This window comes from Mesorhizobium sp. WSM4844 (assembly GCF_055811775.1).
This window is the reverse complement of sequence record NZ_JBVVQB010000027.1, coordinates 1-95,880: the sequence shown is the minus strand read 5'-3', so window position 1 is coordinate 95,880 and position 95,880 is coordinate 1. Positions and strand designations below refer to the sequence as shown.

85 protein-coding genes are annotated in these 95,880 nt (G+C 62.6%); 43 read left to right on the top strand and 42 right to left on the bottom strand.

Annotation, left to right across the window (positions count from 1 at the left end; genetic code table 11):
• Nucleotides 1-336 precede the first annotated feature (336 nt).
• Complete coding sequence (locus AC0L2A_RS21095; RefSeq protein WP_473610467.1) at nucleotides 337-1,704, bottom strand: aspartate aminotransferase family protein; 1,368 nt, start codon at nucleotides 1,702-1,704, stop codon at nucleotides 337-339.
• A gap of 272 nt (nucleotides 1,705-1,976) precedes the next feature.
• On the opposite strand from AC0L2A_RS21095, the gene AC0L2A_RS21090 reads away from it, so the two are divergent.
• The 3 genes from AC0L2A_RS21090 (at nucleotide 1,977) to AC0L2A_RS21080 (ending at nucleotide 3,908) form a co-directional block, all read left to right on the top strand.
• Entirely contained in the window at nucleotides 1,977-3,098 is a 1,122-nt protein-coding gene (locus AC0L2A_RS21090) for an NAD(P)/FAD-dependent oxidoreductase (RefSeq protein ID WP_473610466.1), read from the top strand.
• A 116-nt stretch (nucleotides 3,099-3,214) separates the two neighbouring features.
• Nucleotides 3,215-3,433: a hypothetical protein gene (locus tag AC0L2A_RS21085; protein ID WP_473510416.1), complete on the top strand. Its 219-nt coding sequence runs from the start codon at nucleotides 3,215-3,217 to the stop codon at nucleotides 3,431-3,433.
• 115 nt (nucleotides 3,434-3,548) lie between these two features.
• On the top strand, nucleotides 3,549-3,908 hold the full coding sequence (locus AC0L2A_RS21080) for a YybH family protein (RefSeq protein ID WP_473610464.1): 360 nt from the start codon (nucleotides 3,549-3,551) through the stop codon (nucleotides 3,906-3,908).
• Between the two features lie 182 nt (nucleotides 3,909-4,090).
• Here AC0L2A_RS21080 and AC0L2A_RS21075 read toward each other — a convergent pair whose 3' ends face one another.
• Complete coding sequence (locus AC0L2A_RS21075) at nucleotides 4,091-4,528, bottom strand: CBS domain-containing protein (RefSeq protein ID WP_473610463.1); 438 nt, start codon at nucleotides 4,526-4,528, stop codon at nucleotides 4,091-4,093.
• A 221-nt stretch (nucleotides 4,529-4,749) separates the two neighbouring features.
• Between AC0L2A_RS21075 and AC0L2A_RS21070 the strand changes: the two genes are divergently transcribed.
• Together AC0L2A_RS21070 and AC0L2A_RS21065 are read left to right on the top strand one after the other, a co-directional pair.
• A complete protein-coding gene (locus AC0L2A_RS21070; protein ID WP_027151427.1) occupies nucleotides 4,750-5,187 on the top strand; it encodes a hypothetical protein in 438 nt (145 codons plus the stop codon).
• 101 nt (nucleotides 5,188-5,288) lie between these two features.
• Entirely contained in the window at nucleotides 5,289-6,479 is a 1,191-nt protein-coding gene (locus AC0L2A_RS21065; protein WP_473610462.1) for an NADH-quinone oxidoreductase subunit D, read from the top strand.
• 15 nt (nucleotides 6,480-6,494) lie between these two features.
• On the opposite strand, the gene AC0L2A_RS21060 is transcribed toward AC0L2A_RS21065, so the two are convergent.
• Together AC0L2A_RS21060 and AC0L2A_RS21055 are read right to left on the bottom strand one after the other, a co-directional pair.
• Nucleotides 6,495-7,247, bottom strand: a complete 753-nt coding sequence (locus AC0L2A_RS21060) for a metallophosphoesterase family protein (RefSeq protein ID WP_473515591.1) — start codon at nucleotides 7,245-7,247, stop codon at nucleotides 6,495-6,497.
• Nucleotides 7,240-8,052, bottom strand: a complete 813-nt coding sequence (locus tag AC0L2A_RS21055; RefSeq protein ID WP_473510410.1) for a nucleotidyltransferase family protein — start codon at nucleotides 8,050-8,052, stop codon at nucleotides 7,240-7,242. Before AC0L2A_RS21055 ends, AC0L2A_RS21060 begins: the two co-directional genes overlap by 8 nt.
• A gap of 162 nt (nucleotides 8,053-8,214) precedes the next feature.
• On the opposite strand from AC0L2A_RS21055, the gene AC0L2A_RS21050 reads away from it, so the two are divergent.
• Nucleotides 8,215-8,499, top strand: coding sequence for an acylphosphatase (locus AC0L2A_RS21050; RefSeq protein ID WP_473610460.1), 285 nt, complete (start codon nucleotides 8,215-8,217; stop codon nucleotides 8,497-8,499).
• Between the two features lie 227 nt (nucleotides 8,500-8,726).
• On the opposite strand, the gene AC0L2A_RS21045 is transcribed toward AC0L2A_RS21050, so the two are convergent.
• Nucleotides 8,727-9,161 carry a hypothetical protein gene (locus AC0L2A_RS21045; RefSeq protein ID WP_091600354.1) on the bottom strand — a complete coding sequence of 145 codons (435 nt, stop codon included), beginning with the start codon at nucleotides 9,159-9,161 and terminating at the stop codon, nucleotides 8,727-8,729.
• A gap of 298 nt (nucleotides 9,162-9,459) precedes the next feature.
• On the opposite strand from AC0L2A_RS21045, the gene AC0L2A_RS21040 reads away from it, so the two are divergent.
• Nucleotides 9,460-9,639 carry a hypothetical protein gene (locus tag AC0L2A_RS21040; protein ID WP_077374092.1) on the top strand — a complete coding sequence of 60 codons (180 nt, stop codon included), beginning with the start codon at nucleotides 9,460-9,462 and terminating at the stop codon, nucleotides 9,637-9,639.
• 176 nt (nucleotides 9,640-9,815) lie between these two features.
• Here the strand turns inward: AC0L2A_RS21040 and AC0L2A_RS21035 are convergent, their stop codons facing one another.
• Nucleotides 9,816-10,748 (bottom strand): GntR family transcriptional regulator, encoded by a 933-nt coding sequence (locus AC0L2A_RS21035; protein WP_236377224.1) that lies wholly within the window; start codon nucleotides 10,746-10,748, stop codon nucleotides 9,816-9,818.
• Nucleotides 10,749-10,888: 140 nt separating this feature from the next.
• Here AC0L2A_RS21035 and AC0L2A_RS21030 point away from each other — a divergent pair, with 140 nt between their 5' ends.
• From AC0L2A_RS21030 to AC0L2A_RS21000, 7 genes are all read left to right on the top strand, one after another.
• A complete protein-coding gene (locus AC0L2A_RS21030) occupies nucleotides 10,889-12,085 on the top strand; it encodes a C45 family autoproteolytic acyltransferase/hydolase (protein WP_473610459.1) in 1,197 nt (398 codons plus the stop codon).
• Nucleotides 12,067-13,008, top strand: coding sequence for an ABC transporter permease (locus tag AC0L2A_RS21025; RefSeq protein ID WP_091600351.1), 942 nt, complete (start codon nucleotides 12,067-12,069; stop codon nucleotides 13,006-13,008). The genes AC0L2A_RS21030 and AC0L2A_RS21025 overlap by 19 nt, the downstream gene beginning before the upstream one ends.
• Complete coding sequence (locus tag AC0L2A_RS21020; RefSeq protein ID WP_473610457.1) at nucleotides 13,005-13,832, top strand: ABC transporter permease; 828 nt, start codon at nucleotides 13,005-13,007, stop codon at nucleotides 13,830-13,832. Before AC0L2A_RS21025 ends, AC0L2A_RS21020 begins: the two co-directional genes overlap by 4 nt.
• 41 nt (nucleotides 13,833-13,873) lie before the next feature.
• A complete protein-coding gene (locus AC0L2A_RS21015; RefSeq protein ID WP_473610470.1) occupies nucleotides 13,874-15,505 on the top strand; it encodes an ABC transporter ATP-binding protein in 1,632 nt (543 codons plus the stop codon).
• A 7-nt stretch (nucleotides 15,506-15,512) separates the two neighbouring features.
• Nucleotides 15,513-16,085 carry an MOSC N-terminal beta barrel domain-containing protein gene (locus tag AC0L2A_RS21010; RefSeq protein ID WP_473610456.1) on the top strand — a complete coding sequence of 191 codons (573 nt, stop codon included), beginning with the start codon at nucleotides 15,513-15,515 and terminating at the stop codon, nucleotides 16,083-16,085.
• Nucleotides 16,082-16,264 (top strand): MOSC domain-containing protein, encoded by a 183-nt coding sequence (locus AC0L2A_RS21005; RefSeq protein WP_473610455.1) that lies wholly within the window; start codon nucleotides 16,082-16,084, stop codon nucleotides 16,262-16,264. The genes AC0L2A_RS21010 and AC0L2A_RS21005 overlap by 4 nt, the downstream gene beginning before the upstream one ends.
• Nucleotides 16,265-16,716: 452 nt before the next feature.
• Nucleotides 16,717-18,603, top strand: coding sequence for an adenylate/guanylate cyclase domain-containing protein (locus tag AC0L2A_RS21000; protein WP_473610453.1), 1,887 nt, complete (start codon nucleotides 16,717-16,719; stop codon nucleotides 18,601-18,603).
• A 225-nt stretch (nucleotides 18,604-18,828) separates the two neighbouring features.
• Here the strand turns inward: AC0L2A_RS21000 and AC0L2A_RS20995 are convergent, their stop codons facing one another.
• Nucleotides 18,829-19,017: a hypothetical protein gene (locus AC0L2A_RS20995; protein ID WP_473490721.1), complete on the bottom strand. Its 189-nt coding sequence runs from the start codon at nucleotides 19,015-19,017 to the stop codon at nucleotides 18,829-18,831.
• A gap of 76 nt (nucleotides 19,018-19,093) precedes the next feature.
• Nucleotides 19,094-21,031, bottom strand: a complete 1,938-nt coding sequence (locus tag AC0L2A_RS20990; protein WP_473610452.1) for an adenylate/guanylate cyclase domain-containing protein — start codon at nucleotides 21,029-21,031, stop codon at nucleotides 19,094-19,096.
• Between the two features lie 249 nt (nucleotides 21,032-21,280).
• Between AC0L2A_RS20990 and AC0L2A_RS20985 the strand changes: the two genes are divergently transcribed.
• Nucleotides 21,281-21,658: a hypothetical protein gene (locus AC0L2A_RS20985; protein WP_473610450.1), complete on the top strand. Its 378-nt coding sequence runs from the start codon at nucleotides 21,281-21,283 to the stop codon at nucleotides 21,656-21,658.
• Here the strand turns inward: AC0L2A_RS20985 and AC0L2A_RS20980 are convergent.
• Both AC0L2A_RS20980 and AC0L2A_RS20975 read right to left on the bottom strand, forming a co-directional pair.
• Nucleotides 21,601-23,187 (bottom strand): ABC transporter substrate-binding protein, encoded by a 1,587-nt coding sequence (locus AC0L2A_RS20980; RefSeq protein WP_473610449.1) that lies wholly within the window; start codon nucleotides 23,185-23,187, stop codon nucleotides 21,601-21,603. The genes AC0L2A_RS20985 and AC0L2A_RS20980 overlap by 58 nt on opposite strands.
• Before the next feature lie 28 nt (nucleotides 23,188-23,215).
• Entirely contained in the window at nucleotides 23,216-24,061 is an 846-nt protein-coding gene (locus AC0L2A_RS20975) for an alpha/beta hydrolase (protein WP_473610448.1), read from the bottom strand.
• On the opposite strand from AC0L2A_RS20975, the gene AC0L2A_RS20970 reads away from it, so the two are divergent.
• From AC0L2A_RS20970 to AC0L2A_RS20945, 6 genes are all read left to right on the top strand, one after another.
• Nucleotides 24,041-24,250 (top strand): hypothetical protein, encoded by a 210-nt coding sequence (locus AC0L2A_RS20970; protein WP_473610446.1) that lies wholly within the window; start codon nucleotides 24,041-24,043, stop codon nucleotides 24,248-24,250. The genes AC0L2A_RS20975 and AC0L2A_RS20970 overlap by 21 nt on opposite strands.
• A 48-nt stretch (nucleotides 24,251-24,298) precedes the next feature.
• A complete protein-coding gene (locus tag AC0L2A_RS20965) occupies nucleotides 24,299-24,799 on the top strand; it encodes a hypothetical protein (RefSeq protein WP_473610444.1) in 501 nt (166 codons plus the stop codon).
• Nucleotides 24,800-25,012: 213 nt separating this feature from the next.
• A complete protein-coding gene (locus AC0L2A_RS20960) occupies nucleotides 25,013-25,927 on the top strand; it encodes an aldo/keto reductase (protein ID WP_473610443.1) in 915 nt (304 codons plus the stop codon).
• Nucleotides 25,928-26,014: 87 nt separating this feature from the next.
• Nucleotides 26,015-26,692, top strand: a complete 678-nt coding sequence (locus tag AC0L2A_RS20955; protein WP_473610441.1) for a DUF6064 family protein — start codon at nucleotides 26,015-26,017, stop codon at nucleotides 26,690-26,692.
• Between the two features lie 215 nt (nucleotides 26,693-26,907).
• Entirely contained in the window at nucleotides 26,908-27,990 is a 1,083-nt protein-coding gene (locus tag AC0L2A_RS20950; RefSeq protein ID WP_473610440.1) for a methyltransferase, read from the top strand.
• 318 nt (nucleotides 27,991-28,308) lie between these two features.
• Nucleotides 28,309-28,920, top strand: a complete 612-nt coding sequence (locus tag AC0L2A_RS20945; RefSeq protein WP_473610439.1) for a LysE family translocator — start codon at nucleotides 28,309-28,311, stop codon at nucleotides 28,918-28,920.
• Nucleotides 28,921-29,030: 110 nt separating this feature from the next.
• On the opposite strand, the gene AC0L2A_RS20940 is transcribed toward AC0L2A_RS20945, so the two are convergent.
• The 3 genes from AC0L2A_RS20940 to AC0L2A_RS20930 are packed head-to-tail and all read right to left on the bottom strand — an operon-like array spanning nucleotide 29,031 to nucleotide 31,259.
• On the bottom strand, nucleotides 29,031-29,672 hold the full coding sequence (locus tag AC0L2A_RS20940; protein WP_091596576.1) for a LysE family translocator: 642 nt from the start codon (nucleotides 29,670-29,672) through the stop codon (nucleotides 29,031-29,033).
• 22 nt (nucleotides 29,673-29,694) lie between these two features.
• Nucleotides 29,695-30,615 (bottom strand): dihydrodipicolinate synthase family protein, encoded by a 921-nt coding sequence (locus AC0L2A_RS20935; RefSeq protein ID WP_473610437.1) that lies wholly within the window; start codon nucleotides 30,613-30,615, stop codon nucleotides 29,695-29,697.
• An 11-nt stretch (nucleotides 30,616-30,626) separates the two neighbouring features.
• On the bottom strand, nucleotides 30,627-31,259 hold the full coding sequence (locus AC0L2A_RS20930; RefSeq protein ID WP_473610436.1) for a LysE family translocator: 633 nt from the start codon (nucleotides 31,257-31,259) through the stop codon (nucleotides 30,627-30,629).
• 170 nt (nucleotides 31,260-31,429) lie between these two features.
• On the opposite strand from AC0L2A_RS20930, the gene pdxR reads away from it, so the two are divergent.
• Nucleotides 31,430-32,938: a MocR-like pyridoxine biosynthesis transcription factor PdxR gene (gene pdxR, locus AC0L2A_RS20925; RefSeq protein ID WP_473610434.1), complete on the top strand. Its 1,509-nt coding sequence runs from the start codon at nucleotides 31,430-31,432 to the stop codon at nucleotides 32,936-32,938.
• Nucleotides 32,939-33,117: 179 nt separating this feature from the next.
• Here the strand turns inward: pdxR and AC0L2A_RS20920 are convergent, their stop codons facing one another.
• From AC0L2A_RS20920 to AC0L2A_RS20910, 3 genes are all read right to left on the bottom strand, one after another.
• A complete protein-coding gene (locus AC0L2A_RS20920) occupies nucleotides 33,118-33,453 on the bottom strand; it encodes a hypothetical protein (protein ID WP_236473713.1) in 336 nt (111 codons plus the stop codon).
• A gap of 107 nt (nucleotides 33,454-33,560) precedes the next feature.
• On the bottom strand, nucleotides 33,561-34,733 hold the full coding sequence (locus tag AC0L2A_RS20915) for an acetate/propionate family kinase (RefSeq protein ID WP_473610433.1): 1,173 nt from the start codon (nucleotides 34,731-34,733) through the stop codon (nucleotides 33,561-33,563).
• A complete protein-coding gene (locus tag AC0L2A_RS20910; protein WP_473610432.1) occupies nucleotides 34,733-37,144 on the bottom strand; it encodes a phosphoketolase family protein in 2,412 nt (803 codons plus the stop codon). The genes AC0L2A_RS20915 and AC0L2A_RS20910 overlap by 1 nt, the downstream gene beginning before the upstream one ends.
• 261 nt (nucleotides 37,145-37,405) lie before the next feature.
• Here AC0L2A_RS20910 and AC0L2A_RS20905 point away from each other — a divergent pair, with 261 nt between their 5' ends.
• Nucleotides 37,406-39,400, top strand: a complete 1,995-nt coding sequence (locus AC0L2A_RS20905) for a protein-L-isoaspartate(D-aspartate) O-methyltransferase (RefSeq protein WP_473610431.1) — start codon at nucleotides 37,406-37,408, stop codon at nucleotides 39,398-39,400.
• Between the two features lie 202 nt (nucleotides 39,401-39,602).
• Nucleotides 39,603-39,809: a hypothetical protein gene (locus AC0L2A_RS20900; RefSeq protein ID WP_027151394.1), complete on the top strand. Its 207-nt coding sequence runs from the start codon at nucleotides 39,603-39,605 to the stop codon at nucleotides 39,807-39,809.
• Between the two features lie 21 nt (nucleotides 39,810-39,830).
• Here the strand turns inward: AC0L2A_RS20900 and AC0L2A_RS20895 are convergent, their stop codons facing one another.
• From AC0L2A_RS20895 to AC0L2A_RS20875, 5 genes are all read right to left on the bottom strand, one after another.
• Nucleotides 39,831-40,421 (bottom strand): DUF1772 domain-containing protein, encoded by a 591-nt coding sequence (locus AC0L2A_RS20895; protein WP_473610430.1) that lies wholly within the window; start codon nucleotides 40,419-40,421, stop codon nucleotides 39,831-39,833.
• Between the two features lie 562 nt (nucleotides 40,422-40,983).
• Nucleotides 40,984-42,606, bottom strand: a complete 1,623-nt coding sequence (locus tag AC0L2A_RS20890) for a SpoVR family protein (RefSeq protein WP_473610428.1) — start codon at nucleotides 42,604-42,606, stop codon at nucleotides 40,984-40,986.
• A 9-nt stretch (nucleotides 42,607-42,615) separates the two neighbouring features.
• On the bottom strand, nucleotides 42,616-43,926 hold the full coding sequence (locus AC0L2A_RS20885; protein ID WP_473610427.1) for a YeaH/YhbH family protein: 1,311 nt from the start codon (nucleotides 43,924-43,926) through the stop codon (nucleotides 42,616-42,618).
• A 19-nt stretch (nucleotides 43,927-43,945) separates the two neighbouring features.
• A complete protein-coding gene (locus AC0L2A_RS20880; RefSeq protein WP_027151391.1) occupies nucleotides 43,946-45,895 on the bottom strand; it encodes a PrkA family serine protein kinase in 1,950 nt (649 codons plus the stop codon).
• Nucleotides 45,896-46,560: 665 nt separating this feature from the next.
• The gene (locus tag AC0L2A_RS20875) at nucleotides 46,561-46,998 is read right to left on the bottom strand and encodes a DUF2267 domain-containing protein (protein WP_473610426.1); all 438 of its coding nucleotides are present in this window, start codon (nucleotides 46,996-46,998) and stop codon (nucleotides 46,561-46,563) included.
• Nucleotides 46,999-47,149: 151 nt separating this feature from the next.
• Between AC0L2A_RS20875 and AC0L2A_RS20870 the strand changes: the two genes are divergently transcribed.
• The 7 genes from AC0L2A_RS20870 to AC0L2A_RS20840 all read left to right on the top strand — a co-directional run bounded on the left by AC0L2A_RS20870 (nucleotide 47,150) and on the right by AC0L2A_RS20840 (nucleotide 54,858).
• Nucleotides 47,150-47,620 (top strand): nucleoside deaminase, encoded by a 471-nt coding sequence (locus AC0L2A_RS20870; protein WP_023797791.1) that lies wholly within the window; start codon nucleotides 47,150-47,152, stop codon nucleotides 47,618-47,620.
• A gap of 258 nt (nucleotides 47,621-47,878) precedes the next feature.
• Nucleotides 47,879-48,868: a cytochrome c oxidase subunit II gene (gene coxB, locus AC0L2A_RS20865; protein WP_473610424.1), complete on the top strand. Its 990-nt coding sequence runs from the start codon at nucleotides 47,879-47,881 to the stop codon at nucleotides 48,866-48,868.
• Nucleotides 48,865-51,381 carry a cytochrome c oxidase subunit I gene (gene ctaD / locus AC0L2A_RS20860; protein ID WP_473610423.1) on the top strand — a complete coding sequence of 839 codons (2,517 nt, stop codon included), beginning with the start codon at nucleotides 48,865-48,867 and terminating at the stop codon, nucleotides 51,379-51,381. The genes coxB and ctaD overlap by 4 nt, the downstream gene beginning before the upstream one ends.
• Before the next feature lie 7 nt (nucleotides 51,382-51,388).
• The gene (locus AC0L2A_RS20855) at nucleotides 51,389-51,769 is read left to right on the top strand and encodes a hypothetical protein (RefSeq protein WP_473610422.1); all 381 of its coding nucleotides are present in this window, start codon (nucleotides 51,389-51,391) and stop codon (nucleotides 51,767-51,769) included.
• Nucleotides 51,766-52,389, top strand: coding sequence for a cytochrome c oxidase assembly protein (locus AC0L2A_RS20850; RefSeq protein ID WP_023797787.1), 624 nt, complete (start codon nucleotides 51,766-51,768; stop codon nucleotides 52,387-52,389). The genes AC0L2A_RS20855 and AC0L2A_RS20850 overlap by 4 nt, the downstream gene beginning before the upstream one ends.
• A complete protein-coding gene (locus tag AC0L2A_RS20845) occupies nucleotides 52,389-53,474 on the top strand; it encodes a c-type cytochrome (protein ID WP_473610420.1) in 1,086 nt (361 codons plus the stop codon). Before AC0L2A_RS20850 ends, AC0L2A_RS20845 begins: the two co-directional genes overlap by 1 nt.
• A gap of 64 nt (nucleotides 53,475-53,538) precedes the next feature.
• Nucleotides 53,539-54,858: a PQQ-dependent sugar dehydrogenase gene (locus AC0L2A_RS20840; RefSeq protein WP_473610468.1), complete on the top strand. Its 1,320-nt coding sequence runs from the start codon at nucleotides 53,539-53,541 to the stop codon at nucleotides 54,856-54,858.
• 92 nt (nucleotides 54,859-54,950) lie between these two features.
• On the opposite strand, the gene AC0L2A_RS20835 is transcribed toward AC0L2A_RS20840, so the two are convergent.
• The 3 genes from AC0L2A_RS20835 to AC0L2A_RS20825 all read right to left on the bottom strand — a co-directional run bounded on the left by AC0L2A_RS20835 (nucleotide 54,951) and on the right by AC0L2A_RS20825 (nucleotide 59,217).
• Entirely contained in the window at nucleotides 54,951-56,081 is a 1,131-nt protein-coding gene (locus tag AC0L2A_RS20835) for a GNAT family N-acetyltransferase (RefSeq protein WP_473610419.1), read from the bottom strand.
• Nucleotides 56,078-57,067, bottom strand: coding sequence for a sterol desaturase family protein (locus tag AC0L2A_RS20830; protein WP_473610418.1), 990 nt, complete (start codon nucleotides 57,065-57,067; stop codon nucleotides 56,078-56,080). The genes AC0L2A_RS20835 and AC0L2A_RS20830 overlap by 4 nt, the downstream gene beginning before the upstream one ends.
• Nucleotides 57,068-57,309: 242 nt before the next feature.
• Nucleotides 57,310-59,217, bottom strand: a complete 1,908-nt coding sequence (locus AC0L2A_RS20825) for a heparinase II/III family protein (protein ID WP_473610416.1) — start codon at nucleotides 59,215-59,217, stop codon at nucleotides 57,310-57,312.
• A gap of 117 nt (nucleotides 59,218-59,334) precedes the next feature.
• On the opposite strand from AC0L2A_RS20825, the gene AC0L2A_RS20820 reads away from it, so the two are divergent.
• The gene (locus AC0L2A_RS20820; RefSeq protein ID WP_473610415.1) at nucleotides 59,335-60,579 is read left to right on the top strand and encodes a glycoside hydrolase family 5 protein; all 1,245 of its coding nucleotides are present in this window, start codon (nucleotides 59,335-59,337) and stop codon (nucleotides 60,577-60,579) included.
• On the opposite strand, the gene AC0L2A_RS20815 is transcribed toward AC0L2A_RS20820, so the two are convergent.
• Entirely contained in the window at nucleotides 60,573-61,991 is a 1,419-nt protein-coding gene (locus tag AC0L2A_RS20815; RefSeq protein WP_473610414.1) for a phenylacetate--CoA ligase family protein, read from the bottom strand. The genes AC0L2A_RS20820 and AC0L2A_RS20815 overlap by 7 nt on opposite strands.
• On the bottom strand, nucleotides 61,978-63,105 hold the full coding sequence (locus tag AC0L2A_RS20810) for a glycosyltransferase family 4 protein (RefSeq protein WP_473610412.1): 1,128 nt from the start codon (nucleotides 63,103-63,105) through the stop codon (nucleotides 61,978-61,980). The genes AC0L2A_RS20815 and AC0L2A_RS20810 overlap by 14 nt, the downstream gene beginning before the upstream one ends.
• A 165-nt stretch (nucleotides 63,106-63,270) precedes the next feature.
• Here AC0L2A_RS20810 and AC0L2A_RS20805 point away from each other — a divergent pair, with 165 nt between their 5' ends.
• A complete protein-coding gene (locus AC0L2A_RS20805) occupies nucleotides 63,271-64,710 on the top strand; it encodes a lipopolysaccharide biosynthesis protein (protein ID WP_473610411.1) in 1,440 nt (479 codons plus the stop codon).
• 103 nt (nucleotides 64,711-64,813) lie between these two features.
• Here AC0L2A_RS20805 and AC0L2A_RS20800 read toward each other — a convergent pair whose 3' ends face one another.
• Genes AC0L2A_RS20800 through wecB form a run of 3 tightly spaced genes read right to left on the bottom strand, consistent with a single transcriptional unit; the run spans nucleotide 64,814 to nucleotide 68,092 of the window.
• Complete coding sequence (locus AC0L2A_RS20800; protein ID WP_473610409.1) at nucleotides 64,814-65,617, bottom strand: WecB/TagA/CpsF family glycosyltransferase; 804 nt, start codon at nucleotides 65,615-65,617, stop codon at nucleotides 64,814-64,816.
• Complete coding sequence (gene wecC / locus AC0L2A_RS20795; RefSeq protein ID WP_473610408.1) at nucleotides 65,614-66,945, bottom strand: UDP-N-acetyl-D-mannosamine dehydrogenase; 1,332 nt, start codon at nucleotides 66,943-66,945, stop codon at nucleotides 65,614-65,616. The genes AC0L2A_RS20800 and wecC overlap by 4 nt, the downstream gene beginning before the upstream one ends.
• A complete protein-coding gene (gene wecB, locus AC0L2A_RS20790) occupies nucleotides 66,938-68,092 on the bottom strand; it encodes a non-hydrolyzing UDP-N-acetylglucosamine 2-epimerase (RefSeq protein WP_091596635.1) in 1,155 nt (384 codons plus the stop codon). The genes wecC and wecB overlap by 8 nt, the downstream gene beginning before the upstream one ends.
• Nucleotides 68,093-68,290: 198 nt before the next feature.
• Here wecB and AC0L2A_RS20785 point away from each other — a divergent pair, with 198 nt between their 5' ends.
• Nucleotides 68,291-69,733 (top strand): glucosamine inositolphosphorylceramide transferase family protein, encoded by a 1,443-nt coding sequence (locus tag AC0L2A_RS20785; protein WP_473610407.1) that lies wholly within the window; start codon nucleotides 68,291-68,293, stop codon nucleotides 69,731-69,733.
• Nucleotides 69,734-69,750: 17 nt separating this feature from the next.
• Here the strand turns inward: AC0L2A_RS20785 and AC0L2A_RS20780 are convergent, their stop codons facing one another.
• The gene (locus AC0L2A_RS20780; RefSeq protein ID WP_473610406.1) at nucleotides 69,751-71,058 is read right to left on the bottom strand and encodes a VpsF family polysaccharide biosynthesis protein; all 1,308 of its coding nucleotides are present in this window, start codon (nucleotides 71,056-71,058) and stop codon (nucleotides 69,751-69,753) included.
• Nucleotides 71,055-71,351: a hypothetical protein gene (locus AC0L2A_RS20775; protein ID WP_473610404.1), complete on the bottom strand. Its 297-nt coding sequence runs from the start codon at nucleotides 71,349-71,351 to the stop codon at nucleotides 71,055-71,057. Before AC0L2A_RS20775 ends, AC0L2A_RS20780 begins: the two co-directional genes overlap by 4 nt.
• On the opposite strand from AC0L2A_RS20775, the gene AC0L2A_RS20770 reads away from it, so the two are divergent.
• The 6 genes from AC0L2A_RS20770 (at nucleotide 71,350) to AC0L2A_RS20745 (ending at nucleotide 78,711) form a co-directional block, all read left to right on the top strand.
• A complete protein-coding gene (locus AC0L2A_RS20770) occupies nucleotides 71,350-72,795 on the top strand; it encodes a GumC family protein (protein ID WP_473610403.1) in 1,446 nt (481 codons plus the stop codon). The two genes, AC0L2A_RS20775 and AC0L2A_RS20770, sit on opposite strands and share 2 nt — an antisense overlap.
• A gap of 8 nt (nucleotides 72,796-72,803) precedes the next feature.
• Nucleotides 72,804-73,910, top strand: coding sequence for a glycosyltransferase (locus tag AC0L2A_RS20765; protein WP_473610401.1), 1,107 nt, complete (start codon nucleotides 72,804-72,806; stop codon nucleotides 73,908-73,910).
• A gap of 250 nt (nucleotides 73,911-74,160) precedes the next feature.
• Nucleotides 74,161-75,393, top strand: a complete 1,233-nt coding sequence (uxuA, locus tag AC0L2A_RS20760) for a mannonate dehydratase (protein ID WP_473610400.1) — start codon at nucleotides 74,161-74,163, stop codon at nucleotides 75,391-75,393.
• Between the two features lie 259 nt (nucleotides 75,394-75,652).
• Nucleotides 75,653-76,630, top strand: a complete 978-nt coding sequence (locus tag AC0L2A_RS20755) for a tripartite tricarboxylate transporter substrate-binding protein (protein WP_473610399.1) — start codon at nucleotides 75,653-75,655, stop codon at nucleotides 76,628-76,630.
• Nucleotides 76,631-76,730: 100 nt separating this feature from the next.
• Nucleotides 76,731-77,192: a tripartite tricarboxylate transporter TctB family protein gene (locus tag AC0L2A_RS20750; protein ID WP_023797766.1), complete on the top strand. Its 462-nt coding sequence runs from the start codon at nucleotides 76,731-76,733 to the stop codon at nucleotides 77,190-77,192.
• Nucleotides 77,193-77,202: 10 nt separating this feature from the next.
• Nucleotides 77,203-78,711, top strand: coding sequence for a tripartite tricarboxylate transporter permease (locus AC0L2A_RS20745; RefSeq protein ID WP_027151366.1), 1,509 nt, complete (start codon nucleotides 77,203-77,205; stop codon nucleotides 78,709-78,711).
• A 114-nt stretch (nucleotides 78,712-78,825) separates the two neighbouring features.
• On the opposite strand, the gene AC0L2A_RS20740 is transcribed toward AC0L2A_RS20745, so the two are convergent.
• From AC0L2A_RS20740 to AC0L2A_RS20715, 6 genes are all read right to left on the bottom strand, one after another.
• Nucleotides 78,826-79,902 carry an ABC transporter ATP-binding protein gene (locus AC0L2A_RS20740; RefSeq protein WP_473610397.1) on the bottom strand — a complete coding sequence of 359 codons (1,077 nt, stop codon included), beginning with the start codon at nucleotides 79,900-79,902 and terminating at the stop codon, nucleotides 78,826-78,828.
• A gap of 5 nt (nucleotides 79,903-79,907) precedes the next feature.
• Nucleotides 79,908-80,954, bottom strand: coding sequence for a carbohydrate ABC transporter permease (locus AC0L2A_RS20735; protein ID WP_473610396.1), 1,047 nt, complete (start codon nucleotides 80,952-80,954; stop codon nucleotides 79,908-79,910).
• On the bottom strand, nucleotides 80,951-82,087 hold the full coding sequence (locus tag AC0L2A_RS20730) for a carbohydrate ABC transporter permease (protein WP_473610394.1): 1,137 nt from the start codon (nucleotides 82,085-82,087) through the stop codon (nucleotides 80,951-80,953). Before AC0L2A_RS20730 ends, AC0L2A_RS20735 begins: the two co-directional genes overlap by 4 nt.
• 73 nt (nucleotides 82,088-82,160) lie before the next feature.
• On the bottom strand, nucleotides 82,161-83,633 hold the full coding sequence (locus tag AC0L2A_RS20725; RefSeq protein WP_091596667.1) for an ABC transporter substrate-binding protein: 1,473 nt from the start codon (nucleotides 83,631-83,633) through the stop codon (nucleotides 82,161-82,163).
• Nucleotides 83,634-83,940: 307 nt separating this feature from the next.
• Nucleotides 83,941-84,447: an SIS domain-containing protein gene (locus AC0L2A_RS20720; protein ID WP_473610393.1), complete on the bottom strand. Its 507-nt coding sequence runs from the start codon at nucleotides 84,445-84,447 to the stop codon at nucleotides 83,941-83,943.
• Nucleotides 84,432-85,205: an orotidine 5'-phosphate decarboxylase / HUMPS family protein gene (locus AC0L2A_RS20715; protein WP_473610392.1), complete on the bottom strand. Its 774-nt coding sequence runs from the start codon at nucleotides 85,203-85,205 to the stop codon at nucleotides 84,432-84,434. The genes AC0L2A_RS20720 and AC0L2A_RS20715 overlap by 16 nt, the downstream gene beginning before the upstream one ends.
• A 104-nt stretch (nucleotides 85,206-85,309) precedes the next feature.
• Here AC0L2A_RS20715 and AC0L2A_RS20710 point away from each other — a divergent pair, with 104 nt between their 5' ends.
• The 3 genes from AC0L2A_RS20710 to AC0L2A_RS20700 all read left to right on the top strand — a co-directional run bounded on the left by AC0L2A_RS20710 (nucleotide 85,310) and on the right by AC0L2A_RS20700 (nucleotide 88,599).
• On the top strand, nucleotides 85,310-85,951 hold the full coding sequence (locus AC0L2A_RS20710) for a glucose-6-phosphate isomerase (RefSeq protein WP_473610390.1): 642 nt from the start codon (nucleotides 85,310-85,312) through the stop codon (nucleotides 85,949-85,951).
• 73 nt (nucleotides 85,952-86,024) lie between these two features.
• Nucleotides 86,025-86,993 carry a shikimate dehydrogenase gene (locus tag AC0L2A_RS20705; RefSeq protein ID WP_473610389.1) on the top strand — a complete coding sequence of 323 codons (969 nt, stop codon included), beginning with the start codon at nucleotides 86,025-86,027 and terminating at the stop codon, nucleotides 86,991-86,993.
• Nucleotides 86,994-87,075: 82 nt separating this feature from the next.
• Nucleotides 87,076-88,599: a xylulokinase gene (locus AC0L2A_RS20700; protein ID WP_473610387.1), complete on the top strand. Its 1,524-nt coding sequence runs from the start codon at nucleotides 87,076-87,078 to the stop codon at nucleotides 88,597-88,599.
• Nucleotides 88,600-88,738: 139 nt separating this feature from the next.
• Here the strand turns inward: AC0L2A_RS20700 and AC0L2A_RS20695 are convergent, their stop codons facing one another.
• The 5 genes from AC0L2A_RS20695 to AC0L2A_RS20675 all read right to left on the bottom strand — a co-directional run bounded on the left by AC0L2A_RS20695 (nucleotide 88,739) and on the right by AC0L2A_RS20675 (nucleotide 95,578).
• Complete coding sequence (locus tag AC0L2A_RS20695) at nucleotides 88,739-91,201, bottom strand: arsenate reductase (azurin) large subunit (RefSeq protein WP_473610386.1); 2,463 nt, start codon at nucleotides 91,199-91,201, stop codon at nucleotides 88,739-88,741.
• 14 nt (nucleotides 91,202-91,215) lie between these two features.
• Nucleotides 91,216-91,743, bottom strand: coding sequence for an arsenate reductase (azurin) small subunit (locus AC0L2A_RS20690; RefSeq protein WP_473610385.1), 528 nt, complete (start codon nucleotides 91,741-91,743; stop codon nucleotides 91,216-91,218).
• A gap of 151 nt (nucleotides 91,744-91,894) precedes the next feature.
• Nucleotides 91,895-93,238: a sigma-54-dependent transcriptional regulator gene (locus tag AC0L2A_RS20685; protein WP_473610383.1), complete on the bottom strand. Its 1,344-nt coding sequence runs from the start codon at nucleotides 93,236-93,238 to the stop codon at nucleotides 91,895-91,897.
• Nucleotides 93,228-94,685 carry a sensor histidine kinase gene (locus AC0L2A_RS20680; protein ID WP_473610382.1) on the bottom strand — a complete coding sequence of 486 codons (1,458 nt, stop codon included), beginning with the start codon at nucleotides 94,683-94,685 and terminating at the stop codon, nucleotides 93,228-93,230. The genes AC0L2A_RS20685 and AC0L2A_RS20680 overlap by 11 nt, the downstream gene beginning before the upstream one ends.
• Entirely contained in the window at nucleotides 94,682-95,578 is an 897-nt protein-coding gene (locus AC0L2A_RS20675) for a substrate-binding domain-containing protein (RefSeq protein ID WP_473610381.1), read from the bottom strand. Before AC0L2A_RS20675 ends, AC0L2A_RS20680 begins: the two co-directional genes overlap by 4 nt.
• Nucleotides 95,579-95,880 lie beyond the last annotated feature (302 nt).

Genomic DNA, 95,880 nt, shown 5'->3' with positions numbered 1-95,880 from the left:
CAATCGATCGCAGCCACGCCCTCAAGCTGGGTTGGCAAGGCTGAAGTCGAAGTTGCGATCCTTCCCACCCCCCTCTGTCCTGCCGGACATCTCCCCCGCATGGGGGGAGATCGGATGTCGCTGCGGACTTCGCCAATCACGAGCGCCCCCCGGCCAAAGCCAAATAAGCCTCAGGTCGGGCAGAGATCGGCTTTGCTGATCTTGATGAGCAAAACCATTCTGTGATTTGGCTGCAAACAAGGATTCCTGATCCTCTCCTGCAGCGTTATAAGTTTTTCGCAATTTTCTTATAACGCCGCTTGCGTCGCTCGAGATCATGCCGTTACGCGCGCGCCACTACAGGACCTGCTTGACCGCGGCTTCGAGCGATCTTTCAAACGCGTCGATCACCTGATCGACCTGGGGCTCGGTGATGATCAGCGGCGGGCAGAAGGCCAGTGCATCGCCCATGTTGCGCGAGATGACGCCGTTCTGCTGCATGAAACCGTTGACGAGCCCGCCCAGTGCGCCGGCCGTCTCCCACGGCGTCTTGTTCGCCTTGTCGCCGACCAGTTCGACCGCCGCGATCAGGCCGACGCCGCGCACCTCGCCGACAAGCGGGTGCGAAGCGAGCTTGCGCAGCCGCTTCTGCATATGCGCGCCGACCGTGCGCGCATTGCCGACGAGATCGCGCTCCTCGATCAGCTTCAGGTTCTCCAGCGCGACCGCCGCCGCAACGGGATGGCCGCCGCCGGTGAAGCCGTGGCCGAAGGTGCCGATGCGATTGCTTTCGTCGGCAATCGGCTCGAAAACCTTCTCGTTGATCAGCAAGGCCGAGATCGGCAGGTAGGACGAAGAGATCTGCTTCGACAGCACCATGATGTCGGGCCTGATGCCGAAGGTCTGCGAGCCGAACATTTCGCCGGTTCGGCCAAAGCCGCAGATCACCTCGTCGGCGACGAGCAGGATGTCGTATTTCGACAGCACCGCCTGGATCTTCTCCCAGTAGCCGGCCGGCGGCACGATGACGCCGCCAGCGCCCATGATCGGCTCGCCGAAGAAGGCAGCGATGGTTTCCGGTCCTTCGGCCAGGATCAGCTTTTCCAGATCGTCAGCAAGCCGGCTCGAAAACTCTGCTTCGCTCTCATTTGGCAGCGCCTCGCGCCAGTGATGCGGCGTCGAGGTGTGCAGCACATTGGCGATCGGCAGGTCGAAGGAAGTGTGGTTGTTGGGCAGCCCGGTCAGGCTCGCCGAGGCAATGGTGACGCCGTGATAGCCGCGAATGCGGCTGATGATCTTCTTGCGCGCAGGCTGGCCGAGCGCATTCGACCGGTACCAGATCATCTTCATGGCCGTATCGTTGGCCTCGGAGCCGGAATTGGTGAAGTACGCCTTGCTCATCGGCACAGGCGCCATCTGCACCAGCTTCTCGGCGAGATCGATCAGCGGCGAATGCGATTTGGAACCGAAGTCGTGATAGTAAGGCAGCCTGGACATCTGGCGCACCGCAGCGTCGACCAGCCGCTTCTCGGAGAAGCCGACCGCGACACTCCAAAGCCCGGCCATCGCCTCGATATAGCGGTTGCCGGCGAGATCCTCGACATAGATGCCGTCGCCCTTCTCGATGACCAGCGGCCCTGCCTCTTCATGCTTGCGGGCATTGGTGTAGCCGTGCATGTGGTAGCTGATGTCGCGGGCTTCGGGGGAATTCGGTCGAGCGTCCATGATGGCTCCTGTCCTGCATGCCGGGACGTGCGTCCTGCCGCCGTTCGGCGCGCGCATCGGCCTCTGGATTAATGCTGTCTGCTGCATCCGTTTCTTGTAAGGGTGTCAAGCCCATTTGGAAGGGCAGGCGGATGGACGGAAGACATGCAGAATTTCAGCTTCGGGGCTGCAGAACGCGGGAACCTGCGCCAAGCCGGCTGTGCGCAAGGCCAAGACTTGGTTCCCGAACGGCTCACCAGCAGGCACAACAACAAGGCTGAGGTGGCCTGATCGTGGACCACGTCGACTGCATCGTCGCCGGCGCCGGCGTCATCGGCCTCGCGATCGCGCGAGAGATGGCGCGGCGTGGCATGGACACCCTGATCCTCGAGGCCGAGAACGCCATCGGCACCGGGACCAGTTCGCGCAATTCCGAGGTCATCCATGCCGGCATCTACTATCCGGCCGGATCGCTGAAGGCCCGGCTCTGCGTGGCAGGCCGCGAAAGGCTCTACCGTTATTGCCAGGAGCGGGCGGTGCCGCATGCGCGCTGCGGCAAGCTCATCGTTGCAACAAATGCCGAACAGGAGCCGATGCTCGCTTCGATCCTGACCAATGCCGCTGCTTGCGGCGCGGGCGATTTGACGCCCTTGACCGCAGCAGAGGCGCGCAGGCTGGAGCCCAAGCTGCGCGGCACGGCCGCGCTTTTGTCTCCCGCCACCGGCATCATCGACAGCCACGCGCTGATGCTTGCGCTGCTGGGCGACGCCGAGGAGCACGGGGCGGCGCTCAGCCTCAACACCCGCATCGCCTCGGGCCGCATTGAAGGTGGACGCATCGTGCTCGACACGATCGACAGCACCAGCGGCGAGCGCTTTGAAATCGCCACCGCGCGCTTCGTCAACGCCGCCGGGCTTGGCGCCACGGCACTTGCCGGCTCGATTGACGGGTTCGACCAGCAATTCGTGCCAGAACTTCGCTACGCCAAGGGCAATTACTTTTCGGTCGCCGGCCAGGCGCCGTTCTCGCGGCTGGTCTATCCCGTGCCCGAACCCGGCGGGCTTGGCGTCCATCTGACGCTCGACCTCGACGGCGTCGCCCGCTTCGGGCCTGACGTCGAATGGACCGATCAACTCGACTATCGCGTCGATCCAATACGTGGCGAGCGCTTCTACGACGAGATCCGCAAATACTGGCCGGACCTGGCCGATGGCAGCCTGCAGCCGGCCTATAGCGGCATCCGGCCGAAACTCTCCGGTCCCGGCGAAGCCAATGCCGACTTCGTCATCCAGGACGCGGCGGTGCACGGCGTGGAGGGCCTGGTCAATCTGTTCGGCATCGAGAGCCCTGGCCTGACCTCAAGCCTGGCGATCGCCGACCATGTCGCGCAGCGCCTCGCGCCGAACGCAAACTAGCCGAGGCGACATCGAGCGAGCGCGCCCGCTGCCAAAAGCATAATCCAAAACGCCCGTAAGCTATCCGTAAGCCGGGGTCGCAGAACCTCGGTCCGTCGATCACCGGGGCCATCGATATGAAGATCCGTTTCGAAGCCATACCGAACCCAAGCTGCCGGTTCGAGATCTGGGACAATGAGACCGGCGAGCCTGTCGTCCATCACGATCGGCTGCTCACCTTCGCCTCGGCGAAATCGGCGGCAAGAATCGCCGACTTCCTCAACGACAGCCACCGGCGCCGCGCCGGCGCCGCCGAATGGCGCGTTGCGGATCGCGATCTCGGCTGGGGAGGATGATCGCCAGGCTGCTCCACCTTGCGATCAGCAATGGCGGAGCTTCCGCGGCTCGTCTTCCAACGAAACTTGGCGCAGGATCGAACGCTTTGCTACCGAGCGTCGGAGGAGTTTCGCCATGACCGATGAAGCAAGCCGCGAGCCGGCGCGTGATCCCCAGGATCTGGAGCGCCTGCTGATCTCCCGGCAGTGGGTGGGAGACATCGACGGCATGGCCGCGCTTTTTGAGCCGCATGCCGTCGTCGACAGCGGTGACGGGCGACTGACGCGTGGCCGCGAAGCGATCCGGGCACTCTTCGCCGACATCACCGCAATGGGCCGAAAATTTGCCGCCGGAAATCAGGCCCCGGCTGTTGTCAGCGGAGATCTGGCACTGACGTCAACCCGTCTTCCCGATGGCACCGTAACCACCGAGGTTGCCCGCCGCCAGGGCGACGGGACATGGCTGTGGGTCATCGATCGATTCTCCGTTGCGTAGCGTCGGCCCGGATGACCCCAGAAATCGATTTTCGCTGGGAATCATGCGCAAACCAAGTGCTCGCGCCTCCGGGCGTGCGGCCCTGTAGCGCAAAGGAGTGACTCCAGTACGGTTGTGGATTCGAAGTTCCTGAACGCCGATGCCGTCGATCGAGCAGGAACTTCAAATCTGTTTATGATGCATCAATGCTCCGTCTGCGAATGGTCGCCGCCCGGCTGCGAGATGCCGCCCAGCGCTTCGCCGGCCCATGCGGGTTCGCCATTCGTGGCGAGGTCGCCGAGCGAGACAATGCCAACCAGCCGCCGGTCGCGGCTGATCACCGGCATTCGCCGCACTTTGAGTTCGCGCATATTCTGAAGAACATCGCCGACTTCCTGGTCGTCATAGCAGCACTGTACCTCCGCGCTCATCACATCCCTGATCCTGGTGTCGGGACCTCTGCCCTCCGCGATGCCACGGACGGCAATGTCGCGGTCCGTGATCATGCCGACCAGCCGCTCATTCTCACCCACGGGCAGAACACCGGCGTCAAGATCGGCCATGACTCGTGCGGCATCCCGCAAGGACTGGTCCGGACTGGCGACCTGAACTTTCCGTGTCATGCACTCGCTGATTCTCATGGCTTTCTCCTCGAGCTGCAGCGCCCCGCCGATCCTGTGATGAAGGTGTGATCAGGGGAGAATGAACGCCTGTCGGAATCGTTCCATCGTTCGACCGCTCGCGCCAGGATAGGCTCCACCATGGCCATATCCGTGACGGACGGGAACCATAATCCGGGACAATGGTTGTGTGGTCACCAGGTGATCCTCCTCGAGCCAAACGAAAAACGGAAGGAACGATCATGCGCATGTTGACGACAATTGCCGCCCTTTCGGGATTGGCCTTGGCGCAGCCGATTCACGCGCAATCCACCGACCCGCAGCTTCCCCAGATCGCACCTCCGGCTCCGGAAGCCCTGCCCGATCCAAGCTTGCCCAACCAAACGCCTGACCAGGCCCTGCCTGATCAAGCCCTGCCGGATCAAGGTTTCACCGACCAGAATTTTACTGGCATTGCCATTGTCGCCCTCGAGGATTTGCCGCCGGAACTCAAGACGCAAGCCGAGGCCGTGATCACCCAGACCAGCGTTGAAGATCTGCTTACCCTGCAGAGCTCGATCGATGCCTCGCCACAGGCGGCATCGGTGCTGGCGGCGAACGGGCTGGACTCCTCGCAGGTTGTTGCCGCCAACATCGACGGCGACGGCATGCTGACTCTGATCATCCAGACAACCACGTGATTGGCGGGCACGTGATTGGCGGGCACCTGATCGGTGGTCCGGGCGTGGCGGGCCGGAGCACTCGGCTTCGGCCCTGAAACCCGGTACAGCGGAGCAGCGTCATGGTCGAAGCCGCAGTTCGCAACTTCACCCTCAACTTCGGACCGCAGCATCCCTCTGCTCACGGCGTGCTGCGGCTGGTGCTGGAACTGGACGGCGAGGTCGTCGATCGCGCCGATCCCCATATCGGCCTGCTCCACCGCGGCACCGAAAAACTGATCGAGTACAAGAACTATCTGCAGGCCCTGCCCTATTTCGACCGGCTCGACTATGTCGCGCCGATGAACCAGGAGCATGCGTTCTGCCTCGCCGCCGAGAAGTTGTTGGAAATCTCGGTCCCGAAGCGCGGACAGCTCATCCGTGTCCTGTTTTGCGAAATCGGCCGGCTCTTGTCGCATCTCCTCAACGTCACGACACAGGCCATGGATATCGGCGCGCTGACGCCGCCGCTCTGGGGTTTTGCCGAGCGCGAGAAGCTGATGGTGTTTTACGAGCGCGCCTCCGGCGCCCGCATGCATGCGAATTATTTCAGGGTCGGCGGGGTGCACCAGGACCTGCCTGAGAAGCTGCTGGACGATATCTGGGCTTTCTGCGATCCGTTCCTCAAGGTTTGCGGCAACCTCGACGAATTGCTCACCGAAAACCGTATCTTCAAGCAGCGCAACGTCGATGTCGGCGTAATCGGCCTCGACGACGCCTGGGCCTGGGGCTTCTCCGGCCCCATGGTGCGCGGATCGGGCGCGGCGTGGGACTTGCGCAAGGCACAGCCCTATGAATGCTACCCGGAGATGGATTTCGACATTCCCATCGGCAAGAACGGCGACTGTTACGACCGCTACCTCGTCCGCATGGAGGAAATGCGCCAGTCGGTGCGGATCATGAAGCAATGCCTGGAGAAACTGCGATCGCCCGAGGGCCAAGGGCCGGTGGCAATTCCGAACCACAAGATCACGCCGCCGCCGCGGGCGACGATGAAACGCTCGATGGAAGCGACGATCCACCATTTCAAGCTCTACACGGAGGGCGTTCGCGTGCCCGCCGGAGAAGTCTACGCCGCGGTGGAGGCGCCGAAGGGCGAGTTCGGCGTCTACCTGGTGTCAAATGGCAGCAATACTCCCTATCGGTGCAAGATCCGCGCGCCGTCCTTTGCCCATCTGCAGGCGATGGATTTTCTGTCGCGAGGGCACATGATCGCCGATGTCGCCGCGATCATCGGATCGCTCGATATCGTGTTCGGCGAGATCGATCGCTGACGAGGCGCGGGTGTTTCAGATTTCGAGCAGGGCGTAGGGACGGCCGGTCGGCTTCGCCACGTGCATGGCGACGTTATAGACCGGGGCGCCGCCGGGCGTGCGTCCTTCATAGACGCCGCGATGCGCGTGGCCATGCACCACGGCGCTGACCTTGAACCGATCGATCGTCTCCGCCAGCCGCGACGAGCCCAGGAACGGAAAAATCTCCAATGGCTCGCCGGCGACCGTCTCGACCACCGGAGCGTAGTGCAGGACGACGAGCGTGCGCTCGGTGCGAACCTGCCGCATCGCGTTTTCGAGCCGCATCGACTCGCTGACGCTTTCGGCGACCATCGCCTTGATCGCCGGCTCGCCGAAGGAGCCGAGCATGCGCGATCCAAAACCGCCAATGAACCCCTTCACGCCGACAAAGCCGACGTCCTTGATTTCCGTGGTCTGGCCGTCAAGAAGATGGACGCCCGCCTGCCGCAGGATGTGGGCGACGTCCTCGACCGCGCCGGATTCATAGTCATGGTTGCCGAGCACGGCGACGACCGGGATTGCGCAGGCGCGCAAATCCTCCGCAAGGATTTCGGCCTCACGCGGCTTGCCGAGATTGGTGAGGTCGCCAGTGAGCACGAGGACGTCCGCTTCGCGCGAGACCTCGCCGAAGAGATCACGGCAGGAGGCCTGCGCGTCTTCCCGCACATGCAGGTCGCCGACAGCCGCAATCCTCACGGTGCCGCCGTTCTCGACCTTTGCCGTAGCAGCCTTGTTCCTCTCAGCCATCGCGAAATTCTCCTGTTCCGCCGACGCCGGCAAAGCCCCATTCCTTGACGTCGATCTCGTAGTCGGTCGGCGAAAGCAGGCGCCCGCGGCAGATCTTCATTCGGGGCGTAGGCAGTTCCCTCTGCTTGGCGAGCCGGTCAAGCAATTCGTCGAGCAGCCAGGCGGGAACGTGATCGCGCTCGCTCGGATAGATCCATCGAAAATTCAGAAGCTGCATCAACAGCACCTCCCAGTGAACTTCGAGGTAGGAAAGCAGCCGGCGCCAGTCGATCTGATCCTGCGCCTTGAGGATGGTGTGAGCGATGTCGGCGCCGTCGTGGCGGCCCCTGTCCTGGATGAAGCATTTGGACCAGATAAGCTCGGTCGGACCGACGATCCGCACCTGACTGCCCAGCAGCTCGATCTGCCGTGCATGCTCCAGCCACTCGTCGCCGACGGGCATGGTGCCGTTCGCCGATGCGAAGATGACATCAAAGAAATGCGTGCTCTTGAAGACCTTGCCAAGCCACCGGTCGTCCACGATCTCGACCGCAAAACCGGCCTGCTTGAAATGGGCGAGGATGCGGGCAAAGTCGCCGGCCTTGCAGAAAATGTCGAGGTCTTTGGTCTGGCGCGTGACGCCCGTATAGGCGCTCACCGCGTAGGTGCCGGCGACAAGAAAGGGGATGTCCGTCGCGGCGAGTTCGCGGATCGCCTCTGTATAAAAGACCTCGGCCTCGGCGTGTTGAAGCGTCGGCGCCGCTTTCGGATCGATCGTCGGAACGGATGCCGGGATGGCGCCTCCCGTTGGAGAATCGTTGGTCATGAAATCGTGGCTCCGAGGCGCAGCAACCTGCAGCTGTCCGTCTTTAAACAAAGCCGCCGCCGCATGGTTCCGTTGCCGACTAATGCGTAAAATGTGACGGCGGAGCCTTTTTCCCCGCTGGTGAGTTGAAGGTATGAACAAACCAACTGCACGGAGGTGACCATGGAGGACGGGCGCAAGGCGGTTCGCGTCAGACTGAGGGGAAGGGTGCAAGGCGTCTCGTTTCGCGTGTGGACACGGACCGAGGCCGAGAGGCTCGGTCTGTCCGGATGGGTTCGCAATGAGGAGGATGGATCCGTAACCGCACTGATCGTCGGAGCCGACGGCGCGGTTTCGACCATGTTGGACCGGTTGTGGAAAGGGCCGACCGGAGCGTCGGTCTCCAGCGTGACATCCCACGACGTCGATGCCGGCCAGCAGCCGAACGGATTCAGGATCATCGGCTAGGAGTGTGTACAGGGCGCCCGCCGACTGAAATCCGCCCATCACTGTGGTATCGGGCCTATGGTTCAAGCTTCGCCGATGGCGGATCGCCGCCGAAACGGCCTATCCGCTCATCAACGACCACTGATGCGAGGCGTGGAAATCACTTCGCCGCCCCCATCACCCGAACATGCCGGCCCCCAACATAAATGCCGGCAGCGTGAATGCCCGTAGCGTCAATGCCCGAAGCGTCAGTGCATGAATATTCCTCGCAGCCAGGCGAAGAAACCAAACCTCTCAGACATTGCCGCGCGGACACGAGAGGCAGCCCACCGCGCTCGTATCGAGGCGCCGACATGGCAATGGCAGACGATTTCGTGCAGCTGCCAGTCGGTCAGTTCGAAGAAGCGCTTGGCTTCACCGTAAGTGTCATCTCTCAAGCCTTGCGCGCGAAAGATCGGGTCCTCGAAGGCAACCGTGAGAGGCGAGTCGTTGTAACGCATTTTCTCGCGTATCTCAGGGGACTTGTATTCTGTGCCGGTCAACGCTTCGAGACGTCGATCGGGATTTTTTTCCAGCAGTTTCGCCCAACGTTCGAGACGCTGGCTTCGAGTCGCTACGAGGTCTGTTGCTTCAGCGTGAACGTCGGCAACGGTATGCAGTTGGTCAAGTGTTTGGTGCTTCACGGCCGCCTCCTATTCAGCAGGTGAGTTCGTCCCACCCTGAAATGGAAATTATGGCGCTCCACGACGCCGGCAAGGCCCTCATGCGCGGACCAATCGATCACTTTTCTGGACAGCCCCGTCCGGCCACCAATGCCGATGCCTGCGGGAACATCGGAGGCTCGCGTCGGAACCATAGGCATGCGTGGTCGTTCTGCGTGCGTCAGCCCGAGCGAAAACCGATCGAAACGGGTGGCTTCAAAAATCCCAGCCGACGTCGGTGACCCGCCAAGGCAGAGTGCGAGCGGAAGGAAATCACACCATGGCCATTCTTCCCACTCCCGAACCAACGCCCACTCCCGCGCCCACACCGCCGCCGTTTCCTGAACCGAAGCCGGTGCGTGAGCCGGACCCGGACAGACTTCCCGACGAAGCTCCTGTCCCCAATCCGGATGAAAATGATGCGCCGCTGAAAATCGGCCCCAAAAATCCCGGCATTTGACGGAGCGGAGACGCTCGTTTCAGATCGGCCAGTCCCGCATGGATGCCGGATGGCGTCAGCGCATTGGCTCACTGAGCGGCCAGCATGCGGGCTGCGGTCGCCGTCGTCTCGGTGCTGTCAGTGGCGATCAGGTGCGGAAAATGACGACGGAAATGCTCATCGTCGCGGACATCGCATCAGATCGAGCGCTGCGGCGAAGCGAACTCGGATGCCTGCCTTAGATGCTGGCGCAGCAGCGCCTCGGCCCATTCGATCTCGCCCGCCTCGACGGCATCGAGGATGGCCAGATGTTCCCGGCAGGACTGCTCGATGCGTTCCGCCGGCAGTTCCTCGAAACCCGCCGACTCCTGCAACCGGCGCAGATTGTTCTGCTGGCGCACCGCATCCGCCAGGAACCGGTTGCCGGAACAGGCCGCAAGCCCTTCGTGAAAGGATGCGTTGATCCGGAACCATTCGTCGCCGCCGATCAGCGTCTTGCCCGTCGACACGATCGCCAGGATGCGCTGGTGAGCGCGGCGGACCGGCGCCAGCTGCTGAGGATCCGCATTGAACATGGGCGACCGCAGCGCCGCGCATTCGACGGCCGTCCGGAATTCATAGCTTTCCCGGTAGGCGTCCTCGCCGACCAGTGTGTCGGCAAAACGCCAGCCATGCCCCGGCAGGCGCTGCACCAGCCCTTCGGCGGCAAAGCGGAGCAAAAGCTTGCGCACGACGCCGCGCGACACCTGATAGCGCGGCATCAGTTCCGCCTCGGACACCTCCTGCGGCAGCTGGCCGAGCGCGCGCTCGCGCATCATCCTGCGGTAAAGCTCCTCGAGCGGTGAACTGGGCAGGATATCCTCAGGGTCGAGGTCGGCGACCTCGCGCGCCAATTGCAGTCCCCTCGTCTCGAAGGGACTCAAGATGCCCTGGGCGACCAGCAGCTCCAACGCTGCGCTGATCGGAGAACGCGAGACGCCGAAGGTGCGGGCAAGGTCGGGCACCGAGACGCGGGTTCCAACCGTCCAGCCCGAATCCCTGATCCGCTCCAGGATCCGCCGTGCCAGATCTATCTGCAGCGGACTGGCCGCCTCGCCGCGCGCCGGCCGGTCGATGATCGTTTCATTCATAGGCACTTCCTCAGGCGTTCGCATCTTCGCATTATAGATATGCGCCACGCAGTTCGAACTGGCAATCTATCGAATTTTCCTGCTTTTCATTCAATCAAAATGCATTAGTATCCGAACTCAACGAGTTGAGGCTTCCCTTGATGACAACAGTCGCACCTTTTCCGCTTGTCGAGATCGAAGGAGCGCCGAAAGCGCGCGGCATGGCCTATGGCGAACAGGCGCGCGGTCGCATCGGCGCTTCGGCGGCGCTCTACGCCGGGCAACTCGACCGGTTCGGCTTCGGGCGGGACGATGTCGCGCGGTTTTCCGAAATCTTCCTGCCTCGCTTGCGGCAATGGGCGCCCGATCTCGTCGAGGAAATGCAAGGGATCGCGTCAGGCGCCAATCTCGACCTGTCCTCGATCGTCCTGGTCAATGCGCGTACCGAAATCCTGCAGCTCGCCCGGCGCGAGAAGGGCATTTCCGACGACGAGCCCGACGGCTGCACGGGCGCTGTGATTTTGCCGGAGGCAACCCGCAACGGCAGGCTCATCCATGGCCAGAACTGGGACTGGAAGGCCGAATGCGCCGAGACCTCGGTGGTGCTGCGCATCCGGCGAACGGACGGGCCGGACCTCCTCACCTTCACCGAAGCCGGCGGACTGGCGCGCAGCGGCTTCAACGCGGCCGGCATCGGCATCACCGCGAACTATCTCGAATCGGACCGCGACTACCGCGACATCGGAATTCCGCTGCCCTTCATCCGGCGCCGGGCGCTTGAAGCGCAGCATTTCGCCGACGCCATCAAGGTGGTGGCGACGACACCGAAATCCGGCTCCAACAACATGATGCTCAGCACCGCCGAGGGCTTCACGGTCGATTTCGAATGCGCGCCGGACGAGGCCTTCGCCATCTATCCGGACGACGACATGATCGTCCACGCCAATCACTGGCAGAGCCCGGTGGCGTTGTCGAAGCTGCGCGAAACCGGGCTTCGCGACGTGCCGGACAGTCTCTACCGGGACCACCGCGTGCGCCGTCGCCTGTCGGCGCGGCATGGGGACGTCACGATCGACGATTTGAAGGAAGCCCTGTTCGACGATTTCGCTTCGCCGTTCAGCGTCTGTCGTCCGCGGATCAGAAAGAAAGGCGGCAACCTCTCGGCGACGGTGGCGATGATCGTCTTCGAACCAGCCGCCGGCGTCATGGAGATCGCACCGTTGCCGGCCGAGAACCGCGAATTCACCCGCTACGAACTTACCCTCGACGACGAGGTCCGCGAGCGCGCCGAGAAGGCGATGCCGGCACGGGGGAGACCTTCGATATCACAGGAGAAACGATGGTCCGCTTTGTCCTGACCCGCATCGCCAGCGCCATACCGACCCTGATCCTGGTGTCGGTTGCGGTCTTCGTGATGATGCGCTTCATCCCGGGTGATCCTGCGACGCTGATGCTGGGAGACCTCGCACAGCCCGGACAGGTCGAAGCCATGCGGCATCAGATGGGGCTCGACCAGCCTGTGGTGGTGCAATATCTGATCTGGGCCGGCAACGTCCTTACAGGCGATTTCGGGCGCTCGATCGGCAGCGGGCAAGAGGTGCTGCCGCTGATCCTCGACCGCTTCGCCGTCTCCTCGATCATCGTCCTCCTGGCCGTGCTTGTCGCCTCCGCCATCGCCGTGCCGGCCGGCATGCTGGCCGCCTGGAGACAGGACAGTCTTGGCGACATCACCGTCGTCGCCACCTCGACCATCCTGCTCTCGATCCCCAGTTTCTGGCTGGGTCTGATGCTGATGCTGATCTTCGGCCTCTATCTCGGCTGGCTGCCGATTGTCGGCTACGTGCCCTTCAGCCGCGACTTCGCGCAAGCCGCTCTCTATGTGATCCTGCCCGTGGTCACCCTGGTGCTCGTCGAGTCCGGCCCGATCGCGCGCATGGCCAGGGCCAGCACGATCGAGGTGGCGCGGCTGGAATACATCACCCATGCGCGGGCAAAGGGACTTTCCGAAAGCGCTGTGATGTGGCGCCATGCTTTCAAGAACGCCTTCGCGCCCACCTTGACCCTGATCGGCCTGGTGCTCGGCAGCCTGCTTTCCAGCATCGTCGTCATCGAGACCGTCTTCACCATTCCCGGCCTCGGCCGGCTGCTGGTCGACGCCATCTATGCCCGCGACTATCCGGTGATTCAGGGAACGATGCTGTTCATCGCCTTCATCTATGTCGTGGTCAACCTTCTCGTCGACCTCGTCTATCCGCTGCTCGATCCGAGGGTCGCCGCATGATCGCCCGTGCGCTCGGCCGGCCCGGCCTGAAATTCAATGCGACCTTCGGGATCGCCGTCACCGGGGCATTGATCCTTCTGGCTGTGTTCGGCCCGTGGATCGCGCCCTACGATCCGCTCAAGCTTGATCTGCCGTCGCGGCTCAGCGGGCCGTCGCCCCAGCACCTGCTCGGCGCCGACGAGTTCGGGCGCGACGTGCTCAGCCGCCTCGCCAGCGGCGCGCGGACCAGCGCCTGGATCGCTTTTGCGACAGTCGCCTTCGCCTTGATCCTCGGCATCGTGTTCGGCGTTCTCGCCGGTTTCCTGCGCGGCTGGGTCGATCGCGTCGTCATGATGGTCAACGACGCCTTCCTCGCCTTCCCCGGCCTGCTTCTGGCGCTCGGCCTGATGGCGGTGATCGGCGCCAGCCGCGAGGGTACCATCGTTGCGCTCGGGCTTGCCTACATGCCGATCGTGGTGCGCGTGGTGCGGGCCTCGGTGATGTCCATTCGCGAGCGGGAATATGTCGAGGCCTCGCGGGTGATGGGCAACAGCGAGATCATCACCATGGCGCGGCACGTGCTTCCCAACTGCGTCGCCCCGATCATCGTGCTCGCCACCACCATGTTCGGCTGGATCATCCTGTCGGAGAGCGCGCTGAGCTTTCTTGGACTGGGCGTCCCACCTCCAGCGCCGAGCTGGGGCAACATGCTGTCGACGGCTCGGCCCTATATCGGCCAGGCGCCGCATCTGATCATCCTGCCGGGTCTCTGCATCTCGATCACGCTGCTCGGCATCAACATGCTGGGCGACGCGGTGCGAGACTGGCTCGACCCGAAAATGTAGGTCCTGGAAACATGCTCGTGCCGACCGCGGACAACAACACGATGCTTTCAGTGCGCAATCTGTCGATCTCGGTCGGGCCATCGGGAAAGCGGATCGTCGACGGGCTGAATTTCGACCTCGCCCCCAGTGACATGCTGGCGCTGGTCGGCGAATCCGGTTCGGGCAAGACGATGGCGGCCCGCTCGATCGTGAGCTTGCTCCCTGCCCCGCTGGTCACGACGCCGGACAGCAGCATCCACTTCGAAGGACAAGAGCTCACCGGCCTCGCTCCAAAGGCGCTGCGCCAGATACGCGGTGCGCGGATCGGCATGGTTTTCCAGGAGCCGATGGTCTCGCTCAATCCCGCCGTCACCATCGGCGAGCAGATGGCGGAGGGTCTGCGCCTGCATAGCGCCATGTCGCGCGCTGAGATAAAGGACCGCTCGCTGGCAATGCTGGAGAGGATCCAGATCAAGGATCCCGGCAAATGCCTTGCGGCCTATCCGCACGAATTCTCCGGCGGCATGCGCCAACGCATCATGCTCGCATCGGTCATGCTGCTCAAGCCGCGCCTGCTGATCGCCGACGAGCCGACCACCGCGCTCGACACGCTGGTGCAGCGCGACGTGCTTGACCTGATGGTCGAGCTGACGCGGGAGAACGGAACCGCCGTCCTGCTGATCAGCCACGACCTCGGCATGGTGTCGCACTATGTGAACAACGTGACGGTGATGTGCGAAGGCAAGGCGGTCGAACAGGGAAGCCGCACCCAGGTGCTTCACGCACCGCAGCATGATTACACGAAGCGGTTGGTGGATGCGCTTCCCAAGCGCAGCGCCGGCGGATCGAGAAAAACCGTCGACGGCCCGCCCCTGGTCGAGATCAGCAATGTCGTCATCGACTATCCGGGCCGTCCCAGGCTGTTTGGGCGCGCGCCGCCGAAGCGCGCCGTCGACGGCGTCGACCTGACCATCCGGCGCGGCGAAACCCTGGCGCTGGTCGGCGCGTCGGGCTCCGGCAAGACGACCCTCGGGCGCGCCATTGTCGGTCTCGTCAGGCCGGCCAGTGGTACGATCTCGTTTCTTGGCACGGCGATTGCAAACGATCGATCCGCTGACGCGCGTGCGCAGCGTCGTGACATGCAGATCGTCTTCCAGGACCCCTATTCGTCGCTCGATCCTCGCCAGTCGATTGCCGAGATCATCACCGAGCCGCTGAAGCTCGACACCGAATTGGACCGCAAGCGGCGGACCGCGCGCATGGATGAGGTCATCGAGGAAGTGGGGCTGACGCGCGACCTTCTCGAGCGTTTCCCGCATCAGCTTTCGGGCGGCCAGCGCCAGCGCGTCGCGATCGCCCGGGCGATCGTCAGACGACCGGCCTTCGTCGTCGCCGACGAGCCGGTCTCGGCGCTCGACATGACGGTGCAGAAACAGATCCTGCTTCTGATCCGGTCGTTGCAGGAACGCTACGGGTTCGCCTGCCTGTTCGTCTCGCATGATCTGGGTGCGGTGGAGCAGGTTGCCGATCGGGTCGCCGTCATGCAGGACGGAAGGATTGTCGAGATCGGCGACCGCGACGACGTCTTCGATCGACCGCGCCACGCCTACACACGCGCCCTTCTCGATGCGGCGATGCTGATCGATCGCCATTTCGCCGATGGCGCGGGCGCACGCAAGGCAGTGGCTCGATGAGGACGGCATGGCTCGTCGCCGCATCATGACAGCGTTTGGCCGTATCACGGAGATCTGGCGATACCCCATCAGTTCGATGGGCGGCGAACGGCTGGACGGGACCGAGCTTGCGGAGGGCGGGATTCCGGGCGATCGGATCTGGGGCATCATCGACCGGCGCGACGGCGCTGTTGCCGCGCCGGAGAAGCGAAAACACTGGCGACCGCTGCCCAACCTTGTTGCAAGGCTGAAGGGTGACCGGCCGGAAATCGGCTTGGACGGCTCCTGGATCGATGCCGGCTCCAGCCTCGCAGGCGAGCTGGTTTCGGCCTTCCTCGATTTCCCGGCGGCGCTGCACCCACATGTCCGCTTCGGCTCGGAAGCCCGGGATCATATCGCGCCACGCTATCAGCGCGCCGACATCCACATCGTCACATCTGCCTCGATGAACAGGCTTGCCGGCCTGCTTGAGGATCCTTCGCAAGTGGATTCCAGGCGGTTCCGGCCCAACATCGTGTTGAAACCGACGCTTCGCGGGAGGGTTTCGTCGAGCAGCAGATCATCGGGAAAGTGCTGTCGATCGGCAAGGCACGGATCGTGATCTCGGAACCGTGCGCGCGCTGCACCTTCACGGCGCTGGCGCAAGGCGATCTCGCCTTCGAGCCGGCAGTGCTGCAAACCATAGCGCGCCATGGCGAAGACGGCTTCGGCGCGCTCTGCCAAATCATCGAACCGGGCAAGATCAGGCTGGGCGACCAGGTCACCTTGAACGAAGCCTGAACCTTTATCAAGCTTTCGACGCCGGACGGCGGCACGTCGTGACGATAGTGGTGAACATTCAACGCTTGGTGCCGGGGGCGAATACAGCTCACGACCACTTTTCTCCCCTCCGCGGGAGAGTCCGAAGGGGAAGTGGTGACCCGAAGCAGACGGTCGTGATGCCATAAAAGATGTCGGCCTCGCGCCGATCTCGGACGCTGCGATCGGTTTGGCCGCTTCCTGAAGTCGACGTCCCAGCGACCACAGTGACAGCCGCGGTTGTGCCCAATTGTGGACCTTGGCAAAATCACCGCCTTGAAGATCAGCCTAACCATCATCGGAGCATTGCCATGATGAGCTCGGACCAGAGACCAGCGTCAGCCTAGCGAACTGCCCCCTCCCTGCGCAATTTCGAGCGCCTTTACGCTAAGTCGGAAGCCGTCTACTATTCAGCTGAAGGCAGGGTCTTAGACATGGACCGCAAGCTTGCTGCCATTCTGGCTGCTGATGTGGTCGGCTATTCCGCTCAAATGGAGCGTGATGAAGCGGGGACTTTTGCACGGCTGAAAGCTGGTCGCGCAGAGCTTTTCGAACCAGAGATTGCGCGGCACCACGGTCGCATTTTCAAGCTCATGGGCGACGGCTTGCTGGCCGAGTTTGCCAGCGTGGTCGATGCGGTGGAATGTGCAGTCTCGCTGCAGCGTGGCCTAACCGAGCGCAATGCGTCGCTTCCCGAGGCCGAGCAGATCTTGGTCAGGATCGGAATAAATCTTGGCGAGGTGATAATCGACGGTGACGACCGTTACGGCGACGGGGTCAATATTGCCGCCCGCCTCCAACAATTGGCGGAGTCCGGCGGCATCTGTGTCTCCGGGAAGGTGGCCAAGGAGGTCGAGAAGAAGCTTGCCTTCGGTTTCGAACCTTTGGGCGAGAAGAAGGTCAAGAATGTCACCGAACCTGTGCAGGTTTTCCGCATAACACTGGAAAAACAGGGCATCCGCCATCGCTCAATACGGTCTTCTCCGCGCTGGGCGCTAGCGGGGATGGCGGTGGCCGTGGCCCTTCTGCTTGCCGCCGCAGCGGCTTGGCAATTCTGGCCGGCGGCACCAGTGAGTGCTAGGCCATCGGTGGCTGTGCTGCCATTTGATAATTATGGGGGCGACGACGCTACTGGAAGGCTGGCCGACGGCCTAACAGAGGACATCATCACCGATCTTGCGCGCTTCCCGGAATTGGAGGTGGTGGCGCGCAATTCGACGGAAGCCTACAAGGGCAAGCCAGTGGATGCCCGCGAGGTCGCCAAAGCGCTCCATGTCGGCTATGTGCTCGAAGGTTCGATCCAGCGCCAGGGCAGTCGCGTGCGGATCACCGCGCAGTTGATCGACGCGCAATCCGGCAACCATCTGTGGTCGGAGCGCTGGGACCGGCCCACCGAAGATGTGTTCGCCGTCCAGACCGAGATATCCGAACAGGTCACCAACCGGCTCGGCGGCGGCGCGGGGCTGATCCAGGAAGCGGGGCGGGCCGCGGCCAAACGCAAGTCGCCAGAAAACCTGAACGCCTATGAGCTATATCTGCTTGGCACCGAGAAGCTTGAGCGGATCACCAAAGCGGACATTGAAGAGGCCATCAAGCTCCTCAATCGCGCCGTCGAGTTGGATCCCGGGCTCGCCCGCGCCTGGGTCGAACTTTACCACTCTCACTCTCTGTTGGCGAACTTCGGCGTCAATCCCGAGAAGGGAGCAGCGGCGGCTGCCGATGCAGCCGAACGCGCCGTGCGGCTCGATCCGAGGGACGCGGAAGCTCACGCCGTGCTCGGCATGAGCTTGGGCGAGCGGGGCGACCTCTCGCGTGCCAAAGCTGAGCTGGACACGGCCGTGCGCCTTGCCCCCGGTTCGGCAGAAATCTTGACCTTCTACGCCAGCTGGGCGGCGTCCTTCGGCGAACCAGAACGTGGCGCGGAATTGGTTGATCGGGTGATCCGGCTCGATCCGAACTATCCGATGTGGACCTCAGGCCCGTTCTCCTATGCTTACTATATGGTCGGCCGATATGACGATGCGTTGAAGATGCTGGAAGGCCTGACACCTGACAACTACAACCAATGGAGGTGGATGGTGCGCAGCGGTTCGCTCGCAGGCGCAGGCCGGATAGAAGAGGCGCAAGCCTCGGTTAAGGAGGCGCTCAAGCGGCACCCGGATATGACCGTCGAGGGTATCGTCAACACGCCGGGGATCAGTGCCGTAGAGCGAGAGCGCTTGCTGGAAACCTTGCTGCCGGCTGGTTTTCCGCCTTGCGCCTCCGACGACCAACTGGCTAAGATGACCGATCCAAAACGTCTTTCTGAGTGCCTGAAGTAGCCCATCAGCGAGCTTCCCTGACGACCGAAATAGCTCGTGTCGCAGTGGCGTAAATTTCAGATGTATCTGCTCAACACCGCTACCGGCCCATTGCCGTCATGTCCGAAGTGTGTCTGATTGGCCGCTTCTGGCGCTGGTTGCTCGTTCTGATTGCGAAGGTACCTTCAATCGAAAGATCGGAGAGCAACACGCCTCCGATCTTTTGGCGACAGGAGAACCGCCGGCCTATTCGCTTTTCCAGACACCCCATACATGGGGGTTTGCCGCGGGCCATACCGAATAGCCCTTTACTTTCGGCGACACGGCATCGAGGGACGGCTCGTAATAGAGGCCAAGGATCGGCACATCCTTTGCCATGAGTGCATGAAGCTGCTTGAACAGTGCCTTGCGTTGCCCGGCGTCGGTCGTGGCCATCGACTTCGTGTAGAGATCGAGGGCCTCCTTGCTGTCCCACTGCGCCGTCGGGTCGGTCGCCTTGTCGCCATGTTACTCAGCCCGCTTGGGCGCGGTGAACGTCCATAGGGGGCGATGCTGACGTCGCGACTTTGCCAAGCTGGAAGACCTCCGTCGCCTCGCCGCGGCCGCGCAGCCGGTGCTTGCCCGCCGGGATCCTTTCGAACCTTTCGTCGAGCCGTGACGCGGTCTCGCCGGAAATGGCGATTGCGGCGGTGGCGCCCGGTTCGAGCTGCTTGCCGAGGTCCTGCAGCCGCTGGCTGACGTTCACGGTGTCGCCGACGATCGTATAGTTGACGCGGTCGGATGCGCCGATATTGCCGACGATGACGGAGCCCGTGTGGATGCCGATGCGGACATGAAGCGGAGGCCGGCCTTCGCCAGCCGCTTCCAGATTGTCCTTGTCCAGCTCCTCGCGGATGGCCGCGGCTGCGCGGACGGCCGCGGCGGCATGGCCCTTCAGACGATCCGGCGCGCCGAAGAACGCCAGCATGCCGTCGCCCAGGAACTTGTCGACAGTACCGCCATGTGCATCGACCGCGCCGCACAGGATCGCGAAGTGGTGGTTCAGCAGCCTGGCCGCGGCGGCGGCGTCCATCTGCTCCGACAGCGTGGTGAAGCCGGCGATGTCGGTGAACATGACGGTGACGACCGCTTCGCGCGGTTCGGCGATGCCGATCTCTCCGGTGCGCACCAGCTTGGCCACCAGCGAGCGCGGAATATAGGTCGAGAATGCACGCAGACCGATCAGCATGGCATTGAAGGCCGAAGCCTGGTTGTCCAACTCCAGCACCCTGCTGCGCGGCAGGGGGGTCACGCCGTCGAGATCGAAATCGGCGACGCGCGTGGCCTGGCCGGCAATCGCCTGGATCGGGCGCGACAGGCGCTTGCCGAGAAGAATCGCGACGATGACCGCCACCGCCATCGCGCCAAGTCCAAGCATGGCCGATCCCATGACGCGCTCGATTTCGTCACCGATCTGACTGGTCTTGAAATATGCGCCGAGCGTCCAGGGCCGGTCGCCATAGCCGGTGATCTCACGGGTAATAGCGACGTAAGTGTTCTCTCCGTCCCATGACGTCGAACCGTCCTTGTCGTCAACCTGGATTTCGGCAACCTCGATTTCGCGGGTACGCTGCGTGCTGAACTCCGCTTCCGGTTTGCGCGCCTCATATCCGGCGAGAACCGGATCGCCGAAATTGGCGAGCGGCGTCAGCGGCAGGATGCCGTTCTTCAGCGCATCCGGGGAAGCCAGCCGCTGGTCCGCCAGGATGGATCCGTCGCCATCCAGAATGAAGGCATGCGTGCCGAAGCGCGACGACAGTTCCTGCGTGATTTTGGACAAGTTCTGCAGTTCCACCGCGGCGATCACCCAGGCCTTCGTGGCGCCATCGCGTGACAGCGGCGCCGAGACGTTGGCGAACAAGCCATATTCGTTGGCCACGAAGGCGCCCCACCGGCGTCCGTCGACCTGTTGGCGCTCTTCAAGAACGGCGCGCACTTGCGGCGATTTCTCGGTCTCGGCGGGGAGTTTCCGGATCGTTCCGGCAGGATATTTGGCGTCGTTGTCCCCGGTCACCGCCGCCCCCCTGCAAATCAGGTCGGGTGTGCAGATCAACATTGCGTTCACCCCCGGCGCTGCCGCCAGCGCACTGGCAAGTGCCGCCGACATCGCCTCGTCGTCGATCTGGAACTCGCCCTGCTTGTAGAGCTGCGCGACGCCGTCCACGGCGCTCTCGGCGCGCCCCATCTCGGCGCGCAGCAAATCCTCCATCGCATCGATCAGGAGCGTCGACTGGGCGCCGAGCAGGTCGAAAGTGTTGCGAAGGTTGGCGCCGACCGACAATGCGAGCACGCCGCCGACCGACAGGAGCACCAGGCTGCCGAAACTCATCGCCATGATGACTGCAATGGGGATGCGACGCCGCTTCTTTTCGGGGCGGACCAGACGCACTGGTTGTGCGGACGTGCTCATGCCGCCAACGTCATAATGCGCCACCGCATTGCAAGCCCGGTGACGGCTTTAAGGAGAGGACGCGCCGAAGCATTCGCACCAATGTGGCGCCGATGTTTCCAGCGCCGATGATTCCGATCCTCATAGGGGTGTTCCTTTCGTAAATATGGAAGAGCGCCCGTCTCAGTCGCGGACGCGGGCGCCTTGAAGATGCGCCCCTTTCTCGCGCAGTGTCGAGAGTGTCAACTCCCGGAAAGGCGCATGCACGACATGATCGTCGCCGCCATGCAGGAGAACCGGGCGATCATCAAGGCGCATATCGAGCGAATGGTGACGATCTTTGAGCCGATCATTCGCGAGGGGACCGAGGCGGGCGAACTCAAGGTCGAGGACCGGCAGAGGCGGCCTGTGCGGTCAACACCGCGTTCACGCCGTTCTTCCACCCGATTCCGATCGAGCACTGCGTTCAACACGGCGAAGACACCGACGCGGCAGGTACCAACCGTCAGGTTTTCACCACCAGGTACCTTCAAGCGAAAGATCGGAGGGCGACACGCCTCCGATCTTTCGGTGACAAGAGAACCGCCGGCCTATTCGCTTTTCCAGACACCCCATACATGGGGGTTTGCCGCGGGCCATACCGAATAGCCCTTTACTTTCGGCGACACGGCATCGAGGGACGGCTCGTAATAGAGGCCAAGGATCGGCACATCCTTTGCCATGAGTGCATGAAGCTGCTTGAACAGTGCCTTGCGTTGCCCGGCGTCGGTCGTGGCCATCGACTTCGTGTAGAGATCGAGGGCCTCCTTGCTGTCCCACTGCGCCGTCGGGTCGGTCGCCTTGTCGCCAAGGATGACGCCATACATCAGCGACGGATCGAGACGAGCCGAATAGCCAAAGGACTGGATCTGGAATTTGCCGACAAGGTAGTTGTCGAGCTGTGCCGCCCAATCCAGCACTTCGAGCTGGGCGTTGAAGCCCGCGGCCGTCAACATCGCCTGCAGCAGCACGGCGTTCTCGTACATGCCCTGGTAGCGGGTGTTGGTCTGGATCTTGATCGGCTCGCCCTTGTAACCGGCTTCGTCCAGCAGGGCCTTGGCCTTGACCGGGTCGTATTCCGGCCATTTGAGGAAATCGTCGTCGAAGAACGAGCTCGCCTGGGCGACGGCCGACGGACCTCCCGTGGCGGCAGCGCTGGTGCTGGCGGCGGCGATCTGGTTGATGTCGGCGGCATGCGCCAGCGCCTCGCGTATTTTGACGTTCGACAGCAACGGGTCCTTGGTCTGCAGCAGGATCACCGTCCACGACAGGCCTTGCGTCGACAGCACCGTCATGCCGCGCGACTTGGCTTCCTCGGCACGCGATGATTCAAGATCGGGCAGGACATCGAGTTCGCCGGCAAACAGCGCGGTTTCCGCCGCCGCCGTGTCGGGGATGACCATGAAGCGCACCTCGTCGACATAAGCCTCACGGCTGCCGGCAAAGCCGCTCGGCGCCTCCTTCACCGGCTTGTAGTCTGCAAAGCGCTCAAGCACCAAATACTGGCCCTTGACCCATTCCTTCAGCGTGAACGGGCCGCTGCCGATGGCGGAATCGGCGAGCCACTTGCCGTCGGCGCCGACATTCTTCGGGCTGGCGACCCAGCCATTGCATTGGACACTGGCGAGTTGCGCCAGAAAGAGCGCATTCGGCGCCTTGAGCGTGAAGACCACGGTGCGTGGATCAGGCGTCGCCACTTGCTCGACCTTGAGGCCCTGGCTGCCGTCGAAGAAGGGAATGCAGAACCACTGATTGGCCGGGTCCATGCGGCGGTCCCAGTTCCATTTGACGTCGGACGAGGTCACGGCGTCGCCATTGTGGAAAACCGCGCCGTCACGCAACGTGAAGGCATAGGTCTTGCCGTCGTCCGATACCGTCCAGGATTCGGCCAATGCCGGGCCCACCGTGAGATCGGCGCGATAAGCCACCAGCGTCTCAAAGATATGGTGCAGCACGGTGTCGGTGTTTGCGTCGCGATTAAGACCGTCGGTGGCGCGGATGTCTGCGTTGATGCGGACCTTGAGCGTGCCGCCGGTTTTCGGCTGCTCCTGCGCCATCGCCGGCAGTGCACAAATCATCACCGCGATTGTCGCCAGCACCTGAAACAATCGTCTTCCCATCATCAATCCTGTTCCCATTTTTTATCTCCAGTTTGACCGCAGTTTTTCAGGCGGGCGCCGCATTCAATGTCCGCGCAAAGAACTCCTTGACCTTGGCGATGAGCGCGCCGTCGTTGTGAGCGATGCCAGGCACGACATCCAACTGCACCTCGACGCCATGTCTCTCCAGGCTGCCCTTCAACGATCTGATCCGGTCGTTGCGGGTCGCGCCGGCGAGATCGACGCCGGGCATCCACCAGTCATCCTCCGGCTTGATGGTGATCTCCCAGGTTTGGAGATCGTCACCACCGATCACCATCTGCACGGCGACCTCGCGCATGGCGTCGAGGTCGATGGCCTTGCCGAACACTTTCTCGAAGTCGCGCACCCCGACCCAGAAATCGTGATCGAAGTCGAGCAGGGTCACGACGCCCGGCGCACCGATCGATGCCGCCAGCAGACGTTCGGGATGGAGGAACAGGAAACGATGGGTGAAATGGCCGCCGCCGGAGAAGCCGTACATCAGCACGCGGTCGCCGCGGATGCGATAGCGCTCGCGCATCTCCTCGACCATGTCGAGCAGCACGGCATCGTAATGCAGGTCGCCCTGGCGCAGCATCTTGTAAGAGGAAAGGTCGCCCGGAAAACAGATATTCGCCGGGAACAGCGGGGCGAGCACGATCACGCCGTTCTGTTCGGCGAAGTCGGCGAAGGCGTCCCGGTAGGCGAGCATGCCTCGCTCGGTGCCATGCACGATCACCGCCAGCGGATAGGTCTTGTCGCTGTCCTCGTCATAGTCGTCGGGGACATAGGCGCAATAGGGGAAGCGCTGGTCGAAGCGGGAGGCGTACACCGTCGTGTGCCCGAAATCGTAATAGGACAGGCGCTTGCCATGTCCGCTGACGTTGCGCATCGAATTTTCCCTGATCTCAATCTCATTCTTTCATCATTTTGTGTGACTGAAAAGCATTTGTTCATCCACATCGTCAGGAAAGTACGTATTTTACATCGCGTAACGCCTGACATCATCGGCAAGCGTGAGAAGCTATCCGGGCCGTCGCGCGTCAAGTCCAGCCGAGCGGCACGACCAACGACATCGTGAAGTTGTGCAGGTTGACTCGGTTGTCTGCTCGCCTAACTTCGCGGTCACATGATATTTTCCCGCATCCGCAAGCTTGTCCCTCTTGTTCTCCTGGCCGGCAGTTCGATCGTGTCCTCCTGCGTCGCGCCTGACGACACGTCGAACCTCCCAAAGGAAGACGCCACAACGTCGGCAGCCCGCAAAGAGATGGTCGGTCTCAGCGAGGCGGACGTTCGAATGTGCGCCGGCTTTCCGACTGCCACCGCTGATGCGGGGGGAAGCCAGATCTGGACCTATCAGCGTACCGTTCAACGCGGCAATCTCAACGTGGTGATCCCAACCTTGGCCGTGGGCGCGATCCCGACGGTTGGAGGATCGCTCAATGTCGATCCTGGCGGCTATTGCAACACGCAAATCCGAATGGTCGACGGCCGTGTTGCCGAGGTTGCCTACGCCGGCGACAACAACACGCCGAACCACCGCGATGCGCTCTGCGTCAGCACGGTAGACGGCTGCGTGGCCTATGCCCGCCAGCGCCATCAAGTCAGGACAGGAGCCAGCCCCAGGTAACCGGCCAGGTAATCTGGCTCCAGCTAATCGGGCAGGCTGGCGCAACCCAGGCCCTGCAGAATTCGTTCCTGTTTCAGGCAGACGTTCCATATCCGAACCGTCGCCAGGGACCGACCGCCGGCTCCCTGCCGATCGGCCTTGCGAAAAGCCGGTCGGCCGGAACCAATCTTGGGATCGGGAGTACAAGAGGTCGAAGCGACAGGATGGCAGACGATGATCATCACCCGCAGGACATTCGTGAAGACTGCCGCCGCTTCCGGAGCGGCTCTGGTGATGCCGGCAGCCGCACCCGGCGCGCCGCCCGCGCCGGCGATGCGCGCCGTGCCCTCCTCGGGAGAAATGCTTCCCGCTGTCGGCCTTGGCACCTGGATCACCTTCAATGTCGGCGACGATCCGGTGCTGCGCGACGAGTGCGCCGAGGTGATGGCGGCCTTCTTTGCGGCAGGCGGCCGCATGATCGATTCCTCGCCGATGTACGGCTCCTCGCAGCCCGTGATCGGCTATGGCCTCGAAAAGCTCGGCCGGCCCGAAGCGCTGTTTTCCGCCGAAAAGGTCTGGACCTCCTCCGCCGACGGACCCGCGCAGATCGAGCAGTCGCGCCGCTTCTGGGGTGTGCCGCGCTTCGACCTCGTGCAGGTCCATAACCTCGTCGCCTGGGAGACGCATCTCGAAACCCTGTTCGCCATGAAGGCGGACGGGCGGATCCGCTATGTCGGCATCACGACGTCCGAAGGACGGCGGCACGATTCGTTCGAACAGATCATGCGCGCGCATCCGCTCGACTTCGTGCAGTTCACCTATAACGTCGTCGACCGTGAAGCGGAGGAACGGCTGCTGCCGCTGGCGGCCGAGCGCGGCATGGCTGTCATCGTCAACCGGCCGTTTCGGCAAGGCGCGCTGACGCGCCAGCTCCAGGGCGAGACGCTGCCGGACTGGGCGGCCGGGATCGGTGCCAAGACCTGGGCGCAGTTCATACTGAAATTCATCGTTTCGCATCCCGCCGTCACCGTCGCCATCCCCGCAACCACCCGCGTCGACCACGTGCGCGAGAACCTGTTGGCGGCGACCGGTCCCCTCCCCGACGCGGCCATGCGCGGGCGGATGGCGGCCTATGTCCGGGACCTCTAGGCAGGCATTCGTCGGCTGGCCCACGAATGCATGCCTGGATTCTGTTGTTTGTCGCAGGTTCTTGTCGCAAAACCGTGGGAGGCTTTTGTGGAACCTGCTTGGATGTCGGAATGGTGGACCTACCGGCTAGAGGATTTCCTGCTCTTCTCGCCGCGCGTCTATTGGCGCATGTTCGAATTGGCCAATGCCGCGTTCTGGCCGCTGCATCTCCTGACGCTCGCCGCCGGCCTCGCCATTGTCCTGCTCGTGCTTAGGCGGCCGCGTCGCCATGGTCTGTGGATTGCGCTCGTCCTCGCCGCGCTCTTTGCCTTCGTCGGCTGGTCCTTGCTGTGGAGCCGCTATGCCGCGATCAACTGGGCGATCGCCTATGTCGCGCCGGCCTTCGGCCTGCAGGCGCTGCTGCTGGTGATCGGCGGTGCGCGCGGCGGCCTCGCCTTTGACCGGCGGGACATCGCAGGGCGGCTCGGGCTGCTGATCGCGGTCGCTGGCCTCGTCGTTTATCCCCTGCTGCCGCCGCTCTTAGGGCGGCCATGGGCGAGCGCCGAGGTCTTCGGCATCGCGCCGGACCCGACGGCGATCGCAGCGCTCGGCGTCCTGCTTGCCGCGAGCGGCGGGCTTGTGTCGCTGCTGTTGGCGATCCCGCTGCTGTGGCTGCTGCTCAGCGGCCTGACGCTGCATGCCATGGGCGATCCACAAGCCTGGCTGCCGCTTCTGGCAGCGGCCACCATTTTCGCTGCCTTGACCCTGCGCCGTATCGCCCGGTGATGCCGGCACGATCGAGAAAGCCAGCCGGCTCCGGCCAAATAATACAAGTTTCAGATGTAACCGAATTTTCTCCTTCTGAAATCGTCGCGTAACGCCGTACCGCCAGGTTCGCACTTCAGCAGACCGCAGCCACAGCTCGCCGAGCGGACGGCCACAAGCCAGCCGGTTGCGCCAGCCGGTTGCAGTCGTGACTTGCTCTGAAAGAGGAGGTGATCATGGCCAGTCAACTTTCGCGGACAGCGCCTCCGGCCAAAGATGCAACCGTCCAACCGATTGCCGCCACGCCGGAACTTCCTTCCGCCGTCCCGCTGATGGCGCTTTCGACCGGTTTCTGGGCCTTCAAGACTCTGGCCGCTGCGCATGAGCTGGACCTCTTCAGCCGCCTTGCGAGCGGCGCCGGCACCACGGTTGCCGAGCTGGCCGAAGCGCTCAGCCTGCATCAACGCCCGGCCGAGATGCTGTTGACCGGCTGCGCTGCACTCGGGCTCCTGGAGAAAACCGGCGGCCGCTATCGCAACACGCCGTTAAGCGAAACCTATCTCGTGCGCGGAAAACCGTATTACTTCGGCGGCTTCGTGCAGATGCTCGACAAGCGACTCTATCCCGGCTGGGGCAGGCTTGCCGAGGCGCTGCGCACGAACCGGCCGACCACGTGGGACCCGGCTGTGCGATCCTCGGCGTTCGACGGCGAAGATCCGATGATGCTGGCGCTGTTCTGGGAGGCGATGCATTCGGTCTCCACGATGACCGCTCGCAAGCTCGGCGAAGCGATGGATTTCGGACATTTCCGCCGCCTCCTCGACATCGGCGGCGGATCGGGGGCGTACGACATCGAGCTTTGCAAACAGTATGGGGCGCTGCGTGCGACCGTGTTCGACTTGCCGCATGTGGCCGCGATCGCCGCGCGAAAGATTGCCGAGGCCGGTTTGACCGACCGGATCGAGACCGCAGGCGGCAACTTCTTCGAGCAGCTCCCCGGGGATCACGATTTGCATCTCCTATCGATGATCCTGCACGATTGGGACGAGGCGAAGAACCGCGCCCTGCTGCGCCGGTCGTTCGGGGCTTTGCCGAGCGGCGGCGCAGTCGTCATCAGCGAGCTTCTCGTCAATGACGAAAAGACCGGACCGGCGCCGGCGGCGCTGATGAGCCTCAACATGCTGATCGAGACGGAAGGACGAAACTACACGCAGGCCGAATATTCGGCGTGGCTCGAGGAAGCCGGATTCCGGCATATCGAGACGGTCTGGTTCGAGGCACCCGGCGCGAACGGCGCCGTGATCGGCCGCAAGCCGTAAGGCGCAAAGCGCAGTGTAACAGGCGCCGCGCAGTTCAACCCTGCCGACAATGATGATGGAGGCCGAAATGGCTCACACGCAAACTCGCGTCGATCTTCACCCTCTGCTTGGACTTGTGCTGAAAACCACAGCAACCGCAATCGCGGCTCTCAAGACCTGGCAGCGGACCGTCTCAAGACGTCGGGCAATCGCTGGTTTGACCCCCGATCGGTTGCGGGACATCGGTCATGCCGAGGCGCCCGCGCCGGTGCTTGAGGTCAAGGCAGGTCTGGTCACGAACTTGATGTCGATGAGGTAAGCGAAATTCGAACCGATAAGATGGACTGGAACAGTCTTGCCCAATTCTCGGCCGCGACACTTTTGATTCTCATCACGCCCGGCCCGATTATGGTGATCATTGCCCATAATACGCTGCGGCACGGGGCGATGGCCGGTTTCTCGACCGCGATTGGTGTAGAGTTCGGAGAGGCGTGTCTGCTCGGGGCAATTTTCGTCGGCCTGTCACTTTCCGGTGAACTCTTGCCAGTGCTGTTGCGATGGCTTTCGCTGGCCGGAGCTCTTTATCTCATCTGGCTCGCTGCGGGCGCGTTGCGCCTCCGCCACCGGCCTTCGCGCTCTCCGAATCTGTCTCGCGCTCGTGCGCCCGTCCTCGACGGGCTGACGATCGCCTTCGCAAATCCCGCAGCTCTTCTATTCTATGCCGCCTTCTTTCCACAATTCATAGATCCGGGTCATTCGATCTCTATGCAAATAGCCTTGCTTAGCGCGATGTATGTTTGCTTGCGCTCGGTCACCGCCTCGGCTTGCGTCTTCACAGTCGCGCGCCTCCGGCTGCCGGTCGGCTGTGCACAGGTCGGCAGGTTTGCAAATCTGGGCAGCGCCGCAGTCTATCTCTCAATCGCAGTCATCACCGTCCTCAGACTCATGTGAAATCGCACCGAACGGCGACCAATGTCGCCACGTTCGGCGGCAGCGCGGCCGGCCGTCATAGCAGGTACAAGGCGAGCGGTCGTCATGCATTTTTGCGCCTTCTCACAAGCTCAGGCAACCGGGCGCTTTGCCAGCAGCAGCCCACATCCAAGCATGATCATGGCGCCGCCCGAGCCTTCACGAAGACGGCGAACGAGATTCCCACGCGACGCCGCGCCATCGCGAAGCCTTCCGGCTGCAAACGCCACGACAATATCGGCGAGCGTGTTGAGGGCAACCGAGATGGCGCCGAGGATCAGGAACTGCAGAACGACGTGATCCGACGATGTATCGACAAACTGGGGAATGAAGGCGAGGAAGAATGCGGCCGTCTTCGGGTTCATCACTTCGACAAGGACGCCATCCCTGAAGGCCCGCATCGTGCCGACGGGCGGCTCCGAATGACCCAGCGACTTGTAGTCGAGCCTGGCATGGCGAATGGTTCGGTATCCCATCCAGACCAGATAGAGCGCGCCGACCACCTTGAGTGCCGTGAACAATTCGGCGCTTGCCAGCACGATCGCCGAGACGCCAAGGCTGCCGGCCACGACATGAAACAGCCCGCCGAGACCATTGCCAAGGCTCGAGGCGATTCCTTCCGAGCGACCGCCGGAAAGGGTTCGGGCGGCGACATAAAAAATCCCCGGACCCGGAGTAATCGCCAGCAGGAATGCCGTGAACAGGTAGACGGTGAAGGCGTTGGATTCCAGCATGGAAATGTCCTGATTAGACTGTCTATCGAGCTTGCATATAACCAGCGGAGAAAACCGCATCGAGATGGTCGAGAGCGGCGGCGACGCGCTGCCGTGCCTGGTCCTTCAGCGGGAGGACAGGGCGTGGCGGATCGACGTCGCAGAGGTTCAGAAGACTGGCGACGACATACATCACCCTGAAACTGCCGAATTCCTTGAACAGCGCCCAAAGCGGTCCGAAGGCGGCGTCAAGTCGCTCGACGGCCGCAGCGTCCCCGGCTTGCGCCGCTCGCGTCAGGGCGAGAGCCGGTGACGGCAGAAGTCCTGCGACGACGGAATACCAGGCGTCGCTCCCGGCGAGCAGCGCAGGCGCGCCGCCCCAGTCGCCGCTGTAGCCGATCCTGAATGCCGACCCGGTCTCAGACCGGAGGGAGGCAAGTTCGGACGCGAAGTCACCACCGGACGGCAAAGGCATCTTCACGGCTTCGATGTTGACCACCTTCGACAAGCGGGAAATGAGGTCCAGGCTGAAGGTGAACCTGGTCGTGCCGGGATTGTTGTAGATGCAAAGCGGGAGTTGCCCCGCGTCGGCGACTGCGGTGAAGTGTTCGAAGACCTCGTCGTCGACAAGCGGCGTATAGGAAACCGGAGCGAGAAGCAGGCCGTCGGCGCCCACAGCCTTCGCGTCACGGGCAAGGTCCACCGCATCGCTGGTCCGGATCGCTCCGACGCCGACAATAACCGGGATTTTGCCGCCGACCGTGTCCATTGCCGTTTCGACCGCCCGTCGACGCTCTTGTCGCGTGAGGAAAGCATAGGCGCCGGTACTGCCGAGCAGTCCGATGGAGTCCGCTCTCGCCTCCTCGATGTTCTTCAGAAGGCGCGCGAGGGCGGCGGTGTCGAGCCTGCCGGAAGCGTCCGCCGGGGTGATCGGGAATGCTGAAAGGCCTTGGAAGAGTGACATGAAGGAACCTTTCAGATGCGGGTCAGGAGAAGCTTTAGCCCGGCAAATCCGAAGAATACCGCCAGCGTGCCTTCGATCCAGCGCCGCGCCCGCCGATACAGGGCGATCATGGGAGCGGTCGAAAAGACGATCGCGTAGCCGCAGAAGATGGTGACGCTCAGCACCGCGCAGCCCGCGAGGATCACCAGAACCGTATGCGATGACGACCCGGGCCCGAGTCCCAGCGTCATCAGCGCGATCCATGCCAGGATCGATTTCGGATTGGTGAGATGCATCAGCAGTCCGCGCTTGTAGAGAGTGGCCGCCGTCGCCTTTCTTTCGTTGGTCGGGCGAAGCTGATCCTTGCCTGAAGAAAGCGCAGCCTTGCCCGCTTTGAAGGCGAGATAGAGAAGATACAGGCCGCCGAGCAGCTGCAGGACCACGAGTGCCTGCGCGTATCGGCTGAGCATCGCCGAGACGCCTGTCGCTGCCATCAGGCCCCAAAAGATCGAGCCACTGACGACGCCAGACGCGATTGCCAGCGCGGCCCCGCGGCCGTCGTTCATGGCGACGGCCATGATGCGCATATTGCTCGGCCCGGGACTGCCGGCAGCAATGACGTAGGCGGTAAAGACGATGATGAATTGGTGGAGGTCGGCCAGCATTTTACTTCTCGGGAGGTGCAATCTGGCGTCATCAATACAAGCACAACTGGCCCTGGCCTAGAACCAGTTTTGAATAAAAAGTTCTGGTCCAGTTTCCCTCATGCCTTTGCCTGGCTGAGTTTTCCCGGTAATGCCTGGATCAGTGAAATGTCTTCATTTGGGTAATCGCGATGGTCCAGTCCCGCAAGCAGAATTCGTCGTCGGGAGGTTCGTCGTCGGGATTGGGCGCCCGCGGGATCTATGAGAACCTGCGGGAACAGATCGTGGCGGAGGTCTACGGGCGCGGAGACGTGCTTCCGTCGGCTCGTGCGCTGGCGGTCGAGCTTGGCGTCTCGCGAACGACTGTGACGTCCGCTTACGAACAGCTCGCCGCCGAGGGGTTCGTGGTCATTCGACATGGCGCTCGGCCACGGGTGGCCATCAAGGTCGCGCACAGCGAGCCGGGAGACCTCGTTGATACAGCCGCAGAGCCACACAGCCTCTCCGCTTTCGCAGAAAGGCTTCGATCCCGAGCCATCCCGATGCGGGTTGCGTCGGAGAAGCTCATCGCCGACTTCCGCTACGGCGACGTGTCGGCCTCTGACTTCCCGACCCTTGCCTGGCGAAAGGCCATGAACGATGCTGCGCTGGGACGGCCGCTCAAGCTGTCCTATGGCGATCCCTGTGGCTTGACCCGCCTGCGTGCCGCCCTGCAGGGCTATCTATGGCGAGCGCGCAGCATCCGCTGCGAGGTGGGTGAGATCGTCGTCGTCAACGGCTCTCAGCAGGGACTGGATCTCTGCGCCCGCCTGCTTCTCGATGAGGGCGACGGCTTCGCCATCGAAGAGCCCTGCTACCCGATGGCACGGAGCGTCTTCGAGATGACAGGAGCCATCGCCGCCCCGGTGGAGGTCGACGCCGAAGGCATCAGGGCGGACCTGTTGGCGGATGTTGACGCGCGGCTGGCTTACGTCACGCCTTCGCATCAGTTTCCCCTGGGAAGCGTAATGTCGATGGGTCGACGCCAGCAACTGCTAGGATGGGCGAAAGAGAAGAGGGCCTACATCGTCGAGGACGACTACGACAGCGAATATCGTTTCGACATGAACCCGATACCGCCGCTTCGCGCGTTGGGAGGCGCGTCGAACGTCATCTATATCGGTACGGTCTCGAAGGCACTGTCGCCGTTGCTGCGGATCGGCTACGTCGTCGTTCCGCGTGAGTTGCAGGAGGTTTTTGCCCATGCCAAGCGGCTGACGGACAGGCATGCCCCCAGCCTCGAACAGGAGGCGCTTGCGACCCTGCTGGAATCCGGCGCCTACGAAAGCCACGTGCGCAAGGCCCGGCGTCAAAATGCCCGCCGACGTGCAGCGCTCCTCGACGCTCTGCAGGCGGAATTCCGCGATCTTGTTCGGGTCGAAGGCGCAGAGGCCGGTCTGCACGTCGTCGTCTGGTTTCACGACACGCCGCCCTCCATGGCGACATCATTCATCGAGAAAGCCGCCTCGCTCGGGGTCGGCATCTATTCGATATCGCCGCATTATTTCGACCAGACATTGGATTTCGACCAGACATTGGATCGCAGCTGCCTCGGCTTGGTGATGGGATACGCAAGTCTGACCGAGAGCCAGATCCACAGAGGACTAAAGCTCCTTCGACGCGCTTACGAGGAGGCAACAGGCAGCGGCGACGTATCGTAGGTGCTTTACGGCCTGCCTGAGGGAACAGGCGCGGGCGACGCCGAAGGCAGCCTCGGCATCGCGCGGGTGGTGATCTGCCGCTAGAGCGCTTTGCGTTTTGGTGGACCAAACCGCGCTCTAACTCCTTGTTTTACGCATTTTGTCGGACGCCAAACCAAGATTTTTGGCTGCAAAATGCTCTAGAACCACCGCCGTTCAGGCTCGGAGCTCTTTGCAATCACAATTCCCAAGAGAACGCCGAGCACGCCGCCAAGCATCATCGCCGTAGAGATCGTGCCTGGATTCTGCTGGACGGTTTCGGTCACGGTGTGTGCCTGGCTACGCAATTGCCGGGCTGCGCGCGAGGCTCGTTCGGCGGCGCTCTCGTACCAGCCCTGTGCCTCCTCGGCACGGTCGGAAAGGGTCCGGTTTATTTTGGCGATTTCGCGACGAAGCTCGGCGATCTGTTTCTTCATCGCTTCCTGCGCGTCGTTTGCCGCCTTTGAGGTGCCTGCCATATTTGTGGTCTCCGCCATTGGATTTCTCCCTTTGGTAATCATATCCCCCAAGGTCATCAGATAGGGGAAACGGTCGCGGACGCGCAGGGTTCCTTGCCCTGGAAAACGCGCCGCTGATTGCGTTATCAAGCATCCCCTTGCTCCCGCGCGTGGCGGGCAATGATGCTCTCCTCGTCGGTCGCGACGACGCGTATTTCGACCTTGCTGTCCGGTTGGCTTATGATCCCGGCATGGGCGGCATTGGATGGCTCGTCGATCGCCACGCCAAGCCAATCAAGCCTTTCGCATATTGCCTTGCGGACCGGCGCCGAGCGCTCGCCGATGCCGGCGGTGAACACCAGGCATTCGAGGCCGCCCAGCGTGTTGGCGAGCGCGGCAGCTTCCCGTGCCGCCCTGAAGGCAAAAAGCTCTACCGCTTCGCGGGCGTGGGGGTCGTCGCTCGCTTCCAGCGTGCGCATGTCGCCCGAGATGCCGGATATTCCAAGCAGCCCGGATTGCTCATAGAGCATATGCTGCAGAGCCTCTCCGGCGATGCCTCTTTCCAGGACGAAGTACAAAAGCACGCCCGGATCGATGGCGCCGCAACGCGTGCCCATGACCAGGCCGTCGAGCGCGGAAAAGCCCATCGTCGTGTCGACGCTTCTCCCGTCGCGCATGGCGCACAGGCTCGCCCCGTTGCCGAGATGGGCGACGATCGTCCGCTTCGCTGCAAGCGCCGGCGATATCGCCTTGAGCCGCCCGGCGATGTACTCGTAGGAAAGTCCGTGAAACCCGTAGCGGCGGATTCCGTCCGCATCGTATTTGCGCGGCAGCGCGAAGCGGCTGACGATCGGATCGATCGTCTGATGGAAGGCGGTGTCGAAGCAGCCGACCTGCGGCAGATCCGGCCGCAGCGCCGCAAGTGTGCGGATCGGCGCGAGACTGCGGGGCTGGTGCAGCGGCGCAAGCGGCGTCAGCCTGTCCAGAGCCTCGATCACGACCGGCGTCAGGCGGACGGGTTCGACGAACTCGCGCCCGCCATGCACGATGCGGTGACCGGCGCAGACCAGTTTCCTGCCGCCAAGTTCGCTCTCGATCCAGCGCAGCAAATCGCCGATGCCCGCATCGCGTGCGTCTGCGGCAAGCGGCCGATCACACTGCATGGTTCCGTCAGCCGCTTTCGCGCTGAGCCTCGGCGCATCGCCGAGATCCAGCTTGCCACGCGAGACAAGCTGCAGTTCGGCGGAGGGTTCCAGATCGTATAGTCCGAACTTGGTGCTGGAGGAGCCGGCGTTCAGTGCCAGAATTGCCTGTCGCATCAATCGCCAGCCTTCGTCGCGCTGTTCTCGGGCCAGTTCCACTCCTGGATCTCGGGCATGTCTTCGCCGTTCTCGCGGACGTAAGCCTTGTGTTCGGCAAGCTTCCCGTGAAGTTCGGCGGCAAGGTCTTTCGCCCGTTCGGCGAGCCCAGGCACGCGTTCGACCGCCGCGAGCGCCAGGTGGTAGCGGTCGAGCTCATTGAGCACGACCATGTCGAACGGCGTCGTCGTGGTGCCTTCCTCACGAAAGCCGTGCACGTGCATGTTGTCATGGTTGGCGCGTCGGTAGGTCAGGCGGTGGATGAGATAGGGATAGCCGTGATAGGCGAAGATGACCGGCCTGGCCTTCGTGAACAGCGCGTCAAAATCCTCGTCCGCCAAGCCATGCGGATGCTCTGAATTCGACTGCAGCGTCATCAGGTCGACCACGTTGACGACGCGAACCTTCAGGTCAGGAAGCGCCGAACGCAGAATGTCGGCGGCCGCGAGCGTCTCCAGTGTCGGCACGTCGCCGGCGCAGGCCATGACCACATCCGGATCCTCGCGCTCCGCAACCGTCCCGGCCCACTCCCAGATTCCCGCCCCCGCCCTGCAGTGGGCCTCCGCGGCGTCGACGGACAGAAATTGCGGCGCCGGCTGCTTGCCGGCGGTGATGACGTTGATGCGGTTATAGGTTCTCAGGCAATGGTCGGTGATCCACAGCAGCGTGTTGGCATCCGGCGGGAAATAGAGCCTGACCGTGTCGGCCTTCTTGTTGGCGACGAAATCGGCAAAGCCCGGATCCTGGTGGCTGAAGCCATTGTGATCCTGCCGCCAGACATGCGAGGTCAGCAGGTAATTGAGGGAAGCGATCGGCTCGCGCCAGGCAAGCTCGCGGGATGTCTTCAGCCATTTCGCATGCTGGTTGACCATGGAATCGACGATGTGGATGAACGCCTCGTAACAGGAGAACAGGCCATGGCGGCCGGTCAGCAAATAGCCCTCCAGCCATCCCTGGCAGAGATGCTCGCTGAGCACTTCCATGACGCGGCCGTCCCGGGAGAGTTTTACGTCATAGGGCTCTATCCGCTGCATCCAGACCCGGTCGGTAACCTCGAATACCTCGTCAAGCCGGTTGGAGGATGTCTCGTCCGGCCCCATCAGCCGGAAATTCCCGGCCTGCGCATTCAGGCTCATGACGTCGCGAAGATAGCCCCCGAGAACCCGCGTCGCCTCGGCCTTGGCGCCACCCGGACGCGGCACATCAAGCGCCAGGCTTTTCCAATCGGGAAGCACGAGGTCGCGCTTCAGCAGTCCGCCGTTGGCATAGGGGGTTGCGCCCATGCGCTTGGATCCGGTTGGCGCAAGCGCCGCCAGCTCTGGAAGAAGATGCCCGCTGTCGTCGAACAGCTTTTCCGGTTCGTAGCTCCGCATCCAGTCTTCGAGGATCTTGCGGTGTCCCGCATTGCTGCGGGCGTTCGACACCGGCACTTGATGCGAGCGCCAGAAATCCTCGACCTTCTCGCCATCGACCTCCTTCGGGCCGGTCCACCCCTTCGGGCTGCGCAGCACGATCATCGGCCACAGCGGACGCTCTCCTTGCCAGAACGGCGTACGGGCGCGCTCCTGGATCGAGCGGATTCTGTCGAGCACGGTGTCCAGCTTGATGGCCATCAACCGATGCATGGGAACCGGCTCGTGACCTTCGACGAAAAAAGGTTCGTAGCCATAGCCGGCGAACAGGGCTCGCAATTCCACGTCATCCATGCGGGCAAGGATCGTCGGGTTGGCGATCTTGTAGCCGTTGAGATGCAGGATCGGCAGGACAGCGCCGTCGGATGCCGGGTTGAGGAACTTGTTGGAGTGCCATGCCGCCGCGAGCGGACCGGTTTCCGCTTCGCCGTCGCCGACGACGCAGGCGACCACCAGATCGGGATTGTCGAAGGCCGCGCCGAAAGCATGGACCAGCGCATATCCCAGTTCCCCGCCTTCATGGATCGAGCCGGGCGTTTCCGGAGCAGCGTGGCTCGGCACTCCGCCGGGGAACGAGAATTGCCGAAAAAGTTTCCTCAACCCGTCTTCGCCCTGGCCGATTTCGGGATAGATTTCGCTGTAGCTGCCCTCAAGCCAGGTGTTCGCCACCATCGCCGGGCCGCCATGACCCGGGCCGCAGATAAACAGAACGTCGAGACCGCGTTGACGGATGACGCGGTTCAGGTGGACGTAGATGAAGTTGAGGCCAGGCGTCGTGCCCCAATGGCCAAGCAGCCGCGGCTTGACGTGTTCGGCTTTCAGCGGCTCGCGCAGCAGCGGATTATCCATCAGATAGATCTGGCCAACCGAAATGTAGTTCGCGGCCCGCCAATAGCGGTCCATGAGATCGATCTGATAAAGGCCCGTTGTGGTCGCAGCTTTTTGAGCCTCGTCGTTCATCGAAAAATCTCCAGAATGCGTTCGCCCGTCGATATCTGGAGTGACATCGCTCTGGAGAAAGGATTCTTACGGAAATAAGTTCGGCTGGAGCCGCCATTTTCGCCCGCCAATCGCTCTTTTGCAGGAACCTGGAAGCTCGCCAACGGTTAAGGAGACTAGCCGCCGGACATGAGTTGCCGAGGCCGAGCGCATACCCGAGAAGCCGTCGGGCACGATCAGGGGACAATCGGGGGGCTGTCAGCTCGCAAGAGGAGCAAAAAGATGCTCGATCTTTCCCACGCACGCAACCGAATGGTCGAAGTCCATCTCAGCCGCCGTGGCATCCATGACCGCGAGGTGCTGGAAGCGATGCGCGAGGTTCCGCGCGAGGCATTCGTCGCTCCCGGCTTTGAAGAATTCGCCTATGAGGACGGGCCGTTGCCGATCGCCGAGGGGCAGACGATATCGCAGCCCTACATCGTCGCCTTGATGATCGAGATGGCGGAAATCGGACCGGGCGACCATGTCCTGGAGGTTGGCACCGGTTCGGGCTACGCGGCTGCCGTGATGAGCCGGATCGTCGAACGCGTCTACACGATCGAGCGCCATGCCGGGCTGGCCGAAACGGCGAGACAGCGGTTCCAAGAGCTTGGCTACGACAATATCGAAGTCCGCACCGGCGATGGCACCAAAGGCTGGCCCGACGCGGCGCCCTTCGACGCCATTCTGGTCGCCGCCGGCGGACCCGGTGCGCCGCTTGCGCTTCAGGAACAGCTCGACGTCGGCGGCAGGCTCGTCATCCCGGTCGGCGACGATCCGCATGATCAGCGCCTTCTCAAGGTCACCCGAACCGGCGCTGCGACTTACAGCGAGGAGGATTTCGGCGGCGTGCGGTTTGTCCCGCTCATCGGCGAGCAGGGCTGGCCCGAGAGCGGCAACCGTATCGCGAATGATCGTCCGTCCGGACGCGCACGCACGCGCAGCCTGCCCGAGATGATCGCGGCGGCGGCCGAACCGCTGCCGGACTTCGACGATCCGGCGTTCGGCGCATTGTTCGACCGGTTTGGCGACCGGCGCGTCGTCCTGCTCGGTGAAGCGAGCCACGGCACGTCGGAGTTCTACCGGGCCCGCGCCGCGATCACCCGCAGGCTCATCGAGAAGCACGGCTTCACCATCGTCGCTGTCGAGGCCGACTGGCCTGATGCAGCGGCGATCGACCGCTACGTCCGCCATCGGCCGCCACGCGCCAACGCCGATCCGCCGTTCCAGCGGTTTCCCACCTGGATGTGGCGCAACACCGACGTTGCCGCGTTCCTCGACTGGATGCGACATCACAATGAACGCATCAGGCTATCGTCTCGGCTGGCCGGGTTCTATGGCCTCGACATCTACAATATGAGCGGATCGATCGCCGCGGTTCTGCAATATCTCGACCGGGTCGATCCGCAGGCAGCAAACATCGCGCGTGAACGCTATGGCTGCCTGACGCCTTGGCAACATGAACCATCCACCTACGGCCGTGTCGCGCTCACCTCCGGCTACGAGAAATGCGAGCAGGCCGTGCTCGAACAATGCCGCGAACTGCTTGCCAGGCAACTCGACTATGCCCAGCAGGACGGCGTCGATTTCATGGATGCCACCCAGAATGCCCGGCTGATCGCTTCCGCGGAACGCTACTACCGGATCATGTATTATGGCGGCGCGCAGTCCTGGAATTTACGCGATACCCATATGTTCGAGACGCTCGAGCATCTGCTGGCAGCTCGCGGCCCCAACGCCAAGGCGGTCGTGTGGGCGCATAATTCCCATATCGGCGATGCCCGCTACACCGAAATGGGGATTGTCAGGGACGAAGTGAACATCGGCCAGTTCTGCCGCCAGCGCTTCGGCGACGAGGCAGCCCTGATCGGGCTCGGCACGCATTCCGGGACAGTCGCCGCGGCCTCCGACTGGGACAGCGAGATGGAAATCAAGCGGGTGCGGCCTTCCCACAACGATAGCTACGAGCGGCTTTGCCATGATAGCGGCGTCTCGCGTTTCCTGCTCGATATCAAGCGCGACGATACGTTGCGCGAGCGGCTTTTGGAGCGTCGGCTGGAGCGCTTCATCGGCGTGATCTATCGGCCGGAAACCGAACTGCGCAGCCATTACGCGGATGCCTCTCTTGCCCAGCAGTTTGACGCGTTCGTCTGGTTTGACGAAACCGTCGCGGTGACGCCGCTTGGGCCGGAGCATGTCGGAACCGGCGTTCCCGACACCTATCCGTTCGGGCTCTAGCCGCCTCGCGGACAAGGCCGCGTCAAGGTGAGTTTCGGCGGAACATTCATCGCGCCGTGCTGTTTCTAGTGCATGTCGCCCAAAAGTGCGCAGCGGTTTTGGGACAACGACATGCATAAAAACAAAGATTTAAAGCGCGTCGATTGAATCCGTTTCAACGCGACGCCCTTTAGAACAGGACCCTTTTCGAAGGAGTTGTGCCATGAGCGGAACCAAACATCCAAAGTGGAAAAAGCCGAGCGATGCCGATCTGAGGAACAATCCCGGTATCGGCACCTCGAAGGGCACGATCAAGGAAGGCGACGAACTCGTACTCGAAGGCGAAAACACCATCGAGGGCGATGTCGAGAACGACACGAACGCCCTTGGCGGGATCAATCCAAGACAAAAGATGCGGACGAACAAGTAGCGTCGCTGCGCATCCCACGCGCTATTCACTCCCGGCATAAAATGTCGCGGCGACAGCAATCGAGATCAGGCTCAGCATCGCCAGGACTGCCCTGGCGACGTGCGAGGCTTCCCAAACATCGCGCAAGTCTTTCCAGTCGCCGCTTTGCTTCCGGCGGAGCATTGAAAAAAACGTCGCGGCTGGTTTCGACACTGCGACGTCCTGCACCCAGAAATTGTTGACGGGATGTGTTACCAGCCAATAGGTCGCATGTTCCGCCACCAGGAAGACAAGGGCCGCCAAAGTCCACCAGAATCGACCGCCTGGATAGGGCGTGAGGTAAAGCAGGATGGCGAGTGCAATGATGCCGCCGATCTCGGCAAACCCGCCGATCGTGAAGCCGGGATAGTAGATCTCCTGCACAGATTTGTAGGTGGCCTCCTTGAGGCGCAACTTGCCGGGCAACTCCAACGCGTGTGCGAGCGACAGCGCCATTGCGATTGCGACCAGAAGAAGGGTGACAATCATGAACGCGCGCATGCTGTTCCTCCCTGAACCGTCTTGGCAATACGCGGCGTACATAGCGTGCTCGCCGACGCGGTAAAGGCGACGAAGGTGGAGCCGCCGCTCCATTATTCAACGCCGCTGGCATTGAGCCCCACCGCCAAGGCATGGAACCATCGTTCGGCGCGATGGTTGTCACCCTGGATGATCCTCCTCCGAGCAAACGGAAGGAGACACATGCCGCTGCGAACGATCCACGTCTAGGCCGGGGTCGACAGCGAGAACGAGCTATTCATTGGCGCCGGAGCTGTTGAGTGGAAACACATTGGCGCCGAGGAGATGTGAAGCAAGCTTCGGGGAGTCTCCGATGACCGATCCTGATCCAGACCCGAACAATCCCGTGCCGATACCGGATAATCCCAATCCTGAGCCGGCCCGGCCTCCTGCTCCGCCGGAGACTCCGCCTGGTGAGCCTCCGGGCGTTCCTCCGCCTTCGCCTGATCCCGTTCCCAGCCCCGAAAGGCAGCCCGTCGAAATTCCTCCCGATATACCACCGGAGATTCCTACGGAACCGACCTTTCCGGGTCCGACGGCCAGAGCATTGGACCCGGAGCATTCGACCCCGGAGCATTGGACCCAGGAGTAAAAACCCGACAGTAGAACGATGCCGTCGCCGGCCATTCCGGTTTGGTCATTCCCCGATTTGGCTGGTCGAACGTTCGTTGAGCGTCCCGCCGGTTTGCGCATCGATCGCCGCCAGGCTGACCTCATAGCCCCACAGGGTCCGGATATGGCGCAGCGTGGCGTCGCGACCGGCCTCCTCCAGCATGATGCCGTTCTTCACCTTGTGCTCCAATCGCAACTGCCGGTCGCCGAGCAGATCGACATCCACCACCTGGATATCCGGCCGGCTCGCGCCGATGTCGTAGCTCTGGGCGAGCCCGGCGCGTATCTTTTCGTAGCCACGCTCATTGTGTATCGACGCGACTTCGTAATGCGGCTCGCTGGCGGCGTCGGCGAGGACAAAGAACCGCCACTTCCGCATCAGAGCCGGGCTCAGATACTGGCGGATGAAAGATTCGTCGCGATGGTTCGCCCACGCGTCGAGCAGGGTTTCGCGCCAATCGCCGTTGCCGGCGATATCGGGGAACCAGTCACGATCCTCGGCAGTCGGCTCGGTCGCTATGCGCTGGATGTCCTGCATCATGTCGAGGCCCAACGCATAAGGATTGATGCCGGAAAACCGCGGGTCGTCGAAGCCCGGCTGAAAGATCACGTTCGAATGGTTGCGCAGGATTTCCAGCATCGCGCCTTCGCTGATCAGGCCACGATCGAACAGCATGTTCATCAGCGTGTAGTGCACGAAGGTGGCGCAGCCTTCGTTCATCACCTGCGTTTGCCGCTGCGGATAAAAGTATTGCGCGACGACGCGGACGATCCTGACGATTTCACGCTGCCAGGGCTCCAAGACCAGGCTGTTTTTTTCCAGGAAGTAAAGCAGGTTCTCCTCGGGCAGCTTGAGCGTTTTCTTTCGCTCCGCGATGTCGGAATTCTTTTCCCCAACATTGTCTCCACCCTTCGAAGGCGGCAGCGTGCGCCACAGATCGTTGTAAGAACGCTCTTCGTACTCCAGGCGCTCACGAACGCCTACACGCTGCCGCTCCGACGACAGCTTCGGCGGCCGGCGATATCTGAAGACCCCCTGTTCCATCAGCGCGTGGGCCGCATCGAGGATCGCCTCCACCGCGGCAACGCCGTGCCGCTCCTCGCAACGGGCAATGTAACCCTTGGCAAAGTCCAGATAACTTAGGATCGCGCTGGCGTCCGTCCATTGCCGGAACAGATGATTGTTCTTGAAAAAATGATTATGGCCAAGCGCTGCATGAGCTGTCACCAGGGCCTGCAGGGCCATGGTGTTTTCCTCCATCAGGTAGACGATGCAAGGATTGGAATTGATCACCAGCTCATAGGCGAGCCCCCGCCCGCCTTTGCGGTAGAGCAATTCCTGGTAGAGAAAATGCTTGCCGAAGGACCAGTGGCGATACATCAGCGGCATACCGACCGAGGAATAGGCGTCGAGCATCTGCTGGGACGAGATGATCTCCATCTGCACCGGATAGATGTCGAGATGAAGCTCTTCGATGGCGATCGCCTCGATCGCTTCGTAGGCGCGCGACAGTGTCTTGAAATCCCAGTCGGACCCCGAAAAGAGCAAACCTGATTTGCTGGTTTGGCCTGGTTTGCCGGTTTGGCCTGATTTGCTGGTTTGGCCCGACTTGCTGGTCTGGCCCGACTTGATGGTCTGGTTCGCCATCGGCTCCCCTCAAGCGCTTTTCTGCAAGACCGGCTGCCTGGCAAAGAGCTGGCGAAAGACCGGATAGATGTCGGCTGCGTTGGCGATACGGCTCATCTGGAAATTCGGCCATCGCTGGTTGACAACGCTGTAGGCGCGCCAGAGCGAGGTTCCATTGTCGGTGGTGCCGAAAATATGGCTCTCACGTTCGTCGATGATCTCGACATAGGCGAAATACTGGCACAGGCGCATGATCTGGCCGTCCATCAGGCCGATGCAGCGCTCAGAATCGGTGACGAAATTGTCGCCGTCCGACGCCTGGGCGGCATAGATGTTCCACTCGTTGCTGGGATAGCGTTGCGCGATGATGCGGTGCATTTCCTCGAGTGCCGTGGAAACAACCGTGCCGCCGCTTTGCGTATTGTAGAAGAAGGTTTCCTCGTCCACCTCCTGCGCCTCGTGCGTATGGCGGATGAAGACGATTTCGGTGCGGTCGTAGCGCCGTTTCAGGAACAGGTGCAGCAGCACGAAGAAGCGCTTGGCCAGATCCTTCTCGCGTTCGCCCATCGAGCCGGATACGTCCATGAGACAGAACATGACCGCATTGGCGTTCGGTACGGGCTGGGCGTCGAAACGGTTGAAGCGGATGTCGACGGGATCGACATAGGCGATCCGCTTGCGGCGGCGCTCAAGTCGCTCAAGCTCCTCCCGCAGCGCTGCAATCCGCTGGCGTGCCGGCGCCGCGCTCTGCGGCTCGGCCTCCAGGATTGCGAGTTGCTCCGCAATCGCATCGAGTTCAACCTGCTTGGGGCGCCTTAGCGCAATCCGGCGACCATGGCTGTTTCGCATCGTGCGCCCGACATTGATGTTGGTCGGCGAACCGGTCGCCGCGAACCCGGCGCGGCGCGGTTTGAAGGATAGTATCTCCTTGAGGTTGAGCTTGACCATGTCGGGAAGTTCGAGATCCTCGAAAAAGAGGTCGAGCACCTCCTCGCGCGAGAGCACGAAACGAAAATCGTCCTCCGAGACCGTTTTCCCGGGAGATGAGCCGCCGCCGCCCTGGCCGGGCTTCGGAACCCGGTCGCCCGGGGCGAAATGCTTGTTGCCCGGCAGGATGTGCTGCCGCCTGCCGCTGTCCTTCGCGTCGCTGAAGCTCGGCTCAGCTGTGCCCCTCGCTGGCATCGAGACGGCGTGCTCGCTGTCGACATCGGCGATCTTGCCGGTACGGATCCGATCCCGGATGCTTCGCTTCAGCTCTTCGCGCGCACGCTTCAGGAAGCGCTGGCGGTTGCCGAGGCTCTTGTCCTTTGGGTTCAGTCGGCGATCGACAAAGATCGGCATGGAACCATCCCGGCCGGACTCAGCCCGCCTTGTTCACCCGCATGTACCAGTCCACCAGTCGGCGGACCTGGCGTTCGGTGTAACCGCGTCCGACCATCCGATGCACGAACTCGGTATGCCGCTTCTCCGTTACGCTGTCCTGCTTGGAGCCGAAGCTGATCACCGGGAGCAGATCCTCGACCTGGCCGAACATCCGCTTCTCGATGACTTCGCGCAGCTTTTCATAGCTCGTCCACGAAGGGTTGCGGCCATGGTTCCTCGCCCGGGCGCGCAACGTGAACTTCACGACCTCGTTGCGGAAGTCCTTGGGGTTGGCAATGCCGGCCGGCTTTTCGACTTGCGACAGTTCGTTGTCGAGCACCTCGCGATTGAGGATCTGGCCGGTATCGGGGTCTTTGTAGTCCTGGTCCTCGATCCAGGCATCGGCATAGGCGATGTAGCGGTCGAACAGGTTCTGGCCGTATTCGCTATAGGATTCCAGATAGGCCTTCTGAATTTCATGGCCGATGAACTCGGCATAGCGCGTGGCCAGTTCCGACTTTATGAAGTCGAGATAGGCGGCTTCCGTTTCTTTGGGGAACTGCTCGCGCTTGATCGCCTCCTCCAGAATGTACATCAGATGCACGGGATCGGCGGCCACTTCCTTGGTGTCGTAGTTGAAGGTCTGCGACAGTATCTTGAAGGCAAAGCGCGTGCTGACGCCGGTCATGCCTTCATCGACCCCTGCGGCATCGCGGTATTCCTGAACCGACTTCGCCTTGGGATCTATGTCCTTGAGGTTCTCGCCGTCATAAACGCGCATCTTGGTGTAGAGCGGCGAATTGTCGTGCTCGGCCAGACGGGTCGAGACGGTGAACCGGCTGAGAATGTCGAGAACCTCCGGTGCACAGGAACTGGAGGCCAATTCGCTTTCGCGCAGCAGCTTTTCGTAGATCTGCCTTTCTTCGGTGACCCGCAGGCAATACGGCACCTTGACCACCAGGATACGGTCGAGGAATGCCTCGTTGTTCTTGTTGTTCTTGAACTGCAGCCATTCCGATTCGTTGGAGTGCGCTACTACGATGCCCTGATACGGGAAAGATCCGAAGTTTTCCGTACCGTTGTAGCTGCCTTCCTGGGTAGCGGTCAGCAACGGATGCAGGACCTTGATCGGCGCTTTGAACATCTCGACGAACTCGAGCAGCCCCTGCGTGGTTCGGTTCAGGCCGCCGCTGTAGGAATAGGCGTCCGGATCGGATTGGCTGAAATGCTCGAGCTGTCTTATGTCGACCTTGCCGACCAGGGCCGAAACGTCCTGGTTGTTCTCATCGCCTGGCTCGGTCTTGGAGATGCCTATCTGGCGTAGCCGCGAAGGCATGAGCTTGACGACGCTGAACTTGGAGATGTCGCCGGACAGTTCGTCGAGGCGCTTGGCCGCCCATGGCGAGATAAGACCGTTCAGCCGGCGCCGCGCGATGCCGTATTTGTCCTCCAAAAGGTCGCCCATGCGGTCAGGATTGAAAAGCCCGAGCGGCGATTCGAAAACCGGACTGATCTGGTCGCCGACCTTCAGCGTATAGATCGGGCGCTCCTCCATCAGCTTCTTCAGCCGTTCGGCGAGCGAGGACTTGCCGCCGCCGACAGGGCCAAGCAGATAGAGAATCTGCTTGCGCTCCTCGAGCCCTTGAGAGGCATAGCGGAAATAGCCGGCTATGCGCTCGATCGTGTCCTCCATGCCATAGAACTCGGCGAAGGTGGGATAGACCTTGATTGTCCTGTTCGAGAAAATGCGGCCGAGCCGCTCATCCATGCTGGTGTCGATCAGGGTGGGCTCGCCGATCGCCTCGACCATCCGCTCGGGCGCCGAAGCATACATCGATTTATCCTCGCGGCAGGCAAGGAGATATTGCTGGATGCTTATCTCCTCCTGCGCCGCATTGGTGTAAATCTCCGAAAACAGATCGAAGACGTCGGAGTGGTTCTCGCGCATGGTATTCCTCGCCCCGGCCGGTCTGGTTGCTGTCGCCTCTTCACTCAACTGTCGGAAAGCCTTTGTGGTTCCCTATTACACGTAGTGCGTCTGCGACCGGATGTTAGGGGTGCAGACAGATATCGTGAACGCCTGGAAGTCAGCCAGCGAATGGCTCGCACAATGGAACGTTTCCGAGGGAAGTCCATTCTTCCACCAGCGCTTGCCGAGCGCAACAGCCCGCTGGGTACAAGTTGCCTTTCTGAAGCAATAAACCGCCCGCTCAGCAGTTGCCCGCGCTCAACAGTTGCCCGCGCTCAACAGTTGCCCGCGCTCAGCAGTTGCCCGCGTTCAGCAGTTGAATGGCGAATCACTGGTCATTCGGCGAAGAGAGCTGCACTGCGGTGTCCAACCCTGCACCGGGAGCAACGGTTTCGCTCCTGCTCGGTAACGAGGGAAAGGAGATGTTCCATGTTCGAGAACAGCATGTGGTTGATCGTCGTTGCTGGAGGCCCGCTACTGCTGGCAATCCTGCTCGCCTACGCACTCCTTACGTGGCGACGCCGTGGGCCTGCAGAGCGCAGAGAAAGCGATCGGGCCACCGAGCGACTGTATCGCGAGGAAAACGACCGCGGGGGCGGAGGCGGTTGAGAACCGCATCGGCAGGCCCGACTTTGGTCTTGCTGCTAGACTCCAACACTTTCGGGCCAAAGCGCCCGGATCTGCTTCGGCAACGCGTCCCGCACCTCGGCCGACTGGCCGAGGTCGACATGCCTGGCGAGTACCTTGAACACGGATCTCGTCGCATCCTCGGGATTCACCGGTCGAGTGGATTTCATCTCCTCGGCCACCCGCTGCAAAAAATCCTCCAACGAACGGCTGCTCGTCGGCAGATCACGCGGCCGATACCGATCATAGTAGGCTCCGCGCACGAGAAGCGGCAGTTCAGCCCCCAAATTGGCAGCCAGTTCAATCTGCAGCCAATCCCGCAAGGTGCGTAGAACGGCTCCCAGCATATGCCAGGCCACGCGCCTGTCGGGCCCGTGATCGGCCATGATCTCGTCCAGCCAGATGTTTGTCGTCTGCAGGGTTTTGTCAAAAACTTCCAAGCCGGTTGCGCTCATCGTCGCCTCCTCTGGGCAATCCAACACCCGCCCAAAATGCCCTTCATGACGCGCAAACGGCGATCGAGCGCAATTGTTTCGTCACGCGTTGAAAATTGTCCAAGAGGTCTTTACGCGTACAGTTACGAACGGGCACCCCAAGGAGGCGGCCATGAAGAGCGATACAGAATATCTACGTCTCGCCGTGGAGATCGCCACCGAGAGCCGGGCGAGTGGCAATCATCCTTTCGGGGCGCTCCTGGTCGGGCCGGAAGGCGACGTGCTGCTTTCGTCGGGCAACACCTACGCGCGGGATCGCGGCGTTGGCCACGCAGAGGCAAACGTGGCCCGCGCGGCTGCGCAGCAATACGACCCGACCTTTCTCGAGCGATGCACGCTGGTGACCTCGGTCGAGCCGTGCTGCATGTGCGCCGGGGCCTGTTACTGGGCCGGCATCGGCACCGTGGTCTACGGACTCAGCGAAAGGCGGCTGGCCGAGCTGACCGGAGACAATTCGGAGAATCTGACCCTCGATCTGAGCTGTCATCAGGTGTTCGCCGCCGGACGGCGCCATGTAGCAATCCGTGGCCCATTCCCTGAACTCGAAGAAGAGATCGTAACCGACCACAAGGATTTCTGGTGACAGAAACCAATCATAAAGGACTGCTGTCGGTGAAGAATTCGTAGCCTCTGCGGCGCCATGAGCTCCGGCCACTTCTGGCCCAAAGGTTTGACACGCGAGGCCCGCGTCTTGTTGCAGGAAGCCATCGACTCGCGCGCAAAACCGCCGACACGCAAAACCGTCCACTGACTCGACCGACACGTTCATTCCGCCAGTTCGAACGCTCAGTTGCCCGGAACCTTCCGCCCCTCTCGCCGGTTTACCGCGGAGGGGTTGCAAATGGGTCGATATTTCAGCCTGTCAGCTGCGTCATTGTTGCTCGCGAGCGGCTCTGCCGGCGCCCAGACGAGCACTCAGTCGGCACTTGAGTCCGCGGGAGCGGAAGCGCAGCAGATAGAAATGCTGTTTTGGGTCATGCTAAGCGGCGGCACCGTCATCTGGCTGGGCGTGGTCGGCCTGCTTCTTCATTCAGCCCTCGTCAATCGCCGCAGGCTGGCCGAAAAGTCTGCCAGCAGCATCATCCTTTGGGGCGGCGTAGTCTTCCCCTCGGTCACGCTTTGTGCGCTGCTCGCCTATGCGCTGTGGCTGATGCCTGGCCTTCGGCCCTTCGCCCAGGCGAGCCCCGCCGCCCTGCGGATCGAAGTCACCGGCAGGCAGTTCTGGTGGGAAGTTGTCTATCACCCTCCTCTGGGACCGCCGGTCGCGTCTGCCAACGAGATCAGGCTGCCGGTCGGCGAGCGGGTCGAATTGACCCTGAAAAGCGCCGATGTGATCCATTCCTTCTGGATCCCACCGCTCGGCGGCAAGATGGACATGATCCCCGGCCGCACCAACAGGCTTTCGATCATGGCCACCAAAGCTGGTCTATTCCGCGGCCCGTGCGCGGAATATTGCGGCACGTCTCACGCGCTGATGGCGCTCTCGGCCGTCGCCATGGCGCCCGAAGCCTTCCGGTCCTGGCTTGCCGCCCAGGCAATTCCCGCGGAAGGGGCCGGCGCAAGCGGCGGCGCGCTGTTCCTGCGCCATGGCTGCGGGTCCTGCCATGTCGTCGCGGGCACCGATGCGCGCGGCCTGATCGGCCCGGATCTTTCGCATATCGGTTCCCGCGCCACCGTCGCAGCCGGAATCCTGCCCAACACCGAAGACGCCGTCGCCAGCTTCATCGCCCGGCCCGAGCTGATCAAGCCCGGCTCCAGGATGCCGGCCTTCGACATGTTGCCGCCGGACGACATTCGCGCCATGGCCGCCTGGTTGAGAGGCCTGCGATGAGCGCTGCGGTCAAGGAGCGTTCGCCGGAAGAATACAAGGCGCAGGAACAGCGGCTGCGCGCTGTGTGGGCCAATCCGACCGGTTGGCGCTACTGGACCTCGGTGAACAATTACCAGATCGGCCTCTGGTACGGCTCGGCCGCCTTCGCCTTCATGCTGTTTGCCGGCGTGCTCGCGCTGCTGATGCGACTGCAGCTCGCCGTGCCCGACAACGACTTCCTCTCGGCCGACTTATTCAACCAGGCTTTCACCCTGCACGGCACGGTGATGATGTTCCTGTTCGCGGTGCCGATCTTCGAGGCGGTCGCGATCTTCCTCCTGCCGCCGATGCTGGGCGCCCGCGAAATGCCGTTTCCGCGCCTCGGAGCCTTCAGTTTCTGGAGCTTTTTGCTCGGCGGTATCTTCGTCTGCGGCTCGATCTTCTTCAATGCGGCGCCGTCGGCAGGCTGGTTCATGTATCCGCCGCTCGCCACCGACAAGGAGTTCTCCGGCATTGGCGCCGACATCTGGCTGCTCGGCCTTTCCTTCATCGAAGTCGCCTCGATCGCGGCCGCCGTCGAACTCATCGTCGGCATCATGAAATGCCGCGCGCCGGGCATGCGCATCAACCTGATGCCGCTCTTCGCCTGGTACCTGCTGATCGTTGCCGGAATGATCCTGTTCGCCTTCCCGCCGCTGATCGCCGGCGACCTCCTGTTCGAGATGGAACTGATGTTCGATTGGCCGTTCTTCGACGCAGCGCGCGGCGGCGACCCGCTGCTGTGGCAGCATCTGTTCTGGATATTCGGCCATCCGGAAGTCTACATTATCTTCCTGCCGGCGATCGCGCTGATGGCCATGATCGTGCCGACTTTTTCCCAGCGTCCGATCGTCGGTTACTCCTGGATCGTGCTCGCGGCAGTGGGGACAGGGTTCCTTTCCTTCGGCCTGTGGGTGCACCATATGTTTGCCACAGGCCTGCCGCAGATCTCGCTGGCCTTCTTCTCGGCGGCCTCCGAGGCGGTGGCGATCCCGACGGGCGTGCAGATCTTCGTCTTCATCGCCACCATGCTGGCCGGCCGGGTGATCTTCTCGACCCCGATGCTGTTCGGCACCGGAGGGCTGGCCATCTTCGTCATTGGTGGCCTGACGGGCGTCATGGTGGCGCTCGCACCCTTCGACTGGCAGGCCCACGACACGTATTTTGTCGTTGCGCATCTCCATTATGTGCTGATCGGCGGCATGCTTTTCCCGGTCGTGGCCGGGCTCTATTACTATTACCCGCTGATCGACGCGAAGAAGCTCTCAGACGGGTTGGGGCGGCTCGCCTTCTGGCTGATGTTCTGCGGCTTCAACATCGCCTTTTTCCCCATGCATCTGAGCGGCTTGCGCGGCATGCCCCGCCGCGTCTTCACCTATCCAGACGAAATCGGCTGGAACTGGCTGAACCTGATCTCGACGGCCGGAGCCTTCATTTTCGCCGCGGGCGTGCTGGTGGTCGTCTTCGACGTGCTCAGGCCAAAGCACCGGCAGCCGCGCGGCGAATTCAACCCGTGGAATGCCGGCACGCTGGAATGGATTTCCGAGCCGGAGGAGAACTGGGGCGTCCGCTCGATACCCATCGTGCGCAGCCGCTACCCCTTGTGGGACCAGAAGGACCTTGCCCGCAAAGTCAATGAAGGCCGCTATTATCTGCCCGACGCGGAAGAGGGATGGCGCGAGGGACTGGTCACCACCGTGCTCGACGCCGAACCCGTCCAGGTGCTGCGGGTCGGCGGCACCTCCCATGTCACCATCGTCTCGGCTCTTTCGCTCGGAGGCGCCTTCATCGCGCTTACCTTCCACTGGTGGATCGCGACGGCGCTGGCCGCAATCATCTGCTTTTGCGCAGTCATCTACTGGCTCTGGACGGGCACTGGCGAAATCCCCGAGAAGCCGGAAAAGGATGTCGGCCTTGGCCTCAGCCTGCCGCTTTATGCCTCCGGCTCCGATTCGGTCGGCTGGTGGGCGATGTTCATCACCATGGTGGGCGATGGCACCGCGTTCGCCAGCCTCGTCTTCGGCTATTTCTTCTACTGGACGATCCATGCCAACTTCACCGCGGGGATTGCCGGGCCCGATGCGGTCTGGTCGCTGGTGGCTGCCAGCCTGTTCGCTGCGGCGTGGGGCCTGATGGTGGCGGCACGCACGGTCAACAGGCGCGGCGCTACGGCCACTATGCGCGGCTTGCTGGTGCTGTCCCTGCTAACGACCGTTGCCGCGTCCGCCACAGGCCTGGCCGCGCCATTGTCTCCAGGCATGGACCCGACGCGCCACGTCTATCCCGCAATCGTCTGGATCCTGGTGATCTGGGTGCTCGCCCATGCAGCGCTCGGCACAGTCATGCAGGCCTATTGCCTGGCCCGCTCGCTGGCCGGCCGACTGACGCCGAAGCATGACCTGGATCTAGGCAATGTGGTGCTCTACTGGCATTTCCTGCTGATTGCCGCCGTCACCACCTTCGCCATCATCGGCCTCTTTCCGGCAGCGATGTGAGGCGCCGATGTGGCTTGTCCCAAAACAGATCGAGACACTGTGGACGCTGTTCACTGCGCCGGTGGTGTGGGCTGCGCATTTCCTTGTTTGCTACATCGGCGCAGCGATCTATTGCGCCAAGCCCGAGCTTGTCGGGCTGAGTTTCAGCGCTGTGCGCGCCGGCATCGCCGCCGCCACCGTGATCGCCCTCTCGCTGATCGCGCTGTCAGCATGGCTCGCCTGGCGGCAATGGGGCTTCGGCACAGACGATCCGCCGCACGACGATCCGACGGGACGCGACCGGACCCTGTTCCAGGGCTTTGCGACGCTGCTGCTCTCGGGTCTCAGCTTCATCGCCGTGATCTTCACCGCGATGCCTGCATTGTTCCTGACGGAGTGTATCCGGTGAGACGCGCCTGCCTCATCCTCGGCATCCTCGTCCTTGCCCTGGTCTGGCTCGGGCCGCTGCTCGATGGCTTGCGGGATTCGTTTTCGGCGCACATGCTGGCGCATATGGGAGTGGTGGCGATCGCCGCGCCGCTGATGGCGATTGGGGTCCCGCTCGGCCCGACACCAGGTGCGAGCCGGGCGTTCACCCTCGCCCTCCCCGCCTCCCTAGTCGAACTCATCGTCGTCTGGTCCTGGCACGCACCGGCCTTGCGGGCTCTGGCGCAAAGCTCGCTGTTTGTCACCGCTGTCGAGCAGGTCACGTTCCTTGCCGCCGGGCTGTTCCTGTGGCTGGCCTGCCTGCCGCGCCGCGGCTCGGACACCACAGGCTATGCCGCCGGCGCCTTCGCCCTGCTTCTGACGTCCATCCACATGACCTTGCTCGGCGCGCTGCTGGCGCTGACCCCACGGCCGCTTTATGGGACCGGCGAGACAAGCTGCTTCGGCATCGCGCTTTCCGCCCAGCAGGATCAGGAACTTGGCGGCGTTATCATGCTTCTGGTCGGCGCCGCGGTCTACCTGGCCGGCGGCGTGACGCTTTTCGCGCGCATCCTCGCCACACCACCGCGGAAGACGGTCTGATGCATATCAGCTGGAAGAAGCTCGCCATAGCGCTTGCCATTCTGCCCTTCGTCGTGGTGCTGGCGGCCTGGATCGGCTTTTTCAATGTCGGTGCCTCGAGCGGCCACTGGAAGATCACGGAATGGTTCCTCCATTTCGCCATGCGATCGGCTGTGCGCACCTATGCCCTGGCGGTCGACGCTCCAGAGGCTCTGCCGCGCCATGCGATTCAGCCGGCCGCCGGGCATTTCGCACGCGGCTGCGCCATCTGTCACGGCGCGCCGGGCGAGCCGCGATCCCCTGTCGTCATGAGAATGCTGCCGCAGCCGCCTGACCTTGCCGGGGCCGTCGGCGAATGGTCGGACGCGGAGCTTTTTCGTATCGTCAAGCACGGCGTGCGTTTCACCGGCATGCCGGCCTGGCCGACGCAGGAACGCGACGACGAGGTCTGGGCTATGGTCGCCTTCCTGCGCGAACTGCCGTCGCTGGACGAAGCCACCTATCGCGATCTCGCCTATGGCGAAAGGCTTGCGCCTCCTGCAGACGCTGCCGGAACCCTGCCGCAAGCGCTGGCGGATTGCGCCCGCTGCCACGGCGAGGACGGTTTTGGACGCGGTCCCGCGATACCCGTTCTGGCCGGGCAGAGCGAGGCGTATCTGCTTGAAAGCCTGCGTGCCTATGCCGAGGAAGGCCGGGCAAGTGGGTTGATGAGCCTGCCCGCCATTGCGGCAGGGCCTCAACTCTGGCCGGACTTGGCCAGGCATTTCGCTGCCCTGCCGGCGATGCGCCCGGGCGGCGGGGGCGATCCAGCACTTGTCCGGCGCGGCAAGGAAATCGCCGAGAGCGGCGTCAGGCAGGCCAATGTGCCCGCCTGTCTCGGCTGTCACGGAAGATACGACCGCAGCCCGCTCTATCCCTCGATCGCCGGCCAGCCGGCGCGCTACATAGAGACGCAGCTTGGGCTGTTCAAGGCGGGAAAGCGGGGTGGAACGCGCTTCGGTCATCTCATGGCCAATGCCGCGAAGGGTCTGACGGACGACGACGTCCGCGCGCTTGCGGCCTACTTCTCCCGATCGGCCGCTGCGTCGGCAACCGCAACGCGATAAGCGCGTTTGCGTTCTTTCGACGTTTTTCGAGGTTCTGGTGAAAAACTTGGCTACCGCCCTTCTCATGCTGATCATTGTTCTCGTAATCGCCGCAGGAGCGATCTTCTTCCTGTCGCGCGAAGAGGCGACCGTTCCGATCGCCGAGACCTATGGCCCCAACCCGACCCTGCCGGAGCCCAATCCGACCTGGCTGCCGACCGTCCATGTCGCCAAGGCCATGCCATGGCCGCAGGGCACCAAGCCGACAGCGGCCCAGGGATTTGCAGTCAACGAATATGCCCGCGGGCTCGACCATCCGCGCTGGCTGTATGTGTTGCCAAACGGCGACGTGCTGGTGGCCGAGAGCAATGCGCCGCCCAGGCCGGAGGAGGGCTTCAGCATACGGCGCTTCTTCGTCAATTTCTTCCAGAGCCAGGCCGGCGCGGGGACGCATAGCGCCAATCGCATCACGATGCTGCGCGATCAGGACGGCGACGGGGTGGCAGAAACCAGAACCGCCTTTCTCACCGGGCTGTTCTCGCCATTCGGCATGACCCTGCTCAACGGCAAGCTCTACGTCGCCAACGCCAATGCAATTGTGGCCTTTCCCTACCAGGAGGGTGCGACCGAGATCACCGCACCAGCGGAGAAGATCGTCGACCTGCCCGCGGGGAGGAACCACCACTGGACCAAGGACGTGACCGCCTCGCAGGACGGGACGAAGCTCTATGCGACGGTCGGATCCAATTCCAATGTCGGCGAGAACGGCCTGGAGGCAGAGCAGAACCGCGCCGCCGTGCTGGAGATCGATCTCGCCTCGAAACAGACGCGTCTCTTCGCCTCCGGCCTGCGCAATCCGAACGGCCTGTCGTGGAACCCGGAAAGCGGTGAGCTCTGGGTCGTCGTCAACGAGCGCGACGAGATCGGCAGCGATCTGGTGCCGGATTACATGACTTCGGTGAGGGATGGCGGCTTCTATGGCTGGCCTTACAGCTATTTTGGCCAGCACGTCGATAATCGCGTCAAGCCGCAGCGGCCCGACCTCGTCGCCCAGGCGATCAAGCCGGACTATGCGCTCGGGGCGCACACGGCTTCATTGGGACTGACCTTCAACACAGGCGACCTGTTCGGTCCTCAATACAGGAATGGCGCTTTCGTCGGGCAGCATGGCTCGTGGAACCGCAGGCCGCACAGCGGCTACAAGGTGATTTTCGTGCCGTTTTCAGGCGGCAGGCCCTCCGGCCCGCCCCAGGACATCCTCACCGGCTTCCTGAGCGAGGACGACAAGGCTTTTGGCCGTCCCGTGGGCGTGGCGATAGACCGGCGCGGCGCCCTGCTGGTGGCGGATGATGTCGGCAACAAGATCTGGCGGGTCGTTCCAGCTCAGACGCAATCGGCACTTTGAGCAGTTCGTGCTGCCGGCGGCCCGGAAGCGATATGGCACCGCTTGCCATTGCCGGTCGGACAGGGCATTCCGGCGCCGATCAAAGCCGAAAATCAAGCTGTCGTTACCAATCCACGCCCCCGTGCGTGCCGGACCCTTTGACGCATACGATCGGCAAGGGAAGCGAGCGAGCCTTGCGCCGTGCGCGTCCCAAGGACGGATTGCAGGACAACGCCCTGCGTTGCGAATTTATGCTTGAACGCCTCTGCGCCGCACAGGAAATCGACCGTGCTCAAGCCGTGATCGAACGACCACTGTATGTAGTCCATCATCAGGATCATGCCCGGCGACGCCTGGCTGAAATCCGGATCGAAAGTGGTCACGAACGCCATCATGGTGTGGTGCTGGACGAAGTTGATGGAAACCGCGACCATTGCGCCATCGCATTCAAGTACGAAAATGTGCAGCACGCCGGCACGCGCCAGCGCGTCAACAAGTGCGGCCAGTACCGGCGCTCCCTCTTCGAAAAGTTGCGATTCACGCTTGCGCTCGACCAGCCATCTGCGCTTCAGGGTAGAGAGCCGGTCGAGTACCGGCTGCAGTGGCTCGTCTGGCGCAAGCAGGCGAAATTTCATTTCGCCGGCTTCTTCCAACGTCTTGACGCCGCGCCGATAATTCTGCCGTGTCTTTTTCGACTGCTCCGCGAACCACGCTCCTCCGCTCGCCCACTGTCCGGCGACGCGATAACTGACTTCCTCCCTGTGATTGGAGCGAAGCCTGATCCCGCTGGAGGTATCCGGAGTGAGAATTTTGCGGGCCGCCGCACCCGGCAAGAGACGATTGAGAAAGGCAATATCGAAGCCACCGGCGTCACAGATCCGGGCCCATACTCCCTGCAGGGCCGATAACGAGCATTCCGGAGCAACGAGAATATCGCCGTAATCGGTATAGCTGCTGGCCGCCCATTCGAGAAACCGCAGGCCCTTGCGCTTGCGGATCGCCATGGGAACGACAGCAACGAGCCTGTCACCATTCCAGACCAGGCCGATCCGCAGCGCGCGCTGGTCACGGTCCGCTACGGTATTCCACCAGGCCGAAATCCAGGCATGACTCTGAAAGACCAGCCCATCGGTGCGATGCCAGAGATGCGCCCAATCGGCTTCGATCGCAGCCAGACGATCCGCCGAACGGACAACTTCCAGGCGCTCTGCGCTCGAGGCGTCAATCGAAACAATGGTGTTCATGAAGGGGAACGATCCTCTGCGATGGCATCCGGACGCCTCTGGAACAGTCTGCGGACATGCCCTCCCATCTTCCTGAGCGGCAGGATGTAAAGCCCAAAGAGCGATTGATAGTCGCGCACATCGCGATCAATCAGGCCAAATTTGAGGTCTTCATCCGGATCCGGGACAAACTGCGTCCCGAAGAGGCGATCCCAGAACGAAAACAGCAGGCCAAAATTCTTGTCGTAGTGGCGAGGGTCGATGCTGTGGTGCACCTGGTGCCAGTGCGGACACAAGATGACGTTGTTCAACGGGCCGAACGAAATCTTGAAATGGGTATGACGAACAAAGTCCATCATCAGGATGTTGCGGATGACATAGACGTTGATGCCGAAGATGGCGATCTCGACTGGATCGAGCGCGATCAGGCTCCAGATGCCGAAGCAGATCCCCGGGATGACGCCATCCCAGATACGGTTCATCAGGTCGTCCAGCGGGTGAACCCTATCCTTGGTGATTCCCACCATCACCTCGGCCGAATGATGCACTTTGTGCAATTCCCACAGGAACGGGAAGTGGTGCTGGGCGACATGGTAGAGATAGTATGAAATGTCGTAGGCGATCAGCATGGTTGCGGTGAAGATGACGATCGTCACCGGTCCGGCCGGGCCGTCGATGAGCGGCGCCTGGATACCGAGCAGCCAGCCGATTGCGTGGTGCGTCCCATAGCCGACGGCGGCAACGAAGGTGGCGCCGGCAGGGATGAGCAGGAATGGCATTATCGCCCGTTTGGTGACCCAAAATAGGACATCCGCTCGCGCCGACGGGTGCAGGATGACTTCCGCCGGGAAAGCGAAATCGAAGAAGTCCCTGAGGGATTTATGCTCGACAGTCCGCCAGTAAGCGACCACCGCGCTCCCCAGTGCCGTGAAAAACAGGAGGCCGAGCGTCACCAGATCGACGTTCGAAAGCTTTTCCACAATCAATCCGGCGAATTCAGAAAACATCGGTGCGGTGGCTCCTGGGCCGTAAGATGGCCATCCGGCGAATTGCGAAGCAAGAAACTTGCCAAACCCACTGCATGTTGCCGGCAGCCAAATGGCTATTGCGGCTGCAACAAGCATAAGCATGCCGGATTTGCGCCAGACTAGCAGTTCAACCGTAACAAAACGCTAAAAGTTCGAACGCAATTAATCTCGAACATGGCCGAAACACCGGAGAGGCCGCTCCGCTGCAGCGCCGGTCGCTATCATAGCGGCGGCGGGGCGATTGCCGCGAGCTGTATCTCAATTCCGTCTTCGCCCACTTCGCCACGCCAGGCGATGCGTTCGGCCGGCTGCCTGACGCCAAAACGCGGTGAAACCCAACCGCCCTGCCCCGGTGCGTCGCCGCCGGCGCGGATGTCGACCGCAGCGTCCGGAAAGCGCATGGCTATCAGCGGCTCGTCGCCGCGCAGTACGGTGACCGTATTTTCGTCCCGGTCGGTGCCGAGGCCGGCTGCGAGTTGAAAGACGATCTCGGCCACGCGCCTGCCGCCGAGCAGTTGATCGTTCACGACGATGCCGTCGGCCTGGTGCGTCACGGTGCGCTGATGCACGACGCCGAAGCGGCTTTTATAGCCGTCATGGCGGGCGCGCATCTTCCAGTGCGTTCCCGGCTCGCTCTCCACCAACTCCGCAATCGCCTTGTGCGACCAGTTGAACATCCCGGCGATGATGCTTTGGCTTTTGCCCTCGATATTCAGCGTGTTATGCGCCGGTGTCGAGCGAAACCAGTTGCGCCAGACGCCTCCCGAACCGTAGAGCCAGGTGCCGGGATCGACCAGCACCGGCTCGCCATCGATGCACAAGGTGAGCGACAGCGCGTCCGCATGGCCGTGAGCCGCTATCGAGAGATAGCCGAGCGGGCCGTGGTCGAATGTCAGATCGATGCTGCGGCCGTTCATCTCGCCGCGCCAGACCGAGAGCCCGCCCTGCGTGAACGTTTGCAGCCCACGCGACACCGGTGCCGGCTCCGACGGCGTGCCAAAGACAAGCGCCCGAAAATCGTCGGGCTCAGCAGCGTTGCCCGGCATCTGTAGAAAGCCATGGATGGCGGCGGCGACGGATCGGACATAATCCGGCTCGTCCCCAAGCGTCAGCACGCGACCTTCGTCATTGTCGCCAAAGCCGGCGGCTTGTGGCAGCCAGGCGACAAAATTGGCAAAAGCGGCCAGGCGCGCTTCAACGGGCGAGGCAAACGGCGTTCCGGCCTGGCGTGCCGCGGCGGCGCACAGCAAGATGAGTTCGGCGGTGAAGGCCGCGTATGTCGGGGTCTGCTCGGCACCGGCGCCATCGGCGAGAATCTGCTTGCGCGCCTCAGCCAGGAGGGCTTCGCGTGCAGCGTCGGGTGCGGCCCCCAACGCCAGGCCGATCAGATACTCGCCAGCCAGTTCTGCGACGAGATGATTGTTGGCGGAGGAAAAACGGGAGGGGAACCGCGGCAGCCAATAGGCGCTTGCCGCCAGTATTTCGCCCACGTGCTGCCGTGTCGCCGCGCCAAGTCGGTCGCCGACCAGGTCCATGGTGACAATCAGGCTGATGGCTCGCAGCGCGACTTCGATGCCGGAGGCCCAGCCAACCCCCCGAAACGGCGGGTTGGCTGAATGCCAGCTGTCGATCGCCGCCTCTATGGCCCTCCGGGACTGGTCGTCGCCGGCGAGAAGCAGGTGGGCGGCCAGTGGCGGCAACTGCTGCAGCCGGTTGATCTCCCACACATATTTTACATCGCCGCGGCCGCCGCCATTGCGAAAATCGATATCGAAAGTATGGGCCTCGCCACCCGGCCAAAGCCTGCCGGTGACCGGATCAAGACGCCAAAGCTCGGGAGGAAACAGCCGATCGGAATCGCGCCGCGGCCATGTCCGCCCAAGTGCGGAAAACTCGCCGCCAAGCGTGTTTTGCGCCGCCGCCGCTATGGCTTGCCGTTGTGCCGGTGTCGCAGCCAGCACAGCATCGCGCAATCCACGCAGCACCGGATGCAACCGGGGCGAAGCATAACGCTGCCAACCGCCGTCGCGGCGGCGCGAAGCGATCCTTCGACGCTGCTCGCCCAGCCGGTGCAACACCTCAGCCGGCTCCATGCTGCGCAACCGGTTGATGTACCAGCCGATTCTCATACCGCCCCGCCAGGGTTTCGATTCTTGTATACCATGCTGTCGAAAAGCCGAGCGACCGCAATCCTCTTTTCCGATCCTGCGGTTAATATCTCCAACCATGAAACGGAAAGAGTGGCGATGAGAAGGACGGCGTTTGTTGCAGCGTGGATGCTCGGCATGGCGATAGCCGCCAGCGCTGCGCCGATCCCGCTGCAGCGCGGCGTTGGCGTGCATGAATGGCTCAACTGGTCGCCGGTGGAGGAGGATGGATCCTACCGTTGGCCGCCCTATCGCAGCGAGCAGGAGTGGCGCGCTGGACATAGGCCGCTCACCGATTGGCCCGGCGACGCGTTTACGCACATTCGGTCGATGGGCTTCGACTTCGTCCGGCTGAGCGTCGACCCCGGCCCTCTGCTTGCCAGCCGGGGCGCCAAACGCCAGCAGGCGCTCGACATACTTGCCGCCGCGGTCGAGCGGGTCACGTCGGCCGGCCTCAAGGTGGTTTTCGACCTGCACGGCGTCACCCAGGTTCCGGCCTACAGCATGGAGATGATCTATGACGGTGCCGACAGCGAAGGCGTCGCCAGCTATCGCCAAATGGTTGTGGCGGTCGCCGCCATGCTGGCCAGGGTTGGCACCGACAAGGTAGCCCTCGAGCCTTACAACGAGCCGGCATACTACCCCTGTGATTCGAGCGGCAGCGATGACTGGCAGCGGATCATGGCAGACACGGTCCGCGATATTCGCGCAGTCAGCAGTGAACTCACCATCGTCGCAACAGGCGCCTGTGGCGGCAGCATTGCCGGACTGGTCAATCTCGCCCCCGGCTTTGACGATCCGAATGTCTACTACAGCTTCCATATGTACGAGCCGCACAGTTTCACGCACCAGCGGTCCGACGGGACAGGCGCTTTCGCCTCGGGGCTGCCTTGGCCGGCCGACAGCAGCACGCCCGAAAAGGTGACCGAAACCCTTAAGGCCCGGATGGACGCCGCCGGCTTGAGCCCGGTCGAGCAGGTGATGAACATGGTCGCGGCGCGTCAAGCAATCGCCCGGTATTTCGAGCAGAATTGGGGGCCGAGCCAACTCGAGGCGAGCTTCCGTCAGGCGATCGACTGGGCCGAGGCGCATGGCATTCCAGGCCGGCGACTGTTCATGGGCGAATTCGGCGTCATCCTCATGTCTGCGGACGGCCGCATGGGCGCGTTCGACGCTGACCGTCTGCGCTATCTCGAATCCGTGCGCCAGCAGGCGGAACGCTTCGCGATACCCTGGTCTGTCTGGGAATTCGCCAATCCGCATGGGATGTCGCTGATCCTCCCCGATGGACCGCCCATAGCCGATGCCGGACTGGTGCGAGCGCTGGGTCTTGCGTCTCAGTAACGCGACATGTCGAGTTGCTGGTTGATGAGCGCCCGCTTGCCGCCCCGCCCGGCGGCAATGCGGTCCACCGCTTTCAGGCAAAACCGGATACGACCGTTTGTGCGGTTGACCAACGTCTCGGCGAGTCGCGCGGCGCAGGCAGGTGCCGCCCCGGCGGTCGGGATATAGCGAATCAATACCTCGCCGGGCTGGTCCTGGTAGAATTGCAGCTCCTCTATGCCGTCGAAGAATGCGGGACCGTCAGGCACCAGGTGCGTCGTCACCACCCGGCTGCCGTCGGCGGTCACCAGATAGTCGACGTTTCGGCGCGGCATGACAGCCTCGACTCTAAGCCGCTGGCCGTTTGCCTCATTCGGCAATTCCACCAACCGGGCAGAGTCGCCGGTATCGTAGCGGATGAAAGGCATGCCGGTCGACAGGAAGCCAGTGCCGACGAGCCTTCCCTCCTTGCCTGTCTCTGTTACCGGCTCGCCTGCCGCATCGACCAATTCGGCGAGGCCGTAGAGAGGATTGAACTCGTAGCTGCCGGGGGCTCCGGGCGTTTCTTCGGCGAACAGCACCTTTTCGCTGAGTCCATAGAAGCAGGACACCGGTACGTTGCCAAGAACGCTTCGGATGATCTCCCGTTGATGGGGATGGACTGGCTCCGAGATCATCATGATGCCCTTGACGGGCCGTTTTGGTATTCGGTCAAGCACGCGCATATGCCGGCAAAACAGCTCTATGGCCGAGGGATAGCCATAAAAATACGCGATGCCCCGTGCGTCGATCAGGTCGAGATAGGCATCGGCGTCGTCGACCGTCATTGGAAAGACAGAGAGCCTTAGCTCGCGAAGTGCCGGGTCCCATTCATGCAGTCGTTTGCCGGTGGCATCGAGGCTGAACCCGCGGAAGCAGACGCGCGCCGTGTCTTCATCATAACCGATCCGCGACCAGACGTGGTAGACAAACGCCATCTCGCGGGCGCTCCGATCCTTATCGAGATAGAAGCGAAATGGCTTGTCGGTGCTGGAGCCGTTGCCGGAGGCCTCATCCAGTTGGGCAATCGGCACCGCCAATGCTGCAGTTCCAGCCGCCCGCAGGATGTCCTTGGACAGGATCGGGAGGCGGCGCAGGTCGGCAAGTCCCAGCCTCGACAGATCGAAACCAGAACCGAGGGCCTGGTCGATCGACTCGCGATAGAACGGACTGCCGGCATGGGCTTTCTGCAACAGTGCGCGCAGCGCGGCCAGATGAAATTGCCCGGCATAGACAGGATCCTCGGCGGCCTTGGCGATCCGGCTCCGCCATGCCCGATAGGTCGCACCAAATTTCACCCGCGTTGGCGCCAGTGCCAGCATGGGCGCCAGCAGCCGCCTGACCGCCGGCGGGCTTCGCACATAGGCACCGCGCGCTACGTCAAGAAAATTCATGATTTTGCACCGGCCTGCCGTTTGCCGCCTCTTGCCACACACGGCATATCGATGCCGCGAACGAAGAAAGCTCCAGCCGTTCCCGGTGCACTGCCATGGCAGCGGAGCCAAGACGGGCGCGCAACGCCGTGTCGTCAACCAGTTCTGTTAGTGCCTCGGTCAGCGCCGCCACATCGCCGGGCGGCACCAGCAACCCGGTTTTCCTGTCGATGATGATGTCCTCTACCGCGCCGACAGGCGTGGTGACCACCGCGAGGCCGGAGGCCATTCCCTCGATGACCGAGACCGGGAGGTTTTCGGCGAATGAGGGGAGCGCCAGAATGTCGGCCGAAGCGATCAGCGATGCAACCTCGTTCGGACCCACCCAGCCTGGAAAGGCGATACATCCGGCAAGCCCCAGCCCGGCCGATCTTGCCCGTACGGCCTCGACGTCACCATCGCCGGCGATTGTGGCGCGCCACTGCCTGACAGGCTTCATGCGATGCAGTGCGTCCAACAATTGCGGCACGCCCTTGCGGTCGCCGATACGGCCCAGGAACAGGATGTGAACGCTGTCTCCACCACCGACATGGGCCAGGGACGGGACTTCGGTCGCATTGGGCACAATCACTATGTTCGCGGCCGCGCCTGGCGCCCGTGCAGTGACGAAGTCGCGCCAGATACGGCCCAGAACCACGATCCGATCGGCATGCTCGAACATATGCCGGATGCGGCGGCTCATGAAGCTGCGGTTTTCCTTCCAGAACGTCTGGTATTGAGCTCCATGCAAATGCAGCACATAGGGGATGCCGAGCAATCGCGCGCACCTCGCGATGACCATCTTGCGGTAGGTACTGCCAAAGCTCGATACGTTGATGTGAACGACGTCGGCACGGCCGGCAACACGCGCGACCACCATCCGAAGGCAAAAGCCAATCATGTAGAGGACCGACAGCGCGACCGAGCCCGAACCGCGACTGGGAAGGAACCGCGCTTCGACCTTTCCGTCTCCCTGCCGTTGGAGTTCGCGATCGAGCGCCGCCATGATGCGGTCGATGCCGCCCTGCCCCGACACACCCGACGGGGTCGCGACCAGGACATGTATTTTTCGATCGGGTAAGAGACTTTGCAGCATGGTATTCTCGATAGCACGGACCGCGTAACCACAAAGCAAACGTTCCCGGTAAGTTTACGGCAAATCTTTTAGTTCAAACTGAATCTGTTCACCCTTCGCCGCTGTCGCGCTGGATTTTCCGCCGGTCGACGGTTAGTCGAGGCGGAATTTTCCGGGGACAACCCTTTGCTGCTGCGTTCCACGCTCATCTACGCCCCGGCGATCCTGCTGACGCGGATTTCCGCGCTGCTCCTGCTGGTCATCGTGACGCGGCTGGTCGACCAGACCGAGTATGGGCTGCTGACCCTGGTGGTGACCGTCGGCGAAATGACCGATATTGCGGTCACCAACTGGCTGCGCATCGCTTTGCTCAGGCTTGGCGGCAAAGGCGACGTCAGCCGCGGCAGCCTGATACTGGCCGGGCGGGTGTTGCTTGCCAGCACGGCGCTGGCGCTGATCATATCCGTGATCGCCTCTGCAGTGATCGTGCCGGAGCGGTGGGTCGAGTTCGCGATCGCCGTCTGCAGCTACCTGATCGCCGGTTCCATCGGCCGCTACGCGTTGACGGTGCTGCAGATGCAGCAGCGTCATTCGGTCTATTCGATGCTCGAGTTCCTGCGCGCCGTGCTGCAGCTGGCGCTGCCGATCGGCGCCATCGTCATGTTTCAAGATTCCTTTCTGACGGTATCGCTCGGCTCCAGCCTCGGTGTACTGATCGCCGGCATCGTGGCGGGCATCATGGCATCCCGACGCGTCGTTGCCGGTCCGCCACGCTTCACCCAAAAGGAGTTCTTCGTCCTCGGCGTGCCCCTGGTCATCATGGCGCTGGTCGGCTTCGGCCTGCACAGCGCCGAGCGTGTGTTCCTCAAGATCTATTACGATGCCGGCGCAGTGGCGATCTTCGCTGCAGCCTATGCACTGGCCCGCCAGCCGATCGATATGGTTGCCAATTCCATCAACATGGGCGCCTTTCCCGAGGTGGTCAGCCGGTTCGACGACGACGGGCCCGCGGCATCGGGCCGGCTGCTGTCGCAATTGATGGCCTTGATGATGCGGCTTTGCCTGCCGGTTGCAGCGATGCTGGTCGCACTCAGCAGCGATATCACGCAACTCCTGCTGCCCGCCGAGTATCACGGCCGTTTCGGCCTGCTCTTTCCGATCATCGCCTTCAGTGTGCTGTGTGCCAATCTCGCCAGCTTCGTCTATGGCACCGTGGTGCACGCACACAAGCGGCCGTGGCTGCTGATCATCGCCAATTCCTTCGGCTCGGTGGCGACAATCGCATTGTCCGTGCTGTTGATCCCGCCGATGGCGGAGGTCGGCGCTGCTTTGGCGCTGGCGGGCGGATCGCTGGCGGGCCTTTTAGCCTGCATCGTCATCAGCGAACGGCTGACGCCGGTGCCGGTGCCATGGCGCGACATCGGCATGTCGGTCGTCATCTCGCTCAGCACCGGGCTGGCCGCCAGCCTTGCCAGCGCTCTGCTCGGCAATATGCCGGCCATCTTCTCGCTCGTTGCCGGCGGTGCCGCTGGCGCAGTGGTTTTCTTCGGGCTGACCTGGCTGTTTTATCCCGCCGCCGCGATGCAATTCGTAGCCAAGCTGAGGGCGCGGCTGCGGCTCGCATAGGCCGCAACGGCATTTGCCGAATTGTCGTTCCATAGTCCTGGAAAAAGCGGCTCCGACTTCGGACTGATGCAGCAGCCCAGGGTCGGCGCCCTGGTAAAGCTATTTATGGATCGACCTTCCGGCGTCCCCGACGGCCCCATAACTCCCGGCACAGCAGCGCCGCGTAGGCGGTGTTGGTGTCATAGTAGCGGCGCCACAAGCGTCGCGGCTCCTGTGCCACGCGAAACAGCCATTCCAGACCGGCCGCTTGAACCAGTTTTGGCGCCCGGGCAACCTTGCCGCCATAGACATCGAAACTGCCGCCCACGCCCATGACGAAACTCGGGGTGAGTTCGTCACGATAGCGCTTGATAAAGCGCTCCTTGCGCGGCGTCGGCATCGCCACCAACAGGCAGTTGGCCCCCGAGGCGTTGATCGCCTGGACGATGCCGGCCTCGTCTTCCGGCTTGAAATAGCCATTGCGCATGCCGGCGACAACGAGACCCGGATGATCCCTGGCAAGTCGCATTCCAACGGCATCGAGCACGGATTGTTCGGCGCCCAGGAGGAAGGGCCTGAAGCCACGATTTGCGCAGAGGCTCAGCAGATTGATCATGATGTCGACGCCGGCCACCCGCTCCGGCAGCGCGACCCCGCAAAGACGCGCCCCCCAAAGCACGCCGATGCCGTCGACGTTGATCACATCCGCCGTCGCCACATCCTCCCGCAACTCGCTATTGTTGCGCATGTTCACAAGCTTGGCGACATTCACCACCACATGATGCAGCGGCCGCCGCAGGGTCATCGCCTCATCGGCGATGGCCAGCGTCTCGGCCATGGTCAGCGCATGGATCGGCGCGCCGAGGAATTCCCGGCGCCGCGACGCCAACAGGCGATGCTGCGCCCATGCCGGGTCGTGCGCGTTCATGCGGCCTCCTCTGCACTTGCAGGAAGCGCCTCGAGCGCTGATTTCTTGCCTTCGATGCGGGCGTCGGGCTTGCGTGCCTTGCGCCAGGTCCACAAACCCCTGGTGTCGATGAGTTTCTTGTCCTTGAGCGCTTCGGGATCGACCAGATTGAACTGCCGATGGTCGACCAGCAGGACGACGATATCGCACTGGTCGATGGCGGAAAGCGCATCGGTGAAGACGATGCCCTTGCCCTCGAGCTCATGCGGCAGCCTGTGTGCGTTGGGTTCAGCCGCAATGATCTTCAGGTTGGGAATATCCGACAAAAGCTTCACCACCTCGACGGCCGGGCTCTCGCGCATATCGTCGATATTGGGTTTGAAGCTGAGGCCAAGGCAAGCGATCGTCTGCTTGCGGGACGGGTCGAGCAAGGCTTGTATATCCCTGACCACCGACAACGGACGCTCGGAATTGATCCGGCGTGCCGAAGCCATCAGCCGCGTGCTGTTGGGCGCGGCATCGATGATAAAGTACGGATCGACCGCAATGCAGTGGCCGCCGACCCCCGGGCTTGGCTGCAGGATGTTGACGCGGGGGTGCCGGTTGGCGAGATCGATCACCTCCCAGACGTTGAGCGACAGATCCTGGCACACTGCGGCAAGCTCGTTGGCAAAGGCGATGTTGACGTCGCGGAACGCGTTCTCGGTCAGCTTCACCAGTTCCGCGCTTTCGGCCTGGGTCGTGAACAGGTCGCCGGCAACAAAGGTTGAATAGAGTGCTGCGGTGCGTTCCGACGACTTGCGCGACAGTCCGCCGATCGAGCGATCGTTGTTGATCAACTCGGTAAGGACCTTTCCCGGCAACACCCGCTCGGGCGAATAGGCGACCAGGACATCGGCCTGTTCGCCATGCACGAGAGGAAATTTGAGGTCGGGCCGCAACTCGGCAAGCAGTCCGGTCATGATGCGCGTCGTGCCGACCGGCGATGTCGATTCCAGCACCACAAGGTCTCCCCGCTTCAGCACCGAGGCAATGCTGCGTGCCGCCGCGAGCACATAGCTCACGTCAGGCTTGTGGTCCTCGGTCATCGGGGTCGGCACGGCGATGACAAAGGCGTCCGCCGGCTGCGGCATGCTGAAAGCCCTGAGCTTGCCGTTGGCGACAACCTTCTGGATCAGACCATCGAGGTCCGGCTCGACGATGTGGATCTCGCCGCGATTGACCTTCTCGACCACCGCTTCGTTGACGTCGACGCCGATGACGTCGAGCCCGCGACTGGCGAAGATGGCACAGGTCGGCAGGCCGATATAGCCCATGCCGATAACGGAAACGGTCTTGATCTCAGCCATGATGCAGCAGTTCCTCAACGATCCGGTTACTGGCCCGGCCATCGCCATATGGGTTGTGTCGTTCCGCCATGCCGCGATAGGCCGCCTGGTCGTCGAGCAGGCTGTTGGCATTCAACAGGATCTTTTGGATATCGGTGCCGACGAGACGGGCGGTGCCCGCCGCGATCCCCTCGGGCCGCTCGGTATTCTCACGCATCACCAGCACCGGCTTGCCGAGCGAAGGCGCTTCTTCCTGCACGCCGCCGCTATCGGTCAGCACCAGATAGCTCTGCTTCTGCAGGAACAGGAACGGCAGATAGTCCTGCGGGTCGACCAGGTGGATGTTGGGCACGCCGCCCAGTTCTGCGTTGACCACCGAGCGCACATTGGGGTTGGGATGGACCGGATAGACGATCTGCACGTCCTCGCGCATTGCCAGCCCCTTCAGCGCCGTGCAGATACGATGGATGCCGCCGTCGAAATTCTCACGACGATGACCGGTGACGAGCACCATTTTCTTGGCCGGATCGAGGAACGGGAAACCGGCGGCGAGTTTTGCGCTCATCAGACTGTCGGCGTCGATCGCGCCGGAAAAATGCAACAGCGTGTCGATCACCGTGTTGCCGGTCACGAAGATGGTGCTCGCAGCCTTTCCTTCGGCGATGAGATTGTCGCGCGCCTGGATGGTCGGCGCGAAATGCCAGGTCGCGATATCGCCGGCAATCTTGCGGTTCAGTTCCTCTGGAAACGGAGAGTTGATATTGTGGCTGCGCAATCCGGCCTCGATATGGGCGACCGGGATGCGCTTGTAGAAGGCAGCCAAAGCCGCAGTCATCGCCGTGGTCGTGTCGCCTTGCACGAGGACGATATCAGGCTTCGCCTGCTCCAGCACTTCGGCCATGCCCAGCAGCACGCGCGAGGTCACGTCGAACAATGTCTGGCCGGGCTGCATGATGTTGAGATCATGATGCACCGGCAGGCCGGTCAGTTCGATGACCTGGTCGACCATCTCGCGATGCTGGCCGGTGATGCATGTCTCGGTGATGAAACCTGGATGGGCAAGCGCGGCACGCACCACCGGAAAGCATTTGAGCGCCTCAGGCCTGGTGCCGAACACGATCAGCAGTTTTTGCCTGGACGGCAGTTTTGGATGTGAAAGGATGTTCATTGCTGATCCTGGTCGCCAGAAGGCGTCGCGACCTGCCGATTATTCGCCACGAGCTATAATAGCGGCAGAAGCCGCCTCCGTGATCTTAAATCTTAATATATGATTAACAGCCAAGCCCACGTCCTCACCGGTAACTCTTATGAAAGCCTGAACCGATAGGTATCCTGGCAGAGTAGTCTTGAAAAAGAATATATTCGATTGACTAATATTTTAATTATCGGCCACACGGTCGGATCTCGGCGCTGGGAAGATGCGCTTCTGGTGCGGTTGAGCGCAGGCGGTCACGTGGTTTCGAGCGGCCGCGCGCCGACGCCTGCGCCGATTGCACGCGGCCTGGATGTTGTGCTGGCGATCGAGAGCCGGCGCTTCGGTCCCTCATTGGCAAGCCGCTCCGAGCCGTTGCCGTCTGGCGGTTCTGGTCCGGCCGACCTCATAATCGATCTCACCGGCACTGCCGCACGACGTGGCACGCCGGTTCTGACGCTCGAATTTTGCGGCCGCAGCACGTTCCCCGCCGGTGTGGCCGAGATGCTGGCGAGCGGGCGATTGCCCGAACTTGCCGTTCGCCTCGATAGCGTCGCAGTCGCTCGGGGGCGACCGATGCTCAGCGACCGGCTCTGGCTGTCTCGCAGCTGCAACGACCTGCTCGCTGGGGCCATCTCGCTGGTCGCGCAAAGCGTCGCCCGTTTTGCCGCGGGCGAACTTGCGCCGATAGCCGATAGCCCGGCGCCGATCCTGAGGAACGGCAGGTTTGTCCGGCACTATCTGCCTTTTTTCTGCAAGGGGTTGGTCGATCGCGCCGTGCAAAAACTCAGGCTTGGACGGCGTCCCTTCTATTGGCAGGTTGCCTATCGGCTGATCGACGGGCCAGGTGTCGCCGAAACCGGGCAGCTCGACGGTAAGCCGTTCACCGTCCTGCCGGACGATGGCCAGCGATTCTATGCCGATCCGTTCGTGCTCGAGCGGGATGGCCGCCACTATCTGTTTGTCGAGGAATTTCCCTACGCTACGGGTCGCGGCGTGATTTCTGTCGCCGAACTGGGTGACGACGGCAGCTTCGGCGTGCCGAGGGTGGTGCTGGAGGAAAAGCACCACCTGTCGTATCCGCAGGTGTTCGCTCACGCCGGCGAGATTTTCATGATTCCTGAAAGTGCGGCGGCGCGCGAGCTTGTGCTCTACCGCGCCGCGCAGTTTCCAGATCGCTGGGTACGCGACACCGTGCTGTTGACGGACAAGGATTTCAATGACGCCACGCTGCTCGAATCGGGCGGCCGCTTCTGGCTGTTGGGGGCGGAGCGGTTCGGTTATGGCAGCGCGTCGGACACGATGGCGGTCTATTCCGCAGCCTCGCTGCGCGGGCCGTGGGTTGCGCACGCGCTCAATCCCATCGCCGTCGATCACTCGGCCGCTCGCCCCGGCGGCGCCTTTATCCGCCACGGTGACGCCCTGGTGCTGCCGGTGCAAAACGGATCGAGAGCTTACGGCGGCGGTCTCGGGTTGATGCGTCTGGACCGGCTTGACCATTTCGATGTCAGTTTTGCGCCGCCCCGCCCGATCGGCCCGGGGACGGCATGGGCCCGCACGGGCATTCACACGCTCAACCGCGCAGGCAATCTCGAGGTTGTGGATAGCGCCGGCTGACGCGTCTGTAGCCTGCGCTATCCAGGCCGATTCAGTTTTGGCTCCGATGCAGCCGCGGCCGACAGTATGCTCCCCGGCCCGCTTCGAAACGAAGCGTTTCTATAGGCAAGCAGCAGCACCACGATAATGGTGATCTCCGGCGATTTTGACGAGAGCGCGTTGTTCGACAGCGCAGCAAGCAGGAACGTCATGGTGCCGATCCATGCCGGCAGCGGCGCCCCGCGCAGCAACCGGAAAATGAACCAGAATACCAGCACGATAAAGAGCGCGGCTATCGGCAAGCCGAACAGCATGATGATGACCACCGGCGCGCTCTCGATGTAGGGCAGATGCAACTTCTCGTTGACGATTGCCAAGAGGTCGTCGACGTTCATGCCGAACAGGATGTCTTTCCAGCTGACAAGCCCGAACACCTGGTAGATCGTCACCCGCGCCATGAAGTTTTCGTCAAAGATCGTGTTGCCGAACCGGTTCAGCAGCCCGCCCGAAAACAGTATGGCCACCAGCACTGCGCCGCCCGCCACGGCGAACAGCAGCACGACAGACTTGGCCTGCCGCTGATGCTTGAGCGACAGGCGCGGCCAGGGCACGAACATCAGCAGGATGAGGGTTTCTGCGGCAGCGAGCAACAGGGCGGCGCGGGCGCCTGATGCAGCACAACCGACGAGCAATACGAAGATCGCCAGCACCCGCACCCATATGCGCCAGTTCGTCAGCGGTACGAACCCGATGACTGTGGCGCAGAGCGCGCCCAGGGCCAGCGGGTGCGCCGATAGGCCGATCGGCCTGAACTGCAGTTCGTTGAGACCGTAGGGCAGAAATCGATGTTGAGTCACCGCTTCGATCGTGCCAATCACAGCGCTGAGGACCACCATCCCAAGCACGAGGTCGCCCAAGGCTCGCCGCACTTGCGCGTTCAGGGCCAGCATCAACAGGCCTGCGGCGCCCGCCACCAGATAGGTATCGATGATAAACCCGGAGGAGCCGGCACGGCCGGTGATGAACAGATACGGCACCAGCGCGAAAATCACCGCAGAATAGAGCAGCAAAGCCTTGAAGATTCCAATTTCGTCGCCTTGCAGCAGAAACGGTCGGCTGAAAAGGACGACAGGAAGCAGCAGGAAGATAGCATAGGTGCCGACATGCAGTTTCTCGTAGAACGAACCGCCGTCGGCGGTATAGTCGACGACCGTGTTCATGATCTGCGGTGAGACCGTGAAGCGGAGCAGGAACGCCAACGCAGCGCACAGGAAAAACAGAAGCGACAGCGCGTTCTGACGGCGCGCCTGGCTGGATCGTTCCGATACGGCAGCTGGATAGCTCATGGCCGATCCACGTGGAAGTATTCAAACGCCATTCTGGCCAACGAGATCCATTCAAGGGACCGCTGAACTGACGCGGTGCGTGACTCGGCAAAATATGCCAACTTGGAAAATGACATGTTAACGATCTTTCTGTAGTGCTGGTCCGCGTAGCGAATAACCAGAGTTAGCACCATGTCCGCCGCTTCCGGCACAACCCCTCCCTCTACAGCGGGTTCCGACGTCAGCGCGTTCGAGCGGATCGCCAATGCGCGGCGCGCCAGCAGGGCAAGGCTGCAACAGGATGCTCCGGTCATGGCACGCCCCCCTGCCCCTGTCACTCCGCCCACGCCCGAGCCTGTCCCAACGGTGACGCTCGACAAGATCGGCGATTTCCTCGAGCTCGATTTTCGACGCCTGTTTCTCTGGCTGCGTGCCGGGCTCGTCTGGGCATTGATGCTGGCAGTAGCCGGCGGCGTCATCGGCGCCGCCTACGGGTTGCTGAGCAAACAGCGTTATACCGTTACGACGGAAATCCTCATCAATCCTGCCAATTTGCAGGTTGTGGAAAACGATGTCTACTCGCAACCGGGCCAGGTCGACAGCCAAATACTGAACGCGCGCAGCAAGCAGCGCATCTTGACCTCCGGCAACGTGCTTGCACGTGTGGTGGACGAACTCGGTCTCGCCAATGATCCGGAGTTTTTCGATCCGGACCAGACCGCTTCCACCTCTGGTGCTGCAGCGAGTGGCGGCAAGTCCGATCCGAAGCTTATCGCCCAGAAAAGCCTGGCGCAGCGGGTCAGCGTCGCTGCAGATGAAACCTCGTTCGTCACAACCCTTGCGGTATCGGCAGAAACCACCGGCAAGGCGATCCTGATCTCGCAAGCCATGGTGAAGGCTTTCCAGGAAGAACTGGCCAAGTCCGAAGCTGCTGGCGCCGGCCGTGCCGCAGCTGCTCTTGAGGGCCGGCTCGGCCAACTCAAGCGCGACGTGCAGGCAGCCGAAGAGAAGGTCGAGAGCTACAGGCGCAGCCACAATTTGTCGGCCAGCAATGGCCAGCTTGTCAGTTCGCAGACGATGACGCAGCTCAATAGCGAAATTGGCGAGGCGCAATCGCGCGTCATCGCGGCGCAGGCAAGTTACGACACCTTGGTTGGTTCCGGTGTCAATGGGGCCAATCCTGACCCCGCGGTTTCGGCAGCACTCTCAGTGTTGCGCGACAAGGCGAATGGCTTGCGGCAGCAGATCGATTCTCAGTCCATGACCTATGGTCCGCGCCACCCGACGATCGTCCGGCTCAGGACAGAATTCGAAACCGTCAGTTCTCAACTCAGGGCGGAGTTCTCGCGCACGGTCGGCACGGCAAAAGCTAACCTGGACAAGGCCAACGCCTCGTTGGCTTCTCTCACCGCCAGGATGAACGATCTGAAGAACAACGTTTTCACCGACAGCGAGTCCCAGGTCGCCCTGCGTGAGCTTGAACGCGACGCCGCCTCGAGAAGGGCGGTTTATGAAAGCTTCCTGTCTCGCGCGCGCCAAATCACCGAGCGCGAGCAGATCGACACCACAAATGTGCAGGTGATTTCCACCGCCGTGCCGCCACCGGGTCGCTCGTGGCCGCCCCGCACCCCTGTGACGGCAGGCCTGGGAGCTTTCGCCGGCTTTGCTCTGGGCATGCTGCTGGCCATTGCCATGGGCATCGTTCGCGACATGCGCCAGCCGCCGAACCGATCAGGCATCGGCGTCAGCCGAGCCTGAATCCAGGCATGGCGAAGCGCATTGTCTTTCACATCGCCAGTCTCAGGGGCGGCGGCGCCGAGCGTGTCTTCGTCCTCATGGCAAATGAATTGGCATCGCGTGGGCACGATGTCACACTTTTTACCTGGAACGCGGAAGGACCCAACGCCGCGCTGCGCTCCCCCGCCGTGCATCTGGTCGATTTCGACCTTCCCATCCAGGGCGAGGGTTACGGCAAGTGGGAGACGCTGAAAGGCATCGTGCGAAGCGCAGGTTTGTTCAGCCGCCTTGGTCCGCATGCGGTCTACAGCGCCCCGGAGTTTGCCAATCTGATCGTGGCGCTGGCGCTTCTCCTGGCGCGAAGCCGGGCGCGGTTTTTTCCAAGCTTCCACGCAGCCGCCTCACTGCCTTCCAGCAGCCTCGGCGCGAGAATAGCGGTCTGGCTTTCCGCGCTGGTTGCAGCGCGCGCAACCAACGCCATCGCCGTCTCAGCGGGTGTCGGCTGCGACCTTGCGGCCCGCGGCTTTCCTAAATCCAAGATTGTCGTCATCAACAATCCGCTGCCGCCGGTTGCGGCGCTCGAACAAGATTCCCATGCATGGCAGGCACAGCTGGCGACGATGGGCGATGGCCCGGTCATCGCCACCGCCGGGCGCCTGGTGCCGGTCAAGGACCATCGGACCTTGCTGCGGGCTTTCGCTATCCTGCGCGCCGGCCGCCGCGCTCGGCTTGTCATCTTCGGTGAAGGTCCGCTGGCTGCCGAATTGCGCGCCTATGCCGAGGAAACCGGCATCGGCACGGATGTCCTCTTTGCTGGCTACGTCAACGACCCAGCCGCCTGTTATGCCGCAGCCGATCTGTTCGTGCTTTCCTCGACGAGCGAAGGCTTTGGCAATGTGCTGGTCGAGGCCATGGCTGCGGGCGTCCCGGTAGTCTCCACAGATGCGCCACATGGCCCGCGCGAGATTCTCGGTGACGGTCGTTTCGGCGCCCTGGTGCCGGTCGGCAATGCCGCGGCTATGGCAAAGGCGATTGCTGATATGCTGGACAACCCCACTTCTGCCACCACCCTGAAAAGCAGGGCATCGGATTTCGAAGTTGAAAAGATCGGCGATCTGTACGAAGCGCTGCTCTAATGCATGTCGCCCAAAAGTGCGCAGCGGTTTTGGGTCAACGACATGCACAAAAACAAAAGGCTAAAGCGCGTCGCAGACGCGACGCGCTTTGGCCAAGGAATTTCGCGCTGGCGCTGATTGACGCCAGCCGCTATCGCCTTTCGCGCCGACATCGAAATCTGATAGCAGCGGATGAAGAAAAGCAGCAGGTCGGTCACCGCGGCAGGAGCGCGGGCAGCCGCGCGGCGATTCTTACTAAGGGAGTGCTTGAATGAGACATGTGTGGCGTTGGTTCGGCCCGGTCGACAAGGTGACCATCGCGGACGCGCGTCAAGCCGGGGCGCAAGGCATCGTCACGGCCCTTCACCACGTTCCTCACGGCGCCGTCTGGCTGCCCGCCGAAATCGAAAGGCGTCAGCGCGAAGTCGCATTCTTGCCGGATGGCAGCGCAAGCGAACTGAGCTGGGAGATTGTCGAAAGCCTGCCGGTTTCCGAAGCGATCAAGACGCAGGTCGGCGAATGGCGCAGCCATCTAGCCAACTACAGGACATCGCTGGAAAACCTGGCGCGAGCCGGCATTTCGGTCATCTGCTACAATTTCATGCCCGTGCTCGATTGGACCCGCACCGATCTTGCCTGGCGCTTGCCGCATGGCGGCACCACCATGCGCTTCGATCTGATCGACTTCGCCGCATTCGACATCCATATCCTGAAACGCCAGGCGGCGCTCGGCGACTACACACCGGAGATCGCCGCCGAGGCGGAGCGCCGATATGCGCAAATGGATGACCAAGCACGCAAGGTTCTGGCAAAAAGCGTCAATTCCGGCCTGCCCGGCTCGACCGAAGACACGTCTCTCGACGGCCTCGCGGCTCAACTGTCAAACTATGATCGCATTGACGCAACCGCCCTGCGCCGGCATTTCGTCGATTTCCTGGCGGAGGTCGTGCCCACGGCCGAACGCCTCGGCCTGCGACTCTGCTGCCACCCCGATGATCCGCCGTTTCCGCTGCTCGGCCTGCCGCGCATCATGTCGACCGAGGCCGACTACAGCTACGTCCTGGGCGCAGTCGACAGCCCGGCCAATGGCGCGACGCTGTGCACCGGATCGCTTGGCGCAAGACCGGACAATGATCTGCCCGGCATGATCGAGCGGATGGGGCCAAAAATCCATTTCGCCCATCTGCGCAATGTGCGCAAGGAAGCGGCCGGCACCCCCTGCTCGTTCCACGAGGACGAGCACCTTGCCGGCGACACCGACATGGTGGCGGTGGTGGCGGCGCTGCTTCGCGAGGAAGCGCGGCGCAAAGTGGAAGGACGCCAGGACGCCGTCATCCCGATGCGCCCCGACCACGGCCAGGATATCCTCGATGACCTGACGCGCGGGGCGCAGCCCGGCTATCCGGCCATCGGTCGGCTCAAGGGATTGGCCGAGCTCCGCGGCGTCGAACATGCGATTCGCAGGTCGACATCAGGAGAGCCGATCTCCACTTACACCGCATAATCCAGAGGGAAATGCCACAGGCCGGTCCGCGACCTGTGCTGGTTAAACATGCCATCTTCGACCGCTGGGCGTCCGGCAGTCCGCCTCCGGCCTGACGGCACCTTTTCACCCATTTGCGCGGACTTGTGTATAATAGCACCATGCGGCTTGAGTCCGATTGCAATCCGCTAGGTTACGCTAGTTATTGGTCCACCCGCAGCCGGTGTTGAGAAGAACTCCAGGGGGCGGTTGGGAATTCATATCCTGGGAGGAAATTGAGATGAGAAGATTCGCCGCCGCTCTGGCCGCCGCCGCCGCCGTCACGCTCTATTCGTTCGCCGCGGGCGCGCAAACCTATCCCGAACGCACCATCACCGTGGTGGTGCCGTTTTCGGCCGGCGGCCCGACCGACACGGTCACGCGCCTCGTCGCGGAAGCCATGTCGAAGGATCTCGGCCAGCAGATCATCGTCGAGAATGTCGGCGGCGCCGGCGGCACGCTGGGCGCCGGTCGCGTCGCGAGCGCCGAGCCGGACGGCTATACGCTGCTCCTCCATCATATCGGCATGGCGACAAGCGCCACGCTATACAGAAAGCTCGCATACGACACGCTGAACAGCTTCGAATATGTCGGCCTCGTCACCGAGGTGCCGATGACCATCGTCGGCCGCAAGGACCTCGAGCCGACCGACCTGAAGGGGCTGGTCGACTATGCCAAGGCCAACAAGGATACCGTCACCGTAGCCAATGCCGGCATAGGGGCGGCCTCGCATCTGTGCGGCATGCTGTTCATGAGCGCGATCGGCACGCCGCTGGTCACCGTGCCCTACAAGGGCACCGGCCCGGCCATGACCGACCTTCTCGGCGGCCAGGTCGACATCATGTGCGATCAGTCGACCAACACCACCAAGCAGATCCAGGGCGGCACGATCAAGGTCTACGCCGTAACCTCGGCTGAACGCCTCGATGTTCTTCCGGACGTCCCGACGACGACGGAAGCCGGTCTCCCGGAAGTGCAGGTCGGCATCTGGCACGGCCTCTACGCGCCCAAGGCCACGCCGGCCGAGGTCACCGAACGCCTGTCGAAGTCGCTTCAGGTCGCGCTGAAGGACCCGAATGTCGTCGCCCGCTTCGCCGAACTCGGCACCAAGCCATCGCCTGAAGCTGATGCGACTCCGGCCGCGCTGAAGGCCAAGCTGGAGGGCGAGATCGCGCGCTGGAAGCCGATCATCGAAGCCGCCGGCCAATACGCCGACTGAGATTTTGAACGGGGCGCCCACCAGCGCCCCGTTTTTTTCACACCGGCCCCATTTTCACACCGGCATCGGCGCGCCCGCGGCGCGGGCCTGGGAGGACGTCATGAAACCCTTCACAATCGACACGACCAACGGCATATGCGCCGCGCTGTTCATCTTTCTCGGCGGATTTTTCGCGCTGCAGTCGCTCGACCTCGAAATCGGCACCGCCTTCCGCATGGGACCGGGCTATTTCCCGCTGGTCCTGGCAATCGTTTTGATCCTGCTTGGCGCCGTCATCCTCGTCGAAGCGGTGCGCTTCGAGAGCGAGCCAATCGGCCATGTAGCCTGGCGCGGCATGCTGTTCATCCTGCCTGCCCCGATCTTCTTCGGCCTGACCGTGCGCGGCCTCGGCTTCCTCCCCTCGATCTTCCTGACGGCGCTGATCGCATCCTTTGCCAGCGGTCGCATGAGGCCGCTGACCGCGCTCGTGCTCTCCGCCGGCCTGACGCTGTTTGCGTTCCTCGTCTTCAGCTATGCGCTCGGCCTGCCGTTCCGGCGCTTCGGCCCGTGGCTGCAGTTTTGAGGAGATGAACATGGAACTCCTCGACAACCTCGCGCTTGGTTTTTCGACGGCCTCGTCGCTGGCAAATCTCGGTTTCTGCCTGATCGGCGTCCTTCTCGGCACGCTGATCGGCGTTTTGCCCGGTATCGGCGCCACCGCCACCATCGCCATGCTGTTGCCGATCACCTTCCAGATCGGCGACCCGGTTTCCTCCCTTATCATGCTCGCCGGCATCTATTACGGCGCGCAATATGGCGGCTCGACCACCGCCATCCTCATCAACATGCCTGGCGAATCCTCGTCGGCCGTCACCGCCATCGACGGCTACCAGATGGCCAAGAACGGCCGCGCCGGGGCGGCACTCGCCATCGCGGCGATAGGCTCGTTCTTCGCCGGCACGGTGTCGACCTTCCTCGTCGCCGTCTTTGCCCCGCCGCTGACGGCGATCGCGCTGGAATTCGGCGCGGCCGAGTATTTTTCGCTGATGATCGTCGGCCTCGTCTCGTCCGTCGCGCTCGCCCACGGCTCGATCGTCAAGGCGCTGGCGATGGTCGTGCTTGGCCTGCTGCTCGGCATCGTCGGCACCGACATCTACACCGGCACGCCGCGCTTCACGCTCGGCATCCGCGAATATGCCGACGGGCTGAATTTCGTCGCGGTGGCGGTCGGCGTCTTCGGCGTCGCCGAGATCCTGCGCAACCTCGAAAACGAGCACGAGCGCTCGGTGATGATCCGAAGCGTCTCCGGCCTGATGCCGACCCGCGACGACTTTCGCCGCATGGCGGCGCCGATCGTGCGCGGAACCATCATCGGTTCGGCGCTCGGCATCCTGCCGGGAGGCGGCGCGATCCTTGCAGCCTTTGCCTCCTACACGGTCGAAAAACGCATCTCGAAAAACCCCGGGGAATTCGGCAAGGGCGCCGTCGAAGGCGTCGCCGGACCGGAATCGGCCAACAATGCCGGTGCGCAGACCTCCTTCATCCCGATGCTGACGCTCGGCATTCCGGCCAACCCGGTCATGGCGCTGATGATCGGCGCGATGATCATCCAGGGCATCGTGCCCGGCCCCAATGTCGCGATCGAACAGCCGGCGCTGTTCTGGGGCATCATCGCCTCGATGTGGATCGGCAATCTGATGCTGATCATCTTGAACCTGCCGCTGATCGGGCTTTGGGTGAAACTCCTGACGATCCCCTACTACGTGCTCTTCCCGATCATCATGGCGTTCTGCTCGATCGGCGTTTACAGCGTCAACACCAACATCTACGACCTCTACGCCGTCGCCTTCTTCGGCTTGCTCGGCTATCTCCTGACCAAGCTGCGCTGCGAACCGGCGCCGCTGCTGCTCGGCTTCGTGCTCGGCCCGCTGCTCGAGGAAAACCTGCGCCGTGCCATGATTCTCGCGCGCGGCGACCCGACCACCTTCGTGACGAGGCCGATCAGCGCCGGCCTGCTGTTCATCGCCTTCGCCGTGCTCGTCATCGTCTTCCTGCCAGCGGTCAAGAAGAAGCGCGAAGAGGTGTTCGTGGAGGAGAATTAATGTATGTCACGCAAAAGCATGCCCTTGGGCCTGACCCAGGGCCTGCCCTCGGGCCTGACCCGAGGGTGCGCAGCGGTTTTGCGATAACGACATCCATAAAAACAAGAACTTAAGTCACGCGGCCGCCTGTCCAAAGCCGCGACTGCCGATGCGGGCTCCGGTTTCCGCATCGAACAGAAAGACGGCAGTATCCTGGAAGGTGATGCCGATCGGCTCATCCATATCGTAGTGCGCCGATTTATCGGCCTTGACGGTTACGGTGGCCCCACCGAACTGGCAGGTGATCAAGGTATGATCGCCGATCAGTTCCACGGCATAGACCCGCGCCTCAACCTTGCCCTCCGATGGGCCGGTGACCCGGCAATCCTCGGGTCGGAGGCCGGCAGTGACCTTTTTCCGGCTTTCGGCAACGCTGGTCGCAAATCGCGCTTCCGCGCAGGCGAAGCTACCCTCGACCAGCTCGCCCTGGAGAAAATTCATCGGCGGCGAGCCGATGAAGCCGGCGACGAACAGGTTTGCCGGATCGTCGTAGATCTGACGGGGGGTCGCGATCTGCTGCACGACGCCGCGGTTCATGATGGCAACACGGTGCGCCAGGGTCATGGCCTCGATCTGATCGTGGGTGACGTAGATCGTCGTCACGCCCAGATCGGCCTGCAGGCGTTTCAGTTCCGAGCGCATGTGGCCGCGCAGCTTGGCGTCGAGATTGGAGAGCGGCTCGTCCATCAGGAAGACGCTCGGCCGCCGCACCATGGCGCGGGCGAGCGCGATGCGTTGCCGCTGACCGCCGGAAAGCTGCCGCGGATAGCGGTCGAGGAACTCCTCGAGATGCACCTTGACGGCGGCGCTGCGCACGGCGGCGTCGCGCTCAGTGCGCGGCATGCCACGCAGCTTCAGCGGATATGCGATGTTCTCGGCAACCGTCATGTGCGGATAGAGCGCGTAGGACTGGAACACCATCGCCACGTCGCGATATTTGGGCAGCACATGGGTGACGTCGCGGTCGCCGATGAGGACGCGGCCCGAACTCACCGATTCAAGCCCGGCCACCATGCGCAGCGCTGTCGTCTTGCCGCAGCCTGAAGGGCCGAGCAGCACCAGGAACTCGCCGTCCTCGATCTCCAGGTCGAGCCCTTTGACCACCTCGACCGCGCCGAAGGACTTGTAGATATCGGACAGGGTGACCCGCATATTGACTAGCCCTTCACTGCGCCGACCAGCAGTCCGCGCGCGATGTGCTTCTGCAGGATGCTGGAGATGATGATCACGGGGGCGATCATCACGGTGATCAACACCGACATGTTCCACCATTGCGGCCCACGGGTCGTGTTCTGTGCCGATACCAGCACCGGCATGGTCTGCGCATCGGCATTGGAGAGGAAGAGGGCCAGCAGATACTCGTTCCAGGCAAGGATCAGCACCAGCAGGAAGGTCGCGACCAGGCCGGACCGCACCAGCGGCAGCGCGATGGTGAAGAAAACGCGGAACTTGGAGGCCCCGTCTATTTGTGCGCTCTCCTCGAGGTCGAGCGGAATGCCGGCGAAGAAATCGCGCGTCAGCCACACCACGATCGGCAGGTTGATGGCGGTGTAGGTGGCGATCAGCGCCACCTGCGTGTCAAGCAGGCGCATCTGCTGGAACATCACGTAGATCGGCAATACGGCGACGATCGGCGGCATGATACGGTTCGAGATGATCCAGAACTCAATGTCGCTGTTGCCGACCGCAAGCTTCGTGCGTCCAACGAGCGTGAACAGCGCAATGACGAAGAGAGCTGCCGCCACGACAATGGCGATCTCCCAGCGCACGCCGAAAGTGGCCACCGCCACGATGATTGCGGTGAGCAGGATCAGGAAGATTGCAACGGCAGCGAGCTTCACCTGGAAGCGGATACGCACGAGCGCGTAGGCTGCCAGCGAGCCGATCAGGACTGCGAGCAGCGTGCTGGCGACGGCGACAACGACCGAATTCATGTAAGGGCGCAGCGTATAATTCTGCACGAGCATGAAGTCCCATGCCTGAAGCGAGGGAGCAAAGTCGACGAACGGAAGATAGAACGGCCCGTTGTCGACCTCCCCAGGCCCCTTGAAGGACGTGATGAACACCCAGTAGAGAGGAAGCACCACAACCAGCGTCCACAGGAACAGCAGCACATAGGTCACCACCCTGGCGACCGGCGCCTGGCTGTCGATCGAGGCCGGCTCGAACAGCCGGCGCGCCAGCGAGCGCGGCTCGGTGCTCATGCTTCGAACCGGCGCGCCGGCCGGACCACGAAGTTGAAGAACGAGACGCATACGATGGTCGAGATGAAGAGCAGCATGTAGCCGATAGCGGCCGAGCCGCCGAGATCCTGGGTGCGCCAGGAAATGAAGGAATGGAGCGTCATCGATTCCGTCGCCAGGCCGGGGCCGCCGCCGGTGAGCACGTTCGGCAGATCGATGATCTTGAAAGCCTCGATGAGCCGGATCAGCACGACGGTAGCGGCAATCGGCGCGATCGCTGGCCAGGTAATGTCGCGAAAAATCTGGAAGCCGTTGGCGCCGTCCAGCCGTGCCGCCTCGACCTGATCGCGCGGCTGGTTTTCGATGGCCGCCAGCAGCACGATGAACATGAACGGCGTCCACTGCCAGGTGTCGCCGACCAACACCATCAGCCGCGCCGACCAGGCCTCCGTCGCCCACGACCACTCGCTGATGCCGAAAGCGCGCACGAGCGGGGCGAAAGGCCCCTTCTGCATGTCGGCGAGCATTCGGAACGTGTAGGCGATGCCGACCGGGGTTACCATCAGCGGGATGAAGAAGAGGACGCGAAAGAAATTCCGGCCGCGGATCGGCTGGCCGCACAGCAGCGCGAGGCCGAGCCCCAGTGCGAACTGCACGGACACGCCGACGAACACGTAGAGAAGCGTGTTGACGACAGTCCCCGGCACGCCGCCCGGCGCCATGGTGGCCAGCGCAAGAACCGCCAGGCCCATCGCCATCGCCGTCGCGAGAAGCCGACCAACCGTGCCGACGATGGTCGGCCTGCCACGTAACAAGTAGCGGGCGAGGAGGAAAAACAGCCCTGCCGCGATCAAGGCCAGCAAAGCGAATTGGACAAAGCCGAACGTGCCAAACTTACCGAGCAGGTGATACTGCTGCGAGCCGACCAGCAGCTTGCGGAAGTTCAAAAGTCCGATGAATTTCAACGTGAATCCGCCCGACGCGAGCGCAAAGCGCGAAAGAGCGAGATAGGCCGAGATGATGAGCGGAAAAATTGCGAAGCAGAGAAGCACGACGACGGCTGGCAGCACCATGATCCGGCCTGAGTGACCGTCCAGCCATTCGGCCCAGCTGCGGCGGTCGGCAGCGTCTGGCATCGTGTCGGTTGCGGTCATCATACCCTGAGAAAGTGGGGCAGGCATCAGACCCGGCGCGGACGATGCCACGCCGGGTTGTTTGCTTGGCTGCCTATTTGGCGCCGATGGTCGCCTTGTAAAGTTTGAGCTGCTCGTCTTTGCCAACCTCTTCGTTCAGCTCATTCCAGCCTTCCTCGACCGCCGCGACGGTCGCTTCCTTGTCGATTTCGCCGGCGAGGAAGCGCGAGACCGCCTCGTCGAGCACGACCTGCTGGTACTTCTGATTTTGTGGGATGCGCAGGTCGAGGATCATGTTCGGGCTGCTCATGCTGTCGTTGATCGCGCCCAGGTAGACTTTGGCCTCCTCCTCGCTCATGCCGGCCTTCTTCCAAAGGTCGCTGTAGCCGAGCTGCGAGGTGCGGTACGGGTTGAACCCGGTGCCGCCGACGGTAACGTCGGCATTCGATTGCGCTGGCTGCGTCATGAACGAGAAGTAGGCGTAGGCGGCGTCCTTCACCTTCGGATCGGCCGCCGCGTTGATGCCGCCGCCCCAGCCGCCAAAGGCGGCGAATGGTGCATGGTTGACGCCGTCGATCGCGTGCGGGCAGTTTTCTGCCGTGCAGGCTTCTAGCTTGCCGGTGTCCCAGTTCAGGACCTCCTTGGATCCGGGCATGATCGCAGCGCCCCATTTGCCCATCACCTTGGACTGCTTCGGATCGATCGAGATCGTGCCTACATCACCCCAGTCGAGGTTCAGCGCGCAGCGGCCGGAAGCGAAGAGCGGCCTTGTATCGCTGACGTCGAGGTTCAGTTCGTCCGGCGGGCCGTACTTGGTCGATTCAGACAGGAAGTCGAGCGCCTTGCGGAAGGCGTCGTTGTTGACGAGCGGCGTCATGTCCTTGGTGTTGAAGAAGGTGCCCTGGCTGGTTCCCTTGGACTGGGTCATCGAGCCGACCACATCGGTGACGAACCAATAGCTCTGCGCGTTGCGCTTCTTGGCGATGCAGGAGCCGAAATCCGGCGTGCCATCGCCGCTCATGTCCTTGCCGTGCGTGGCCTTGGCGACCTCGAGATACTCGTCCCAGGTTTTCGGCACCGCCAGGCCGGCCGCTTCGAGCACATCCTTGCGGTAGTACATCATGTGGAAGTCGCCATCGAGCGTGATCATGTAGGTCTTGCCGCTGTACTTCTCGGAGAAGTCCCGGAAGAACGCGCCCACATCGTCCTGCTGGATGTCCTTGTCGGCCTCGACCCGCGGCGTCAGGTCCTCGAGGTAGCCGCCGGCAATGTAGTCGACCATCCATTGCGGGGCGAACACGCCGGCGTCGACCGAGTTGGTGCCGCTCGCCCAATCGGTGAGAATCTTCTGATAGAGATCCGAGAAGGGCACTGCGATGACATTGATCTTGGCGCCGGTGAGCGCTTCGAACTCGGGCGCACGCCGCTGCAGCGGCTCCTGAATCGCACCGGTCTGCGTAATGACGTTCACGGTAACCCCCGCAAACGGCTTGTCCTGGGCAAAGGCAGGCGCGCCAACCAGCGCGGCAAAAGCCGAAAAGCCGGCCAGAAAGACCCCAATTCTCATCAGACTTCCTCCCGTGTTGACCGGGACATGTTCCTGCGAACCAAGCCGCCGGTATCTCCCCGTCGGTTGCCGTCGCCAGAGCACGGCACCAACGCTTGCCAAGCACAATATCGGCATCGCGCAGCGAGTCCAGTGCCTTGCCGCGACGGAAGGTGAGCTGCCCCGCGGGCTTCCCGGCTAATGCATGTCGCCCAAAAGCGCGCGGCGGTTTTAGCGCGGAGTCGCCAGAAAACCGCTCGATCTTGCCTGGGGAATATTCCACCGCATCGACAATCCCCGTGACCGATGCTCACCACCGTCGGCATGGTCACTGCAAGTTGGTGTGGCGGTGCAACATCAGTCTGTGCGCGTCGGGTATCTGCTGGGCCATGAAGAGCACAATGCTATCGAGCAGGATGAGGCAGGATTGCTCGAACAGGCTGCCGCCAAACTGTTGCGATTTCTCGACAGGGACATGCAGCGTGACATCGGCAATGCCGGCCAGGCTACCGGCTGGCTTATGCGTCAGCGTAACGACCTTGGCGCCCTCCGCTTTGGCGATGCGGGCAAAACCTGTACTGACCGGCGTCTCTCCAGAGCCGGAGACGATCAGCAGCGCATCGCCCTCGCGGATCGATGGCGCCGATACTTCACCGACGAAATGCACCGTTCGGCCAAGATGCATGAAGCGCATCGCACCCATCTGCGCGACAAGGCCGGAGCGTCCCTGCCCGGAAAAGAACCATCGCTGATCAGGGTCATCGAACGCCTGCACCAGCCTTGCAAAGGCGTCGGCGTCGATCCGGCCGAGAAGGTCGGCTATCTCCTGTCCCACGGCCAGCCACGGCCTGGATTGGGCAATCTGTCGCGAATCCATCGTGCTACCTCTTTCGGGTTTGCGGATTCCGTGATGGCGCTGCCAACCACGAGGATTTCGGGCTCGACTGCGATCACCGCTTCCAGCGTGTCGGGGCCGATCCCGCCGGCGAGCGAAACCAGGAAGCCACGATCATGCATCTTTCTGACGGCGTCGATATGTGACGTGGAAATGTTGCCGGCCAGCCGCGCATCGGTTGGCGAGTGGACAGCGATGTAGCCGAAGCTTTCGGGGAAGACAGCATTCAAGGGAAGCAATTCTGCCTTGCCCGCCTCGGTGATGGTATCGACGACGACCGTCGCGCCGAAGGCGGCGGCACGTTTTCCGACCGCCTCATGCGTGGCGGACGAAGCACACGACAGCACCGTCATGAATGCGGCGCCGGCGCCGAATACCATATCAGCCTCGAACCGGCCGGCGTCGACGGTTTTGGTATCAGCCAACACCATGACTTCAGGGCAGAGCTCGCGCGCCGTGGTGATGGCCGAGAGGCCGAGGCGTTTCAGCAACGGCGTGCCGATTTCGATAATGTCGGCAAATTCTTTCATCTGCGCGAGCAGGGCCAGGTGCTCAGGCTTGTCGAAGGCGACCTGGAGGAGCAAGGCGGGTCTCCCGGATTGCTTAAGACAGCGGATGCGGCATGCCGCCCAACCCACTGTCGTGTGCTTCGTGGTCGAAACCTGCCATAATCCAGCAACCTCCAGGCTGGTCTGCATAGGGAGCAAATCGTACCCTGCAAAGCAAGTGTGGTTCTTGTCGAAAGCAGAGGTGCGGGCCAGATCAGCGCCGACGCAGCTGCAACGCAATATGAGGTAGTCCTTTGACGAGATTGTTTGAGCCCATTGCATGCAAGGTCGACCTGTCGACTGGTGCGATGGGAGATGCAACCGGCAGCTACCAGAAGCGCCTCCGCGATCTGGACGGGCTCTATGCCGACGCCGCGGCCTTCGAAGCCATGCGCGCGACATGGGGCGAGCGCATCGTCTACGAGGTCTCCGAGTTCCGACCGACCGAGCAGTCGGGCGACCTGATTTTCGGCGTCACGCACATGGCGCCAGGCAAGGTCGGCGACGAATATTTCATGACGCGCGGTCACATCCACAGGCAGGCCGACCGGCCCGAGATCTACTATGGCCAGAAAGGCCACGGTCTCATGCTGATGGAGTCGCCGGAGGGCGAGGTTCGCATCCTGCCGATCGACGCCCAGACCGTCTGTTATGTTCCGCCGTTCTGGGTCCACCGCTCGATCAATGTCGGGGAAGGCGATCTGGTGATGCTGTTCTGCTACCCCGCCGATTCAGGGCAGGACTACGAGATCATCGCGAGATCGGGAGGCATGCGCTCGCGTGTGGTCGCCGGCGATGGAGGCTGGAGGCAAGTCGACAACCCGGATTGGCGACCGCGTGACGCAAAGCTGATCTCTGCCCTCTATGGGCAACAATCCGGCACGGCGCCAGCATGAAGGCTCGCTACGAGATCGCTGCTTCATTTAGCATTGCTGCACTGCGCGCGGAGAAAATCCGGGAGAATGGCAAATGAGCCGCTATCTGCCGGCCATCCAGCCGACATTCTATTTTATCGGCGTCACGACGACGAGCAGCTCGATCATGCGGGTTTTCCCGGCATGGGCGCGCCACCTCGGGCTGAAGGAAGCGGTTCTCAAGGATGCGGTTCTCAGGGGCATCGACTTTCCACTCCATGCCGATCCGGAGGCCTACCGTGAGGTCGTCTCCTTCATAAAATCCGACCCGCAGTCGCTTGGCGCGCTGGTCACCACGCACAAGATCGATCTTTTCAACGCAGCGCGCGACCTGTTCGATGTGATCGATCCGTACGGCCGCCTGATGCACGAGACCAGTTGCCTGTCGAAGCGGGGCGGAAAACTCGTCTGCCATGCCAAGGATCCGATCTCTTCGGGCCTTGCGATAGACGGTTTCATTCCGGCGGGATATTTTGCGGACACCGGCGCGGAGGTCCTGTCGATGGGCGCCGGCGGATCGACGATAGCGATCACTTGGCACCTGATGCGCAAGCAACGTAGCGCCGACGTGCCTTCGCGCATCATTGTCAGCGACCGTTGGCAGCCGCGTCTCGATGAAATCGAGCGCATCCACAAAGACATGATGTCGACGGTCGAGATCGAATATGTCCTGGCGGACCGACCAGAGATCAATGACGAGACGTTGGCGGCACTGAAACCAGGCTCGCTGGTGATCAACGCGACCGGACTTGGCAAGGACGCGCCCGGCTCGCCGATTACCGATGACGGCGTGTTCCCCAAGCGCGGCATTGCCTGGGATCTCAACTATCGCGGCGACCTGATCTTCCTCGACCAGGCAAGGCGGCAGCAGGCCCGACAGCAGTTGCAGATCGAGGATGGTTGGACATATTTCCTGCATGGCTGGACGCAGGTGATCGCAGAGGTCTTCGACATCGCGATCCCGGTGTCCGGGCCGGATTTCGACGCGATGTCGCGCATCGCCATCGAAGCGGTGAAAGGCTGATGCCGTGGGTCTCGTCACGCCGCGCTCGCTCTGACCGATAGACAGAGGATCACATGTTTGCCCATCTCAGGACTCTTCCGAAATGAGCGGCGACCTTTTCCTCGCCATCGACGTCGGCACCGGCAGCGTCCGCGCCGCACTGATCGATGTCGCCGGCAAGATCCTCGAGCTTGCGTCGCGCGAGCACGACCAGATCGTGCCGGAATTCGGCTGGGCCGAACAGCGGCCGCTCGACTGGTGGGAGGGTGCGCGAGCGAGCGTCAAGACGGTGCTGGACCGCGTCGAAGGCGCCCGCGAAAACATCTCCGCCATCTGCGTCTGCGGGCAGATGCACGGGCTGGTCCTGCTCGACGCGCACGGAGCGCTGACGCGCGACACGGCACCGCTCTGGAACGACAAGCGCACCGTCGATCTCGTCCGTCGCTTCGAGCAAGCGAACCAGCCGGACAGCTACCTGCCCGAAAGCGGCAACACGCCGACCCCCGCATGGCCGGGCTTCAAACTGCAATGGGTCCGAGACAACGATCCCGCCGCATACGCCCGCAGCGCCGTCGCCATCATGCCGAAGGATTACATCAACTACCGGCTGACCGGCGAGATCGCCATGGATACAGGCGACGCGTCCTGCAGTTTCCTGATGAACCCAGAGCGGCTCGACTGGTCGCCGGTGATGATCGAGCGCATGGGTCTCGATGCCGCCAAGCTGCCGCCGATCCGCAATCCGCTGGATGTCGTCGGCCACGTCACCGAACAGGCGGCGCTCGACAGCGGCCTGCGCTCTGGAACCCCGGTGCTGGTCGGTGGCGCCGACTATCCGGTGGCACTCCTCGGCTCAGGCGCCTGTCGCCCGGGAATGGGTTCCGACAGCACCGGCACGGGCGCCATCATCACTGTTATCGCGGAGAAGCCGCTGCTTGACCCGGAAATCTCGAACGTTGCGACGGTCGAAGGCAACTGGGCGCAATTCGTGCTGCTGGAGACCGGCGGCGACGGCATGCGCTGGGCACGCCGCGCCTTCCACGTCAACGCGCTGTCTTACGACGAGATCGTCGCCCGCGCCGCCGAGGCGCCGGCCGGTTGCGACGCGCTGCTCTTCATGCCCTTTCTCACCGGCGAACGCCTGGGGCGCCATCGCAACGCCCGCGCACAGTTCTTCGGATTGGGCGCCGGGCATGGCATGGAGCATCTGCACCGCTCGATCCTGGAAGGCATCGCCTTTGCCATGACGCGCCACATCCGCATCATGGAACAGGCGTCGAACAGGCCGCTGGAGCGCGTCATCGCCGCCGGTGGCGGGGCGCGCACCGAACTGTGGCTGAAGATCAAGGCCAGTGCCTTCAACATTCCGATCCTGGTCCCGCGGGAGCCCGAATGCGGCATTGTCGGTTGTGCCGCGATGGCCGCGACGGCGACAGGCCGCTTCTCGCGCGTCGACCAGGCGGCCGAGCGCTTCGTGAGCTACGGCGCCGAAATCCTGCCGGACCCCGGATGGGTCGAGATCTACAGCCGCACCCAACCGGTTTTCGAGCAGCTCTACCATCACAGTCAGGCGCTCTACGACGACATTGACGCACTGGCGGCCGCCACGCGCCAGACCCAGCCGTGACGTCTGCCTGGCGAACGCACGGGGTTTTGCGCAGCTCCGAGATTCGGGTCCCAGCCCTCGGCAGTCCCGAGGAGAAGCTCGAGGCCGCCGCTGCCTCATGGCATTGGTCGGCGGCCTGATGGGGCTTGGGAGGGCCGCCTCAGCCGGCCTGATACTCCTGCGACTTGAACGACAGGTGCTTCACGCCTTCCGGCGCATCCGAGATTTTCCGGATGTTCGCCCAGGTCTGCTTGTAGTTGGGCAGGATCAGCTCATTGGTGCCGGCGTTGATGACGTTGCCCTGCACGCCGGTCGGGAATCCGAACAGCATGAAGGTCTCGCCCTTTCTGGCGCTCGGCGTCGGGTAGACCATCGCCTGGGTCGAGCCGCTCTCGTTATAAACCTCGACGAGGTCGCCGTTCTTCACCCCGAGTTCGCTCATGTCGTCCGAGCTCATCTCGATGGACGGATAGGGCCAGCGGTCCATCACGAATTCGCTCTCCTGGTCCAAAAAGGCATTCTGCCAGACCTGGTTGGCGCGCCCGTTGTTGATGAGATACTTGTTATTCTTCTTCTGCTCCTCCTTGCCCGGCGCCTGCAGGCCGCGCCATTGCGCTTCCATGAAGGTCGCCTTGCCGTCCTTTGTGCCGAACTTGCCGTCGCTATAGAGACGCTTGGTGCCGACGATCTTGCCGTCTTCGAAACCGGTGGCGGGCTCCTGGAAGCCGTTATTGCCCATCGCCTTCAGACGCTCATAGGTGACGAACTCGCCGCCTCCGGCATTCTTGTTGTAGCCGTCCATGAAGGCGTCTTCCTCAGTCTTCCAGTCGTAACCCTTGAACTGGTCGGCATAGGCATTGTCGCCCATTTCGCGCAGCACTTTTTCCATGTGCTGGGCAAGCCCGGCTGCGATCAGACAGTCCGGCCTGGCGTTGCCGGGCGGGTCCATGTAGCGCTCGACCAGCCGCATGCGACGCTCGCCGTTCATCGATGTCAGGTTCATCTCGCCCGACTCGGCCGCCGGCAGCCAGACATGGCTCGCCGCGCCGATCTTCGACGGGATGATGTCGACGTCGACCGAGAACAGGCCGCCGGCCTTGATGGCGGCCAGGATAGCTTCGACCATCGCCTGCCGGTCGCCATACGCGACCTTGCTCATCGCATCCTTCACGATGTCTGTGCGCTTCTTGTAGACCATGTTGAACTGGTGGGCGTTCAGCGTGGTCTTGTAATGGTCGCAGGCCCAGATGTGATGAACGCCGCCCTTGCCCTCGATCAGCAGCTTGTCGACATAGGCGGCGGGTCGACCGACATGCGCGTCGGAGGGACGGACATAGCCTTCCTGGTGGCCGCCCATGCGAACGCAGCCGCCGCCCTCGCGACCGACATTGCCGGTGGCGAGCGCGACGTTCACCAGCGCGGCATTGGTGCGATAGTTGTCGTTGCCCCAGATCAGGCCCTTCTCGTAAGCGAACATGGTGCGTCGACGCTTGCCGTCCTTGGGCTCGGCGATCCATGCCGCCGACTGACGGATCTGGTCGACGGTCAGCCCGGTAATTTTCGCAGCATCTTCAAGCGTGGTCTTGTTGGCGGCAAGCGCCTTGTCGAAATCTTTGGTCGACGCGTCGATGAAAGCCTTGTCGACCCAGCCCTTGTCGGAAATCTCGGTCAGCCAGGCATTGAACAGCACCATGTCGGTGCCGGAATTGATGGCAAGGTGCATGACGTTGTCCTTGCCGGCTTCGGCCTCGGCCGCGTTGACCGATACGGTGCGGCGCGGATCGACGAAGATGATTTTCGCGCGATCGTGCGGCTCGTCCGGAAGCTGGGCCTTCTTCTTGTCGAGCGAGGTGCCGCGCAGGTTCGGGACCCAGTGGTTGAGGAAATAGTTGGTCTGCGTCTCCAACGGATTGTTGCCGACCGAGACGAGCGTATCGGCGAGTTCGGCATCCTCGTAGCAGTTGTTCAGCTCACCGACGCCCATGTCGCGCGTCGCATGGACCTCGGAATTGTAGGCCGGCCTGTTGTGGATGCGGATGTTCTTCACCTTCATCGAGCCGAAATAGAGTTTTCCGGTGCCCCAGGTGTTTTCGTAGCCGCCGGCCGAACCGCCGTGATCGAAAACGGAGACGAACAGCCCATCCTCGCCCTGATCCTTGACGACGGCGGCGGTGACACGGGCAACGAGATCGAGGGCATCCTCCCAGGAGGTCGGTTGCATCTGGCCGTACCGCCAGACCATTGGATCGGTCAGACGTTGCTGCTGCGAGCCGCGGGCGGTCGAGTAACGCAGCTCGCCCATGCGGGCGCCGCGCACCGAGCCGAGGCCGGAATTCACCTCGCAGTCGTGGTCCGGCTTGATGACGATGTGGACGTCCTTGCCGTCCTGCTTGACGATGTTGTACATCGACGGCGCGTACCAGGCGTCGGTCTCGGCGGCCTGCTGCTCGGACAGCTCGACGCCGAACACATTCGAGGCGGCATCGGTGCCGCCCTGCTTGTTGGTCGGCCAGGTGTAGGCGTGATAGCCGCAGCCGACGATGCAATAGTGGCAGGTGACGTTGTGTTTCCTGGCATCCGCCGGAATGATCGGCAGCCGGTCGATGTGACGTTTGTAGGCCATGATCCGATCCTCCCTTAAAGCACGTTGCTCAGACGGCCGTAGAGCAGCTCGTCCAGGCCCTCGGCATAGATGTCGCCCTTGTCGTCGATGCGGAGCGCGTATTGCGGCAGGTTGGCGGTCGACTGCCCCCAGATCTGTTGCCCGCCGGCATCCGCATCGAAGCGCGAATAATGGCCGGGGCAATTGAAGGAGTGGTCGTCGGCGTTGTAGTTGAGCGGGAAGCCCTTGTGCGGGCAGATGGTGGAGAAGCCGACGATGTCGCCGTCAGGACCGGCGCCGCCTTCAACTTTCATTCCAAGCTTCAGCAGCACACCGGGCGCGTTCTCATCGGGGTAGCCGACATCGAAAGGCTCATTTGGTTTCAAATCGGCAATATTGGCCAGCTTGTTCGACGGGTATTCGACCAGCGCCAGACCGGGTGCGGCCTTGGTCTCGGCTTGTGCCGGCAGCGCCACGGCGGTGGCCATGCCGGCGGCGGCGAACGCCCCTCCCCTCAAGAATTGACGGCGGCCGATGTCGACCAGCCTGTTGCAGCGATCCATGCATTCCTCCCATTGGCGAAATCGTCGCAAGCGGTCTTGCAACGCCTGTGCCAACCGGAGAAGCCGCCGGTTTCATGCGAGAAACTGCTGTAAAACCCGCGCCATGCAGCCCGCATGTTCGGAAATCCGGACATGCTGCACTGCCTAAGGTTCAGGAAGTCGAACGCGCCCGATCGGCAACGCCGAGCCGCGTCATCTTCTCCCAAAGCGTCGTCCGCGATATCGCCAGCAACCCGGCTGCTTTTGCGATCTGACCGCCGGTTTCGTCCAGCGCCCGCTCTATCTGCCGCCGCTCCGCGGCATCGCGAACATCGGCCAGCGGCACGAATGCAGCAGTTGCGGGCTTTGTTGTCCGCTCCGGGAACAGGTCGCCGGGCATGATCCATTCACTGGTCGACAACGCCACCGCCCGCTCGACACGGTTTCTAAGCTCCCGCACATTTCCGGGCCAGGGATAGGCGAGTGCGGCCTCCTCGGCCAGCGCGCTGAAACCCCGGATCCGGGTGTCGGATCGGGTCGCTGCGTTTTCAAGGAACCTGTCGAGCAGCCAGGTGATGTCCTCATGCCGCTCGCGCAGCGGTGGAATCGTCACCGGCAGGACCGCGAGGCGAAAATACAGGTCTTCGCGGAAGCTCGACCGGCCATCGCGTTGGCCGAGGTCGCGATGCGTGGCGGAGACGACCCGTGCACCAAACGTGCAGGGCGTCTCGCCGCCGACGCGATTGAAACTGCCATCCTCAATGAGCCTGAGCAGTTTTGCCTGAAGCGGCATTGGCATGTCGCCGATCTCGTCTAGGAACAACGTGCCTTTTCCGGCCCGTTCGGCGTATCCGAGATGCCGCTGCTGCGCCCCGGTAAACGCCCCTTTTTCGTGACCGAAAATCTCGCTTTCCAGCAGTTCGGCCGGGATCGCCGCACAGTTCACGGCGATGAACGGCTCCAGGCGCCGAGGTGAGACCTCATGCAGCAGACGGGCCGCCACTTCTTTCCCGCATCCGGTCTCGCCGGTGATCAGCACCGGAAGATCGTGGCCCGCATAACGACGCAGCAGGTCTTCGGCATGCTGGATGGCCGGGGACTCGCCGAGGAAATAGCCCTTGAGACGAAGCTGGCTATGCGTTGTCCGCCGCGCGGCATCGATCCTGCGCAGGAATTCATCCATCGCGAACGGCTTGGTCATGAAATCGACGGCGCCGGATCGCATCAACCGGACAGCTTGGTCAATCTCGCCATGGCCGGTCACGAAGACAAAGGGCGGCGAATTCGGCAGGTTGGCAAGCTCGCTGAAAACCACTTCGCCGGAAATATCCGGGAGACGGACGTCACAAATCACCAGGTCGAGGCAACCGCAGAGGCCTTCAATTCCGGAGATGGCATCCCGCCCTGACTGCCACCAATTCACCTGCCAGCCCTCAAGCTCGAGGCGCTGGACGATCGACCCGCCCATGACGGGATCGTCCTCGACGAGGCCTATCCGGGCGCGCTCAGGCGGCATGGGCTTTGGTGTCCTCCCTGTCGAAGGGAATTGTCAGCGTGACCACCGTCCCTCCGCCTCTTTTGGCTGCGATACTGGCACGTCCGCCGAGATCGTCAACCACGCGGCGGACCATCCAGAGGCCGAGGCCACGCCCCACGCGCACCGCCGGACCGGGGTCCTGGTCGATGAGAATCCCCGCGATGTCGGCCGGCATCCCGGTGCCCTGGTCGCCAATTTCGATGTGCAACCGGTCTTCCCGGCTCATCGCCGTCAGCGAAACCGCCCCGTCCTCCGGAGTGACCGCGCTGGCATTGAGGAGGAGATTGAGGACTGCCTGACGGACCGGACCGCCTCGGATGGGCAATTCCCGCGCACTATTCCATGCGACGCTCCAATCCAGCCGCTGCCGCTTGCGGCGCAATTCCGGCTTCAGCAGCAGGCGGACATCATCCAGATCGGCGGCCGTCATCGGGCGCTGCGATCGTTCTGGCCGATAAGTCGCAAGCGCGGCCTCGACCACGTCGCGAATGCCGGCAAGGCCGCGCTCGATCAGGCTGATCGATGTGTCGCGAACACCGGGGGTTTCGCCATGGGTCTTCAACGTATCCAGTGCGTTGAACAGGCCGCCAAGCGGATTGTTGATCTCGTGCGCCATGCCGGAAGCGAGACGCCCGAGGCTCGACAGCTTCTCTTCCTCGGCGAGCTGCATGGCGAGGTTCGCGCGCTCACGCTCGGCATGGACAAGGGCGTTGTAGCCGCGGAACAGGCCTGCGACTTCGGAGTCCCCGGCCGGGATTTCCCACGGTGAGATCGGCTCGGCCGCGCCATGCGCTGCAGCGCGCATGTGATCCTCCAGCACCCGCATCGGCCCGATCATCTGCCTCACCAGCACGAAGCCGCCCAGCGCGAACAACGCCGCAAGGACGCCATTGGTAATGAGCAGGGTGACCAGAATCTCACGCCGCTCGGCAAAGAGATGCGAAACATCGAATGTCGCGTGGATGGTGCCGATCGGCTGGCCCTGGTAGACGAGATCGCGGTGGGCGAACCCGGTCAACCTGGCCTCGTCGATGGTGACGACGTCCGGCCCATAGCGATTGCGGTAATCGGCCGACAATTCGGAATAGGTCGCGATCCGGTTCGGATCGCTCGCCGCGAGCACCTTGCCGTCTGAGCCGGTCACCACGGTCTCGATCGGAGCGAGCGATTTATACGACGCCGAGGACCTGTCGAGCGCGTCGAACACCTCCCAGACGTCGGCCCGCAACACAGCCGGCACGACCGCTGACGAAAGCCCGTCCAGATAGGTTTCGGCAAGACCGTTGAGGAAGCTTTCCTGTGTCCGCGACAGCCGGCTGAGCACGCGCTCGGAAATGGCCGCACTGATGACCACCATGAGCAAGGCGACAAGGACCGGCACGCGGTAGGAGACGGGAATCGATCGGAAACGCCAAAACAGTTTCATCCAAACTGCCTCACGGTTTCCACCTTGGCCGCAATCGCGTCGAAGTGCGACGGACCGGTTGCTACGAACCCGTCCAGACGAAGCAGGGCAAGGACCTTGCGACCCTCGGCATCATCCTGCATGGAAATCAAGGCCTGCTGCAACGCCCTGACGCGTCGATCGTTGGCGACGGACTTCGGCGACGCTATTGGCGGAAAGCCCAGCCATTCCGACTTGCGCACGATCCTGGTCTGCTTCACCAGATCCGGCTCGGTCTCGCGCATGACCTCGTAGACGTAGCCGTCGACACTGCCCGACTGAGCGAGGCCGGAGGCGACGGCCCTAATGACGTTTCGGTGGCCATAGGTGAAAAAGCTGCGTGCGAAAAAGCTGCCGGCAAGCTGGCGGTTCTCCGCAAGCAGCGCCCGCGTCACCAGAAAACCCGAATTCGAGTCAGGGTCCGAGAACGCATGGACGTCGCCTTTCAGTCCGGCCCAGTCATCCACTTTACGGTCGGCCGAAGCGATCAGGTAGGACTGGTAGAGCGGCTTGCCGTGCCAGACCGGGGCTGCGACAAGGTCGAGATCGGCCTTGAACTGCACGTAGGGATAGCCGCAGATCCATGCCGACTGGATCTGGCCGGAAACCAGCAGCGCGGTGATCTCCTGATAGGTGCGGCGCGTCACGAGCTCGATCCGGCCACCGATCCTGGCGCTGAGATAGCTGCGCAGATGGCCAAGCAGTTCGAGATCGTTCGAGAGGAAGACCGGCGTCAGGCCGAATTTTAAACTCTCTTCCTCGGCGCCAAGCGCAACGGGGGCGAAGACCGCACCCGAAACGGCGGCCGCAATCAGATCACGCCGTGTGATCGGAACGCCGTCGGTGGCCCTGTGCGGGTTGCCTAGGTTCCTCAACAATAGCCTCCCGACCGGGGTGGGAGCGCGCCCGGTCGATCCGATCATATCCGAAAATGCAGACGTCCAGGAACTGCAAAACGAAGCCGGATTTTTGCAGCGAGCCGACGCATCCAGCCGAGGCTTTCGCTCTACGATGTACCCCCACCCTAACCCTCCCCACAAGGGGGAGGGAACGCTGCCGCGCACCTTTAACTTCGCGTTGGCGCCGAAAGGCAGGCAATCTGCCGAGGGCGGGGGCCACCGGATTGTGCCCGCCCCGAGTGGGGGGGGGGGTGGGGGGGGGGGGACTCGGAGTGGGG

Excerpts from the sequence above, each read along its gene's own strand:
- AC0L2A_RS20895 (WP_473610430.1), bottom strand. The coding sequence starts at position 40,421 with ATGGAGCGGCGGCTCCACCTTCGTCGCCTTTACCGCGTCGGCGAGCAC.
- AC0L2A_RS20695 (WP_473610386.1), bottom strand. The coding sequence starts at position 91,201 with ATGGCCTACAAACGTCACATCGACCGGCTGCCGATCATTCCGGCGGAT.
- AC0L2A_RS20775 (WP_473610404.1), bottom strand. The coding sequence starts at position 71,351 with ATGACCGGAGCATCCTGTTGCAGCCTTGCCCTGCTGGCGCGCCGCGCA.
- AC0L2A_RS20935 (WP_473610437.1), bottom strand. The coding sequence starts at position 30,615 with ATGTCACTCTTCCAAGGCCTTTCAGCATTCCCGATCACCCCGGCGGAC.
- AC0L2A_RS20800 (WP_473610409.1), bottom strand. The coding sequence starts at position 65,617 with ATGAACGCGCACGACCCGGCATGGGCGCAGCATCGCCTGTTGGCGTCG.
- AC0L2A_RS20830 (WP_473610418.1), bottom strand. The coding sequence starts at position 57,067 with ATGTTTTCTGAATTCGCCGGATTGATTGTGGAAAAGCTTTCGAACGTC.
- pdxR (WP_473610434.1), top strand. The coding sequence starts at position 31,430 with ATGGTCCAGTCCCGCAAGCAGAATTCGTCGTCGGGAGGTTCGTCGTCG.
- AC0L2A_RS20995 (WP_473490721.1), bottom strand. The coding sequence starts at position 19,017 with ATGGCCACGACCGACGCCGGGCAACGCAAGGCACTGTTCAAGCAGCTT.
- AC0L2A_RS20815 (WP_473610414.1), bottom strand. The coding sequence starts at position 61,991 with ATGAATTTTCTTGACGTAGCGCGCGGTGCCTATGTGCGAAGCCCGCCG.
- AC0L2A_RS20745 (WP_027151366.1), top strand. The coding sequence starts at position 77,203 with ATGGAACTCCTCGACAACCTCGCGCTTGGTTTTTCGACGGCCTCGTCG.
- AC0L2A_RS20810 (WP_473610412.1), bottom strand. The coding sequence starts at position 63,105 with ATGCTGCAAAGTCTCTTACCCGATCGAAAAATACATGTCCTGGTCGCG.
- AC0L2A_RS21085 (WP_473510416.1), top strand. The coding sequence starts at position 3,215 with ATGAAGATCCGTTTCGAAGCCATACCGAACCCAAGCTGCCGGTTCGAG.
- wecB (WP_091596635.1), bottom strand. The coding sequence starts at position 68,092 with ATGAACATCCTTTCACATCCAAAACTGCCGTCCAGGCAAAAACTGCTG.
- AC0L2A_RS20970 (WP_473610446.1), top strand. The coding sequence starts at position 24,041 with ATGTCCGCTGACGTTGCGCATCGAATTTTCCCTGATCTCAATCTCATT.
- AC0L2A_RS20740 (WP_473610397.1), bottom strand. The coding sequence starts at position 79,902 with ATGCGGGTCACCCTGTCCGATATCTACAAGTCCTTCGGCGCGGTCGAG.
- AC0L2A_RS21050 (WP_473610460.1), top strand. The coding sequence starts at position 8,215 with ATGGAGGACGGGCGCAAGGCGGTTCGCGTCAGACTGAGGGGAAGGGTG.
- AC0L2A_RS21080 (WP_473610464.1), top strand. The coding sequence starts at position 3,549 with ATGACCGATGAAGCAAGCCGCGAGCCGGCGCGTGATCCCCAGGATCTG.
- AC0L2A_RS21000 (WP_473610453.1), top strand. The coding sequence starts at position 16,717 with ATGGACCGCAAGCTTGCTGCCATTCTGGCTGCTGATGTGGTCGGCTAT.
- AC0L2A_RS21015 (WP_473610470.1), top strand. The coding sequence starts at position 13,874 with ATGCTTTCAGTGCGCAATCTGTCGATCTCGGTCGGGCCATCGGGAAAG.
- AC0L2A_RS21060 (WP_473515591.1), bottom strand. The coding sequence starts at position 7,247 with ATGGCTGAGAGGAACAAGGCTGCTACGGCAAAGGTCGAGAACGGCGGC.
- AC0L2A_RS20875 (WP_473610426.1), bottom strand. The coding sequence starts at position 46,998 with ATGAGCGCAACCGGCTTGGAAGTTTTTGACAAAACCCTGCAGACGACA.
- AC0L2A_RS20730 (WP_473610394.1), bottom strand. The coding sequence starts at position 82,087 with ATGACCGCAACCGACACGATGCCAGACGCTGCCGACCGCCGCAGCTGG.
- AC0L2A_RS21020 (WP_473610457.1), top strand. The coding sequence starts at position 13,005 with ATGATCGCCCGTGCGCTCGGCCGGCCCGGCCTGAAATTCAATGCGACC.
- AC0L2A_RS20845 (WP_473610420.1), top strand. The coding sequence starts at position 52,389 with ATGCATATCAGCTGGAAGAAGCTCGCCATAGCGCTTGCCATTCTGCCC.
- AC0L2A_RS20975 (WP_473610448.1), bottom strand. The coding sequence starts at position 24,061 with ATGCGCAACGTCAGCGGACATGGCAAGCGCCTGTCCTATTACGATTTC.
- AC0L2A_RS20715 (WP_473610392.1), bottom strand. The coding sequence starts at position 85,205 with ATGCAGACCAGCCTGGAGGTTGCTGGATTATGGCAGGTTTCGACCACG.
- coxB (WP_473610424.1), top strand. The coding sequence starts at position 47,879 with ATGGGTCGATATTTCAGCCTGTCAGCTGCGTCATTGTTGCTCGCGAGC.
- AC0L2A_RS21030 (WP_473610459.1), top strand. The coding sequence starts at position 10,889 with ATGACAACAGTCGCACCTTTTCCGCTTGTCGAGATCGAAGGAGCGCCG.
- AC0L2A_RS20915 (WP_473610433.1), bottom strand. The coding sequence starts at position 34,733 with ATGCGACAGGCAATTCTGGCACTGAACGCCGGCTCCTCCAGCACCAAG.
- AC0L2A_RS20825 (WP_473610416.1), bottom strand. The coding sequence starts at position 59,217 with ATGAGAATCGGCTGGTACATCAACCGGTTGCGCAGCATGGAGCCGGCT.
- AC0L2A_RS20770 (WP_473610403.1), top strand. The coding sequence starts at position 71,350 with ATGGCACGCCCCCCTGCCCCTGTCACTCCGCCCACGCCCGAGCCTGTC.
- AC0L2A_RS20870 (WP_023797791.1), top strand. The coding sequence starts at position 47,150 with ATGAAGAGCGATACAGAATATCTACGTCTCGCCGTGGAGATCGCCACC.
- AC0L2A_RS20820 (WP_473610415.1), top strand. The coding sequence starts at position 59,335 with ATGAGAAGGACGGCGTTTGTTGCAGCGTGGATGCTCGGCATGGCGATA.
- AC0L2A_RS20960 (WP_473610443.1), top strand. The coding sequence starts at position 25,013 with ATGATCATCACCCGCAGGACATTCGTGAAGACTGCCGCCGCTTCCGGA.
- AC0L2A_RS20835 (WP_473610419.1), bottom strand. The coding sequence starts at position 56,081 with ATGAACACCATTGTTTCGATTGACGCCTCGAGCGCAGAGCGCCTGGAA.
- AC0L2A_RS20890 (WP_473610428.1), bottom strand. The coding sequence starts at position 42,606 with ATGGCGAACCAGACCATCAAGTCGGGCCAGACCAGCAAGTCGGGCCAA.
- AC0L2A_RS20735 (WP_473610396.1), bottom strand. The coding sequence starts at position 80,954 with ATGAGCACCGAGCCGCGCTCGCTGGCGCGCCGGCTGTTCGAGCCGGCC.
- AC0L2A_RS21065 (WP_473610462.1), top strand. The coding sequence starts at position 5,289 with ATGGTCGAAGCCGCAGTTCGCAACTTCACCCTCAACTTCGGACCGCAG.
- AC0L2A_RS20750 (WP_023797766.1), top strand. The coding sequence starts at position 76,731 with ATGAAACCCTTCACAATCGACACGACCAACGGCATATGCGCCGCGCTG.
- ctaD (WP_473610423.1), top strand. The coding sequence starts at position 48,865 with ATGAGCGCTGCGGTCAAGGAGCGTTCGCCGGAAGAATACAAGGCGCAG.
- AC0L2A_RS20905 (WP_473610431.1), top strand. The coding sequence starts at position 37,406 with ATGCTCGATCTTTCCCACGCACGCAACCGAATGGTCGAAGTCCATCTC.
- AC0L2A_RS20930 (WP_473610436.1), bottom strand. The coding sequence starts at position 31,259 with ATGCTGGCCGACCTCCACCAATTCATCATCGTCTTTACCGCCTACGTC.
- AC0L2A_RS20780 (WP_473610406.1), bottom strand. The coding sequence starts at position 71,058 with ATGAGCTATCCAGCTGCCGTATCGGAACGATCCAGCCAGGCGCGCCGT.
- AC0L2A_RS20680 (WP_473610382.1), bottom strand. The coding sequence starts at position 94,685 with ATGAAACTGTTTTGGCGTTTCCGATCGATTCCCGTCTCCTACCGCGTG.
- AC0L2A_RS20900 (WP_027151394.1), top strand. The coding sequence starts at position 39,603 with ATGAGCGGAACCAAACATCCAAAGTGGAAAAAGCCGAGCGATGCCGAT.
- AC0L2A_RS20685 (WP_473610383.1), bottom strand. The coding sequence starts at position 93,238 with ATGCCGCCTGAGCGCGCCCGGATAGGCCTCGTCGAGGACGATCCCGTC.
- uxuA (WP_473610400.1), top strand. The coding sequence starts at position 74,161 with ATGAGACATGTGTGGCGTTGGTTCGGCCCGGTCGACAAGGTGACCATC.
- AC0L2A_RS20950 (WP_473610440.1), top strand. The coding sequence starts at position 26,908 with ATGGCCAGTCAACTTTCGCGGACAGCGCCTCCGGCCAAAGATGCAACC.
- AC0L2A_RS21075 (WP_473610463.1), bottom strand. The coding sequence starts at position 4,528 with ATGAGAATCAGCGAGTGCATGACACGGAAAGTTCAGGTCGCCAGTCCG.
- AC0L2A_RS20990 (WP_473610452.1), bottom strand. The coding sequence starts at position 21,031 with ATGAGCACGTCCGCACAACCAGTGCGTCTGGTCCGCCCCGAAAAGAAG.
- AC0L2A_RS20755 (WP_473610399.1), top strand. The coding sequence starts at position 75,653 with ATGAGAAGATTCGCCGCCGCTCTGGCCGCCGCCGCCGCCGTCACGCTC.
- AC0L2A_RS20980 (WP_473610449.1), bottom strand. The coding sequence starts at position 23,187 with ATGGGAACAGGATTGATGATGGGAAGACGATTGTTTCAGGTGCTGGCG.
- AC0L2A_RS21070 (WP_027151427.1), top strand. The coding sequence starts at position 4,750 with ATGCGCATGTTGACGACAATTGCCGCCCTTTCGGGATTGGCCTTGGCG.
- AC0L2A_RS20965 (WP_473610444.1), top strand. The coding sequence starts at position 24,299 with ATGATATTTTCCCGCATCCGCAAGCTTGTCCCTCTTGTTCTCCTGGCC.
- AC0L2A_RS20880 (WP_027151391.1), bottom strand. The coding sequence starts at position 45,895 with ATGCGCGAGAACCACTCCGACGTCTTCGATCTGTTTTCGGAGATTTAC.
- AC0L2A_RS20940 (WP_091596576.1), bottom strand. The coding sequence starts at position 29,672 with ATGCTGGAATCCAACGCCTTCACCGTCTACCTGTTCACGGCATTCCTG.
- AC0L2A_RS21055 (WP_473510410.1), bottom strand. The coding sequence starts at position 8,052 with ATGACCAACGATTCTCCAACGGGAGGCGCCATCCCGGCATCCGTTCCG.
- wecC (WP_473610408.1), bottom strand. The coding sequence starts at position 66,945 with ATGGCTGAGATCAAGACCGTTTCCGTTATCGGCATGGGCTATATCGGC.
- AC0L2A_RS20885 (WP_473610427.1), bottom strand. The coding sequence starts at position 43,926 with ATGCCGATCTTTGTCGATCGCCGACTGAACCCAAAGGACAAGAGCCTC.
- AC0L2A_RS21095 (WP_473610467.1), bottom strand. The coding sequence starts at position 1,704 with ATGGACGCTCGACCGAATTCCCCCGAAGCCCGCGACATCAGCTACCAC.
- AC0L2A_RS21040 (WP_077374092.1), top strand. The coding sequence starts at position 9,460 with ATGGCCATTCTTCCCACTCCCGAACCAACGCCCACTCCCGCGCCCACA.
- AC0L2A_RS20765 (WP_473610401.1), top strand. The coding sequence starts at position 72,804 with ATGGCGAAGCGCATTGTCTTTCACATCGCCAGTCTCAGGGGCGGCGGC.
- AC0L2A_RS20840 (WP_473610468.1), top strand. The coding sequence starts at position 53,539 with ATGCTGATCATTGTTCTCGTAATCGCCGCAGGAGCGATCTTCTTCCTG.
- AC0L2A_RS21010 (WP_473610456.1), top strand. The coding sequence starts at position 15,513 with ATGGCTCGTCGCCGCATCATGACAGCGTTTGGCCGTATCACGGAGATC.
- AC0L2A_RS20985 (WP_473610450.1), top strand. The coding sequence starts at position 21,281 with ATGATCGTCGCCGCCATGCAGGAGAACCGGGCGATCATCAAGGCGCAT.
- AC0L2A_RS20945 (WP_473610439.1), top strand. The coding sequence starts at position 28,309 with ATGGACTGGAACAGTCTTGCCCAATTCTCGGCCGCGACACTTTTGATT.
- AC0L2A_RS20705 (WP_473610389.1), top strand. The coding sequence starts at position 86,025 with ATGAGCCGCTATCTGCCGGCCATCCAGCCGACATTCTATTTTATCGGC.
- AC0L2A_RS20920 (WP_236473713.1), bottom strand. The coding sequence starts at position 33,453 with ATGGCGGAGACCACAAATATGGCAGGCACCTCAAAGGCGGCAAACGAC.
- AC0L2A_RS20910 (WP_473610432.1), bottom strand. The coding sequence starts at position 37,144 with ATGAACGACGAGGCTCAAAAAGCTGCGACCACAACGGGCCTTTATCAG.
- AC0L2A_RS20725 (WP_091596667.1), bottom strand. The coding sequence starts at position 83,633 with ATGAGAATTGGGGTCTTTCTGGCCGGCTTTTCGGCTTTTGCCGCGCTG.
- AC0L2A_RS20855 (WP_473610422.1), top strand. The coding sequence starts at position 51,389 with ATGTGGCTTGTCCCAAAACAGATCGAGACACTGTGGACGCTGTTCACT.
- AC0L2A_RS21025 (WP_091600351.1), top strand. The coding sequence starts at position 12,067 with ATGGTCCGCTTTGTCCTGACCCGCATCGCCAGCGCCATACCGACCCTG.
- AC0L2A_RS20690 (WP_473610385.1), bottom strand. The coding sequence starts at position 91,743 with ATGGATCGCTGCAACAGGCTGGTCGACATCGGCCGCCGTCAATTCTTG.
- AC0L2A_RS20700 (WP_473610387.1), top strand. The coding sequence starts at position 87,076 with ATGAGCGGCGACCTTTTCCTCGCCATCGACGTCGGCACCGGCAGCGTC.
- AC0L2A_RS21035 (WP_236377224.1), bottom strand. The coding sequence starts at position 10,748 with ATGAATGAAACGATCATCGACCGGCCGGCGCGCGGCGAGGCGGCCAGT.